A 115,343-nucleotide genomic window follows, 5' to 3' on the forward strand; every position below is an offset into this window, starting at 1 on the left:
GGAAAAACAATTGCCCCTCAAAATAACCCATGACTTCACTATCTGCGGGTAATGCCAATGGCACCAGATCGTCTGCGTTTAGCCAAAAGAGCTTTTGCGAATAAAAGGTCATACCCTCTGCAATTAACGTCACTCGGCTGTGGCTATCACGTAACGTCATGGCGCTGACGGAGACCGAGTCGGTAGCGCCTTGGTATAAGGTTGTCGCTTCCGATAAAGGTGTGCCCCGTTGCCATTGTTTGATGGTGCGTGGGTAGCCCGAATCCGTTAAGCTATCGGGCCCAAAATCAGTGGCTACGAGCAAATGATCGCGATCCAGCCAGGTGGTCCCGCTTTTGGCCTCGGGTAGTGTAAAGCCATCATGGACAAATGCCTTGTCGAGCATATCGAATTCACGTTTCACCGTCGCATCGGCGCCGCCGAGTGAGAGGGCGACCATACAGCGCTGGTAGTCAGGCGCGTAGCAATCGACCCCTTTTAACACCCAATCTTTTTGCTCTTGCTGTGCCAGGGCATCGATATCAATGACGGTTTCCCACTCAGGCGCTTTTTGTGCATAACTTTGCGCCGATATGCGTCGATAAATGCCCTTAACATGGGTATTATCTTGCCAAAAATTATAGTAGAAGGAGCCCCGTCGTGTCGGGTAGGCAAGCCGATCTTGTGCGTTAAGCACGGCCAAACTGTCTTCATAAAAGGCATCATACTGCGATTTTTTTTCTAAATATGCGTCGGTTTGGTTATTGTGTTTTTTGACCCATTCGAGCGCATCTTTGCCCTCGACGTCCTCAAGCCACAGGAAAGGATCCGCTTGCTCAGCGCCGTGTGCGGTTGCAACCGTCATGGCCAGTGCAGCCGCTGACAGGCATTTGGTTTTGTTTGTCATCGTGATTCTCCCGACATCATTGTCAGTGGGTGTGTCAATACATAGAAAAAAACCGAGCACAAAATGCTCGGCGTCGAAAAAGGTTCAACGTAAGCCGAAACGGCAGTGGTGGGATTTAACTGTTACTCAAAAAAGCGATCCATGGCGACGCCATCGGTTTGAGTGACTCAGACTGCGCCGCCTGCTTCATCGCTTTCAGCGCCGCTTGGTTATTCTCAAGCTCAAAATACGCCATGCCTTTTAAGTACTCGAGCTCTGCGCGTACATCTCCAGCGATATCTTGATTGTCGTCCGCAAAGGGAATGACTGCTTGGTACTGTTGGTCTTGTACCATCAGTCGGGCAATCTTTAGTTTGGTTTTTGGATCATTATCTATACGATAAGCCGCACGATACGCCTCGATCGCTTCCGGTAACTCTTTGGCTTGATGCCAATACTGCGCGAGTTTCTTTAAGTGATCATTGGTACGCTCGACAATGCCAGCGTCTAACGCTTGTGCCAGGGTTGTCGCTGCGCGATAAGGAATCGACTGGTAGGCTAAAAAGTCTGTCAGTCTCAACACTTCCTTTTCTTTATCGAGTAACCCCAAGCTATAGGCTGACTCCAAAGCGGCTAGAGCTGCTGCTTCATTGTTCCTTTCCATTTCAATACCGGACAGTTGTTTCCAATATTGCTTTTTCGTCGGGTTGATGGTGGTCAGCGTCGTTAACACTTGTGCCGTGTTCGCCAAATCGTTGGTTTGATAATAGGCCGACATCAGCATCATATACCAAGATTCACTCGGCGTATCACTGAGCGCAATGGCCTGTTTTATCTCGGGAATCGCTTGCTTAAACTGCTCTTGCTGTATGTACGCGCTTGCCAAGGTCATATAACTCATGGCGTCGGGTTTTTCCTCACCCTCAGCGAGTTGTATCTCGAACCACTGACGCATGAGTGAGACCGTTTTACCAAAGTCTTCTTGCACCATATACAACTGCGCCAAGCTATACCGCACTTGCTGCGCGACCGCAACGGGCAAGGCGCCAACTTCTAACGCTTTGGCGAAATAGGTAACCGCTTTGGCATAGTTATCTTCCATAGAATGGATATAGCCGAGTTGTTGTAAAAGTACTGCCTGATCATAATTTTTGTTACCGCGACGCTCGAGTGCCGATGCCAGCTCTTGCTTCGCCTCTTGATACGTCTCGTTAGCAATGTATTTTTGTACTTTGTTCACGGTACGGTAGGTGCGATCGGACAGCTCAGGCGTATCCGCACCATAGCTAGCGCTTGATAAACTGGCGGCAAATAAGGCCAGTGCCAACATCCGTGTCAGTTTTTTTTCCATGATGGCCATCCTAGTTAATTGAAAACTCTATTTCTTGAGAAAGTCGAGCTTTAACGGGGGCGCCGTCCACTACTTTAGGTTTAAAGCGCCATTGCTTAACGGTTTTTTGCGCCGCGCGGCGAAGTCCCATGCGGCGCGGATCTTCTTTGAGCACCGCCACGTTTTCGACGCCGCCTTGCTCATTCACCGTAAACTCAAGCAATACTGTGCCTTTTTCTAGCCCAGCGCGTGCCGCTTTACGTGGCATTTGCGGTAAGAAGGTGGCAAGCGGTGTCGGCCCTTGGTTGCCGCTCACTCCGCCGCCGCCTTGGCTGTAATGCCCCAGCACCGATCCGCCACTGACATTCACGGGTAAATCCAGGTCAGGCATATCTAAATCCACCTGGTCCATTTGCGGCTTCACCGTTGATGTCACTTTCATTTCCGGTGGTGGTGGTGGCTTTTTCGGCGGTTTCGGCTTAGGAAGCTCACGCTTTTTCTCTTTAACCGTTTCTTCGGGTTTGATCCGCACAAATTCGATGATTCGCTGATCGTCATCAGAAGCTAGCTCATGGCGTTCTTTGTTGACAATTTTATCCATGCCCCAAAAAAGCCCCAGCGAGACGAACAGCGCGATCACTATTGACGCCAAATAACGCATACGCTATTCCTTGCTTTTCGCTGCAATCGAGATGCTATCGACGCCGGCCATCTTAATTTGATCCATCACATCGACAACCACACCCGCACTGGCCTCTTGATCGGCTTGGATAACAACCGCGCCCTCTGGGCTCTCCGCTCGTAAACGCTCAATATTGGCGCGTACGGCATCAACATCGACGCGGCGTTTGTCCACCCATACATCGCCAGCAGGACCAACCGCAACCATGATGTTGCCTTTACTGACTGTTTGTGCAGTATTGGCACTGGGTCGATTGACGTCTATCCCCGCCTCTTTCACAAATGAGGTGGTGACGATAAAAAAGATCAGCATGATAAAAACGATATCCAACATGGGAGTCATGTCGATTGCCGCTTCTTCATTGCCTTCATTGCTATAACGTCGTTTCATATCGCTACCTTAAATCCTTTTACGAGGTAACATGCTTAAGCTTATCTTCAAGCTTGCGCGTGGATAATTTGGCGAGGTGATCCAGCCGGGTACTAAAAAACAGCCCTGATAAAGAGGCAACCATGCCCGCAAGTGTCGGGATAGTGGCTTTGGAAATCCCTGAAGCCATTGCTCGTGGGCTGCCTGTGCCTACCACGGCTAACGTATCAAAGACGTGAATCATCCCTACCACGGTGCCAAGTAAGCCCAATAAAGGACACATGGCGATCAGTACTTTGACAATAGGCAGTCCGCGCTTGTTTTCAATATCACGTTGTGAAACTAGCTCCTCACGGATCCGCTTAGACGCCCAGCTTTTATGGTCCTTGCGTTGTTGCCACTGTGTGACGACCGACTTGGCCGCGCGTGGTGCCACAAAAATAAAGTAAAACCAACGCTCCAATAATGCACACCATAGAAAGACACTCAGGATAAATATGGCGACGAGGACATCGCCGCCCATACCGAGAAAGTGTCGAATCGACTCTAGTTCAGAGAGTATCCATTGCATGACATCTCCTTAGCTTTCAGCGGTGTGAAGCTTTTCCTGGTAACGCGCAATAAAGCCAGCGCTTTGCTCTTCAAGCGTTTGAACCAGTCGACGACCTTTGCTGTGGACAAAGGTGTAGAGGAACAACAAAGGAATCGCAACGACAAGGCCAAGCATGGTAGTCACCAAGGCTTCGGAAATGCCGCCAGCCATCAGTTTAGGATCGCCCGTACCAAATAGGGTGATCGCCTGGAAGGTCCCAATCATCCCCATTACTGTACCGAGTAGGCCGAGTAGCGGTGCCACCGATGCAAATAACTTAATCGATCCGATAAAGCGCTCAATTTTCGGTGCATTGCGCATGATGATCTCGTCTAGTTTGGCTTCTAGATCTTCGAGGCTGGCACCTTGGTGCTCTTTATAAGCCGTGATCACTTCACCCAGCGGGTTACTACCAATCGCCTCTTCACTTTTCTTCTGCTTGCGTATTTTGTTACCGATAACCGATAGACGCAGATAGCAGAATAGGGCAATGAGCAGGCCAACGGCACCCATGGCGAGAATGATATAACCGACAATCCCGCCTTGGTCGATACGCTCTTGAACGTTTGGACTTTGCACCAGTAATGACAGAATCACCCCGCGTGATGGGTCGATATGTAAGGGCGCATAGTCACTAGAGGCTGACTCAAAGGCGGCAACATTAGAGAGAATCGAATCGACGGGTTGACGCGCTAATTCTTCAAACTTGCCGGTTTCTGGCTCATAAGTCAGGTATTTACCATTGGCAATGGCATTAAACTCACCAATCAGAGTGACATCATCTTGGGCTTCGCTGCCTTCGCCGTACACCACAGTGGCCGGTACGGTCGAGGTGTCACCTGAGACGATCATTTGCTCCATAATGATCTGCCAAAACTGCTCGAGCTCGGTAATCGACGGCAGCTCTTTACTTTCAGCGAGTTTGGTTAGCAGTGCTTCCCGCTCAGGAAATTGCACCGCATTTTGAGAGGCGCTGAACAAGCCGTTAAATTCGCCGGAGAACTGGCGAACGACGCCAAACATCTCACCTAGCGATCCTGAGCGTTGGCGCAGGGTCTCACTAAGCTCAGTGAGGGTTTTATCATTACTATCAAAGGTCGCTTTGAGATCTTCACCTCGCTGCGATTCGAAGGCGAGCTCCTCTTTAGCTTTGGCCAATAGCGCCGCTTGGTTTTCTTTATCGGCTAAAAACGCGGCTTCACGTTCGCGGTTTTGTTGCGATTCGGTAACGCGCTCGCTTTTAATTTGGTTGAGTAGCTCATCCAAGGTATTGGCTTGCACGTGGCTTAGCGATAATGTGACCGCGGCAATCCCTGCAAATAGATACTTGATTCCTTTCATGGTTACTTCTCCCCTGTAAAGACAGGCAACTCGATCAATGCGGGTGGCGCTTGTTTTTTCGCAATCCGCAGCCCTTGCGTAATTGCATCACTGTAGCCTTCGGGTAAGGCTTCCCATTGATTGGTTTGCTTATTCCACATGCCGGTTTCGGCGCCATCGGGCGATTGGAAGAAAAGTGCCGTTCGACCTATGCGAAGAAAATCATAGGTTTTAGTGTCACCATTACGTGCCATACTGGCTTTGTAGGCCTCAATGTTACGTGAGAAGCCTTCTTCAATTTGGTAAGCCTCGAGCACGCGACGGAACTTCTCTGATGTGGTGACATCCGCGCGATCCATCATCTCGCGGAGGCTGGCAATCCGTTTTTCCCGTTCGTCTAATTGGAAAGGTAAATCGAGCTGCACAAACTGATCGAGTGAATCAATCATCTTGAGTGTCAGCGGCACGATTTCCATCGCGGTTTGATCAATTTGTTCAATTTGCTTTTCCAGTGATGCGAGCTCTTTATTTTGCGAGTTCACCATTCGTTCAAGCTGGTTGTTATACACACGCATGCTATCGAGCTGACGCAGTACGGCTTTGTACTCGGCCAGCATGCTGTCGGTTTGTTCGCTGTATTGATCAATTTTTTGTTGCGATGCTTGCCCTGCGTTATTTTTACTTTCTACCGCTGACACCACGTCATCGGTAGAGGTAGCCATCGCAAACGAGCTCGTCAGCAACAGAGAACTGACAATGGCGTTACTTAATCCCTTACGTACCATATCCGTTACCTGTTAATTGTGGAGAAATAAGGCGCGGCTAGGCCGCGCCAGGTTTGAGTTAGAAGTTATATTCGGCTTCAACGTAGAGCTGACGTCCCAGAGGGCTGTCATAGTCATTGGCATAGAATGGTGATGTATCACTCAGCGGATCTGCTGGTGGTTGTTTATCAAACATATTGATAGCTCCCAAAGTGACTTTACCTTGCTCATTGAAGGCGTAAGTTGCCGTCAAGTTCCAAGTTGTCATGCTCGATACTTTGGTTTGCTGTCCAGCATCTTTAGCGTCTTGGCAGGTATCGAAATAGTATCGATTGGCATAGCTCGTACACATACTATCGCGGTATTTACCAAAGACATTGACGCTGTAATCGCCCATGACCCAGCCAAGGTTTAGTGTGGCTGTATACTCAGGTAAGAAGTCGGTTTCATCGATGAGCGGTTCACCATCGTTCTCGCGGTATTCAGCGTCAATGATCTTAGTCACTGACAGTTTAGGGCTGAAGGTACCGTAATTTTGAGTATCGTGAGAATAAGAGACTGATAGGTCGATACCTGAGCGCAATTCGGACGCTTGGTTGACCGGACCATAAATCACATTATCGATCTCGCCATCACTGTTGCGCTTCACTTCCGCACCGGCATATTTACTTGGCTCATTGATTACATCTTGATAGCTTGGTGCTGTGACCACGTTTTCCATCTTGATGCGATACCAGTCTAGTGTCAGACCGAGATCTTCAACAGGCTCCCACACCAGGCCCAAGTTAATATTGGTGCTTTCTTCTTCTTCAAGCTCTTTGTTTGGCCCAGAAGTGACATCGAAGTTTTGGGTATCACACTCAGGGATTGAGTCGCTATCCTGTGGGCCGTTGCCCCCAGCATTCTCACATAACACAGGGTCAAAGCCGCTACCAAATGCCTTGGTCTCATCGCCGAACAGGCGTTTCAGATCGGGGGCACGGAACCCAAGTCCGTAACTACCACGCAATAGCAAGGTATCGGTAGGACGATAAGCTAGAGAGGCTTTTGGCGTAAAGGCCCCACCGGTTGCCGAATCGTCAAAATAGTGGTCATAGCGACCCGCGAGTGTCATTTCAAGGTTTTCAATTATAGGAACTAAGGCTTCAACGCCCAAGCCGATCTGATCTCGGTCGCCACCACCTGATGAACCGCCTAAACCTTCAAAACGGCCGTTTTTGGTATTTTCATCGATGGTTTCGAGATAATCAGTTCGGTTCCACTCGCCGTATACCGAGAAGCTCGATATGCCCGCGGGAAGTTCAATTAAATCGCCACCCAATGAGGAGTTCACTGAATAAAGCTTAGTGCGTGCGTTTTTGGTCGATTTTCCCTTGTATTTTTCTACGGTCTCAGGAGAAAGACGAGCAAGGAGATCGATTTCGTCGTTTTTCACCGCATCGCCGATACTGGCAAAAATGGCTGGATTATCCGTTTCAACTTTCTGCTCTGAGTAGCTTGCATAAGCATCCCAGCTATAGTCGCTCATGTAGCCATCGAGCCCGACGGTGACACCATAAGAGCGCGATTCTGTGTTGCTCTCACGATTGCCAAATTCGACCATGCGTCGAGTATAGGTACCTTCTCCACGGCTGTGACTCGCATCGGTTTCGACTTTTAATGCGCCAGGCTCAAACGTGGAGTTGGTTTCTTTGTGGTTAAAGCGTGCTTCCGCAGTGGCCATCAAATCAGGGGAAATATCAAACTCACCGCGAAGCATTAGATCAGCTTGCTTGTTTTCAGGCTTTAAGGTCCGACGTGACGATCGGTTAAAACCACATTTTCCATCCGCACGCGCGACGCCGTCCCCCTCGAGAAAATCTTTACAGTTTTCACTCGGTAAGATGATATTGTCGCTCGCATCCACGAAGCTTGCCCCGTAGCTCGAGTAACCACTCAAGGCTGAGCGTGCTGAGTTATCGTCACCAGCCCAGCTTTTGTCTTTTTGCTTGAGAATATCGTTGCCAGCAAATTGGCCAACGAAGAACACACGTTTTGAATCGAAGTCTTTACCGGCGACCACATCGAGACGATCTGCTGAATACCCCCCGCTGGTTGTTTGACCATGGCGACCTTTAACAGAAACACCGTCAAAGCCTTTTTTCATGATGAAGTTGACTACCCCACCAATGGCGTCTGAACCATAAACGGCTGACCCTGAATCTGTGAGTACCTCAACACGCTCAATGGCAGCAACGGGGATCTGGCCAATATCTTGGAAGTTTGTTGAGCCATTTTGTGCTAGTGGGTATTGAGGTAGGCGACGACCGTCAATCAAAATAAGTGTGCGCGATGCCCCAAGGCCACGTAGGTTCACTGACTGTGCGGCTGGGGTGAAACTAAAAGAGTTCGTTTGCGACAGGTTACCGCCGGTATTTTGAGTTAAGCTGTTGAGAATGTCTTGCGCACTGTTAAAGCCTTTGGCTCGAATATCCTCACTGCTGACTACAGTAATGGGACTTGGCCCTTCCACTTCAGCACGTGATATACGTGAACCGGTCACTTTCAGCTTCTGCAACTCTTGGGCTTGTTCTTGAGACTCTTCCGCGATAGCGGTTGAGGCGAATGTGACTGATCCCACTGCGAGACCAATGGCAACAGACAGTGCCGTTGTTCTTGTCTTCATCCTTGATTGCTCCCTGTCATTTGACTATTTCTCCAGCGCGTATTTTCAGTACTGCTCTTATCCCTGAGCGCGCATGACAACCAGATATACCGAATGTTTCGTCTAAGCGTCAAACAAGTGACAGCGACACCCTCTATCCGCGCTGTCATGGTTTATTTCGCTTATTTTGGTGGTTTGTTTTGATGTGCAGCGCATAAGCATGTCTATATAACTGGTCTTTTACTTATTGTTAGAGAATTGTTTCATGTGAGGCAGGGTTAGCGTGCTTGGTTGTGCGGTAAGTGGATATGCTGGTAATAGATGAATGTAAAGAATATACAACTATTTAACATGGTTTCGTTTCTCGTCGCATAATTTACCTAATGTGTGCATCGGTAATAGTGGCGTTCAAGCGTTCAACGGAAAAGCAGTTAGTCCAGTTTTAAACTGACATGCGTTAACAAAAAATGACATTTATTTGACAATTGTGTTTGTAGCGTCTATGGAAATTTATGCACTTTTTTTGCTTAAGCGTCTAGAGCAAATGCTCAATTGATAGGTTTGTCATATTCTGTAATTTTACTGTCATGTGAATGAATGTTGTTTTTTTTATTTTGTAAGTGGCTGGTATCGAAAGAGAAAAAAAATCAGGTCTCATGGACATGGACCGTTGATCGTGGTGATAAATCAAGATAAATATAGGAGCCTTAAGTATCGTGTGTCATGAGGGGAAAGCCCCACGGTGCCTAGGATGGCACTGACAACTCGATACCATAGACTAATAAAGCGGCTCGTTTAGATGTCGTTGAGTCTAGACAGTCAACAGGGAGTAGTGGACTATGCTGTCGTACTTTTTACGCCGGTTACTGTTGGTGATACCGACATTTCTCGGCATTACCATTTTGATTTTCGGTATTACTCGCCTAGTACCGGGTGGGCCAGTTGAGCGAATGATGACCCAAATGCAAGCACAAGGTGATGCTGGGTCGAGCTTGCAACGTGCTGGTGACAGCTCGGCGTTATCGGACGATCAGATTGCTGAACTCAAGGCATTTTACGGCCTCGATAAACCCGTTCTAGAAGCCTATGTCGATTGGCTGGGCAAACTGGCCAACTTCGATTTGGGTGAGTCGACTCGCTATTACGAGCCGGTCGCAGATATGATTGCCGAGCGCCTGCCGGTGTCGCTGTTTTACGGCGGCATGACCTTCTTTATCAGTTATTTTATCTCCCTCCCGCTTGGCTATTACAAGGCCCTCAAGCACGGCTCGGTGTTTGATTCCTCCTCCTCGGTGCTGATCTTTATCGGGTTTGCCTTACCCGGCTATGTGGTCGGGGTATTGCTGATCACCTTGTTTAGCTATCACCTCGAATGGTTCCCGATGGGGGGCTTTGTGGGCGATGCTTACTACGACGCGACCAGTTTTTGGGAACGCGCCAAAGATGTGATGTGGCATGCGGTACTGCCGCTGATTTGTTATCTGATTGGTGATTTTGCCACCCTGACCATGACGATGAAAAACAACCTGATGGAAAACCTCTCAGCGGATTATATCCGCACGGCGATTGCCAAAGGGTTACCGTTCCGCTCGGCGGTGCGCAAACATGCACTGCGCAACAGCTTGATCCCGATTGCTAGCCATTTTGGCAACTCGTTGCTGTTCTTTATGACCGGTGCATTTTTGATTGAGGTGATTTTTAACATCAACGGCATTGGTTTGCTCGGCTATGAATCAATTATGGAGCGCGACTATCCGGTAGTGATGGGGATTGTTGCCATCAATGCGCTATTACTGTTGGCGGGCAACATTATCTCCGATATCTGTGTTGCCTTGATTGACCCTCGCGTGAAGTTTGGATCTTGATATGTTGACGATTAGCCCTTTAACTCAAAAGAAAATCCGCAGTTTTAAGCAAATTAAACGCGGTTATTGGTCGTTTATCATCTTGACCACCATGTTGGTGTTATCGCTGTTTGCCGAGCTGTTAATCAATAGTAAAGCGTTAATGGTCAAATACGACGGCAACTATTACTTTCCTGTTATTAGCGATGTGTACTTGGCGCGCGACTTTGGTCAAGTGGGCACCAGCGAAGCCAACTATCGTCAACTTGCCAAAGCCTTCGAGGCACAAGGTGGTGATAACTATGTGGTCATGCCACTGGTGCCGTGGAACCCGCTCGAGCAGGACTTTAGTGGCGACTTTCCGCCCACAGCGCCAAGTGCCGCAGACAAGCATTACCTCGGTACCGATGATATTGGCCGCGATATTCTCGCCCGCCTGGTATACGGCTTTCGTATTGCTATGGGCTTTGCGTTACTGACCATGGCGGCGTCTTATGCGATTGGCACCGCCGTGGGCTGTGCGATGGGATTTTGGGGCGGCAAGTTTGATCTGTTTTTCCAACGCTTTATCGAAGTTTGGTCGATGGTGCCGTTTTTGTACGTCATCATGATTCTAGTCTCGATTCTCCAACCCACTTTTACCTTGTTCGTCGCGATTAATGTGCTATTTGGCTGGATGGCGATTACCTGGTATATGCGCACTATGACGTACAAAGAATCAGCGCGTGATTATGTGATGGCGGCGCGTGCATTGGGTGCCTCTACTAGCCGGATCTTATTCCGGCATATTTTGCCCAACACCATGGTGATGATTGTGACTTTGGCGCCCTTTACCATCGCCCTCAATATTACCGCGTTAACGGCGCTGGATTATCTTGGCCTAGGGCTGATGCCACCGACGCCAAGTTGGGGCGAGCTGTTACAGCAAGGTAAATCAAATTTGGACGCGCCATGGATTGTTGCCTCTGTAGTATCGTCCCTGGTGGTGGTGTTGGTGATGGTGACCTTCATTGGAGAAGCGGTACGCGCCGCGTTTGATCCGAAAAAATTCACCCGTTATGACTGATTTTAAATACAACAAGCAATGTGTGCATCAAGATAAGGACATCAAGATGAAAAAACTGATCCTTGCTACTTCCGTCTCCCTGTTTAGCCTCAGCGGCTGGGCGGCGGAGTTGCCTGAGAACCTCAATTGGCAAACCAACTGGGATGCGCCTAAAATCGGCTCTCCCGACGCCAAGCGCGGCGGTACCTTGCGTACCCACTTGCAGAGTTTTCCGCAGACATTACGCACCGTGGGGCCGGATTCTAACTCGGGCCTGCGCAGTTACTTTCTTGATGAAATGCCCTCACTGGTAAAGCGCCACCCAGATACACTGGCATGGATCCCGGATTTGGCCAACGAGTGGGCCTATGGCGACGATAATAAAACCATTTATTTTAAGCTCAACCCTGAGGCAACCTGGTCGGATGGCGAGCCAATGACCGCCGATGATTTTGTCTTTATGTTGCAGTTTTATCGCTCCAAAGACATTGTTGCCCCTTGGTACAACGACTATTACACCAACACCATCGCTAGCGTAGAGAAAATCGACGACCATACTGTAGCCATATCGACTGCAACAGAAAAAAACCAAGAAGAATTGATGTATACCTTGGGAAGTTTGGTCCCGCGTCCCGCGCATTTTTACGCCAATCCGCGCAAAGATGAAAACCAAGACGGCATTGCTGACGACTATGTGCGCCGCTATAACTTTAAGGTCGAGCCCACCGTGGGGCCCTATGAGCTGGGCCGTGTACAAAAAGGACGCCGACTCACCTTTAATCATGTCGATGATTGGTGGGGCTATACCAACCCCTATTACCAAAATCGCTACAATGTTGAGCGTATTCGAATGCGCGTGATCCGCGATAACGACATTGCCATGAAGCATTTTGAAAAGGGGAATTTGGATGTGTTCGATTTGGTTCTTCCTGATATCTGGCATGAAAAAACCCAATCTGAACCCTATAAAAAAGGCTATATCACCAAGTTCTGGGGGTATAACGAAGTGCCGGTTGGCGCGGGCGGTTTGTGGATGAACTCGGCCATGCCAATGCTGGATGATATCAATGTGCGCAAAGGGATTCTCTATGCTACCGATTTTGACGGCATGATTGAAAAAATCACCCGTGGCGATTACTCGCGTAAACCGCATGCAATGGGCTTTGGTCATGGTGAATACGACAATGACGGTGCGACGCCGCCACCGTTTGATCCTAAAAAAGCGATCCGCTATTTCGAACAAGCCGGCTTTGACCAGGTTGGCGCCGATGGTATTCGCGTCAATGACAAAGGCGAGCGTTTAAGCTTCGCGATTACTTATGGGTATCAGCAGCACACACCACGCATTGCTTACTTAAAAGAGCAGGCTAAGCAAGCAGGACTGGAATTTACTATTAACTTGGTCGATGGCTCATCGGCGTTTAAATACGTACTCGAGAAAAAGCATCAGTTGGCGTTTCTTAATATGGGTACCTCGGAAATTCCGGCCTATTGGGAGTACTTCCACTCGGATAACGCTAATAAAACGCAAACAAACAACCACTCTAACTACAGCTCACCGGCATTGGATAAGCTGATCATGGCCTATAAAAGCGAGTTTGATACGGCGAAAAAGTATCAGCTGTCGCATCAAATCCGCGCCAAAATTTCAGAGGCCAGTGTGATTGTACCTGGTTACATGGTGCCGTATGTGCGTCAAGGTTTTTGGCGTTATGTGCAAATCCCAGATAACGCGATGACCAAGCGCACCGAAAACATGGTCACCAGCGGCCGCGTGATGGGCTTTGGCACCTTCTGGATCGATGAAGAGATGAAAGACGCCACCGAAGAGGCGATGGAGGACGATAAAGCCTTTGAGCCGGTGACCATCATTGATGACAGATACAAGCTGTAGAGGCGCTTATGACCCAGGATGTCATTCTTTCGGTTAAGGATTTGACCGTTAATTTTACCACTGACGATGGCCCCCGTGAGGTACTTCACGGGGTGAGCTTTGAAGTAAAAGCCGGGCGCACGCTCGGCTTGGTGGGCGAGTCGGGCAGTGGCAAAAGTGTCACGGCAATGTCGATCATGGGCTTGCTCCCTAAGCCTTACGGACAGGTGACCGGCGGCGAGATTCTGTATCGCGGGACAGACTTGGTGACCTTGCCCGCCAAAGAGCGCTATGCAATGCGCGGTAATCGGATCTCGATTATCTTTCAAGACCCAATGACGGCGCTGAACCCTGTGCATACCATTGGTCGGCAAATCAATGAAGTCTTGATGTTGCACCGCCCGGAGCTGGATAAAAAAGCCCGGTATGCCTTCGCATTGGATATGATGAACAAGGTAAAAATCCCACTGCCTGAAAAGCGTCTCAATGAGTATCCGCACAACCTGTCTGGTGGGATGCGCCAACGGGTAATGATCGCCATGGCACTGGCCTGCAAGCCTGATATCTTGATTTGTGATGAGCCAACCACCGCCTTGGATGTGACGGTACAGGCCTCGATTTTGGACTTGATTAACGAGCTGCAAGAAGAAACCGGCATGGCGGTAATTTTTATCACCCACGATCTGGGGGTGGTCGCCGAGGTGTGTGACGATGTGGCGGTGATGTATGACGGGCAAATTCGTGAACGGGCAGATATTTTTACCTTATTTGACAACCCTGCCCATCCATATACCAAGCGTTTGCTGGGGTTAATGCCGGGGCGTACCCACCAACCCAAGCAGATGATTGATATTCGCCCGTTGGAAGAGTTTGATGCCGCGCCATCATCCCCGTAGTTGCAGGAGAACGCGAGATGAGCAAGGAAGTCCTCAGAGTAGAAAATCTGAAGCAGTATTTTGTCTCGGGCAAAGGCCTGCTTCGTCAAGGTTATACCATTAAAGCGGTCGATGGCGTATCGCTGTCGGTATCCCAAGGTGAAACCCTCGGGCTGGTGGGCGAGTCGGGGTGTGGCAAAAGCACCCTGGGCCGTACCATGCTTAAACTGTTTGAGCCTACCGAAGGGAAGATCTTTTTTGAAGGTAAAGACATCACCCAGTTGTCGCCACGTCAGATGCGGCCACTGCGTAAAGATATGCAGATTGTCTTTCAAGACCCGCTCGAATCGCTAAACCAGCGTCATAACATCGGCGGGATCTTAGAAGAGCCCTTTATCATTCACAATATTGGCACCGCGAAAGAGCGCCGCCAATGGGTACTTGAGCTATTAGACAAAGTCGGCTTGCCCCATGATGCGGTTAACCGCTACCCGCATGAGTTTTCGGGCGGTCAGCGCCAGCGGATTGGTATTGCCCGGGCGATCGCCCTTAAACCGAAACTGCTGATTTGTGACGAGTCGGTCTCCGCCTTGGATGTGTCGGTGCAGGCACAAATTCTTAATCTGTTGCTGAAACTCCAGCAAGAGATGAACTTGGCGATGATTTTTATCTCGCACGACTTATCGGTGGTTCGTCATATCTCCGATAAGGTGGCGGTGATGTATTTTGGTCATGTGGTGGAAGAAGGGCCGACCGAAACCGTCTACCATCAGCCGCAGCACGAGTACACGCAAAAGTTACTCTCTGCCATTCCGATCACCCACCCAAAATACCGCAAACACAAGCGCCGCGCCGAGCAACCGGTGGCCGAAAAAAAGCCTGAGACTATCGGCTAAGTGTCGCCCTACCCAATTTCAGGGTGGGGCTCCTTTCATGTCTAATGATTTGATGAGAGCCAAGTAAACGGTGAGCCCATCATGTGGCTTGCCTCACATTTCCCTTCTTCCCATTATCGCTTATGACAAGCTCGTCAATAACTGTGAGTGCGATCTCTGTTCATGTATTAGTGTTACCGGTAACTTTACGGCGTAGAAGGTTGGTAACATAACAATTACATCCAGCGTTTCGACCACTCGCATTCCAGCTTGATGGAATAAATGGAAATAAAACAAGGACATCCTACTATGAAAGCAATAACGAAAACCCTGCTCGCTGCCTCTCTCTCTGGCTTGTTCTCTATGTCAGCGATGGCGGCAGATTTTAATCTGAAAATCCAATCGTCTGATCCCTCGGGCGATCTCAACTTTAAGGTTCAGCAGCGCTGGGCTGACCGTGTTGAGACCATGTCTGATGGCCAAATTAATATCGATTTACTGCCTGTTGGCTCTGTGGTGAAACACACCGAGACGCTCGGGGCGATAAAAATGGGGATCCTGGACGGCCATGTCACTGCCACGGGCTACTTTTCCGGCAAAGATCCGGCCTTTGGCTTGATTGGTAACATGGTCGGTGCCTGGTCCGATACCACCCAGCTGCTGCAATACATGAATTACGGTGGTGGGAATGAGCTGATGACTGAGCTTTACGCCCCGTATGGTGTGCAGTTTGTAGGCGCGTCGACCACAGGCGTTGAGTCGTTTATTTCCAAAAAACCGATTGATGGCGTGGCTGATCTGAAAGGACTCAAGCTGCGTGCCCCAGAAGGCTTGGTGCAGCAAGTGTTTGCCGCCGCCGGTGCTACACCGGTTAACTTGCCGGGCTCGGAAGTGTTTACCGGTCTGAGCAAAGGGGTAATTGATGCGGCCGATTACACCGTGTTTTCCACCAACCAAAAAGCGGGGATGAATGACATTGCACCGCACCCAGTGCAGCCAGGCTTCCACTCTTTGCCACTGATTGACATCTCTATCGCGCAGAAAAAATGGGACAAGATGCCGGAAGACTTGCAGACCATTTTGAAAACCTCTGTTCGTGACTTTTCTTACGACATGACCACCCAGCTGAAAATGGCGGATATGGCGGCGGTGAAAGAGGCCAAAGCCAACCCAGAGATCACTATCCACGATTGGTCTGACGAAGAGCGTAAGAAGTTTCGTGAAATCGCCAAAACCCAATGGAAGGTGTTTGCCGAGCGCTCACCCAATGCACAAAAAGTGTATGACTCAGTCACTGATTTCTTAGAAACCAATGGCTTGTTGTAAGCCTTAACCCTTGTCTTGCCAGTGATAGGAGGGCGTTGCCCTCCTGATTGTGGACCCATTTTATGACTGAACAAACGCCTCATACCCCGCCCGAGCCCGACGAGCACCCAAGAAACGTACTCGATAGGGCGATCATTAAGGTGAGCCATTTATTAAGTTGGCTATTTATCGCCACCGTTTTTATCTCGTTTTACGAAGTGGTGATGCGCTACCTGTTTGATTCACCCACCACCTGGGTACATGAAACCGCCTCATTTATCGGCGGCTCCTTGTTCATTATCGGTGGCATTTATGCCTTCGCGGCCAATCGCCATGTGCGTGTCGTCCTGATTTACGACGCGGTGTCGTCACAAACGCGCAAATACCTCAACCTGGTTCATCACCTCGTCGGACTCGCGTTTGCCAGCATGCTGGCCTATTCATCCTACTCGCTTGCCAAGGAAGCCTGGTTTGCGCCTTGGGGCGAATTACGGCTTGAGACCTCGGGGTCTGTGCTCAATGCGCCCTATCCGGCGCTGCTTAAAGGGCTGATTTTTATCGCGCTGTGTATTCTCGTGATCCAGTTTGTATTGCATCTCATCCAAGAGCTGATGGGGCTGAGGAACAAAGACGATGTTTGATTTATCTTCGATTGGACTGGCATGGGGAAGCCTGCTCATGCTGGTGATGCTGATTGGATTGCTACTCACTGGGATGCAATTGGCGTTTGTGTCTGGGTTTGTGGCGATCTTTTTTACCCTCTTTTGGTTTGGCCCCGAGGCGATGCCATTAATTGCCAGCCGCACCTATAGCTTTGCCTCCGGTTACGTCTTCTTAGCCGTGCCGATGTTCGTATTAATGGCGGCACTGCTTGACCGGTCAGGCATTGCCAAAGATCTTTTCGATGCCATGAAATCTCTAGGGCGCAAAGTGAGAGGTGGGGTCGCGGTTCAAACCATTTTAGTCGCGGTGCTGCTAGCTTCTATGTCTGGCGTGATTGGCGGTGAAACCGTGCTATTGGGGATCTTGGCGTTACCGCAAATGCTCCGCCTTGGTTATGATCGCAAGCTGGCGATCGGTACCACCTGTGCCGGGGGCGCGCTGGGGACCATGCTGCCGCCCAGTATCGTACTGATTATTTACGGCATGACCGCCAGTGTATCGATTGGCGATTTGTTCAAGGCATCCTTTCTCCCCGCCTTTATTCTTGCCGCCTGTTACATCGCTTATGTGTTGATTCGCTGTAAGTTAAACCCATCTCTGGCACCGATCCCAAGCGACAGCGGCGAAGAAGAGGAGCCGCAAGTGAGCTACTTTAAAGCGCTATTTTTCCCGCTTTTCTCGGTAGCCGTGGTACTTGGCAGTATTTACACTGGGGTGGCCTCGGTCACTGAAGCATCGGCGCTTGGCGTGGTGGGGATCATGCTGTCTGCGATTGTCCGTGGTGAGATGAACCTTTCGATGCTCAAAGAGAGCGCGATTGCCACCATGCGCACTTGCGGGATGATCATGTGGATTGGCATTGGTGCCAGCGCCCTGGTGGGAATCTACAACCTGATGGGCGGGATTGATTTTGTTGAACAAGTGATCCTGAGCCTAAGTGGCGGCAGTGCGATAGGTACCTTGCTTATCATGATGGTGATCTTACTCGTTTTAGGAATGTTTTTAGACTGGGTCGGGGTGGCGCTGTTAACCATGCCGATCTTTGTGCCCATTATCACCGGGCTTGGTTTTGACCCCATTTGGTTCGGGGTGGTGTTCTGCCTCAACATGCAGGTGTCGTTCCTTTCGCCACCATTTGGACCCGCTGCCTTCTACCTTAAATCGGTGGCCCCGAAAGACATCAGTCTTGGTGAAATCTTTACCTCACTCCTGCCTTTTATCGCCCTGCAAGTGTTCGTGCTGTCATTGGTGATTATCTTCCCTGAGTTGGCAATGTGGTGGCAATGATCATGGTATTAAAACAGCAATATCGAGTTCTCAAGGTGTTATCGCTGGTGTGTGGCCTAGCTAAGGGTTGTGGTGTGCAATGAAAGTAAAAAAACTATTAATCATGGGGGTTTCAGGGTGCGGCAAAAGCCTGATTGGCAGTGAAATTGCCCGTGCACTCGACCTGCCTTTTTATGACGGTGATGATTATCATCCCGCTGACAATGTAGAAAAAATGCGGCAAGGGATCCCTCTGACTGATGCTGACCGTAGTGGCTGGTTGCGCACTTTGAACCGCCTGTACACCGACAACGAAGCGGCGGTGATTGCCTGCTCAGCATTAAAACCGGAGTACCGCGACGTTCTGCGACAAAACAACCCAGAGTTAGTGATTGTCTACCTGCAAGGGGATTACGCCACGATTTGGTCACGGCTACAAAAACGGGCTAACCACTATTTTCATGGTGAAGCCATGCTGCGTAGCCAATTTGACGCCTTGGTCGAGCCCAGTGCTGAAGAGGCCTTGTTTGTCGATATCTCTTGCTCCGTCGACACCGTGGTCGCGCACGCGTTGCAACAAATAAAGGAGATGGAGTCATGATGCCATCACAGATAAGTCTGGTTGGATTAGGTGTGATGGGGAAAAGCCTGGCTTTTAACCTTGTCGATCATGGCTTTAATGTCGCAGGCTTTGATATTGATCCGCATCACCGGCAAGCGGCGCATGAGGCCGCGCTACCCCTGAATATGGCGTCGGGAAAAGGCCAGCTAACGGTGGTCGATTCGCTATCTCAGCTGCTGGCCTGTTTGCAAACGCCGCGCGTTATCGCCTTGTCGGTGCCCGCCGGCGAGGTGATCGACACGGTGATCCGTGAGTTGCTAGCAGCGGGACTTGCACCTGACGATATTGTTATCGACACCGGCAACAGCCTGTGGACGGATAGTGAGCGACGCGCTCGCGACTACCAAGGGCAGTTGCGCTTTTTTAACACTGCCATCTCCGGTGGGGAAGTGGGCGCGCGTACCGGCCCCTCGCTGATGGCCAGTGGTGATGCGTCAGCGTGGGCGCAGGTTAAACCCATGTGGTTGGCGATTGCGGCAAAAGTGGATCACGCCGGTCAGCCTGTGGGCCAGTTTGAGCAGGGGGAGCCGTGTGCCGCTTATTTAGGCGGGGCGGGGGTGGGTCATTATGTCAAGATGGTACATAACGGCATTGAATATGCGGACATGCAGTTAATTGCGGAAGCGTATCATTTTATGTCGCAAGCACTAGGACTGTCGGCGGTAGAAATTGGCCACTGTTTTGCTCGTTGGAACCAAGGGCCGCTCAATAGTTACTTGATGGCAATCAGCGCCGAGATCTTGCAAACCCCAGACCCTATCACAGGTAAGCCGTTCGTCGAGGTGGTGCTGGATAAAGCCGGCCAAAAGGGGACAGGCATGTGGACAGCAGTGAATGCGCTGCAAACTGGTGTCGCGGCCCCGACCATTGCCCAGGCGGTGTTTGCACGCGCCCAAAGTGGCTTAAAAGCGGTGCGAGTGGCGGCAGCGAAAACCCGCACCAACCCAGCGTCTGTTGCGTATGATGATATTGATACACAGCTTGAAAACCTACACGACGCCCTGTATTGCGCCAAATTATCGGTGTATGCCCAAGGGTTTGATCTGATCAACACCACCGCGCAGCAACAAGGCTGGACACTGGATTTTGCGCAAATTGCCAAGATTTGGCGCGCAGGGTGCATTATCCGCGCACAATGTTTAAGCGAGATTGCCAGCGCGTATCAACAGACGCCAGATGTCGCTAACTTGCTTCTTGTCGCGCCCTTTGCCGAGGCGGTGAACCGCCAAGCTCCCGGCTGGCGCGCGACCGTTGCCAGTGCCGCACAAGCAGCGGTGCCTATTCCCGCGATGACGGCGTCATTGAGTTATTTTGATGCCCTATACAGCGAGGTGTTACCCGCTAACTTGCTTCAGGCTCAGCGCGACTATTTTGGCGCTCATGGCTATGCACGCGTGGATGACGATGAGTCACGCCAGTACCATTTAACCTGGAGTGAGCAGCCAAAGCGCCAGCAAATACGATAATAGAAGGCGCGCTGTGATGGGCGCGCCTTTTTGTTACACGTAACAACAAAAAGGGTCAAAGAGTGGGTATGATGGAGCCAAAACAAGACTGCATCAACGACAGACCCAGATGGCGAATAAGAAAAAGCGACCGACATTACAAGACATTGCCGACCGAGTCGGCGTCACCAAAATGACAGTAAGCCGCTGTTTACGCGATCCGGCGATGGTCTCGGACGCCGCCCGTGAAAAAATCCAATTGGCGGTAGAGGAGCTGGGTTATATTCCCAACCGCGCCCCCGATATTCTCTCCAATGCGAAATCCCATGCGATTGGCGTGCTGGTGCCTTCCCTGACCAACCAAGTCTTTGCCGAAGTGATCCGCGGGATTGAATCCGTCACCTCACCAGAGGGCTATCAAACCATGATTGCCCACTACAGCTACAGCGCCGCGCTCGAGGAGCAGAGCATTGAGTCTTTGCTCTCGTATAACGTCGATGCGATCATTTTGTCCGAAAATGTGCATACCGATAGAGCGCGCAAAATGCTGCAAACCGCCTCGATTCCGGTGATTGAAATCATGGATAGCGTATCGCCACGCATCGAGCAAGCGGTCGGTTTTGACAACACCAAAGCCTCGCGCGATATGACTAAGGCCCTGATTGAAAAAGGCCGCCAATGCATCGCGTATTTTGCCGCCCGTATGGATGAACGCACGCGCCTAAAGCTGGAGGGCTATCATCAAGCGATTGCTCAAACCCAGCAAACGCCGATCAGCCTGCAGACTGAAGACGCCTCATCATTTACCTTAGGGGCCAAGTTACTCGGTCAGCTGCTTGAATTACATTCCGAGGTGGATGGCATTGTTTGCACCAACGATGACCTGGCGATTGGTGCTTTATATGAATGCCAACGACGCGGGATCAAGGTGCCGGAACACATTGCGATTGCCGGTTTTCACGGTCACGACATCAGCCAAGCCATGCTCCCCAAACTGGCGACAGTGATCACCCCCCGAGAAGAAATCGGCCGTGTCGCCGCCACCGAGCTTATCGCCCGACTCCGCGGCGCCGACACCTGGCCGAGCCACATCGATCTTGGCTACCGCATCGAACACGGGGAGAGTATTTGAGGTAGGAGCCATGGCACAGCGGTGAGGCGTTGTCTGTGAAAGCGTTAACCGCTATTTATCGCCAGCGTGAGCCTGGTTGCCAGCAAGCGCACGAGCAAGCAAATCGCACTTGCCCTAGTGGCTACGATGCGGCATCACGCTATTTGCATCAGCTCTTTGAGGCCTATCAGCTTCACGATAATTCTGCGTCCTTTGAACGGTGGTTTAAGCGCTTTGTAGCAGCTAATAGCCGTCGTAAGGTGTTATTAGCAAAATTATCGTTCAGTTTTGATTGGCTGAAAGCCTTTTTGTCCGCCTATAGGTCTACACATTGTTACCTATAAAGTAACTTTGTGTAGACCATTTTCTTGCGCTGGTTTAATAATAGGTCTACGCTAAGTGAGTTATTTGGTAATTTAGTGTAGACCTATGGCAAAGTCTGATGAGCTACTAAACGTATTCGCAAAAGCGGTTCGCGCTGGCGGAGGCGTTCACAGTGCAGCTGAGCTTGCTTTTATGTTGGGTGTGCCCTGTGATCCTGCTTTTAGAAAACTCCTCGCAGATAGCGTAAAAAAGGGCTTGCTAAGACGGGTGGTAAAAGGGTTCTATGAAAGCATGATTACCCCTCCTGAGCCTGAGACGGCTATTTATAAAATCATCAAAAAGTTACGTAGTGGGGTATTGAATTACATCAGCTTGGAAAGCCAGCTCAGTCATACCGGTGATATTTCGCAAATTGTGATGGGCAGGACCACGGTAGTGACTAAAGGTCGAAGTGGTTGTTTTAATACGCCTTATGGCGTGATCGAATTTACCCATACTAAAAGGCCAGTCGAAAAAATCGCCCCTAATTTATACTATGACCCCGACATCCAAATGTATCGCGCATTCAAAGAACAAGCGATTGCAGATCTAAAGCACTGCCGCCGCAATCTACATATGCTGGAGAGCTAAGTATGGGGGAGCGTGTAGGAGATAGCGTATGCTGAAGCAACAAATTCGCCAAATCGTACAGTCAAACCCTGACTATGCATCAGTCACGCCCGTGATCGAAAAAGAGATCTTGCATCATGACATTATGGATGTGCTGATCAAGCAAGGCGTTCTGCAGCGGTTAACCTTTATTGGCGGCACCTCACTACGCATGTGCTACAACAGCAGTCGATTGTCAGAAGATCTTGATTTCAACGGTGGCCATGACTTCAAACCGTCCGAGTTTGAGGGGCTGGAGTCTGAGATACAGACTTATATCCAAAATAAGTATGAAACTGAAGTGTGGGTCAACAAGCCCTCTGGCGAGCAGCAAGGGGATACCGTTTCGTGGAAGGTTAGTATCGTGAAAGCGCCTAATCGTCCTGATTTACCAAGACAAAAAATGCATATTGACGTCTGTGCCATACCTTCATTCGATATCGAAAAGCGTCCTTTAATCAATCATTACGATATGGTTGTACCGACAGAAGGTATCTTAGTTCCTGTTCAATCACTACAAGAAACATTGGCCGATAAGCTTATTGCATTAGCGTATCGAGCAAGGCGTATCAAGCCTCGTGATATTTGGGATATTGTTTGGATTAAGCAGCGCGGGATTGATTTATCCAAGATATTGGTTGAGAAGAAACTCAACGCCCGACACAAGCAAACAGATGACTTTCGACAGGCGCTGTCTGCTGCGTTAACCAAGCTAATGTCGGAAGAGGAAGTACACAATGACTTCAATATGGAAATGAGCCGTTTTATCCCTCAGAAAATTAAAGAAAGAACCATCGATAACTCAGAGTATTGGGCATACGTTCAGGGTGAGGTAACAGCCATCGCATCTGAGTTACTTGATGACGGCACACCCAAAAATCCATTTGATATGGGCTAGCTTTACATCGTCGAGCGGCATTAACTAGGCCGATAGGCAAACCGCTTTCGCTGCAAACACCAGTGACCAACGCGCCACATTTCCCAGTAAATAAATATATTAAAATCATATATCTAGATCGAATGGAGAATGTAAGGATATTTACTGAGATCGAAAAGTCTACGAAGAAGCAGTGGTGTGCATAAGCGTGTTCTATCAATTATGCAGAAGGTAAATTAGACGAAAATGCAGTTGTTCGGTTTTACCGAACAACTGCGTCAGGCGGTAAGTCTGATAACATTCAACACCTTGGCCTGTCCTTGGTGATAGCCGTTAGTTATCGAGTTCGCTCGAGTCGTGGTGCTGAGTTTCGTCAATGGGAACGCAAACTCTCCAAGCATACCTCATTAAAGGGTTTGTAATGGATGACGAGCACCTAAAAATCCATCCATTGGTCACTTTCAGTGTCCACGCCTATGCACGCGCTAAAAGATGATGCGCCGCTCCGTATCACCTTACCTTGAGTTAACAGCCTAAGCGCCAGTATGTACGACAACGAAAAGCGCGTGTCGTGACGGATGAGGCTTTTCGTTATCTGTAACAACAAAACGGTGTAAAGAGTGGGTATGATGGATTCAAACAAGACTACATCAACGAAAGACCTCAGATTGTGATTAAGATAACAGCGCCAAATTCTAAGATATTGCCGATCGCGTCGCCGCCACCGAGCTTATCGCCCGACTCCGCGGCGCCGACACCTGGCCGAGCTACATCGATCTTGGCTACCGCATCGAACACGGGGAGAGTATTTGAGATGAAGCGTGGCAGAAAAGGGACTACAAAGCGGTTGTTTATATCGATTGGCCTAGTATTATTCTCGGGCATTTTTACTTGTAGTAGTGTTACATCATGAGAGCCGATGAAATTCTTGTAATTGACCTGTTTGCTGGCCCTGGAGGGCTTGGTGAGGGGATCTCGTCTGTTACAGACGAAAATGGATATCGTCCTTTTAAAATAGGCCTCTCGGTGGAAAAAGAGTCGTCGGCTCATTTGACGCTGACAACGCGCGCACTATATCGGAAACTTAAAGAAAATAAACAGGGTTTACAGAGTTATCACGATTACCTATGTGGTCAAATAACGCGCGAGAAGCTGTTTGATCAGCATCCTGAAGAAGCAGAAGCCGCTCGAACTGAGACACTATACAAACCAAGAGCTCTGGGTGACGATAACGAGTTTATTCACGAAAGAATTAAACAGTTAGTCAATGCTCATGGTAATAGGCCCAAAATCGTTATTGGGGGGCCGCCTTGTCAAGCATACTCGTTGGTCGGTCGCTCAAGAAATGCGGGAATAAAAGACTATAAGGCTGAGACTGATAAGAGAAACTTTTTGTACAAAGAGTACTTGAAAGTGCTATCAATAGCCCAGCCGGATGTGTTCGTCATGGAAAATGTCAGGGGGATCCTTTCTGCCAAGGTTAAAGATAAGCCAATATTCCCCCAGATGCTTAAAGACTTACGTAACCCTGAACAAGTGACGGCCATACATGGAGCGAAATATAACGTTTACTCTCTAGTTAAGCCTGCTAATGATCCTGCCAACCCAGATTATGATAAGACGAGCGATTTTCTTATTAAGGCGGAGGACTATGGTGTGCCTCAGGCGAGACATCGAGTAATTTTACTGGGCGTGCGAGAAGACATTGATAAATATCCTGATACTTTGTTGCCAAGTAGTGAACACGTTACTGTTGAGCAGGCAATTTCTGACTTGCCAAAATTAAGAAGTGGACTATCTAAGCAAAAAGATGACAACAAGGCTTGGGAGAAGATCGTTGAAAGGCATGCCAAAACAGTAAAACGGCTCCTTAGTAAATCCTTCTCGAATACAGAAGAGCTAGATTTAAAGCCGAGAAAAGGTTTATCTCGAAGTAGTAAGGATATTGCTGGTGTGGACCCAAAGGTCCCTAGGCACCTTTGGGATTGGTATATAGATAATAAACCCAAATGTGTTCTAAATCATGAGACCCGCGCCCATATGGAGAGTGACTTGTTGCGCTATGCATATAGCTCTGCATATACCTACCTCAGTGGTGGCTCTTCACCAAAATCTAAGAGCTTTCCAGATCAGTTAGCTCCTGCTCATGGTAACTGGAAAACTGGCGCGCACGACGATAGGTTCCGTACTCAAGCAGCTAATAAGTGCTCTACAACGGTAACGAGCCACATGTCAAAAGATGGTCACTACTTTATTCACTATGATCCTAAACAATGCCGTAGCTTAACCGTGCGTGAAGCCGCGCGATTACAGACGTTCCCAGATAACTACAAGTTTGAAGGGAATAGAACGCAGCAGTATGTACAGGTAGGAAATGCTGTGCCACCATATTTGGCACAGCAGATAGGCAAGGTTGTACTGGAGTTACTCCGTTAAAAATTAATTTAGATGAGAGTAACCTGGAGTACCGATACGGCGGAATCCGCGTATGCCCAAAACACGAATGGAGTATTGGAGACAAAAGCTTGAACGAACTGTTCAGCGAGACAAAGAAAAGAACAGGGAATTAGCTGTTGATGGTTGGCACGTTTTTACTGCTTGGGAATGTGAGTCAAAGGAAGCTCCGGGAAAGATCGTAGAACAGATTCATAAGTTTTTAAGGGAGTGAAAAGTTAATGGCCAGAGAGTATACATTGCCACCAAGTGCTTCGTCATTGTCTGAGTCTATGAGAGACCTTGGATATTCCTTGGCGACAGCTGTTTCTGACATAATAGATAACAGTATCACGGCTGGATCGACTGAAGTCGATGTCTACTGTGATTTGACTTGTGAAGAGCCGACACTGGTTATCATAGATAACGGAAGTGGAATGACACAGGACGAACTTCTACTTGCAATGAAACATGGCTCAGCTAACCCCAAGCAGACTAGAGAGCCTAATGATCTGGGTCGCTTTGGTTTGGGTTTGAAAACAGCTTCATTTTCACAATGTAGAAATTTGACGGTCGTCAGCTCGATAAATTCAATAGTTTGTGGAGCTGAATGGGATCTAGATCATGTAAGTAAGAGAGACGAATGGTGCCTGTCAATTCTGGATGACGGTGATATCAAAAAAATACCGTACTTAGGGCACTTAGGTGAGACTGGTACAGCGGTTGTCTGGACTAAGTTAGATCGGTTGTTTGAAGACCAGTATGGTAGCAAGCGAGATGAAGTTGTTTTTGAAAAACTAGATCTCGTTGAACGCCATTTGTCTCTGGTTTTTCATAGGTTTCTAGCTGGTGAAGTTAAACATCATCCCAAACTTAGCATTCGTATAAATGGTAACCCCACAGATGCATTCGATCCATTCTGTCGAAAAATAAAAGCGACGCAGATACTGCCAAAGGAAATAGTCCGCGTTGATGGTATGGAAGTAGTTATTCAGCCATACATCCTACCGCATCATAGCAAGCTCACGGCGAAGGAATATGATTTCTACGAAGATCGTAGCAGCTTCATCTCAAATCAGGGAGCATATATCTACCGAAATGGCAGGCTTATGGCTTGGGGAGACTGGTTCAGGTTAGTTCCCAAAGGTGAAGCGACCAAGCTTGCTAGAGTTCAGATTGATTTTCCAAATGCTCTAGATGAAAGCTGGACAATTGATATTAAAAAATCGCGAGCAAGACCGCCGCATGAAGTTAGAGAAAGACTTAGACAGATATTATCTAAGGTTACTGGCACAAGCACCAGAATTCATCGAGGTAGAGGGCAGAAGCTTTTCCAAGATTCTCCTGAGTCAATTTGGGAGCGTTATGGTGATAGAAATCGAGTTCGTTTTGAGTTGAATTTATCTCATCCTCTTTTGCAAATATTAAAAGAGGGGTTGTCAGACCAACAGTCTTCAACTTTACGTTCATATCTGGAAGCTGTTTCAGCAGCAATTCCGGTAGAGATGATCTACTCGGATTACTCTTCAGCGCCTAAAAGCGTTGATCAATTCTCAATAGAGAAAAACAATGTTTTACAAAAGCTCGAAGAGCTTAGAAAGTCCTTATTTGGTTCTGGTGAGATGAATGTTGATATGTTTCGGAATGTTATTGATTCTGTACGTATGTTTGATGCTCACAAGGAGCTGGTGGAACAATATTTTGAAGGAATAAAAAATGGAAAATGAGAAAGAGAATTTGGAGGCAAAAAAAAATTTTACTGTTTCATTGATCACTGCAGCAAAAACGCGTTGGTCAGAGTATGTTCCAAAACGCGAAGAAGTTGATGCTTTAGCAGTAGATCTGGCAAAGGTGTTAGGTCTTGACGAAGGTGATGCAATCAGTTGTGCAAAGGAAGCCTACTATGAAATAGATTCTCGAATGGGGTTGGGTGTTTCACTTGTCGATCCCGAAGCAACTCATGATAAAGAGTGGGTATATAAGCGTAAAGATATTGAATGGTATTATTCTGATGCATATGAAAAGCATCTTAAGAAAGAGAAATGGTCTCCTACAGTAGTTCAGTCTTTGAGTGATGTAGGTACGAAAATACTTGGCCATCTTCAAGATCCAACGTCGCCTGGTGTGTGGGATAGACGTGGATTGGTTATTGGTCACGTGCAATCGGGTAAAACTGCGAATTACTTGGGGTTGGTGGCAAAAGCGGCAGATGCTGGATACAAATTCATTATTGTAATCGCAGGTGTTCATAATAACCTCCGTAAACAGACGCAGGAACGAGTTGATGAAGGCTTTGTTGGTAGGACACGCGTTGAAGACAAGTGGAAAATTGTTGGTGTTGGTCATGACGATTATCCGCATCCAGCAACTTTGACTAACATATATGCAGATTTTAATAAGAGGACAGCAGATCACAGTGGTTGGAGTATCAACGACTTTAGTCAGCCGGTGATACTCGTTATTAAAAAAAATGTTTCAACATTAAAATCACTACACCGTTGGTTAGATGAATTGAATTCTAAAGGGCATGGAAAAATTAAGGACGTTCCTATGCTGATGATCGATGATGAAGCTGATAACGCGTCGATCAATACTAAAAAGGAAGATACTGACCCTACACAAACAAACCGAAGAATTAGAGAAATTTTAAGTTTATTTGATAAGTCTTGTTACGTAGGGTACACAGCAACTCCGTTCGCTAATATTTTCATTAACCCCGATGCATATGGTGATGAACAGTTGCGAGAAGAGCTCTTTCCTCGGGACTTTATTTATTGTCTTGATGCTCCGACAACATATTTTGGTCCTGACAGGGTTTTTTTGGATGAGGATAGTTCTGATCGAATTTTGGAAACAATTGATGATGCAGAGAACTACATTCCTTTCGTCCATAAAAAAGATTTCGATGTTCAAGATCTTCCTCCATCGCTTTATAGGGCTATACGGCAATTTGTTGTAGTAAAAGCGATCAGAAAGATAAGAAGGCAAGATGAAAAGCATTGCTCAATGCTTGTCAATGTGTCGAGGTTTGTGGATGTTCAAAAGTTAGTTCGCACACACATCAGCGTATATCTAAAAAAACTGAAGGAAGCTATCAAGGCAAACTATTTGATGCCGGATTCAGTCTCTCAAAAAAATGAAAACATGGAAAAGTTGAAGCAGGTTTTTGAAGCTGGTTTTAACGATGCAGATGTTTCTTGGGAAGAACTAAAACGTGCTTTGTATGATGCTGTTGAATCCATAAGAACTTTTGTTGTTAACAGTAAGTCCGATGAGCCACTTGATTACAAGAAATATGAAAGAGATGGTCATGGTTTAACAGCTATTGCTGTAGGTGGTTTAAGTCTTTCACGTGGTCTTACAATTGAGGGCCTATGTATTAGTTACATGTACAGAAATACTCGAATGTACGACACGCTTATGCAGATGGGGCGTTGGTTCGGTTATCGTTCAGGTTATGATGATTTGTGCAGGGTTCACTTACCCCAAGACTCCATAGATTGGTATTCACACATTGCAATATCTTCAGAAGATTTGCGTGATCAGGTTATTCAAATGAGGCTTGACGGTCTAAGTCCTAAAGATTTCGGTTTATACGTGATGTCCCATCCTGATACTTTGTTAGTTACTGCTGCTAATAAGATGAGGTCTGCTGAAAGCATAACTGTTAGGCAAAACTACAGTGAAAAAGCTGTTGAAAGTGACATTCTTCCAAACGAGAGGTCAATAAACGACTTTAATCAGAGGCTGATCGCTGAGTATTGGAAAGAGAACTTTGGTGTGGAAGATAGAAAAATATTACCAACTGTAGGTGGGAAGGGTTGGTATTTAGGTGATGTTGATACGAATAAAATAGTCGAATTTTTAAACCAATTTAAGTGCTCACCTAAGACATCGGAAAAGCGGAATTTTGCTTTAAAGTATTTGAATTCAATCATAAATAAATACGCATGTTCTGATGTGGCTTTAGTATCAGAAAAGCCTGGTACATTAGAGCATGACTATACCTTGTCTCCAAGAACTCGCAGGGCGACCTTTGTTAAAGGTGAAAGCAACTGGAGGGTGAATCAAGCGCGCGTTGGAGGAAGACATGAGCATTATGGGTTGTCCCAAGAGCAAAGAGATGCCGCGATGGAGAAAGCGGTCGCTGATGCTAAGGAAAAAGGAAGGGATATAAAGAAACCAGCAGACAGGTACTATAGAGTTGAAAGAAATAAGCCCCTCCTTATCATTTATAACTTGAATCTGGTTGATGGCGATAACGAAAACGTTTCTGTTCCTGCATTCGTTCTTAGCTTCCCCAAAGTAGATTACTTTCATACTGTTTCAGTAGTGGCGAATAGAGTTTACTTGGAAAAATCTATTGGAATAGATCTAGACACTTTGATCCAAGATGAGGTCGAAGACGATGATGAATAGATTTAGACCTTGGGATGATATTAAAACTCCTTCAGAAGACTTGAGTGTAAGGCTAATAAGAGAAAGTAAACATCTTCCGTTGTACTGGGGAAAGGACTCTAGTGGTCACTGTATTTTTATTTATGAAATGAGTGAAGATGGAACAGAGTTCTTCCAGAAAAACTTGGTATCGATCCATGGCATAAATATTGACTACAGAATGCTAAGCACAACGGGAAATCAAGGCCTGATTTTGGTTCTTGAGAAGCATGTCGACCAAGACCTCTTTTACAGCTTATGCGAAACGTTGGTGCAGGAACTTTCTGAGATCTCAGACCCATTGGTTGGGTTGTCTGTTGCCCTGTCCCAAATAAAACGCTGGAAAGCATTTATGGCAGGGAAGAAAGGCTGGGTGCTTAGTGCAGAAGAAGTAAGGGGGCTTTTCAGTGAACTTAAGTTCCTGGTACAAATGCTAAGTGAAATGAATAATGAGCTAGACGCGTTAGAAGCATGGCAGGGACCTGAAACCTCTCATCAGGATTTTATATTTTCCGATACTGCTGTTGAAGTTAAATCTCTTTCCGGTCGTGAGAGAAATACAGTTAAAATTTCATCAGAAGATCAACTTGAAAGTTTGAGCAGTAGCTTGTTTCTCAAAGTATTTAGATTGATTGACATGCCCGAATCAAACGCTTCAACTTCCTTGAACGAGTTAGTAAAGGCGGTTGAGAAAAGCCTCACTGACGCTGAAGCTATAGAGATGTTTGGTACAAAGCTGGCTAAAGCTGGCTATGTGAAAATGCTTGCTTACGATAAGCCTAAATTTATTGTCACTGAAGAGCAAACATACCATGTCGACCGTGAGTTTCCAAAGATCGTAAGAACTGAATTACATACAGGCCTTACGAGAGTTGGTTATGAAATTAAGTTAGAAAGCGTTCGAGACTTTTTATGCGCAGATAAGGATGTATGGGGAAGGTAAAATGGAACAAACCATCCAAGATTTTTTTCATGATTTCAAGCAGGACTTGTTAGCTGGGGCGGAGGCCAGTAGTAGCTTTCAATTGTCGCAGTTTGTAGAAACCGTTGCTCATGAGTTGATGGATACCGGGTTTTTGGGAGGGTTTGAGCTTTGTCACTATCGCGCACAAAGAGGAATGAGAGTTGATGGTTACTGGTTTAATGATGAGGGTACTTTAGATCTTATCATTGCAGATTTCGATTGTAGAGAGGAGTTGGCTTCTCTTACGGGGACCGAAGTAGATAGCACTTTTAAGCGAGTTACGAAGTTTTTTGAAGCAAGTAAACTCAAGGAGTTATTCAAAGATCTCGAAGAGACAGCCCCGGAATATGGGCTATCAAGGCAAGTTTATGATCGAGGACGCGCAATTCAAAAGGTAAATTTTTATCTGTTCTCTGAGCGAGTTTTGAGTGGTCGAGTAAGCGTCATTAAAGATGATGAGGTTTCAGGAGTTCCAGCATCGTATCATATTTGGGATGTTTCCAGGTTGCAGCGGCAACAAAGTTCCCGAGGCCAAAAGGAAATTCTTGATATAAATTTCCCTGAAACTTATGGAACAGGGATTTCGTGCTTGCCTGCACATTTAGGCTCAGATACTTACAAGTCTTACTTGATGGTAATTCCAGCAGCTATTTTATCATCAATGTATGAAAAATATGGAGCTCGATTATTAGAGCAAAACGTACGATGTTTTTTGCAGGCTCGAGGGAATGTTAATAAGGGGATAAGAAGTACCATTATCAATGAGCCGCAAATGTTCTTTGCCTATAATAATGGTATTACTGCCACAGCTCAGGAAGTAGAAGTTAGGCTAGGAAGTTCCGGACTTGAAGTGGTGCGGATGAAAGATCTTCAAATAGTAAATGGCGGTCAAACCACTGCTTCACTATTTCATACAAGTCGTAAAGATAAGATTTCCTTGGAAGGTGTTTTTGTTCAGATGAAGCTATCAATAATTGATAGCGAACAAAGTGAAGTCGTCGTGCCGAAGATTTCTGAATACGCAAACACTCAGAATAAAGTAAATGCTGCTGATTTCTTTTCAAATCATCCGTTTCATATTCGTATGGAAGAGTTCTCGAGGCGTATATGGGCCCCCGCTCAACAAGGGGCGCTAAGAGAGACAAAATGGTTTTATGAGCGTGCCCGTGGTCAATATACTGATGCGCAAAGCAAGCTAACTCAAGGCGAAAAGAAAAAGTTTCAGGCAGAAAACCCCAAACCACAGATGTTCACTAAAACTGATCTTGCTAAGTTTGAGAACGTTTGGGACGAAAATCCAAGATTCGTTAACCTTGGAGCTCAGAAAAACTTTGCTCAGTATGCCAAGCGTATTGGCTCTGAATGGGAAAAATCATCTAAATACTTTAACGAGTTTTATTACAAAAGAGCTATTGCTCGCGCCATCATTTTTAGAAAAACAGAAAAGTTGGTTTCAGCTCAGCCTTGGTATAATGGTGGTTATAGAGCAAACGTTGTTGCTTATACATTAGCACTATTGGGCTATTACTCTTCAACGCTCGACAAGTCTATAGATTTTATGCATATATGGAATAAGCAGCTTATATCAAATGATTTAGAAAGGGCCCTAGAAATAACTTCAGAGTTTGTCCATGATGAGATTACTCGACCGCCACAAGGAATATCTAACGTTACCGAGTGGTGTAAAAAGGAAGGGTGCTGGCAAAGGCTAAAAGAGAATTCAGAAAGCTTGGTTAAGCTATTGCCACAGGGTTTTAAAGACAGCCTTGTCTCACAAGAAGTTATACAGAATGAAAAAAAGCAGGCCCAAAAAATACAGAAAATGGACGATGGAATTGAGGCTCAAAAAGCGGTCTTAAAAATTGAGCCAAAACAATGGACTAGCCTGCTGCTTCAGTGTGGTTCTTTAGACGTTTTTACCGAGAAAGAGCTTGAAATTATGAGAGTCGCTACACAAATTCCTAAAAAAATACCAACGGAGAAACAAAGTAAGTTACTCATTGAAACCTTGAAGAAAGCTGAAAGTGAAGGGGTTGTAATAAAGTAAATCAACTGTATAGCAGCTTCACATCTTTGTCTCCTTTACAATAACTAAGACCGCGTATCTATCTAGATACGACTATCCTTTGAGGCTGTAGATGCTAAAAAACCTAAAAATCTAAAAACACCCATTTGGATTACTCTCCTCGTCGGCAACGCCCGATTGTATCATTAGCCATACGGCCACCCCTTGTACTCACTAATAGTTCGAGATTAGCAGTGAAAAATACTCACCAATTGAATGAAAACCCACCATAAAGTGAGTTTTTTAATTGGAGGTGTGTTTTTTGAGTGTTAGTGAGTTTTATTCAATATTCTGGATCTGCTCAAATAATAAAGATTTTAAGCCTTAAAAAACAAAGTCTTATATTATTTTTTAGTTATTCATCACCCACAACTACCCATTCTACTACCCAAAAATAGAAAGTTTATCTCTGATTGGCCCAATCGGTTACTACCCATGATTATAAACTGGGATAAGTGGGAAACTGGGAATTCCTGATCCTTTTCCGGCTGCCTACCACCTCGTCTCAACCGAAGAAAACCTGCCAGCAAGTCTAGCAAGAGCGGCGCTCCTAGCGCATCTCTTCTAATTCAACGAAGTTTGTACTTAAAGTACAAAGTATTGATTTAATTGATTATTTTTTATTTTGTCTCTTGCATATTTGAAACTTTGTGCGAGTATTTTAGTAAACGCAGGAGTTCAAAATGACCCAGTTGAAGACCCTTTTTTTTGCTGTAACTACAGCCGCGCTCGCGGGTTGCGCTGCTACGCCTCGGAAGTATGACGACGAATCATCCCGCGCACTGAACCTGGCACGTGCCGGTGGCGTTTACGATCAGGATCTGCGGGACTCACCAGACGGCACTCGCTCTTACCGCAAAGGCTTGTTTACAACATTGTTAGATGTCGCCAGCTTGGCGACTTCATTTGATGCCCCACTTCGACATTTGTCTGGAACCCAGACTTTTATGTTTAACGCGACTGACATTATGGCGACCCCGGACAACCCTTCGGCGCGACCCAGTCTTATTGGCTGGATGCCGGGGTCACTGGCGGCGAATCAGGATGACGCCTATGAGCACTATGTTACGGTCGTAGATGAGGCTATCACCCATGCCGCCGAGTCGATGTCAATTACGGCAACGAAACTCACAGACGTAAAGACGCCGGAGATTGACGAGCACCCACTCATGTTGTGGTCGGTAACATCGGAGCGATATGACTGTGGTAAGAGTAACTGCATCATCGCCTACAACATCCAGCAGCCGACTTACTGGAAGACTCCAAGCTATGTCACTGGGAGAGAAGCTGCCAGTTATAATATCGCTGCCAACCATCCCGAGGAATATTCTCGGCTGATATTTCGGCAGTCCGGTGACGAACGCACCTTTCCAGTAGGTGAGTTCTATAGTGCTGTCAGCGCCGACATGCCTCCCTGGATAGTGATGTACTTTCCACCAAACACCGTATTTCAGGACGGAGAGCCGCTCACCTATCCGGTGTTGTATGAACAGGGCCAACAGCTGATGTTCAAGGAGCCCAACCATGAGTGACTGGCATGATGAACTTGAGTTCGCGCTGTTGCCGCTTGAAGACGCCAAAATCGCTAGCGACTGCCTGACCTTTGTGATCAGCAACGCCCTGAGTGAGCAAGGCATCTTCCATCAATGTCGTATCGGATACGCAGAGGACCGACTGAGCCGAATGGCCACTGCTCCCCATTGCTGGATCGAGCTCGAACAGGGTTGGTGTATCGATCTGCGGCTCAGACAGTGGCTGGGCGATGAGGACGACCTCCCTCATGGAGTATTCCAGCCATCCAACTATCCGCGAGTTCGATATCAAGGTAGTGCGCTGCTGGTTCCAAACCTAGGCTTAGAGGATCTGATGGTGATGACAAATGATTTCTACGACAAAGTGAAAATGCCATGGTTGTTCGAGCAGGTCAGAGCGGTTCAGAGCGGCCTAATGCTTGGCAAAACTTGCATTTTCTCAGGTTCTGGTAGCCTCGAAGTAAAGAGCTATCGGGGGCTGAAACCATGATGAGGGTGACAAGAATAGTAGCAGTGGGGCTCGCCGGGATCGGAGTTGTGGAGCTCGCCTTAAGGGGTACCGATGCAGCGCTTTACGCATGGTATCTATTGTTCGTGCTCTGGGTGGTCCTACTGCTCATTCGCTTCGCAATGGCCGCAGTCGATGCTTACAAGACGGTTTTCACCAAGGGGCCCGATGGGCAAATGACGTTTCCTGAATTCGAGAAAAAGATGGCGTCGTTTAGTCGAGATGGTGGTAGGGAAGAAAATGGTCCAAGCAGCACGACAACCTCCGGCACCGGGAGTCAAAAAGACGCAGGCGATCCGTTCGATGACTTCAGAGTCAATCCGATCCTCCGAGAAGATGATCCGTTCGGGGAGTTTTTCGACTCTTGAGGTGGTTCCTGATGGGTACACATCAGGAGAACCAACAATGCAAGCCGTTCAACATGATAAGGAACCATTTAAAACAGACCGGCCAGGCGGAACCACCTATAACAGACCAAGGAGGCCTTAATGTTTATACGCGCCTATTTGAGAGCATCGACCCAGGAACAAAATGCCGCGAGGGCCAAAGCATCGCTAATCCAGTTTGCCGAGCAACACGATCAGCGCATTGCTGCCTTTTATACCGAGAACGTCTCCGGTGCCACGCTGCATCGCCCCGAACTGATGCGACTGATCGCCGAATCTGGTGAAGGTGACATTGTGCTGGTAGAACAGATAGACCGGCTTGCCCGTCTGAAAAAGCAGGACTGGGATACGCTCAAACAGAAGTTGGCAGCCAAGCGATTGGCGATTGTCTCGCCCGAGTTACCAACGAGTTGGCTGGCATTGGACAAAAAAGACGACACCGGCTTTACCGACTCTATCTTGCAGGCTGTCAACAGCATGATGCTCGACATGCTGGCAGCGGTAGCCCGCAAAGATTACGAGGATAGGCGTCGACGCCAGAACCAAGGGATCAACAAGGCTCGCAGCGAGGGTAAGTATCAGGGGCGTCAACCTGATCTGAAAAGGCGGCAACACATAGCCAGTTTACTGCGCTCCGGTCATAGCTATAGTGAAATCCAGGACATCCTGGGTTGTTCGCGCCATCTGATTGCCTCTGTCGCAAAGGAACAAAGGGAGTCAGATGCAGCATAGGCTGAAATTTGCACTCAAAGAACGGAAACAGGAGAACTCACATGATCGATATGTCCGTCACACTCATTGCGTTCCTCGGCTTTGTTGCCGTTATCCTGGCGATTTGCGGCATCTCATATCTGAATGCTGACAAGCTGGAAGCATTTCTCAACCGGAAGCTTAAAGCACGCCGCCAAGTCGATAAAAATTCCAGATAATTTGGGGTAAACGGCTACTTTTGCCCAAATTGGCAAATTAGGGACCCGTGGGTTTGTCTCTACTACCAGTAGCATTTTTCTTGAACATCAACCAACAGGAGAATGCTAATGAACAAACCCAATACTATCGAGGAGATTACCGAGCAGTGGCACGAGATGGCGCGTGCCAAGGAATTTGATCATTACCAGGGGCGGCGAATGGCGCTTGATCACTGTCGACAGTACCTACAATCGCTATTCAAAAGCCTGGACATGGAGCGAGCGCGTCTACGCTATCTCGCTCAGCGACTGTCGGACCATTTTTGGGCGCATAATGAGGCTCATCGAACCAAGGAAACGAGAGGCTACCCTGGCCATCATGGCTGCCGGGTGAGAATGCTGCGTGGTAGTTTAGAAATGCACTGGTACTACAACAGCTTTGTACGGGTGAAAAACGGTAAGGGGCATGCGGTTTTCAGTGAACATATCCGTCGAGCCCTGAAACACCGGTACTCAAAACCCGCATTTAACCGCGCTCACGACTGGGAAAGGCCCATCATTGAAGAGACCGAAGCCGGTTTTGAGATGGTGCGTATTATGAATGCAAACCTCACTCACATGCGCCGTCTCGTCAGAGCAAACCTGAAGCAGCTGGATCGCTTGGAGGCGCATTTAGATAGCCTACAGCCTCCAGAGCACTGATTTAATTAATAGTTTTCCGCTAGCCCGTCCCAAGCTGACGGGCTTTTTACTAAAAGGACCAATCATGAAGCTTTTAAAACTGCAACAAGTTATGGAAAAGACCTCACTGTGCAGCAGTAGCATCTACAACTTGATGAAAGAAGGCGACTTCCCCAAAAACATCTCCGTGATGGGTAAGCGTAAGGCCTGGTTGGAGAGTGAAGTCGAAGAGTGGGTGATGGCAAGAATCGCGGAGAGGGATAGTGAGGTGCGATAAAGGTAATAGTTTTTGTATTGCCGTTTATAGCGCCCGCGCCTCAGCTTGTTACGTGTCGACCTATCCAGAAACTCGGAATTGCCTGTTTGATACCTCTGTCGTATCATTCGACATCTAAATTGGAGCTAAGTATTTATTCTGTCTTCATAACTTGCTCGTATCCGAAAGCTCAAAAAAACGATTGGCACCAGGAGTCTGTACATGGCGATTAGTCAGGCACGCATTATCGAATCCATGGAGCAGGCCTGCTCCAACCTCAATCCGAATGAGTTCATTTTCTCCTTCCTTGATGCCTACGGATTTCCGAAGAGCACCATAACTCGCCTTCGTAAAGGTGACGATAGCCGGAACGTTGCAAGCGGTAATGATATTGGGCTGAAGAAGAAGCTCTATTTCCGAACCGTTCCAGAGGGGATAGATTTGAATGCCGAAGCCGACTCGCTCAAGGCAAGCGAAGTTGTGTCAAGGAACGATATCCGCTTTGTCATCGTCACTGACTTCAATAGCCTGGTGGCTTTCGATCTCAAGGCAGAAGAGCGCCTTGAGACTACGATGGGTGAACTGGACAAACAGTATGCCTTCTTTCTCCCGCTGGCTGGATACGAGAAGGCAGTCATGTACTCAGAGCATCCAGCTGACGTTAAAGCCTCTGAGAAGATGGGGCGGCTGTTTGATCTAATCCGAGAACGCAATGACCTCTCGAAGGCTGAGGACATTCATGCTCTAAACGTTTTCCTGACTCGCCTGTTGTTCTGCTTCTACGCCGAAGACACCGGCATCTTCGCTCATGGCCAGATGACATCTGCCATTCAGTCAACGACTCAAGAAGATGGCTCCGACGTCGATCAGTTTTTCTCAGATCTCTTCACTGTCCTGAATCTGGATGATAAGGCACCTGAGCGAGCATCTATGGCTGCTCACTTCCAGGAGTTCCCCTACGTTAATGGTGGACTCTTTGAGGTGGATGAGCCTATTCCAGAGTTTGGCAGAAAGGCCAGAAGACTTCTGATTGATTGCGGGAGCATGGATTGGTCTGAGATAAATCCAGACATCTTTGGCTCGATGTTCCAGGCGGTCATTGATGATGACCAGCGGGGAAGCCTTGGGCAGCACTACACCTCTGTCTCCAACATCATGAAGGTGATTCAGCCACTTTTTCTCGACAAGTTGTATGCCGAGCTTGAGAAAAGCCGGAAAAACGGGCGAAAACTTAAAAAATTGCTTATACGTCTCCAGAATCTACGCATCTTTGATCCGGCATGTGGCTCTGGCAACTTCCTCATCATTGCGTACAAAGAGCTTCGGAAGCTCGAAATGGAGGTTATTGATGCACTGAATATAGTCTCGGACCAAACTGAAATGTATTACTCAGGGATTAGGCTATCTCAGTTCCATGGGATCGAGATCGATGATTTCGCACATGAAGTGGCCATGCTTTCGCTTTGGCTGGCTGAACATCAGATGAACGTGGCTTTCAAGAACAAGTTCGGGTATGTGGATGCTGCACTACCTTTAAGAGATTCCGGAAATATAGTGTGTGGAAATAGTTTGCGTATGGAATGGCGGGATGTTTGCCCGACTTCGGACAATCAAAACACTCCCCGAGAGGTTTACATTTGTGGCAATCCTCCATTCGTTGCAAGTAGAAATCGATCTCCTGAGCAAAACTCTGACATGGACTTCGTATTTAGCTCCTTCAGAAAATATAAAATGCTCGACTTTGTAAGTTGCTGGATTTGGAAAGGGGCATCTTACATTAGGGGAAGTAAGTCAGAGTGTGCGTTCGTATCGACCAATTCTATTTGTCAGGGGGAGCAAGTTGCAACTATCTGGCCTTCTGTTCTGTCAGGTGGATTAGAAATATCCTATGCTTATCAATCGTTCGCCTGGAGAAATAGCGCAAAGGGTAATGCAGGCGTTCATGTTGTCATAATAGGGCTTCGTGATAAAAGCAATGTTAATAACGGATCTCCCAAAAAACTTTTTACAATGTCAGATAAAAAATGGAGATTTCGAGAAGTAAGCAACATTAACCCCTATCTGATAGAGGGTAGCGATATAACTATATCTAGTAGGACAAAACCTCTTTTTGAGGTTAGCCCAATGATATATGGGAATTACTATAGCAAAAGCGCACCATTAACGCTCTCGGCCTCAGAAAAAATTAATTTGGTAAAAAATGAGCCATTAGCGGAAAAATGGCTTAAGAGGCTCATTGGTGCGGATGAGTTTATTAATGGCATTGAACGATGGTGCTTATGGCTAAAAGATGCGAATGAAGAGGATATTGAAAAAATGCCTCTCGTGAAAGACCGCATAGAAGCCACACGCCGTGACCGGCTCGCTAGCAGTGATAAGTTAATGAAAGAGCTTGCGTCAGAACCTCATTTGTTTAGGGATACTCGAAATCCGGAAAGGTATTTAGTGGTTCCGATCGTCTCTTCTGAGAGACGGCCTTATGTCCCCATAGGGTATTATGACAAGTCATATATTGCGACGAATAAAGTGTTCACGATCCCAGATGCAGACATTTTTACCTTCGGAATTGTTTCCTCCGCATGCCATCTGGACTGGATGCGATTAACTTGTGGTCGTTTAGAAAGTCGTTATAGCTATTCGAACAAGTTGGTCTATCACACCTTTCCCTGGCCAGAAGTAAGTGGCGAACAGCGGAAAAATATTGCTGATATTGCCGAAGATATTTTATTGATTAGGGAAGATTATCCCGAAAAGTCATTAAGTGAACTGTATGATCCATCAAAAATGCCTGATGCCCTTCTGGCCGCGCACAAAACACTGGATAGTGCAGTAGACTGTTTATTCAAAGGAAGACCATTCCACAATACCACTGAGCGTTTGGAGCACCTCTTCGCCCGCTACGAAACATTGATTGCGGAAGAGAAAGCACAGAAGCCTGCTAAGAAAACAGCCAAAGGGAGTAAGTGAACATGGCTGATCTAATGACCGTCCAGTACAAGCAGACTGGCAAAAGCTCGAGCCTGAATGAGATGGGCATGCGTGAAATGCAGGCTCGGGCGTATGAGGCCCGTGATGCGCAATATCTGCTTCTCAAGGCTCCTCCGGCATCGGGTAAATCCCGGGCGCTCATGTTCCTAGGCTTGGACAAGCTGCACCACCAGGGATTGAAGAAAGTCATTGTGGCTGTTCCCGAAATGTCCATCGGTGGCTCTTTCAAGGATACTGATCTCATGAGCGCTGGCTTCTTTGCTGACTGGGAGGTGCAGCCGAACTACAATCTTTGCGTACCTGGTGGAGAGGACCGCAAGGTCAAAGCGTTTATACGCTTCACGGCTGATCCGAACGCAGACATTTTGATCTGTACCCATGCAACTCTGCGAAACGCATACAAGGAATTGGTTCCATCGGACTTCAACGACACCCTGCTGGCAATTGATGAGTTCCACCATACATCTGCGGACGGCGAAAACAGGCTTGGAGAACTAATTGATGGTGTTATGGCAGGCTCTAACGCCCACATCGTAGCAATGACGGGGTCGTACTTCCGGGGCGACGCCGTTCCGATTCTGTTGCCCGAGGATGAGGAGAAGTTTACCCAGGTTACCTATTCTTACTATGAACAACTCAATGGCTACAGGTATCTGAAGTCACTAGGGATTGGCTACCACTTTTACACCGGTCGGTATCTAGATGCAGTGCATGAGGTTCTGGACACATCGAAGAAGACGATTGTTCATATTCCAAATGTTAACGCGGTCGAGTCTACGAAGGACAAGTATTCTGAGGTCGATTGCATCATCGATGCTATCGGTGATGTCGTCGAGAAGGATATGAAAACCGGAATTATTACAGTGAAGGATCAGTCTGGACGGCTTTTGAAGGTTGCCGATCTGGTCGACGATAATCCTCTTCGTGTAGAAGTGCAGAACTATCTCAGGAATGTTTCCAAGGCAGACGACATGGATATCATCATTGCCTTGGGAATGGCGAAGGAAGGATTTGACTGGCCTTGGTGCGAGCATGTTCTGACCATTGGCTATCGTTCCTCGCTCACCGAAATCATCCAGATTATCGGACGTACGACTCGCGATTCAGAAGGCAAATCACACGCCCAGTTCACCAACCTGATTGCCCAGCCAGATGCAGAGGATGACGACGTCAAAACATCGGTCAACAACATGCTCAAGGCGATTACCGTATCGCTACTGATGGAGCAGGTCTTGGCTCCCACTGTTAACTTCAAACCGAGGTCTAGGGTTCGGCCTGGCGAAGAAGTCGATCCTGGCACTATAGTCATCGAAGACACCACATCGCCTGTCTCCGACAAGGTCATGAAGGCACTGGAGAATATGGATAACATCAAGGCCGCTATTCTCCAAAAGCCTGAAGTCATGGCACCGGCAGTGACAGGTGATGATGACCCGGAGGTTATGGAGCAAGTGGAAATTCCGAAGGTCGTGGAAACGCTTTATCCAGATATGAATGACAACGAGATAAGCACTCTCTCAGAGGCAGTACACGCTTCTATGGCTATCCAGTCTACAGGAGGGCTGTTCGATGAGTCTGACCTGCCTGAAGGTGCTCAGATCATTACGCCTGAAGGGGTGCAAGAAGATGAACTGGATTATCAGGGAGATACAGATAAACCGTCGATTCCCGACGCTGGTGCTGGCAACAGTGAGCCTAATCGCAAGTTTGTTCGTGTTGGGAAAAAGTTTGTCAATATCGAGAGCCTAAACATTGATCTGATTCGTCAAGTGAACCCCTTCCAGGGAGCTTACGAGGTTCTTTCAAAATCCGTGACGCCCTCAGTGCTCAAGACCATTCAAGACACCGTAGTTGGTATGCGATCACAGATGTCTGAAGAAGAGGCAATAATCCTCTGGCCCCGAATTAATCAATTTCTCAACGAGAAAAAGCGAGAGCCCTCGGTGACGGCTGGTGATCCGTATGAGCGTCGCCTAGCGTTCGCGCTAGCCTATCTTAGAAAAAAGGATCAGGAGCGCAAAGCGCAGGCTCAGATATTGTAAGAGGGATATGATATGCCACCGATCTATCACAACAGCAGGAAGACCGCTGGTCGGCCTTCACTAGATGACGTATTGTCCGGCCCAGATGAATTCGGTCTTTTTGACGCCGAGGCAAAGAAATCTAGTTCAGGCACAACACCTCTTGAGGTTTCTCGATTTGAAGAAATCAGTGCGTTCGTCGATGAGAAAGGAAAAGCTCCGCAGGCTGATGGCCATGACCTAAAGGAAAAGCTTCTCGCTCGAAGGTTAAAAAGCTACGCTGAGAAGGAAGAACTCCTGTCAGCTTTGAAAACATACGACCGTCATAATCTTCTTCCCGAGTCCGCACTGTCGTTCAATCAGGAAGAAACTGGCGCACATGATGAGCAGACGGCTTCCCACGTCTTGAACAAGTCGGATGGGTCAATACCGAAAACAGACGTGAGTCAGGCGGAAAACGTCACCTCACTTGATGATATTTTTGCGAGTGAGGTATTCTCAGCGCTTGAACAAGGTGACCAGTCCCTCTTTGATCCGGTTCATGTTTCATTTGCGAGCAGTCGAGAAGAACCTGATGAGATCGCTCAACGAAAAGTTTGTCATGATTTTTACGCATTTGAGCCGATCTTTAAGGAGCTGCACTTAAAGCTTAGGAAAAGCGATGCAAAGACCACTCGATTTCAATATGCCACGCAGGTACAGCCTGGTGATGCTTTCATTCTTGAAGGAGTTATATGCCTAATAGACGAGGTTGGAGAGCACCGAGAAGATCGTGACGGTCGCTATAACCCTAGGCTCAGAGTAATTTTTGAAAATGGGACGGAGTCTAATCATCTCCTGCGGTCTCTGGCAAAACGACTTTACCAAGATCCCAACGGACGGAGTATCATCCGTGATGCTGAGTCGATCGTCGATGCTTTCAACAATGTAAATCACAAGGATAAGAGGGTTGGTCAAATTTATTTCGTCACGACGTTGAGCGATAAGCCAGCACTTAGGGAAATTCCGAATCTACTGAAAATTGGTTATACCGAACTGACGGTAGATGAGCGGACAAAAAATGCGGAGCGAGATACAGCGTTCCTTGAAGCACCAGTCAAAAAACTTGCGTCGATAGAGTGCTACAACTTGAATCCGAACAAGTTTGAGACCCTCATTCATGGGTTCTTGCACGCTCAGCGAATTAAGATGACGCTCACCGGAAAAGACGGAAAAGAATATCACCCGAAAGAATGGTTCTCTGTTCCGCTCGAAACCGCTCGGGAAGTCGTAAAACGAATCATTGATGGAAGTATTGTTGATTACCGTATGGACAATACTACTGGGCGATTGATGAAGAAAAAGGTATGAGTGAGGCGCTACTCTCAACGCCAGTTCAAAACGGACCCACTAACACACTTACCCTCTCCTGAGTGACAGGGTAAGTGTGTGGGTATGTATAGCTGTAAGCGACCATTTCTCCCCACATTCAGATAACCGCGATGACCTGATATTGATATAGCTCCTTCACTATGCCACTACGCCGATGAGGAGCTTTAATCGAGAAAGCTAAGTCGCCTCAGAGCGAAATCTGGTGCCGCTCTAACTTTTTATCGAGGAGAAATGTAAATGGAGCCATGGGAAGAGCTCTTTTCTGCGCTGGAAGCGTTTGACGAGGAACAAGCAGAACAAAAACGAGAGGGACGGAATGACTTCAACCTGCTCAGCTCGGTTCTGTCAGTCAATGATGAAGTCCGGCTTCATACCCGGTTTATCTATGCGCTGCTAAATCCAAGGGGGAAGCATTATCAGGGAACGCGGTTTCTGGAACTCTTCCTGGAGGCTATCGGACGACAGGATTGGCTGGATCCGACATCTGTAACCGTACTGAAAGAACATTGTCCGGATGGCCAAGGAGATCAGATTGATCTGTGGATAACTGATGGTAAACGTCAGATCGTTGTCGAAAACAAACTCAATGCGCAGGACCAGCCCCGGCAGGTTGCGCGTTACCTTGAGGTGATTAATGCTACGGATCCGGCACAGGCAGATGAGACGCTGTTTATTTACCTGACTAAAAATCGACAGACCCCCTCTGCCTTTGGTTTGGGTGGGTTAACGGTTTGTCACCGGACGTCCCGTTTACTCAACACCTGCAGCCAACCGGTCGCTCACTATCAAAATCTCAGTTACCGAAAAAATACTCAACAAGCCAGCATTCATACTTGGCTTGAGTCATGCGTCAATGCTGTTGGCCGACAGTCTCATATCGCTTGGGCGTTGCAGGATTATCAGGCAGTGGTTGAACGGGCAACGAAGGAGTATGTGAGCAAGGTGAAAACGCTAAAAGACATTCTCGAAGAGGGCATTGCCGAGGGAAAGCGACACCACGAGCAGGCAATCCAGTTGACCAGAGAATTACCTGCCATACACGCAAGTTGGCTTGAACAAGCATTAACAAGCAATCTCGAAGAGCTATTCGAGCCGTTTGTCAGTAAAGGTGACATGACCAGGATTGGGCCGGAAAACGTAGAGTTGCTGAGCCCCTTCGTCCATACCGCTTTTCAAAAAGATGCTTCCGGCCTCCTTTACGCGCCTAGATTTAATTTTTTCCGAGCGCGTAATGGGACGCGTAACCGTGGCGCTTTCTATCGACTGGAGACCGGTCCATGGGCCAAAGAGGCGGTTCTTATGCTGTTTTACGGCTCCAAGATGCTCCATGTGGGCTGCCTGCTGACAGAGGATGCTGATCGCTCTATAGAGGGCCTGATGCCGACTCTGAAGCTTTCAGAGCCTGCTGCACTGAAAAGCAAGATATTTCCTCGGGTTATGACATACGCCGAAGCCCTTGAGTACCAAGGCATCATCCACCTTGCCGATTTTTCTAATAGCCCACAACGGGGCGTTCTGGACGAACTTTTAACAGGCTTGAGTTGTGCTGACAGCACGACTTTATCAGGAGGAAACGAGATATGAGCTACGACGCTAACTTCGATCAAACCCGACTAGACCAACTGGCGGAACAGTACCTGGCAGATAACCAAGTAGAAGGGGAAGTGTTTTTTCTGAGTGATTCCGATGATAACCGTCTCGATCATGCCCGTTGGCAGTTCGAGGAGACTGAACACGATTCATTGAAGGGTTCCGGCTTCAAAATGCATTTGATGGAGCTTCTAGACACCTTGCTGGTTTATCGTGCCGAGCACGGTAAACCGAACGCTAGCCAGGGCGTTGTAAAAGTTTGCGGCCGTGATCTGGCGATTGAATGGCTGCCTCGGGGTAAGTTTGAAGAGTTACGGAATGCGTAAGCCTGTACTGACGTGTCATTAGTGCCGGCATCTACGCAAGGATATTTCTCCAGGACGAGAGGATTACCGCCCTGGAGGACTTTCCAATTGCTACACATACCTATCTGATTTGGATAACACTGAGCTCATTCCATGCGCTCAAATAGGCCGCCTCTTGGAGATATGACCTGCACATACGCTATCAATCTGGATAAATTGTCGCCGGAATCCCAGTGCGTGAGTTTTCCAAATCAGATGGAACCGATGGGCGTTCAGTCCAGTGACCTCCCTGCCAGCGCTTCTGCGACTGGTGCACCCTAAAGCGCCTCGAAAAAGACCCGCTGGGCACTTGTTGAAGTTAGCCAGACTCGACGTTTACTAATATGACGTGAATGGGTCTCTGAAACGGCCTTCATGAGACTAATTTGAATAGCGATCGCCTGATGCTGTTCATTCTTGCTTGAAACGACTTCGCAAAGGCCTTTCTTAAAGGAGGCAATTTGGGGTCGAACTCGTACTGTCACCCGTGAATCAAAATATGATTCTAAGACCGGAAAATGACTTTCACATGTGAAAGTCATGCAGCTAACTTGGTCATTAAATGTACAAAACCCACTCATGTAAGCCCTAATTTTGCGATTATAACGTTCTTTTTCTGGTTTTTTGTGATTTTTATTTTTTAATAATCAATGTCTTACTGGGCAATCTCTCCTTTGCGCCCTTTTTGGGCAATTCTGCGGTTCTGGTGTTTCTCTATGATTACTCATAATCACTCCTGTCCGTTAAACAACGAATCAGGAGTCATGATGAAACACATGTTTTCGACCGATAACAACGAGCGTTTACTCACCTACGAAGAAGTCTGCACCGTCACTCAGCTTTCCCAAGCCACACTGCGTCGCTACGTCCGGTCAGGTCGCTTTCCTGCTCCTATCAAGCCGAATCCGACTGGACGCGCTGTGCGATTTCGAATCCAAGATGTTCGTGACTGGCTTGATCAGCTGTGATGGGGGGGGAAATGAAATTTCAATTGAGAGACTCAGGGCTATACTTCTTCAGCTCTGATGCATGGCAAAAAGTGGGCGGGTACATTGAGGTTATTGCCAGAACCCGACTTTCCAACAAGAAGCACGGCCATGGTGCACTCCTGCAGTGGAAAAATCTGGATAACGTCCTTCTCCGCGAGGTGGTTTACGCGCGACACCTGAACGGCGATAACGCGCGTCAGATACGAGAGTTATTGGTGGACACCGGCTATTCGCTCGAACCAGGCACTACCAGTTGGGCACGCCTGCAGCGCTATTTGCTTGAGGAGATGGCCAAGGCGCCGCCGGCCACAACCGTCGACCGTACCGGTTGGCATGGCCCGGTGTTCGCGACGAACGGCTGGACAGTAGGGCAGGCGGATGAGCAGCACCATTTTGTCGGGCAGCTATCTACCTCGCCGCTACTGCAGGAAAGCGGGTCGCTGCAGGAGTGGAAAGATCAAGTAGGGAGTCTGTGTGATGGCAACCCGCTGGCGATCCTCAGCGTCGGGGTAGCCCTAGCTGCACCCCTGCTGAAGCATGCTGAGCTTGAAAACGGAGCTTTTCATCTTGTCGGCAACAGTTCAACTGGGAAAACGACACTATTACAGGTAGCCGCGAGTGTTTGTGGAGCTCCAGAATTTTTACGAAGCTGGGTATCCACTGCCAACGGACTGGCCGCTGTAGCGGCTGAGCATAATGATATGTTGTTGGCTCTCGATGAAATCGGTCTGGCTCGGCCCGAGGATGTGGACGTCGCGGTTTATCATATCATGAACGGATCTAGTAAGCTTCGGGCGAATATTTCCGGAGACCTGGCAACGCAAACACATTGGCGGACGTTGGCCCTGAGCACTGGTGAGATCTGGCTTTCTGAGGTTTTTCAGCAGATGGGAAAATCGGTGAGGGCCGGGCAGGAGACTCGTCTAGTTGAGATCCCCGTTTTTGGGCGATTTGGCGCATTTGATGAATTGCATGGGTTTGCCAGCTCCCAGGAGCTGGTCGATGCGCTGAAAAGTGGCTCCAAACATCAGCATGGCACGTTATTCCGGCAATGGGTCGAACTGCTGACAGAAAATACGGAAGAGTTAACCGGTTACATTCAGCATGAGGTTGTCCGTTATACCGATCAGTGGACAACGTCGCATATGGCGTCGCAGGTCGTCCGCGTGATCAAGCGATTTGCATTGATTACCTCAGCTCTATGTCTGGCGTGTCGAAATTACCTGTTGCCCTGGACGGAGGCAGAATCTGAGCGAGCAATGCATCAAGTAGCTGACGCCTGGATAAAAAACAGAGGGCACATATTCAATAAGGAAGATCATCGGATCCTGGTGAAACTCAACGAGTATATGAATTCCCGGAAATTCAGCTTCGCCCCTATCGAGACGGGCATCGCCGAATCGCCCTACGAAGGATTCAAGCGAACGGTGAACGGTGAAAAGCAGCTACTAGTAAAGAAAGCCAATTTCATAAGGTTTTTTGGGCTGCCCACTCGGTATATGCGTGAAATCGAATTCTTGATTCAGAAAGACCTGTTGGAAACCAACGAAAGGAGTCGTGGAACCCTGAGAGTAAAGATCAATGGGAAATTTGAACGATTTTTCGCTCTATGGCCTGAGCGAATCAGAAAATATCTGAATTCGCTGTCAGATCTTGATGGGTTATCCCAGTTTCCCACTTATCCCAGTGTTGATTCGGAGGTAACGGAGAATGAGTAACAAAACCTTCAATCCGCCTTCGGAGGAGATGCGCACCAAGCTGCTGGCTCGTTCGGGACAGTGTGAGCGATTGGTCCGGGAGCGGGATCGTCGTGCGATTACCGGCATCAGCCGCACTCAATGGTGGTCGCTGGAGCGAAAGAAAATTGCTCCAGCGCGACTAAAGCTCGGCTGTCATTCGGTAGCCTGGCGATTATCCGATCTGCTGGCCTAGATTGAACAGCAAGGGGCCTGAACTGGCCCCTTTTATTCTCCAGAACTGACCTCACCACTGACGATGGGAGCGAGCCAATCACAGAGGGCTTCGTGAGCCTCTCTTCGTTCTTCAAAGTACGCATGCCTGTTATAGACCCGGTCCGTCCGGTTGCCGGGTAGTTGATTTAGGCAGCGTTGAGCCAGATTGTCATCAAAGCCGAGTTTTCCCAGCTTGGTTCTGGCAGTACCCCGTAGATCGTGGACGCGGCGCTTGTCGAATGAGAAGAGCTCTTTTTCAAAGAGCTTCTTAAGCGCGTGGTTCAGCGTATTTTCACATACGTGCGGAGTTCGTGCTTTTTTACTGATCCTGCGGGCTGGGAAGACCCACTCACTGCCGCATGAGCGCATCTTCAGTTCATTTAGCCATTCCACTGCCGGTTCTGCCAAAGGAATATCGATGGCTCTTCTTTTTTTTGTCCTCTCTTCGGGCAGGTACCAAATACGGTTTTCCAGATCGAATTCTGACCAAGGCGCGGCCAGCAATTCCATCTTTCTCGTACAGGTCGCAATCAACAAAGCACAGGCCAGATAGTTTTCACGGCTGAACTGCGTCGGAATAACTCGGAGTTTGGTGAAGAATTCGGTGACCTCATCTTCATTCATTGGGTAGTTGGCTGCCTTCTCCTCCCCACCGGCATCCCTGGGACGGAATGGTGAGGCTGGATTGAACCGGGTGACGTCGAGCTTGATACCGTGATCAAACAGATTCCTCAGTAGGCGCATCAAGTCATTTGAGAGGGTCGGGCGGGGCTTATTAGCATCATAGCCATTGGCTACGTCGCGTAGGATTTCACTGATATCGACAGGACGGATCTTTTCCAGCTCCACCTTGCCAATACGCCAGGCAACCTCGCGCTCGTATAGGCTTTTCTCTTTCTGGTGAGACGCGATCTCTCGTTTGCGAAGCGCGTAGTAGTCGGCGTAAAGATCATTAAGTGTTTTGAAAGGGTTTTGGTTAACCTTGTGCCGCTCCTGAACCGGGTCAGCCCCCTCACGCTTGATCGCCAACCTCAATTTCGCCGCCTCATCACGAGCATCTGCCAGTGACCAGTCCTCCACCTTGCCGATGGTGTATTCACGCCGCAGCTTGGTAGCTGGCGTGGTGTAACGCAGCATCCAGTAGGCATCGCCGCGCTTTGGTGTCATTAGGTAGAGGCCGTTACCGTCAGCATGCCGAACAGATGGCTTTTCTCGGATAAGTTTTTTGACGGTTTTGTCGTATAGTTTGCCCATTTTCGTGCCTCAAAAAAATTGGGGAGTACAATCTCGCCGATACAATATAGCGAGAAAATACTCCCCAATCTACTACCCATCACTACCCAAACTAAGCAGAACTTACATGAACGCGGTGACCGTTAAAATTTAATAAGCCTTTGATTTTTAAAGGACTAAATAACAGTGATGAACATCTAAGAACATCACTCAATATTCTGGATCTGCTCGCGCATTTGTTCGATAAGCACTTTGAGCTCGACGCCGGAGGCGGTGATCTCGGTGCTGATTGATTTGGAGGCGAGGGTGTTAGCTTCGCGGTTGAACTCTTGCATCATAAAATCCAAGCGTCGGCCGCAGGCGCCGCCTTTTTGGAGGATTTTGCGCGCCTCTGAAACGTGTGAGTCCAAGCGGTCAAGCTCTTCTGCAACATCCACTTTTTGCGCCAGCATCACCATTTCTTGCTCAACTCGGGCCGGGTCGAGTTCCACTTGTGCTTCTTCTAAGCGCGTGGTCAAACGTTCACGCTGCCATTCAATCACGGTGGGCATCTTTTCACGCACTTTGATCACTTCGGCGCTAATGGCATCGAGTCGCTGCTCAATCAGGGCTTTCATGTTCTCGCCTTCGCTCGAACGCGCGGCGATAAAGGCATCGAGCGCTTCATCAAGGCCTGCTAATAAGGCGCGATGCAGCTCATCGGTGTCTTGCTCCGGCGCTTCCATCACCCCTGGCCAGTTCAGGACTTGAAACGGATTGATGTTGCCCTCGCCCGCGGTCTCTTTCACCCATTTCGCCGCGTGAATCACTTGCTTGGCCAAGGCTTCATTGATGGTGAGCTTATCTTGGCTGGCTTGTGAGGTATCAAAGCGCAGGTTGCATTCCACTTTGCCGCGGGCTAGGCGCTTGCGAAAACGCTCGCGTACCACAGGTTCAAGACTACGCAGCTGCTCGGGCATGCGAATGTAGGTTTCGAGATAGCGCTGGTTAACGGAGCGGATTTCCCAAACCGCGTTGCCCCAATCGCCCTTGAGTTCTTGTCGGGCGTAGGCGGTCATACTGTGGATCATGTGTACCTGCTCTTGTGTGCTGAAGGTGAATGGCAAAGATTATACGCATCCATGCCCTTGCCGTCAGCTGTCTTGGTCTGTGGGGCGGACAGGGATCGCAAGCGGGCGGAGAAACACGTATAATCGCGCCTACATTCTTACAGTCAATAAGGTAACTTGCATGCGCCCAAGTGGAAGAGCACTCGACCAAATTCGTCCCGTTAGCTTTACCCGCGGTTTTACGGCCCACGCAGAAGGCTCTGTGTTGGTGTGCTTTGGTGATACCAAGGTGATCTGTAATGCCACGATTGAAGAGGGCGTACCGCGCTTTTTAAAAGGCAAGGGCCAGGGTTGGGTGACTGCCGAGTATGGCATGTTGCCACGAGCGACCCACACCCGTAACCGTCGTGAAGCGTCAAGCGGTAAACAAGGTGGCCGTACCGTCGAAATTCAACGTTTGATTGGGCGCAGTTTGCGCGCCGCGGTCGATTTAAAAGCACTGGGTGAGCGCACCATTACCGTTGACTGTGACGTGATTCAAGCAGATGGCGGCACGCGCACGGCGTCCATTTCGGGGGCGAGCGTGGCCCTGGCGGAGGCGCTTAACGCGCTGGTACGCGATGGCAAGCTCGCGGCCAACCCGATGCGTGGCCATGTGGCCGCTGTATCAGTGGGTATTTATCAACAAACGCCGATTTGCGATCTCGAGTATGTGGAAGACTCGGCGGCAGATACCGACATGAATGTGGTGATGCTCGAAGATGGCCGCATGATTGAGGTGCAAGGCACTGCCGAGGCCGAGCCGTTTACCCCCGATGAGCTAAACGCGATGCTCGCACTGGCCAGTAAGGGCATTGATGACATTGTCGTCGCGCAAAAATCGGCGCTGGCCGAATAATCCTATTGCAATGGCTCCCATCTCGGGGGCTATTTTTTTATCTATTAACCTGAGATGGGCGCGCGTCGCGAACGCCCGATAATAATCACAGACAGCAAGAGAGGACTGCATGAAAGCCTACCAGCGCCAGTTTATTGAGTTTGCCTTAGAGCGTGAGGTATTAAAGTTTGGCGAGTTTACCCTTAAATCAGGGCGGAAGAGTCCGTACTTTTTTAATGCCGGCTTGTTTAACACCGGGCGCGATTTGGCAAAGCTGGGTGAATTTTATGCGGCCGCGTTGATGGATGCAGGGATTGATTACGATGTGTTGTTTGGTCCCGCGTACAAAGGGATCCCCATTGCGACCACCACAGCGGTAGCGCTTGCTACGCATCATGATGTGGATACGCCTTATTGTTTTAACCGCAAAGAGGCCAAAGACCATGGTGAGGGCGGCAATTTGGTCGGCAGCGCGCTGAGTGGCCGTGTGATGTTGGTGGATGATGTGATCACCGCCGGTACTGCCATTCGCGAATCAATGACACTGATTCAAGCGCAAGGGGCGCAGCTGGCCGGTGTCTTGGTGGCGATTGACCGCCAAGAGCGTGGCCAAGGCGAGTTGTCGGCGATCCAAGAAGTAGAGCGTGATTTTGGTTGCCAGGTGGTGTCTATCATTAGCTTAGCGGATTTGGTCACTTACTTAGAGCAAAGCCAAGCCGATCCGGATCAGCTAGCGGCGGTGAAAGCGTACCAGGCGAGCTACGGGATTTAAGTTGCGTGCGTGCAGCTGGCAGAGCCATTTAGCTGAGCCTGTTGCACGACGCCAGTTGCACTGCGCTCGTTGCACTACGCCATTTACTGCAGTTGATTGGTGAGCAGTTGCCAGTATTGCTCGAAATTGGCAGTCGGCAGCTGCTTAAATGATGAGCGCACGTAGCGACAAAAGCCGCCTTCCACTTGGCTAATCAATTGGCTGGCGAGCACTGCTTCATCCAATGGGAATCCTTTTCCTTCGCGTAAACGACGCTCGCGCAGTACTTGCTTTAGCTGCGCCTCGACGCGTTCAAACAGCTGGTTGATCCGCGCTTGTAATCTATCTTGCTCAAACATCAAGGCATGACCTGTCATGATGCGCGTGAGCCCCGGGTTGCGCTCGCCAAAGGCCAGCAGCAATTGCAAAATCAGTTTGAGGCGCACCAAGGTATCCTTTTCTTCCTCAATGATCAGGTTGATGCGGGACAACAGTGAATCTTCAATAAATTCGATGAGCCCCTCAAACATCCGCGCTTTACTGGGGAAGTGGCGGTAGAGTGCCGCCTCAGACACCCCGACTTGCTCGGCGAGTTTGGCCGTGGTGATGCGTTGGCTGCCTTGGTTGGATTCCAGCATTTGCGCGAGCGCTTGAAGGATCTCTTCGCGGCGATTACTTTTTTTTGGGGCTGCCATGGATGCGATTCCTTTGTCTTTTTATCTGTCACACTGGCGACCGGTAAAGGAGGCATCATGGAGAGGTGCCGCCATGTGTGGATTTTTCCCCTATCTTAGCGACGAGGTCTCTGTATTAAAAGCAAAAAGCGTGGCCATGGCGCACGCTTTTGAACTTGTATTTTGGCGATAAGTAGGTTGCCCTCTCACCCGCGTCAGTGCTCATCCTGGATGGTTTGCTGTAAATAGCGGGCATGTATGTGCGTCATCACCTCGTCGGCCAATGTGCGCTTTTCCGTGACCGGTAGGGCTTTGTTTCCCCCAGGCCAAAACAGATGTAAGGCATTGCGATCGCTGTTAAAGCCTTGATCGGATTGGGACACATCGTTAGCACAAATCATATCAAGCGTTTTGCGCGTCAGCTTGTCACGCGCGTAGGCCGCTACATCTTGGGTTTCGGCGGCAAAGCCGACCGTAAATGGACGATGTGTTGTTAAGCCCGCTACCGAAGCAATAATATCGGGATTTTTCACCATGGTGACCGTCATTGTGTCTTGATTGGCCTGCTTTTTCATTTTCTGCTCGGCCATGGTCTGTGGACGGTAGTCCGCGACCGCGGCACAGCCGATAAAAATATCTTGGTCGGTGATGCTCGCATGCACCGCATCATGCATTTGTTGGGCGCTGGTCACATCAATACGCGTGACACCTGTCGGCACTGGCAATGCGACTGGGCCAGAGACTAAGGTGATATCGGCCCCTAAACGGGCTGCCGCCTCGGCGAGGGCATAGCCCATTTTCCCTGAACTGTGGTTAGACAGATATCGGACTGGGTCTAGCGCTTCGCGGGTAGGGCCGGCGGTAATCATCACACGCTTGCCTGAAAGCGGTTTGGGGCCGGCCCAGTGTTCGCATTCAGCCACTAAGGCCAAAGGCTCGAGCATGCGCCCGGGGCCGACATCGCCGCAGGCTTGCGCGCCACTGTCTGGGCCCCATATCAGGCAGCCGCGTGCGTGCAGTCCATTTAAGTTCGCCTGGGTGGCTTGGGCGCGGTACATTTGCTGGTTCATTGCTGGGGCAATCGCCAGAGGCGCATCGGTGGCCAAGCACACGGTAGTGAGCAAATCATTGCCCATGCCCGCGTGGATCCGAGCAATTAAATCGGCAGTTGCTGGGGCAATCAGCACGAGATCCGCCCATTTAGCCAATTCTATGTGCCCCATAGAGGCCTCAGCCGCGGGGTCGAGTAAGCTATCCGATACCGGATGGCCAGAAACGGCTTGCAGGGTCAATGGCGTAATAAACTCTTTTGCAGCATGAGTCATCACCACCTTGACGGTGGCCCCACGCTCGATGAGGCGGCGGGTAAGGTCGGCACACTTATACGCGGCAATCCCGCCGCCCATGCCAAGCAGAATACGTTTACCGGCCAGCGTCTGGGCTGGCTGCTGTGAACTATTGGCCATAATGCTCTGTGTGTTTGAACGACAATGACGAAACCATACCATAATCCTTAGCGCAAAAAGCTTGTTTGAGCGCATGAATCCGCATGGGGTGTGATGTGCGTTGGATGTGATATGGCTAGCGCGTGGCTGAAAGCACTGATGGTGGCACATGATAAAACCACGAACGCGCCGCAGTTACATGGAAAAGCTATTGCGGCGTGGAGGAGGCTTACTTTAACTGGCGGCAATGTTGAAGAGGAATCACCATGAGCCTAAAAACCTTGCCGCAAGATTGTCGCCCCAGAGAACGCTTGTTAGCACGGGGAGCGGAAAGTCTCTCAGATGCCGAGCTGTTGGCGATTTTTTTACGCACGGGCGTCACAGGGATGAGTGCGGTGGCGCTGGCCGACCATCTGTTGCAGGATTTTGGCTCGCTCCGGGCGCTGATGGGCGCGGACCAAGGGGCGTTTTGTCAGCGAAAAGGACTGGGTAGCGCCAAATACGCCCAGTTGCAGGCGGTACTGGAGTTGAGTCGACGTTATTTAAAAGAAACCTTGAGCAAAACCGACGCATTGACCAGCCCGGACCATACTCGCCGTTATCTCTCGACCTTACTGCGTGACCGGCCTCGCGAGGCCTTTTACGTTTTATTTCTTGATAATCAGCATCGCGTGATAGCCGATGAGCAACTTTTTGAAGGCACGCACAATGCGGCGAGCGTTTATCCACGAGAAATTGTCCGTCGCGCGCTTGAGTTGCATGCCGCAGCACTGATTTTGGCCCATAACCACCCATCGGGCGTGGCAGAGCCGAGCCAGGCAGACCGACATATTACCGATAGAATTGCCAACGCCTTGTCATTCGTGGATGTTCGCGTGCTTGATCACCTAGTGATTGGGGACGGAGATGTGGTATCGTTCGCCGAGCGAGGTTGGTTGTTATCCCCTTAAGGATCGCCATTGGCGAAAAAAACGATCAAAAAGCGCATAAAAGGATCTGCTCGGGACTTGAGCAATGTGAATTCAGTTAGTATAATGCGCCACCTTTGATAGCCTTGACCTTCGACCTGACCTTAACGATGCAGGACTGGCGGACAAGGTTGATATCGAGCCGAAACGATTTTGGAGAGACTTTCATGTCACGAGTATGCCAAGTAACTGGCAAGCGTCCTGTAGTTGGTAACAACCGCTCTCACGCTAAGAACGCCACCAAGCGTCGTTTTCTGCCGAACCTGCAAACTCATCGTTTCTGGGTAGAAGGCGAAAAACGCTTCGTTAAACTGCGCCTATCCACTAAAGGTATGCGCATCATCGACAAAAAAGGCATTAGTTCTGTACTGACAGAAATGCGTGCCCGCGGTGAGAACGTATAAGAGGAATTAGAGAATGGCTAAAAACGGCGTTCGTGAGAAGATTCGTCTAGTATCCTCTGCAGGTACTGGTCACTTCTACACCACAGACAAGAACAAACGTAACATGCCTAGCAAATTCGAGATCAAAAAATTTGATCCTGTAGTTCGCAAGCACGTTATGTATAAAGAAGCCAAAATCAAGTAATTTGATTGACGCTTTGAGAAAGACCCAGCTTCGGCTGGGTTTTTTTATAACTAAAATCTGGTCACATTTGCGGTTATACTGCGAAAGACACGCGTAACGTCCTCAGGTGAACCGACATGAAGCTAAAGCGGCAGACATGGAATAACATCCTGATTCTCTCAGTGGTGGTTTTTTTTGGCTTAATGCTGCTGCCAGACTATTTGCGCCATCAACGCCAAGCACAGGCGACGCCTGAGGGAGTGATAGCGCTGGTTGAATCGCGCAGTGATGTGCTGGCGTTGCGGTTTTCTCATTTAACCCTGACGCGTACGTTAGAGGGTTGGCAATCGGATAAACCCTTAGTGATTAGCCCGACAGAGCTTGCTCAGCGCTGGCTGGGGCTGACTGGGACACAAATCGATGACACCACCTTGCAGTCGTTGCGACCCCAATTAACGTCTCCCCGTACGTTGGAGCTTACCCGCAGCCCCGACCAAGAGCCCATTCGCATTACCTATTATCAACAACCCCAGTTTTGGTTGATGCAAAACGAACACGGCCAATGGTTAGCCGTGTCAGTGGATAGTCGGTATCTTTTCCCGCTATCAAAGTCGTAAATATTAAGAGCTGTGTTATGCCCGAGTTACCTGAAGTAGAAGTAAGTCGTTTAGGTATCATGCCGTATGTCGAAGGGCAAACGGTCACCGAGATTACCATTCGTCAGCCCAAGCTACGTTGGCCCATTCCCGAAACGTTACAACAGTTAAAAGGTCAGGTGATCCGCCGGGTGACCCGTCGGGCCAAGTATCTTTTATTGGAGACGGATGTCGGTACGGCGATTGTGCATTTGGGGATGTCAGGCAGTTTGCGGGTACTTCCCACGTCACTGGCACCGGAAAAACATGATCATGTTGATGTGACACTCAGCAATGGTCGCTTAATTCGTTACCACGATCCGCGCCGCTTTGGCGCCTGGTTGTGGCAGGAGGGAGATTTGCCGCATCCCGTGTTGGGAAAACTCGGCCCTGAACCACTCACCGATGCGTTCAATGCAGATTATTTGCTGGCCAAGGCGGCAGGCAAAAAAATGGCGATGAAAAGCTTTATTATGGACAACGCCGTTGTGGTAGGTGTGGGGAATATTTATGCCAACGAATCGCTGTTTTGTGCTGGTATCCATCCTAAACGCCCTGCCGGTAGCCTGACGCAAACAGAAGCGACGGCGCTGGTGGATGAGATAAAAACTGTGTTAGCGGCGGCAATCACACAAGGCGGTACCACGCTGAAAGACTTTACCCAAGTAGACGGGAAGGCCGGTTATTTCGCTCAAGCGCTACGTGTTTACGGTAAGTCGGGTGAGCCGTGCCCAACCTGTGACACGACCCTTGAGCGCATAGTCATCGGCCAGCGAGCAACCGTGTTTTGCCCGCAATGCCAGCCTTTATGAACGCTTGTCTTGCAGCTTTTCTTGCAAGGCGGTCAGTACGCTAGGCGCGACAAACTCACTGGTATCACCGTCGTGTAACGCCACTTCTTTGACCAACGTCGAGGAAATAAACGAATGCTCCTCTGATGGAGTCAGAAAGACGCTTTCCAGTGCCGGCATCAGCCGGCGGTTCATATTGGCGAGTTGAAATTCATACTCAAAGTCGGAGACCGCCCGCAAACCGCGCACTAGAATGTTGGCCTGGTACTGCTTGGCAAAATTGACCAACAACCCTGAAAAGCCAACCACAGAGACATTGGGAAGGTGCGCGGTGACCGCTTGCGTGAGCGCCACGCGCTCATCCAGATCGAACAATGGTTTTTTGCTCGGGCTAGCCGCAATCCCCACAATCACATCATCAAACATTCTCGCCGCCCGCTCAATCAGATCCAAGTGACCGTTGGTGATGGGGTCAAATGTGCCTGGGTAAATCACGCGTGTATGTTGTTTGTGTGTCACTGGCTTATCCTTAAAAACGTTGATCTGGAAAGAGGTTATCAAATCCTTGTCCATCACGCATTGTTCTCGCAGCGCCGTGACCTCTCGCCTGTGAATCCATTGACGAGCAAGGTACACTAATACGCGCTAGCGTGAGTGCGCAAACAGGAAAAACCGTGAGTATAGAAGTAGAGCAACGCGACAACGAGTGTATTTGGTACGATCCGGCTTTAGTGGAGGGCGACCCTCGCCAGTATTTTGATATTCATTTTTGGCACCAGCAAGCCGCCGTCACCGGTTCAGCCAAAGGGCGCGGTACCACGTTCTTTATCCGAGGGCCGAAAATGGAGATGGCGTTGCGTCATTACTATCGCGGTGGTTTGTTTGGTAAATTCGTGAAGGATCAGTATTGGTTTCAAGGATGGGAGGCGACCCGTTGTGGCGCTGAGATCAACTTACTGGCCTATCTTCGCGAGAAAAAAATGCCTGTGCCTCGTCCTGTTGCTGCACGCGCGGTAAAAAACGGCCGTACTTATCGTGCTGATATCTTGGTGGAGAAAATTCCAGGCGCGCGCGATCTGGTTGCTATCTTGAGTGAAAATAGCTTACTTGCCCATGATTATCGTGCCATTGGTCGTTTGGTTCGCCGCCTACACGACGCTGGCGTGTGTCATACCGATCTGAATATCCACAATATCCTCCGTGATAGAAAAGGAAAGCTGTGGCTGATTGACTTCGATAAGTGCCAACAGCGCGATGGCGAACAGTGGAAAGAGGATAACCTTGCCCGCCTTCATCGCTCGTTTAAAAAAGAAAAAGAGAAGCGTCAGATCCGTTGGCAACCCGAAGACTGGGCTGCCGTATTAAAAGGCTACAATCATATCCGCAAGTAAGACACGAGTGCGGGCGCTAGCGCGGGCGATTAAGCCAGGGCGCGAGTGCCTGCAAGGTGCGTTCGACCGCGCCACGATTTTGCTCTACCACAGAGAGGCCAGCGTTACCCGCTTGCGCGGCAAGAGCGGGGGCATTAAAAAAGGCACCGATTTTGGCGGCGAGGTCTTGGCTATCGTTACATACCTGTAGGGCGCCAGCGTCAATCAGCGCGTCGCCAATCACTTGGAAATTATAATAGCTTGGGCCGGTTAAAAGCGGCTTGCCTAACGCCGCGGGTTCAAGCAGGTTATGCCCACCCACTTTGCTACCCAGAAAACTGCCCGCCATCACTACCACATCTGCGCCAGCAAGGTAGGTCATCATCTCTCCCATGGTGTCCCCAAGGTAAACTTGATTACTGAGTGCCAGCGGCTCACCCTCGGTGCGTCGTTGCACACTGAGGCCTTGGCTAGCCACTTGCTGGGCAACATCATCAAAACGTTCAGGATGGCGAGGGACCAATATCAGCAAGGCGTCTGGGTAGTCGCGCAGTAAAATACCGTGAGCGGCGAGCAAGGTGGCGTCTTCTCCCGCGTGAGTACTGGCACCTATCCAGCAAGGGCGCTCGCCAAGTGCTTGGCGAAATGTGGCACCCAACGCCGGATCCACGGCTTTAATATCAAATTTCACCGAGCCAGCCACTGCGAGCTTGTTGTCATCAACCCCGAGACTAGCAAAGCGCGCTTGGTCGTTTTGATGCTGGCAAACGATTAAGTCGATATGTTTACTCATGGTTTGAAAGAGCGGCGCAATTTTCTGGTAGCGCTGGCAAGCTTTTTGAGAAAGCCGGGCGTTGATGACCGTAATGGGGATGCCCGCTCGACCCACATGATGCAAGGTATTTGGCCAAAGCTCGGTTTCCATGATCACGCACACCCGTGGTGACACCGCGCGGAGAAAACCTTTTACCGCAAATGGAAAATCAACCGGCATATAGCGGTGTATGATCCCATCAAGACGCTCGGCCTGCTCTGCGCCGGTGGCGGTGGTGGTGGTGACCAGGATCGGCACGTCTGGATAGGCTTGTTGCAGCGCGCTGATCACCGGCTTTGCCGCGAGAACTTCCCCCACCGACACCGCATGGAGCCAAATAGGCTGACCGTCTATGTTGGGCGTACCGCCAAAGTGTTCTCGCCACCGCTCGCCAACAGCAGGCTTGCCAGGCCGTTTACGGTACAGCCCAACAAGCAAAAAAGGGGCGGCAAGCGTGAGTAACAATGTATATATCCAGCGCACAAGTTGGCTCTCGAACTGACCACAAATAAGAATGTTATGATACAGTTGTCACAGCATTTATTGAACAGCGCTCTTTATGAAAAGTAAATCCGCCACCTTGATTGTTTCCTTTTACAATAACAGAAACGCTTTAGAGTTGATTTTTCAATCACTGGCTGAACAGTGGAATCATGACTTTAATGTTGTGATCGCTGATGATGGGTCGAAAGAGGAGGTAAAAAATTGGTTATCTGTAAGAGTAGAACAACTCCCATTTTCTGTTACACATGTTTGGCATGAGGATAAGGGGTTTAGGAAAAACAGAATTCTTAATAAGGCGATACTCGCCTCAAAAAGTGACTATTTGATTTTTATTGATGGTGATTGTGTTCCTCAGCATGGGTTTGTCAGAGATCATCTGCAAGCAGCTGAACGGGGGACCGTGGTGTGTGGACGTAGAGTAGAGCTGTCTAAGAAGTACACGGGTTTACTGGTGAAAACTAATAAAAAGTCGACATTTAGTCATAAGTATATGTTATCCATGCTAGTTGACTATCTAGTTAATCGAAGGGAGAAAAATACGACAGAGTACACGGGCAAACACCTCAAAAATGGTCTGTGTCTGCCTTGGTTACAACGTTTAACGAGCCTTTCCTCGAAGCCAAGATCGATTATAGGATGTAATTTTTCTATATATAAGAAAGACTTAGAAAGAATAAACGGTTTTGATATGAACTATGAGGCGCCAGCAGTGGGTGAAGATACAGACATAGAGTTCAGACTGAAAGGCGTGGGTGTACGAACCAAGGCTATCAAGTTTGGTGCGGCGTTGTTACACATGTACCATCACGAATTACCTAGGCTCTCAACTAACAAAGATATCTTTCATAGAACCGTTCAAGAAAAAGCGTTTTGGGCTTCTAATGGCCTCAACAAGCTGAAAAGTTAACCCTTTATTTCTTTATATAGGGCTTCATATTTTTTAGCGCACTCAGATATGTCAAATTGATTTATCCTCGCTTCGGAGTTTTCCTTTATGAAGGAAAGTGTGACATCATCTTTCCTGATATTGTGAATCCTCGCGGCGAGGGATGCACTATCCCCTGGTGTGATTAAATAGCCACTAATGCTGTCTTCAATGATATCAGGGATCCCACCCGCTCGGGCGCCTATCACGGGCAGCCCTGCCGCCATTGCTTCTAAAATAACTGAGCCCAATCCCTCTGTATAAGAAGGGTGGATAAGCAAATCGGCCGCCGCGAACCAATCTCCCATATTGGTTTGTTTACCCATAAACTGCACATTCGTGAGCCCCTGAGCTTGCGCCTCGAGTGACGCTCGTTCTTTGCCGTCACCGAGTAAGCAAAACTGAATGTCAGGTGATGTGTCAGCCAGTAACCGTGCAGCTTCAATCGTGACATCAAAGCCTTTATGCGCATACATATTGGCGGCATGAATCACCAAGAACTTCCCACGAAAGTGCGCTTTGATTTGCTCAACCTTATCTTGTGAGACAGGGTAGGTGACAGGAGAGCTAGGGATTTTGACTAACTTGGCATCAGGGTGGCGTTTTTCTAGTTGATGGATAATCTCCGAACTCAAACCGACCAGCGCGCTGGCTTTGCGGTACGCCAGTTGAGATAACCACTTTTTCTTTAAAGGGTTATCAATGCGGCGTGTCACTATGTAGGGTACGCGGTGCAATAGGTGTTGAAACAGTGCCCAATAAATGGCGCGGCCTTCGTGAACATGGATCAGATCGCATGTTGCAGTGATTGAGCGCCCATGTTGCCGAGTATAGTGCGGACAAAGCACGATTTGGCATTGAGGTATCGCGCGAAGCTCGTCGACCAGCGGGCTTTTAGGGTTCACCACCGCCGTGAGCTGGTAGCCCATTTGGGCTTGTTGCTGGATTAAGGTGAGGGTTTGGCGTTCCCCACCACTAAAGCCTGACGCGAGATTGACGTGACAAATATGCATACTGTCACCACACCTTATTGAAGTCTTCGTTTTCTAGCACTTTTGGATCGCGTTGGAACTCGAGTAATTTGGCATATTTCAGATAACTATTTACCGCAGAGCTGAGTGCGACTGTCATACCATCGACTCCACCCAAAAAGCCGCGCTGAAAAATATACTTACGAATAAAGGCGTTGAGGCCATGCACAAAAGGAGAAAACGCGTTGGCACGTTTTCCTTTTTGGTACATAATTTTAGCTGCTCTCCCGCTAAAGTTGCGTCCCGGCTTGGCGAAAAGCTGTCCGAGGTTCTCAAACGAATAGTGGATAAGATCACAGTCAAGCTGTTTCGGGTTTTTGGCCTCAACTGCCGCGTGTTGCTTAACTTCGGCAAACCGCGTTTTTGACTTGTTATACAAGCGAATGCAGTAGTCTGGATACCAGCCGCACTGTTTGATCCAGCGGCTACCGATGTGGTTACGGCGACGAAAGGCAAAGGCATCATGCGCTGTATTGGCCAAATCTAGCGCTTGGATTTGCTGCACTGCTTCTTCGGTAAGACGTTCGTCAGCATCAATACTGAGGATCCATTGATTGTCAGTGTGCGCCAAGCCAACGTTTTTTTGCAGACCATCACCGAGGTAAGCTTGAGTGACTACGGTGGCACCGAGTTGCTCTGCAATGGCAAGCGTGCGATCTGTGCTTTGCGAGTCAACCACCACAATGTTAGAGCACACCTGCTGAAGTGACTCGATACACGCTTTGATGTTTTTTTCTTCGTTGAGCGTAATGACGACGCCTGTGATCATGATGACCTCTAATAATTAATACCGGGAACGAGCTACGCGTGACGCGCACCAATGTGACAGTTTTAGAGCTTTCAGTTTGAGCTTGAACGTGTGAGAGTCTTCTACGCCATATTTTCTTTTTATATACTGCTCATAAGCTTCAAATGGTGCATTTTTTCTTTTGAGTTGCTTAAGAAACTTTAAACAAGTTTTATAAAAAGGGTAAGCAAGATCAGGCTTTTTTTGGGATAATGGATAGATATAGTCGATAATACTAATATAATTGTATTGGTATCTATCACTGTAAGACGACTTTTTAGTAATGGATCCGACTCTTTCCCTATAAAAAATCACGTCTTCATCAATAGTTTTTACTTTAGGTGATCTGGAGAAAACTTGCCAATAAAACTCTTCGTCTTCATGTATTAGGCCTTCTTTAAAACGAATCCCATTGAAAATTTCTTTTCTATATAGTTTGTTCCAAACTACAATTTCAAGCTGAAAAAAATCTTTATTAAAATTTATTTTTGAGCTTCTTCGTTTTTTGTAACGACGAAAGTCCCCGTTGGATTCATTATAGGCTAAAACCCCACCCGAAATGACATCATAACCTTTAGATGCGTTGACCAAAGAACTAATAGCACTTAAAGATAGCCAATCATCGGAATCAAGAAAAAATAGGAACTCACCTTTCGCATCTTTTATTCCCGAGTTTCGTGCACCAGAAAGGCCTTTATTCTTTTGATCAATGACCCTAACTCTGTTATCTCTTTGAGCAAAGCTGTCACATATACCTTTACTGCTATCAGTAGAACCATCATTGATGCAAATAATCTCAAGGTTTTCATATGTCTGATTAATCACTGACTCTAAACACTGAGCAATAAAATCTTCAACATTATAAACAGGAATAACAACACTTACTTTAGGGTTATACATAAGAAACCTTTTTATACTCAGATACGATTTTCTCACCACTAAACTCAGTCAATTTTTCCTCAATGTAGGATTTTTCTTTATCGGACCATGACGAACTGAGTGATTTATACATTTTATCAGCGAGTGGTTCAGGCTCTTGTGCGCTGAGGTATTTTTCCAATTCTCCATCCATGATTTGACGAACACCACCGTCTGAGTCAGTGCATACTATACGACTATCACAGGCAAGCGCCTCGAGCAATACCATACCGAGCCCTTCAAATCGTGAACTCAGCACAAACAGGTCGGCATGCTTAAACCATGGGAACGGATTTTTGCGCGCGCCTTTAAAAAATACCCGATGCTCTAAATTGTGCTCTTTTACAGTATTTTCGATATTTTCTCTATCTTTTCCTTCGCCAACAATAACCAGATCTTGATGGATACCGCACCTATCAACGAGGTGCGCGTAAGCCTTAACCAGTAACGTAAAATTTTTTACCTGTGTCAATCGTCCCAAGCCAAGGATAAAAGGTCGAGGATGCATATCTGGCTCCGTTCTATCTGCTTGTTCACGAATATAGGGTGTATTGTTAGGATTGCTTATAACTTTCGAGATCAAGGGTGATATATTGTGAATGTTGGCGAGAGATTGAAAGCTCTTATGGGCTCCCTCGGAAACGCAGACAATATTTTTATAATCAAAAATCGCACGGTAAACGATACTGGAAAAAGCGCCGTAATGGTGAGGCTTGATAATGTTTTCACAGACATAAACAAAGCGGTCATCATGTAGCGGCCAAAGTTGTTCAAAGGTGCCTTGGCCACGAAAAATGACCAGATCAAATTTTCCTTTTTCCGCCTCAAGCTGTCTAAGTTTTCGCTTGAAGAAAAAAGAATTTGGATAGGCAAAGAGTAGCGGGAAGGTTTTGCTGACCAGCGCATTAACCAGCTTACAAATAAAGTAATAAAGCGCACCTATGCCGGTTTTTAATACTGACTTTTTAAGATCAAACAGGCGGACGTCCACATCCGACGTCGGCTTTATATCTTGTGGTCGATTTTTGAGGTAGATTAGCGTGGCATCGTCACCATGGGCGGTGAATGCATCGGATAAATTTACCGCAACTCTCTCCATCCCACCGAGTTTGAGACAATTGACGACAATTGCGACACGCATATCAGTCTTCACCCTGTGTGTTGTTTTTGGCGCTAGTTAGTGAGTAAAAGCAGCCCGATATTATGACAAAGGCAAACACACCAAGGCTTCGGCTGTTAAAGGTTTCGAAGGCATTAATGGTTAGCCAGTAGATAAAAAAGGCGATAGAGAAGAATGCGACTATCTTACCGTTTTCCGACGTATCGCGAGCGACAAAGCAACGCTTAGCGAGCTGGAAGTAGGTAAATAAAATCAGTGCAAAGCCTGCCAAGCCATAGGCGACCAGTGTTTCTATGTGGTTACTATGTAAATGCGATAGGTTGCTATACTTAGGCACCGTTTTTTTCAGCTCTGAAAGTTTCTCAGAAGAAGAGATAACATACCCAATACCGTTTTCACCCAGACCTACCAAGGGACTCTTTTGAAATACATCCCAAGCCGCTAACCAAGAGTTCAGCCTGACACCGACACTGGTCATCGGGATGTTATCTAGGTTGCCTTGGACCACGCTCGAAATAACCGAGCTCTCCTTTAACGCGCGGCTTTGAATATAGTCAGATTGACTGACTGCAAACAGGGTGACGACGACAAATGCGTAGCCAAGAAGTAGCTTTTTCTTCCCTTTAATGAGCCCAACAATAAACATCAGCGCTGGCGTTAATGCGATGACGATCGCCAGAGCAAGCCACACTTGTCGCGACTGGCTGACCAGTGTTAATGCGAGACCCAGGACGGCTGAAAGTGCAAAAAACGCACGAATCGTCCAGCGACTTTTGTCGGCGAGATAAAAGCTAAACGCCGAAATAATCGCGATCACACCGCCCAGCATCGAGGTGTACTGCGCATTCTTTAAGCCAAAGTCGACGCGGTGTGTGTGGAGCAGTCGCTGAATCTGGCTTGAAAAGTCGCTTTGTGTGTAACAGGCGATAAACACGCCCAAAACAAAGCAAGCAGCGAGCGTGATAACAGCATCCTTGCGCCCTTGTAAGGCGAGGCCGATGGGGACGAGCAAAAACAGTTTTGCCAATCGATCGACATGTGGGTAGGCATTGGCAACATCAGGAATATGCGTCAAGCTATTTGCCCAACTTAGACACTGGACAATAATGACACCAAAAAAAGCCCACATTATGGGGTCTTTTTTAAGCTGTGGCCAATGGGTATAAAGCAAGGGTAGGCTTAATAACAAAAAGCCTGCGCGGAAGACTTCACCCACGTCAGGAAATGCGATGGCACACAAGGCATAACCGAATAGGAAAAAACGGGTGATTTGGTAATACAGCTGATGACTAAAGTATCGAGATACGGATGGTGTCGTGTTATTGGTGCTCACGGTAGAATCCTTTTTACAACTTGGCTCGGGGCGAGGTCGTTTAAACATTTTAAGTGCCCTAAGGGACATTCGCGCTGGAAGCAAGGGCGGCACTCGATATCCGTGTGCACAATATCGACCTTACTGGTCAGCGGCGGGGTGTAATCGGGTGATGTTGAGCCGTAGATGGCGATCACTTGGCAGTTGACCGCTGCGGCGATATGCATCAACCCCGAGTCATTGCTGACCACAGTTTGACACGCGCCCAAGAGGTCGACGGCTTCGATTAAGTTAGTTTTGCCTGCCAATACATGAATGTTAGGCGCGTTTTCTGCGAGAGTGGCAATGTTTTCACAGGTTTCAACATCTTTTGCCGAGCCAAATAGCCAGATTTGGTAGCCTTGTTGATGTGCTTGGCGTGCCACTTCAGCATAGTGCTGCTCAGGCCATTTTTTGGCGGGCCCGAATTCGGCACCCGGGCATAAGCCAATCACAGGTTTATCTTGGTTTAGTCCCAGCTTGGTGATAACGGCCGCTTGTGCGTCAGGGTCAATGGTTAACTCAGGTTTTGGCAGGCCTTCAAGACCGCCCAGCGAGGCAGAGTTTTGCATCTCGGCGCGCGGGTGAGCGAGGGCAACATAACGCTCAACCATGTATTGAAATGCTTTCTTGTTGGGGCGCAGGTCGTTGAGCAAGCCATAACGCATTTCACCTTTCCAACCAGTGCGGGTCGGGATCCCTGCAAACCAAGGGGTCAGTGCCGATTTGGCCGAATTAGGCAATACGTAGGCACGGTCATAGCCACGCTTTGCCAAGCGCTTGCCCAGTTGATAGCGCTTACCCAGTGCAAACTCTCCATGGCCGAGTGGCATTTCAATGCTGCGATTAACCTCGGGCATACGCGCGAGAATCGGCGCGCACCAAGCGGGCGCCATCACATCAATCTTGGCATCCGGGTGCTGTTGCTTGAGGGCTTTGTACAAAGACTGCGACATCACCATGTCGCCGACCCATGATGGACCAATGACTAAAATGCGTGTCATGATGCCCGTTTCCTCTTTGCCTCTTGGTAGATATTACGACCATCCTCGCGGGTGCGAAGCAGCTGTAAGATCCACATATATTGATCTAACTGCCCGTCGAGCATGGTTTCTATTTGTTGGTTCATCATGCGTGCGTCGGTGCTACTGTTTCCTGTTGGGAAGTCATTAAACGCAGGGTGCACCTCGATCATGAACCGACCGCTTTTCGCATCAAAGCCGGAAAGCACAGGGATAATATGCGAGCGGGTGACTTTGCTTAACTTGCCTAGACTCGGCAAGGTCGCTTTGGTGGTAGCAAAAAACGGCACAAACTCGCTGCTCTCATCGCGCATATCTTCGTCGGGCAAGTAGTAGCCCAAAAAGCCGCGTTTAACTGCGCGGATAAAGGGTTTAATCCCTGCTTCGCGCTCATAACAATTGCCGCCATATTGCACGCGTTGACGGTGCATGAGCCAGTCCAGCAGCTGATTTTTTTGCCGTTTTGAGAATGCCGCCACGGGGAGCCCTTGCGAGGCAAATAAAATCGCGGCGGCATCAATGGCCCAAGTATGGGGCACAAAGAGGATCACCGCTTCGTCGTTATCAGTGTGCCGAGTAATATGTTCCATGCCAATCACATCACAGTGGTCCTGAAACCACTGGCGACTGCGCAAGGTGATCAGCGGAAAGCTCAGCAAAAAAGCCCCGGCGGTGGTCAAGGTGTCGATTAATACGGCCTCACGCGCTTGCGCGGATTTCTCGGGAAAGCAGGCTTCCAGATTAAGCCAGGCGTTAAGGATCGTGCCTTTTTTCTTTTTAACCAGCTTGCGTGCTACCCAGTGCGCGAAGCGATGCTTAGCGCGCGCCGGCACCAGGAGGCTGAATGGCATAGCGATGAGTAGCATCAGCCATGTGCCCCAGTATTTGGGCGCTAAGTAAGCACGCGAGAACTCGGGGTTATACGCGTGCGCGTCGTAATCGTGTCGCTGTTTTGTCATTGCTCTTTACTCGCACCCCAGAACGTCTGAGGCGAACTGCTGTGATTAGCGATTGATTTCGGCTAGGTAAGCGGCGACACCTTCTGCCACTGTCTTAAAGGATGCCGTGTATCCCGCTTCACGTACCTTGGTCAGATCGGCTTGTGTGTAGGCTTGGTAGCGACCTTTTAGGTGGTCGGGAAAGGGGATTTCCTCGATCTCTCCTTGACCGTGGAAGTCAATCACCGCGTTGGCAACGGCGCTAAAGGGCTCTGCACGACCGGTACCGCAGTTGTAAATACCGCTGATCTGTTGTTGCCAGAACCAAATGTTCATTGCGCAGACATCACCGACATAGACAAAGTCACGCTTGAACGTATCACTGCCCTCAAAAAGTTTAGGGTTTTCGCCTTTTAGAATTTGTTGATTGAGGTGATAAGCCACTGACGCCATGCTGCCTTTGTGCTGTTCTCGCGGACCATATACATTGAAGTAGCGTAAGCCAGTAATCGGTGGCAGTGTCTCGCCATGGGCCTTAGCATCTTCTTGCACGCGACGGACATAGTTGTCGAATTGCTGTTTGGAATACCCGTACACATTCAGCGCGCCTTCATACTCTGGCGCTTCAATAAAGTCACTGTCGCGGCCACCATAGGTGGCTGCTGACGAGGCATAAAGAAAGGGGATATCGCGATCAATACAATAATGCAACAGCTCTTTGGAGTACTCGTAGTTGTTGAGCATCATGTATTTGCCATCCCACTCTGTGGTGGCCGAGCAGGCACCTTGGTGGAAAATGGCTTCGATCGGGCCGAAGTTCTCACCGGCCATGATTTGGGTAAGGAAGTCTTCCTTATCCATATAATCTGCAATGTCGAGGTCAACCAGGTTAACGAATTTGGTGCCGTCTTTGAGGTTATCGACGACCACGATGTCACGGTAGCCTTGCTCGTTCAGTGCTTTTACTAAGTTGCTGCCAATCATGCCAGCACCACCAGTCACAAAAATCATATCGTTACCTAATTCATCTTTATCTGACGACAGACCCCGTCGCCATTACTGTTGACTGTGATAGTATGGTTGAGCATCAACCGGGCAGAGGACTGAACCATACATGAAAACCCGAGACCGAATTATCCATGCTGCACTGGCTTTATTCAATCAACATGGTGAGCCGAATATCACCACCAACCATATCGCGGCAGATCTCGGGATAAGCCCGGGCAACCTTTACTATCACTTCCGTAATAAAGAAGCGATTATACACAGTATATTCGACCAATACGCGCAAGATCTTGCCCTTGCCTTTGATCCTAGTCAGCCTCGTGACGATACCCAAGCTTTATTGCAGCACTATCTCGACGCGACCTTTAGCTTGATGTGGCGCTATCGATTTTTTTACGCCAATTTGCCGGATATTTTGCGCCGAGACGATGCACTGCAGCAAAAATACCTGGGGGCGCAGCAACAGCTGCAAACCAACTTGATGACCATCTTGCACCACTATCGGCAAGCCGGTTGGCTGAGCCTCAATGACAGCGCCTTGTCTGCGGTGGGAGAAACGCTTAAGCAAGTGGCGTCGAGCTGGATTTTTTATCAAAGTGCACAAGCTCCCCAAACGCAAATTCATGCAGGGGTGATCTACAAAGGTATTTTGCAGATGCTGGCATTGTTACATCCGCTGACATCGGCACAGGGACAAATGGCCATTACTGCGTTAATAGACCACTACGAGCAGCAGTTAGTTCGCCAAGACTCACGCTCACTGGACACATTGAACTGAGCTATCTCTCTAGGCGGTGATCGCATTGCGCGATATTCGCCCAGCTTGTCAGTGATTACACGATATGAATCACTGTCTCGCGCCCCTTATTGGCACAAAACGCGCGAACGTGCCATGATAGCAAGCATTCATTCGTCGTACACAATGTGTGCGGCGGCCTTCCCAAAGTAATCATCACAGCACGGAGATTGCGATGACGGCTGCCTTCTACCAGCAAATCCGTCATCAGCTTGAGCAAGTTAAAGCTGATGGCTTGTACAAAAGTGAACGCCTTATTACCTCACCACAAGCGGCCAGTGTCGCCGTCAATCATGAACAGCAGGTACTGAACTTTTGCGCCAATAACTATTTGGGGCTCGCCAATCATCCTGAGTTAGTGGACGCTGCCAAAGCAGGGATGGATGAGCACGGCTTTGGTATGGCGTCGGTGCGGTTTATTTGTGGCACGCAAGATGCTCACAAAACTCTGGAAGCCAAGTTATCTGACTTTCTCGGGATGGAAGATACCATCCTGTATTCCTCATGCTTTGATGCCAATGCGGGATTGTTCGAGACCATTCTCGGCCCAGACGATGCCATTATTTCTGATGCGCTTAACCATGCGTCAATTATTGATGGCGTGCGCTTGTGTAAAGCCAAGCGTTTCCGTTATGCCAATAATGATATGGATGAGTTGGAAGCCCAGTTAAAAGCGGCGAAAGCGGCGGGTGTGGCCAATATCTTGATTGTCACGGATGGTGTCTTCTCGATGGACGGCGTAGTGGCGAACTTGCCGGCTGTGTGCGATCTGGCGGAGCAATATGGCGCGTTGGTGATGGTGGATGACTCCCATGCGGTCGGCTTTATGGGCCAGAACGGTCGAGGCACCCACGAATACCATCAAGTGATGAACCGCGTTGACATCATCACTGGCACCTTGGGCAAAGCCATGGGCGGTGCTTCAGGAGGCTACACCTCAGGCAAAAAAGAGGTGATTGATTGGTTGCGTCAACGTTCGCGCCCTTACCTTTTCTCCAACTCGCTGGCCCCCGCGATTGTATCTGCCTCTATTCGCGTACTGGATATGCTGGCCGAAAGTGATCACTTGCGTGAGCAGCTTTGGGATAACAGCCAACACTTCCGTGCACGCATGACGGAAGCTGGCTTTACCTTGGCGGGCGCTGATCATGCCATTATTCCTGTGATGCTCGGTGATGCCAAAGTGGCCAGTGAGTTTGCCGAGCGGATGATGGAAGAGGGCGTCTATGTGGTGGGCTTCTCCTACCCAGTGGTGCCCAAAGGGCAAGCACGTATTCGCACCCAGATGTCAGCCGCGCATACGCGTGAGCAACTGGACCGTGCCATTGATGCCTTCATCAAAGTGGGCAAAGAGATGAAATTGATTGGGTAATGTCATGACACAAACAACCATGAAAGCCTTGGCCAAACTCAAGGCGGAGCCCGGCATTTGGATGACGGAGGCCGAGCTTCCTGAGCTGGGGCATAACGATCTGCTGATCAAAATTCGTAAAACGGCCATCTGTGGCACCGATGTGCATATTTATAAGTGGGACGAGTGGTCACAAAACACCATCCCTGTTCCTATGGTGGTCGGCCATGAATATGTCGGTGAAGTGGTCGGCATTGGCCAGGAGGTACGCGGTTTCTCATTGGGGGATCGCGTATCGGGTGAGGGCCATATCACCTGTGGGCATTGCCGTAACTGTCGTGGCGGTCGTACTCACCTGTGCCGTAACACGGTTGGTGTGGGCGTCAACCGTGAAGGCGCGTTTGCCGAGTACTTGGTGATCCCTGCGTATAATGCGTTCAAAATCCCCGATGAGATTTCGGATGACTTAGCCTCGATTTTTGACCCATTTGGCAACGCCGTCCATACCGCGCTCTCGTTTGATTTGGTCGGTGAAGACGTATTAATCACTGGCGCAGGCCCGATTGGCATTATGGCCGCTGCGGTGGCGCGCCATGTTGGGGCGCGTCATGTGGTGATCACCGATGTGAATGAATATCGCCTCGAGCTTGCCCGCAAAATGGGCGTGACCCGCGCGGTCAACGTCGCCAATACCTCGCTGGAATCGGTGATGGAAGAGCTGGGGATGAGTGAAGGCTTTGATGTTGGCCTCGAAATGTCCGGCGTGCCGGCGGCGTTTAATAGCATGCTGACGGCCATGAATCACGGTGGCAATATTGCGCTTCTTGGGATCCCACCCAGTGATATGGGGATTGATTGGAACCAGGTGATTTTTAAAGGCTTGGTGATCAAAGGCATCTATGGCCGTGAGATGTTCGAAACCTGGTACAAGATGGCGTCGCTCATCCAATCAGGATTGGATTTAACCCCAATCATCACCCATCACTACAGTGTGGATGACTTTCAACAAGGCTTTGATGTGATGTGCTCAGGCCAATCAGGCAAGGTGATCCTCGATTGGCAGAACTAAATGCCACGATTGCCGCGCCAATGTTGAACCGTGGCGATGGGCTCTGCTAAATAACAAACACGCCCGCCTATCTGGTGGGCGTTTTTAATCCAGCCAAGGGATGGGGTTGGTGGTGTTGCCTTTGCGGCGTATTTCGAAATATAAAGAAGGGGTGGATTGGCCACCGCTGTCGCCCACCAAGGCGATAGCTTCCCCGGCGGTCACCGTATCGCCCACATCTTTGAGCAAGGCTTGGTTGTAGCCATACAAGGTCATGTCCCCTTTACCGTGATCGACGGCAATCAACAGGCCATAGCCACGCAACCAACTCGACAGCACCACTTTACCGGCATGGGCGGCTTTGACCTCGGTACCGCGCTTGGCACCAATCACGATACCATTCCATGATACCTCACCGGATTGGCGCTCGCCAAAGCGGTGGAGCAGCTTCCCTTGAGTGGGCCAGTGAAGTTTGCCTTTGGCCTTGCCGATGCCCGCCATTTTTACTTGCGCACGCCGCGCGGCCGCGGCGATCTGCTCTTGCAACCGTTGCTTATTGGCCTTGAGTTCAGCTAAATAAGCATTGTCGCTGGCAATTTTGGCCCGGATTTTTTTCGCGGTCTGGCTTTGCGAGGCTTGCTCCCGTTCCAACGCTTGTTTTTTCTCGGTTAACTCTGCGACCAAGCTTGCCTGCTTATCACGTTGCTGTTTGAGCTGATGGGCCGTGAGTTGGTAATCGGTGCGAGTCGCAGCTAATAATTCGATCGCCTCCCGCATGGTGCTTGCAAGCACCTCAGCGTACTTGGTGAGGCGGTCAAGTTTCGCGGGTGGCTCTTGGCTAAGCAGACGTTTAAGCTGATCATGCTCGCCTTGGCGATATTGAGCATCGATCAATTCGGCCAACTGTGCCTGCTGGGCAATCATCTCTTGTTTGAGTCGCGCTTGTTTTTTGCTTAGGCGCGTGATTTGGACATCGGTCTGCTGCAGGGTTTGCTGGGCTTGGCGCGTTTTTTTAGACAGGGTATCAATGCGTTTCGACTGTGTTTTTAGATCGCTTTGTAACGCATTGAGCTTTTTATTGTGCGCCGCCAATTGCGATTGCTGGCGGGCAATTTCATCGCTCACTCCCTCTAGCTCAGAATTAGCATTGGCTGAGCCAACGAATAGGCAGAGAAAAACGCCAGTGCATAATGCACTGGCGCGGAGGGTTTGACTTAAGCGTGTTCGTTTTTCCCGCATAGGGGGATTATTTCAGATCGAACAGTGGCTTGCCAGTCATCTCTTCAGGAATCTCCATCTCGGTCAATGCCAGCATGGTCGGTGCCAGATCAGACAGCTTACCGCCCTCTTTCAAGCTTACCGGCTGACTCCCCACATACATCAGTGGGACAGGCAGGTTGGTGTGTGCGGTATACGCACCACCGGTCTCTTCGTTGACCATCATTTCAGCGTTACCGTGGTCGGCGGTGATTAGCATCTGACCATCGACTTCTTTGATGGCTTCCAAGACACGGCCGATGCAGTGATCGACAGCTTCGCAGGCCTGTACTGCAGCGTCATACACCCCAGTGTGGCCAACCATGTCGCCGTTTGGATAGTTACAGATGATCATATCGAACTTACCAGACTTAATCGCATCAACGAGCTTGTCGGTCAGCTCTTCTGAACTCATTTCTGGTTGCAGATCATAGGTAGCTACTTTCGGTGAGGCGACCAAGGCACGCTCTTCGCCTTCAAACACGGTCTCGATACCGCCGTTGAAGAAGAAAGTCACGTGTGCGTACTTCTCGGTTTCAGAGATACGCAGCTGAGTTTTACCATTTTTTGATAGCCACTCGCCAAGCGTGTTGGAGAGGCTTTCAGGTGGGAAGGCCACCGTGGTATCGATGTCGGCTGCATATTCTGTCAGCATCACAAAGTCAGACAGCTCGGCGTATTTTTTACGCGTAAAGCCATCGAAATCCGGCATAAAGGCGCGCGTCATTTGACGAGCTCGGTCGGCACGGAAATTCATGAAAACGACCGCATCGCCATCGTTGATGGTCGCTTTGTTGTCACCGTCACGGTAAATTTCCGTTGGGGCGACGAACTCATCATTTTCTTCACGTGCGTAAGCCGCTTCCAAGCCTTCTACGGCGCTGGTCGCAGTGAATTCACCTTGTGCTTGGGTGAGCAAGTCATAGGCGCGTTCGACACGGTCCCAGTTGTTGTCACGGTCCATGGCGTAGTAGCGACCAACCAGTGATGCGGTACGGCCTTTACCCAGCTTTTCAAACAGGGCATCGAAGCGTTCTAGCGATGCTTTTGCACTGCGTGGCGGCGTATCACGGCCATCCAAGAAGCAGTGTAGATAAATCTGATCGGCGCCACGCTCTGCGGCCAGTTCAACCATGGCGGCAATATGATCTTCATGGCTGTGCACACCGCCTGGCGACATCAGGCCCATGATGTGCACGGCTTTGCCCTTATCGACGGCTTTATCAACGGCGGCCGTCAGCGCTGGCGTTTGATTAAACTCACCGTCCGCAATGGATTTGCCAATACGGGTCAAATCTTGGTAAACCACGCGGCCAGCGCCGATGTTGACATGGCCAACTTCTGAGTTACCCATTTGTCCATCAGGCAGACCCACATCGAAACCGGAGGCTGAAATCAGTGTGCTGTTATCGTCCATTAGGCTATCGATCACAGGCGTGTTGGCGTTGGTAATCGCGTTATCACTTTGAGGGTCGCGATAGCCCCAGCCATCGAGAATCACCAGTGCAAGTGGTTTTTTCGCAGACATGTTACGTCCTCTTAATTCAAGCAAAAGACTGACATTGGATGCCAATGACATTGGATGTCATGGAGCAACCACTGAGGCATGGAGCCAGATTCATGGCTAGCTTCAGGACTCAGTGTGTGCGTAATTTTACAACATTTTACGGGCTGATATGTAGGCTAAGATCAATTATCCCAGCTGACAAGTTAACCAGCAAGCCTTGGTTCACTTGCCTTCGACCCTTGACTCCCCTCATTATGGCGAAGATCGCCGCTGTGCGCGAATGGCTTGGCTCAATTTCTGCGATTGATGAAACCTTCTTTCTTTTCAAGTTATTGAGCGGAAGGTGAAAACGCGTGGACGTACGTATGAGTGAGCAAACGCGCGATTTCGTCTCGGCAGGCTGTAAAACCATGGCGAGCAGGTTATACTCGACACCATTTTCACCCTTGATGGACTCTCGCCTTTGGCGAGACAAGCAAGCAGTATAGAGCAAAGGTTATGCAGGAATATATTGATTTTGTCTCCAACAACATGATTCTCACCCTTGTCTGGGTGGGTTTGGCGGCCGCTTTACTGATGTCGCTGATTAAACAAAAAACGGCTGCCTACAAAGTGGTCGGTCCTAATGACGCGGCGATCCTTAACAACCGAGAGAATGGGGTGTTTGTCGACATTCGTAGCCACGATGAATTTCGCGCTGGTCACATCACGGGTGCGCTTAATGTGTTACCGAGCGAAATCAAATCACAGTCGTTTGGTGAACTTGAAAAACACAAAAATGACCCCATCATTGTGGTATGTAAAACCGGTCAAACGGCGACTGACAGTGCCAATCAACTGGCGAAAGCGGGCTTCGAATCCGTGTATATTCTCAAAGACGGGTTGACCTCTTGGAACGATGCCAAAATGCCACTTGTTCGCGCCAAAAGCGGCAAGGGCAAAAGCAAAAAGAAAAAGTGATCCTTCACTCAATTCTCGAGCGACCGCATGACGCGGTGGCTCGCATTTTTTAATGTGCCAGTCGCATTTGCAATTTTTTAAATAAGGACGAACCATCATGGCTGAAGCCGAAAACAACCAACAAGCCGAGCAAAATTTTGCCATTCAACGCGTTTTTCTCAAGGACGTGTCTTTTGAAGCGCCAAACTCTCCAGAAGTGTTCCAGCAAGATTGGGCGCCAGACGTTAACCTTGATTTGGACACGCAAAGCCGCGAGTTGGGTGAAGGCATCTATGAAGTGATCTTGCGTTTGACCGTGACCGTGAAAAACCAAGAAAGTAATGCCTTCCTTTGTGAAGTGCAGCAGGGTGGTATTTTCTCTGTGTCAGGGATGGAGTCACCACAATTGGCGCATTGCCTGGGCGCGTTCTGTCCAAACATCCTTTTCCCATATGCGCGTGAAACCATTTCTAGCCTCGTTGTGAAAGGGACCTTCCCGCAGCTAAACCTGGCACCGGTTAACTTTGATGCCTTGTTCATGAACTACCTGCAGCAGCAGGCAGGCGAAGCATCTGGCGAAGAAGATGCACAAGCATAAGGTGTGATGATGACAGATCTTGCTCCCACTCAAGACGCAGCGATTACGGTTCTGGGCGCTGGCTCTTACGGGACAGCGCTAGCGATCTCGTTGGCCAGAAATGGTGCCAACGTGGTGTTATGGGGGCACGATCCGAGTCATATCGCACAGCTGGAAATTGATCGCGCCAACCAAGCGTTTCTTCCCGATGTCGCGTTTCCAGATTCATTAGTGCTCTGTGCGGATCTTTCTGTTGCGGTCAATGCTAGTCGCGATTTGCTTGTGGTCGTCCCCAGCCATGTGTTTGCTGATGTACTGAGCCAGGTGCGCCCTCACTTACGGGCCGACTCTCGCATATGTTGGGCGACCAAAGGCTTAGAGCCGGAAACCGGGCGCTTATTGCAAGAGGTGGCGCGGGAACAATTGGGTGACGATATTCCGCTCGCGGTGTTATCGGGCCCTACGTTTGCCAAAGAACTTGCCGCGGGCATGCCGACCGCGATTTCGGTAGCCTCGCCCGATGCAGCGTTCGTGAGTGATTTACAAGAAACCATTCATTGCCAACATAGCTTCCGTGTGTATGGCAATCATGATTTTATCGGCATGCAACTTGGCGGCGCGGTGAAAAATGTGATTGCCATTGGCGCAGGGATTTCCGATGGCATTGGCTTTGGCGCCAACGCACGGACGGCATTGATTACCCGCGGGCTTGCCGAAATGACCCGGCTGGGTGAAGCACTGGGCGCCTCTCGAGATACCTTTATGGGGATGGCGGGGTTAGGGGATTTGGTGCTGACCTGCACCGATAACCAGTCGCGTAACCGTCGCTTTGGCTTGGCCTTGGGGCAAGGTGAAGATGTGCAAGGTGCCCAAGACAACATCGGCCAAGTGGTCGAAGGCTATCGCAACACCAAAGAAGTATGGGCGCTGGCCCAGCGTGCGGGGGTTGAGATGCCGATTGTTGAGCAGATTTATCAAGTGCTGTATCAAGGCAAACTGGCCCACCATGCTGCGCGCGATTTGCTGGCACGAGACAAAAAGTCCGAATAACAGCAAAGACAAAGAGAATAACGCGCGGGGTGAGAACCGCGCGTTTTTTTTATACACTGGCGTGGGGCGGTGTTGTCGCCTGAGTGGTAGATCATTTGGGATAAGGATGAAGGCAGTGAATCAGGCCAAAAAACAATGCCAACAAGATCGTGTCTGGCAAGCAGTGAAAAAAGAAGCGCGTGAGCATTCAGAGCGTGAGCCGATGTTGGCGAGTTTTTACCACGCCACCATTATTAAGCACGACAATTTAGCCAGCGCTCTGAGCTATATTCTCGCCAACAAGCTTTCCACGCCCTCGATGCCTTCAATGGCGGTGCGAGAGGTGATAGAAGAAGTCTATGCCAACGATGCTTGTGTCGCGGAATCCGCGGCGTGTGATATTTGTGCCACCGTGGAGCGCGATCCGGCTGTCGAATTGTATTCAACGCCACTTTTATACTTGAAAGGCTTTCATGCGTTGCAAGGCTTTCGGGTTGCCAACTGGTTATGGCGTCAAGGGCGCAAAGAGTTAGCCACTTACTTACAAAACCAGATTTCGGTGACCAGCCAAGTGGACGTTCATCCAGCGGCCTGTATTGGTCGTGGTATTATGTTTGACCACGCCACGGGTATTGTTATCGGTGAAACCGCGGTCATTGAAGACAATGTGTCTATTCTCCAAGATGTCACCTTGGGCGGCACCGGCAAAGAGGGCGGTGACCGCCATCCGAAGATCCGTACGGGCGTGATGATCGGTGCCGGGGCGAAAATTCTGGGTAATATTGATATCGGTGAAGGCGCGAAAATTGGCTCCTGCTCTGTGGTGCTTAACCCCGTACCGCCTCATACCACGGTGGCTGGCGTACCGGCAAAGATCGTAGGTCGACCCAGCTCGCACATGCCATCGCTGGATATGGATCAAGAATTTAATGGCTCGCACAAGACATTTATCTCGGGAGACGGGATATGATGCGGCTTGCATAAGTGCGGATTGCATAATCGCGGCTTGCATAAGTGCGGATTGCATAAGTTCGGCTTGCATAAGTGCGGCTTGCATAAGCGCGAGTATTGTTTTCTAGCGTGACGGGATAATGCGCCGACTCAAGTGTGGGGCCAGAACGAAAAACGGAGCCGAGGGCTCCGTTTTGGCAATAGATGAAAGCTTCGCCGCGAGTTAGAACAGCTTTTCAGCGACTTCATACAGGTCGTCGCGGAATGGGCGCTTCATGTTTTCAATCGCATCAACGATGTCATGGTGCACCATTTTGTCATTCTGAATACCGACACAGCGTCCCCCTTCACCTTGTTGCAGAAGGTCAACGGCGTAAGCGCCCATGCGTGAGGCAAGAATGCGGTCAAAGGCACCCGGTTGGCCGCCACGCTGAATATGACCAAGAATGGTCGCGCGTGTTTCGCGGCCAGTTTCTGTCTCGATGAACTTCGCGAGTTCATTAGCGTCGGTCATCAGCTCAGTGATCGCGATAATCGCGTGTTTCTTACCTTTGTAGATGCCTTCTTTCACTTTGGCGAGAAGCTTGTCTTTATCCAAGCCAATCTCTGGGGTGATGATGTATTCACAGCCACCGGCAATCGATGCCATCAAGGTTAAGTCACCACAATGGCGTCCCATCACCTCAACAATAGAGATACGCTGGTGAGAAGACGAGGTGTCGCGCAGGCGGTCAATGGCGTCAATCACCGTGTTCATCGCCGTCATATAGCCGATGGTGTAGTCCGTCCCCGCAACATCATTATCAATGGTGCCCGGCAGGCCAATACAGGGGTAACCCATTTCGGTCAGTTTCTTTGCCCCCATGAATGAGCCATCACCACCAATGACGACCAAGGCGTCGATGCCGTGCATCTTCAGGTTCTGAATTGCTTGCTCACGGACTTTTTCGTCGGCAAACTCAGGAAAACGTGCCGAACCTAAAAATGTCCCGCCGCGGTTAATCACGTCGGAAACACTGGTGCGGTTGAGGCGTTCAATACGGTTTTGATGCAGGCCGAGAAAGCCATCATAAATACCACATACTTCTAAGCCTTCGCTGAGCGCGCTGCGAACCACACCGCGAATCGCTGCGTTCATACCTGGCGCATCACCGCCACTGGTCAAAACACCAATTTTTCTAACCATGGTTACCCTCTAACTGTTCGTCACTTAATTCGTGCCGATTGCGGTAATGGCAACCTGCTTGCCCCAGTGAACCCGCAATGACGATCGCTTAAACTGTAATTTTCCTACTTCTGTAATAGTATTACAATTGCTATAGAAAAAAAGTTGATACATGTCAGCCCGATGAGCTTTTGTTCACGTTACCTCTCACGCCTTTGCCTCTTTTGGCACCACGGATTTGGGATCTTGATGGATGATCACATCTGCCCCGGGAAAGGCGACGAGCAACCTATCTTCCACTTCATCGGCAATTGTATGTGCATCCACTAAGGGTAGCTCGTCATCCAGCTCTATGTGTAACTGGATAAACTTTGTTATCCCCGCCTGACGTGTGCGCAATTGATGAATGCCGTGCACCCCAACCACTGAGCTGGAGAGCACGGCAATTTTTTCTTGCTCTTCAAGCGGTAATTGCCTATCGAGTAGTGATTGGATGGCCTCATAAGCCATTTTAAGCGCTTGCGATAAGATAAACAGGCTGATGGCAATCGCAAACCAGGCATCGGCGTGTGTCCAGCCGTACCAACTCAGTCCAAGGGCAATAATAATCGCGACGTTCATTAATAAATCAGATTGATAATGAAGGGCATCGGCGGCGATGGCGGGGCTGGCGGTTTTGCGGATCACCCACTTTTGAAACAGCACCAAGCCGAGGGTGATCACGGTGGCACCGACACTGACCATAATCCCTAGTTCAGGGGCGGCAATCGGTACAGGCTTGAACAAACGTTCGAGTCCACTGAGGAGCAAGAAGGAGGCGGAGCCAATAATGAAGGTGGATTGCGCCAAGGCGGCCAGTGATTCGGCTTTACCGTGGCCAAAACTGTGTTCGCTATCTGCCGGTTGTACTGCATAGCGCACCACGAGCAAGTTGGTGAGCGAGGCGAGCAAATCGAGCAATGAGTCAACAAACGAGGCCAGCACACTGACCGAGCCGGTGAGCCACCACGCGATGAGTTTGGCTAACAGGAGAAGGGTCGCCACACAGGTGGCTGCCCACGCCGCGGCTTCAACCCAAAACGCATACTTTTTTGTCATACAGAGGGCAGTCGGTTAATTAACACTGCCCTCAGTATATATGCCATTGACGGCAAACGTATGACACGGCGCAGGTTTAGCGCCAACAGTCACCTTTTTGACCCGGTTGACGATGCTCCCCTTTACCACGGTGACCGTGGCCGCGTTGTGCCCGCTTTTCCGTCATCGCATCAAAAAAGGCGCTCTGTTGCTCAGCGGTCAGCACTTGTAACATCGCATGCTGATGGCGGGCATGGCTAACGCGACGCTCAAGATTAGGTTGTGACTGAGACGACAATAGGTCGCGCACCGCTGCTTCATCGAACGTCTCTTGGGTAAGCAGTGTATGCATATTGGTATGGAAGTCGCTTCGTGCTTGTTGACGCTGGGCGCGATAGTCATCTCGCAATGCTTCAAGCTGCGTCTTTTGCTCAGCGGTCAAATCCAGATCACGCCACAGACTGCGGTCCATGCCACCACTAAAGTGCGGGGCAGCCAAGGTGGGAAGGGTCACTGCCGCAAGTGCTAAGCCAATCGTAAAGCGTTTCATCATCTTTCTCCTGAATGGAATGTTTACCCTGTTAGCCTAGGTACTGGGATGTAAAGTGACGTTATTGGGTGTAAAGATGGGTAAAGTCACGCATGTGTGTGAGCCGCTATGATAAAAATACACCCTGTTGGGTGTCACAAACACGCCACCTTGGGAGTGAGTGTAAAAGCATGTATCAGGTTTTAATCATCGATGATGACACAGCGTTAACGGACCTTCTGAGCGAACTACTGTCTTTGGAGGGATTTGCGGTGCGCTGCGCGGATAACGGCCAAGTGGGGTTGGAGATGGCAAATGCGTCACCGCCCGATATCATTTTGCTAGATGTGATGATGCCAGTGCTCAACGGGATGGAAACCTTGCGCCAGCTACGCGCGACCTCCAACGTGGCGATTTTGATGCTCACTGCGCGAGGTGAGGAAGTGGATCGTGTGATGGGACTAGAATTAGGCGCGGACGACTATTTGGCTAAACCCTTTAGTGATCGTGAACTGCTTGCCCGAATGCGTGCCATTTTACGCCGGACGCAGGGAGATGGCGTTGAACCGACGCAATCGGATGAGGAACCTGTCCTCGCCCACCATGACGTGCGGGTCTACCCACGCCGGTTGGAAACCCTATGTCAAGACAGGGCCGTGGAGCTAACGGGGATGGAAACCGAAATGCTCGCCTGTTTACTCCATCACCCTGGCGAAGTGGTAAGTAAAGCCCTGCTTAGCGAACAAGTACTGGGCAAGCGCTTAATGCCGTTTGATCGGGCGGTCGATGTGCATATCTCCAACTTACGCAAGAAGCTGCCCGAGCGCCTTGATGGTAAGCCAAGGATCAAAACATTGCGCGGGAAAGGTTACTTATGGGTCGATTAATAGCGCTGCGGCAGCGTCTCGGTGAACGTTGGGCGCGATTACCATTTCTTGGCAGCCTTTATGGTCGGGTTTTTATTATTTTTTGGCTCACTTTGCTGGTGGTGCTCGCGGCAGTGATGTGGGCACAACGTGGTGACCCGCGTAGCTTACATGCGCTCCCATCCGTCGAAAAAGCGCGCATACAAGCTCAGATTGAGAAATTGATGGCCATCGCGCAGCGCCGAGAGGTACCGCTCTCTGTGCTGGTGGCACGGCAAAATCAATATCACGGACACCGCCGCACACCGAACAAGCTCTACTGGGTGCCTGACAGCGCACCGCTCGACGCGCTTCCTCGCGAGTTACGCCACTTTATGTCACGAACGTCAGACACTGCCGAGCCTTTGCAACGCCTCTATCATCGCCACATGTTCGCGGGGCCGTTTCCGGTCCAGACCTCCGATGCGTCGGGGCGTTTTTATCACGCCAGACGCTGGCAGCCCAGACTGCCCTTTGTCCTGAAAATATTGGAAAAGCCGGAGCACTTATTAGGTGTCACCATGTTGGTGAGCACACCTTTATTATTGTGGTTAGCGTATACCTTAACGCGCCCGGCCAGGCGCTTTCAGGCGGCCAGTCAACGGGTGGCCCACGGGGAGTTAGTGACAGACTCTGATCTTGAGCAAGGCCCGAGGGAGTTTCGCGACGCGGGGCAGGGCTTTAACCAAATGGTGACCGCGCTTAATCAGATGGTGACCGGACAACAACAGCTGGTCTCAGATATTTCTCATGAACTACGCTCACCGCTCACGCGTTTGCAAATGGCGCGGGCCCTCGCTGCGCGTGAGCTGGGCGATAGCGAGGCGTTAGCGAGAATTGAACGCGAAGCGAGCCAACTTGAGGCGTTGATCAGCGAGTTACTCACTTTGTCACGCTTACAATCCCAAGGCCACCTGGCGCGAGAAAGAATCAGTGCTGATGCCTTGTGGCAAACAGTGATAGAGGATGCCCAGTTTGAAGCCGGTCAACAGGGTAAGCAGGTCACCAGCAATGGGATCCCAGATGCCATGCTGACCGTCAATGTGCGCCTGGCGCGTAGTGCCTTAGATAACGTATTACGCAATGCCATTCACTATGCCGGCCAACACGTTCACATCAAGGTGGAACGAGACGCGGGACAGCTCTGCCTCTCGGTTGTTGATGATGGGCCTGGGGTGCCAGAGAGCATGTTAAAAGACATTTTCCGCCCGTTTTACCGGGTATCGGCCGCGCGCGATCGCCACAGTGGCGGCTCAGGATTGGGACTGGCGATTACCGCACAAGCGATTCAACAGCACGGCGGGCAGGTTAACGCATCCAACCGTCCAAAAGGTGGGCTAGCGGTGTGTTTATATTGGCCATGTGGTTAATATTGCGCAATCCACAAGCGGTTGCGACAATACCGCCTTTGCTGGATTTTGCAGGTTACTGCCATGTTTGATATTGCGCTCTATGAGCCTGAAATTGCACCGAATACGGGCAACATTATTCGCCTGTGTGCCAATTGCGGCGCGCACTTACATCTGATTGAGCCGTTGGGTTTTGATCTTGACGAGAAGAAAGTCCGTCGCGCGGGATTGGATTATCATGATTTGGCGCGTGTGACACGTCATCAGGACTACACGGCGTTTGCAAAAGCGATGGCCGGCCGGCGGATCTTTGCGTGTACCACCAAAGCCACCCAGTTTCACACTGAGGCGACGTTTGCGGACGGTGATGTGTTGTTGTTTGGGCCAGAAACGCGCGGCTTACCCGATGCGTTGATCCAAGCATTACCAGACGCGCAGCGATTACGCATTCCAATGCAGCCAGAGGCACGTAGCCTTAACCTGTCTAATGCCGTAGCGATTATTGGGTATGAAGCGTGGCGGCAGTTTGGTTTTAATGGCGCGCAATAAAAAACGCCCCCAGCGATGGCTGAGGGCGTGGATCTTTCATGTCTTCGGCGCGTAATTTACGCTTTTTTCGCTTCTGCCGCGGCTTTAGCAATCGCCGCAAAGCCAGCAGCGTCAAGCGCGGCACCGCCAACGAGCGCGCCGTCGATGTCTGGCATTGCAAACAGCTCAGCGGCGTTGCCGGCTTTCACAGAACCACCATATTGAATCACGACTTTGCTTGCCACGTCTTCACTATAAGACGCAATATGCTTGCGGATCGCTGCGTGGATATCTTGTGCTTGCTGCGCGGTCGCCGCTTTACCGGTGCCAATTGCCCAGATTGGCTCATAGGCGATCACGGCATCGTTCAAGGCTTCAACCCCTTGTGATTGGATTACAGCGTCAAGCTGACGTGCGCATACCGCGAGAGTTTCACCCGCTTCGTTCTGCGCGTCAGACTCACCGATACACAACACAGGTGTGAGGCCGTTTTCTTTCAAGAAAGCAAATTTCTGCGCGACAAATTCGTCAGACTCTTGATGATACTCGCGACGCTCTGAGTGGCCGATAATGATATGGGTCGCACCAAAGTCTTTCAGCATCTCTGCAGAGATATCACCGGTGAATGCGCCGCTGTTGTGTGTATCGACGTTTTGCGTACCGAGTTTAATCGCGCTATCAGCCAGCAGTTGCTCAGCTTGTGCCAAATACATCACTGGTGGCGCAACGGCCACATCGACGCCTTCAACGCCTTTCAGTTCAGCGTTAAGGCCGTTAAGCAGTTCAGTGACCATGGCTTTGCTGCCATTGAGTTTCCAGTTACCCATTACCAATGGACGGCGCATAGGAATTCCTCCGCGGTTTAGTTGATTTGAAGTCAAAAGATGTAAAGAAGGTAGTCTATTGTAGCGCGGCCTTCTCTGTTTAAAATCATAGAATGGCGAGAATGCTTTCGTTTTTACCCGTTTTAGGCCAAAAAGGGAACCTTAGGTAGTAAATTTTCATCATAAGGGCAGGCGGGTATCGACAAAAGTGTGACAGTCGCGCTCGTGGTAAGGCAAGACTTTCGGCACTATACGCGTGGGCGTGTTTAATGGAGGGAGGTTTTATGCCCCATCTGGTAATGGAATACACAGACGCACTGGCCGAGCGCGTCAATATTGATCAACTGGTGGATGACTTACACCGTGCTGCGATTGCTACCGGCAGCTTCGACCCCGAGGCCTTAAAATCACGCGCGGTACCGTGCGGTGTGTGGCGTGTGGGGGCACAGGCAGATCGCAGTGAGTTTGTTCATGTTGAATTTCGGTTACTCGCGGGGCGCAGCACCCAGCAAAAAGAAGCGATCAGTGATGCGTTGACCGTGCCGCTGCGTGAGCATGCCGGGCACGTCAGTAGTCTTACGGTAGACGTCCGTGATATGGATACCAGTAGCTACCGTAAGTGGGTGGGTACCACGCGCGCGATGTAGCGCATTTATGCGGGTGTAGGACACTCACACAAGGGTGGCTAAGTGGGACGGTCCGTTCCTTTTGTCACGTCTTTTTTCGCGGCTTGCCCAACGCGAAAGTCCATAATGTCCGCCTGATGACGGCATAGTTCATCGGGGGCGGTAAACGCGGTGGCAAAGCGCGAATACTGGCGCGTCAGTGCTTGGAACAACATCATATTGACGTGTAATGGGTTCTTACCATGATCTATCATTCGATTGATATGGCTTAACATCGCATGTAGCTGAGGTTGGGTGGCGTAAGATGCATTGGCGATGACATCTTCACTCATACTAAGCCTCAATGCTTCTAATGCGTGTGGGTCTGACTCAGCCAGTGCCGCCAACTCATCGAAAGAGGGTAGGGTCTTCATCGCTTACTCCTTACACGCCGCCGATCATCTGATCGTGTTACCAAAGCGTTAATTTAACTATGAGCCGGAGGCTGGAGGGGATCAAATAAGCGATGTCTGGCTATATTGGCGGCCTGAATGAGGATGCAGACGGAGGCGGGGGCAATCGACTGAATCCGAATGGGTTTTTGTGATTAATTCTCGTCGATAAAAATGCCCTGCTTTACCGTATGCGTGTCAGCAAAGCAGGGGATCGGCTTACCAGTAGTGCTCGGTGGTCACGTTGCCTGGTTTACGGCGCAGGTTTTTGCTCAGTCCTTTACCTTCTAAGAGTGTTTTCACTTCTTTGACCATGGCCGGGTTGCCACACAGCATCACTTGGCTGTGTTCAGGCGTGAGGGGCAGACCCACGACCCGCTCGAGTAGCCCATCTTCCAGTGCGTGGGTCACGCGTCCAGAGAGCGCGCCCGCGGTTGGCTCGCGGCTGACGAAAGGTTGAACCACCAACTGATCGGGATACTTTTCTTGCAGCGCGTTAATGCGTGCTTGATAGGTTAAATCGGCGGCGAAGCGTACGGCATGCACCAATATCACTTTACGAAAACGTGACCACAGCTCGCCTTGTTCCATGAGTGAGATGTACGGGCCGATTGCCGTCCCAGTGGCAAACATCCAAAGGTGTTGGCCTTGCGGCACTTCATCGAGGGTAAAGTAGCCAGCCGGATCTTGCGTAATCATCACGTTGTCACCCGGCTCAAGCGCGTGGAGGCGGGGTGACATTAACCCGTCGGCGACACGGGTGGCATAAACTTCTAAATATTTACTTTGTGGAGGATTCACGAACGAGTAGGCACGCTGGATCAACTTGCCATCGATCTCCATGCCGAGTTTTGTGAATTGGCCTGCCTTAAACGGCTCGACAGGGGCGGATAACACCAGGCTGAAGAGATCCTTTGTCCAATGTTGGTTCTCCACGACCTCAGCCTTGATCCAAGTGGCCATATTACCTCCTCACGTCTTTTCTCCAATACGATATGTGCAGCGGCGCTGTCCAGAGACAATGTGCTCTTCGCGTTCGACCCGATAGGCCTCACCGAGCAGGTGGCGGAATAACTGGATTTCTGAGCGGCATAACGCCGGACAGGACTTCGCTGCATGACAGATAGGGCAGTGATGTTCAATCAGTATATAGTCGGTGCCGTCTTGATGAAGCTCGGCCATATATCCCTCGCTCTCTCTAAGATACGTCAAGGTTTGCAATTTAGCCTCTAAATTATCGCAATCTTTGAGCGCGTCTTGATATTGGGCAAAGGTGGCGGCTTCACGTTGGGCAATGACATCGGCAACACCTTGCTCGCCAAACACGTTTTGCACGGAATCGATAAGGGTAATCGATAAATCATGGTGGCTGTCGGCAAACCGCCGATGACCCTGGGCGGTTAGGGACCAATGACGAGAAGGTCTGCCCACTTTAGCGCGGATATCCTCAAAGTCGACCAAGCCATCGCGCTCTAAGCTTTGCAAATGCTGACGTACGCCCATGGTGGTCATGCCGAGCTGATCGGCCAAGACTTTCGCACTTACGCTGCCTTCGCGTTTGATGGTGTGTAGAATGCGGTCAGTGGACTTCATGATTCGATTTCGATTACCCCAATCGTGTCGTCGCAAATAAGTAAAGTAAACTCTTTATAAAAGGATAATCGAAATCGACGGGCTTGACCAGTCTAGGGCCGTATTCACGGCCACTGGGGTTACAGGATGTGCGGTTTGATCGCCGTATCTTTGCGACTTAAATAATGGGTCGAACGGATCCGACGAATGGTGCGGCATTGCCCGCGTACCACCAAGGTTTCTGTGGTGGCTAAATCCCCGTGTCGGGTAATGCCATCGAGCAGATCGCCTTTGGTGATCCCAGTCGCCGCAAATACCACATTATCACTGCTGGCCATGTCCGATAGCGTCAACACCTGATGAGCGGTAATCCCCATTTGCGCGCATCGTGTCATTTCTTGTTCACCGAGCAAGCGGTTGTCTGGGGTATCCCCTTTCACGTCGTGACGTGGTAGCAATCGTCCTTGCATATCGCCGCCCAGGGCCCGGATCACGGCCGCGGATACCACACCTTCTGGTGCACCGCCAATGCCAACCATCACATCGACTTCACTTTCTGGCATACAGGTGAGAATAGAGGCCGCCACATCCCCATCGGGGAAGGCAAAGACACGGATCCCTTGCGCCTGCATGCTGGCAATGATTTCATCATGACGCGGTTTGGCCAAGGTGGCGACCACCAAGCTGTCGAGTGGTTTACCCAACGCTATCGCGACGTTTTCGAGGTTGTCGAGCAAAGGCTTATTGAGGTCAATCGCCCCTTTGGCACCGGGGCCGACCACCAGTTTTTCCATGTACATATCAGGGGCTTTTAAAAAGCTGCCTTTCTCGCCAGCGGCGAGGACTGCCAATGCGTTGGCTTGCCCCATGGCTGTCATTCGCGTGCCCTCAATCGGGTCAACGGCGATATCGACCGCATCGCCGCCTAAACCGACCTGTTCGCCAATGTAGAGCATGGGGGCATCATCAATTTCACCTTCCCCTATCACGATTTCACCGTCGATATCGGTGAGGTTAAGCAGGGTGCGCATTACTTCAACCGCCGCACCATCTGCCGCGTTCTTGTCTCCACGCCCCAGCCATTTGTACCCAGCCAATGCTGCGCCTTCGGTTACGCGCGAGAATGCCAATGCGAGATCACGTTTCATCAGTACTCCGGAAATGTCAGCCACACTAAGACGGGCCTTAGCCCAATTTGCGCGCAAGTCTACCAGAAAGAGAAAACGTTTGCGTGGAGTCGGGGCGGGCGTTTTTGTCTCATCCGGAAGGGCGATGACAAAAGGCGCTGCTTTTTTGCGCACTTGTATGCGAGCAGGTAGCGAGAACAGTGGCAGTCTGGTATCACCTGAGTACAATAAAGCCGGGGTGCACGTTCCGTTGCACGGGTTGCTGCGCATGAGGCAGTAACGGGATCAATCGTCAGAAATAAGGTGGCCTTGATGTCATTGGAAGTATTAGAACAACTCGAAGCTAAAGTACAAATGGCGGTGGATACCATTTCGCTGCTACAAATGGAAATCGAAGAACTCAAAGAAAAGAACGGCTCACTAGAGCAAGATGCCGTCGCGGAAAAAGAGCGCCGTGAGCAGCTTGAGCAGGAGAACGCTAAACTGCGCGATGAGCAGCAAGCATGGCAAGATCGCATTCGGAGCTTGCTAGGTAAAATTGAGAACGTTGAATAAACAAAAACAGAGCCAATTGGCTCTGTTTTGCTATTCGGTATCAGACGACGAGTCAGTCGTCGTCTTCCGCATCGTCGAGGTCTTCGTCTGCCATGGTCAGCGCATCCGGTGAAAGGATCACGCCAGTGGTGTCGGCATAAACATGATCATCGGGCAAGAAAGTGACGCCGCCAAAGTTGACGGGTACATCCGTTTCACCGATACCTTGCTCATCAGTCCCCACTGGAATCGAAGCCAGTGCTTGAATGCCGATATCGATTTCATCGATGGTATCGACATCACGAACACAACCGTAAACAATCATGCCAGCCCAGTCGTTGTCAGCGGCAAGCTGCGCAATCTCGCCGTCAATAAGGGCGCGACGTAACGAACCGCCGCCATCAATCAGCATAATTCGCTGCTCGCCGTCTTGCTCGGCCATTTCACGAATTAACCCATTGTCCTCAAAGCATTTTACTGTGGTAATTTGGCCACCAAACGAGCTGCGGCCCCCATAAGAGCTAAACATTGGCTCCACGACATCCACGTGTTCGGGGTACATGTCGCATAGTTCCGAGGTATTATATTCCATAGTCTAACTTCTTGTTGAGGCAGAAAAAGGCTGGCAAGCTAGCGTTGCCAACATGGCAAGTCCAAGTATAACGAGCCCATAAGGGTTTGCAATGTTAAAGCGGCCAATCTGTGGCCTAATTAGACCAACAGCATACCCGTCATAAATAGGCCATTAGTGATCAGTGCACAACGCACCATGGTTCCCATCATGGGGCGCAGGGCGCTGGCATTAGTGGCTTGATAGACGTCACGCCCGTGGCGCGCCAGAAATGGGACACCAGCGAGGAACAACCAACCCAACCAAGCTTGCAAGGTAAGGGCAGCAAACAAGGAATAACAAACGATAGCGCCGGCCAGCAAGATCACGTGATACTGACGCCCGCGCTCCGGCCCTAAACGCACCACCAAGGTATGCTTACCACAAGCGCGATCGTTATCAATATCTCGTAAATTGTTGATGTTTAATACGCCCACCGCCAGCAAGCCGCAAGCGGTGGCAGGAAGTATGATTAAAGAATCAATATGGCCGACCTGCAAATAATAGGTGCCGGCCACCCCGAGCCAGCCAAAAAACATCAGTACCGATAAATCCCCCAGCCCGCGATAGCCATACGGTTTGTTGCCCACGGTGTAGGTAATGGCTGCCACAATCGCCATCACGCCAAGCAGCAAGAAACTGATAATGTCGGTCGGTTGTTGGCAGGCTATCGCAATCAGTGAGCCACCACTGAGTAGGGTCAAACCAATATTGAGCATGAGCGCGCGGCGCATGGTGGTCAGGCTGACATGGCCGGATTGGATAGCGCGCATGGGGCCGATACGCGTCGCGTTATCCGTGCCTTTTAGTGCATCACCATAGTCGTTCGCGAGGTTAGACAGGATCTGCAGCAATAAGGCAGTCACCAGCGCCATCAAGCTGATTGACCATGACAGGCTCCCTTGTGAGGCGGCGACAGCACTGCCGGACAAAATCGAGGTAACGGCCAGCGGTAGGGTTTTAGGTCGCGCCGCATCCAGCCATATCGCAAGAGTAGAAGGCCGCATAGCGATCCTCAAGACGAAAAAACGATGCCACTATTATCGCGCAAGCGGGGAGAGGAGTAACCCATTGTTGGCTGAAATCCGACTTGCTATTGCGCTAGCTCAACTTTTGATGCAAAAAAGGGCAGCGTTTGCTGCCCTAGTGTTGTGGTCTCTCGCACGCTTAGAGGATGAAACGACTCAAATCTTCGTCGTCAACTAACTCTTCGAGGTGGCGGCGGACATAATCGGCATCGACGGTGACGCTTTGACCGGCACGCTCGCTGGCGTCGTATGAGACCTCTTCCATCAAGCGCTCCATCAAGGTATGTAGACGACGGGCACCGATGTTTTCGGTTTTCTCGTTCACACGCCATGCGGCAGAGGCAAGCTCATCAATACCACTTTCCTCAAACGTCAGATCAATGTCTTCGGTTTTCAGCAGTGCGGTATATTGCTGGGTGAGCGAGGCATTTGGCTCGGTGAGGATCCGCTTGAAGTCATCGGTAGATAGTGCTTCAAGCTCAACACGGATGGGCAAGCGGCCTTGCAATTCCGGGATCAGATCAGACGGCCGTGATACTTGGAAAGCGCCTGAGGCGATAAACAAGATATGGTCGGTTTTGATCATCCCGTGCTTGGTGGACACTGTGCTGCCCTCGACCAATGGCAAGAGATCGCGTTGCACCCCTTCGCGAGATACATCGCCACCGCTGGTGTTGCCTGATTTACAGATCTTATCGATTTCATCCACGAACACGATACCGTTGTTCTCCACCATGTGGATGGCTTGCTCTTTGATTTCTTCTTGGTTAACCAGCTTGGCGGCTTCTTCCTCGGTCAGTGCTTTCATGGCGTCTTTGATTTTCATCTTACGCTTTTTGGTGCTGTTGCCACCGAGGTTTTGGAACATGCTTTGCAGCTGGTTGGTCATCTCTTCCATGCCTGGTGGCGACATGATTTCTACGCCCATTTGTGGGGCGGCGACATCGACTTCCACTTCTTTATCATCAAGCTGGCCTTCGCGTAACTTTTTACGGAAGCTTTGCCGCGTTGAAGAGTCCTCTTGGCTGTCCTCGTTTTGGCCCCATGCGTCGCGTGCGGGTGGCAGCAAGATATCGAGGATACGATCTTCTGCTTGTTCTTCTGCGCGGAATTTGACCTTTTCCATCGCTTGCTGCTGGGTCATGTTCATCGCCACATCCGCGAGATCGCGAATAATGGTTTCTACTTCTTTCCCTACATAACCCACTTCGGTGAATTTGGTGGCTTCCACCTTGATGAAAGGCGCGTTCGCGAGTCGTGCCAACCGGCGAGCGATCTCTGTTTTGCCCACACCGGTTGGACCAATCATCAAGATGTTTTTTGGGGTGACTTCCGCACGCAGCTCTTCGGCAAGCTGCATTCGGCGCCAGCGGTTTCGCAGTGCGATCGCCACCGCACGTTTGGCATTGTCTTGACCGATAATGTGACGGTCAAGCTCATGCACGATTTCGCGTGGAGTCATTTCAGACATCACTAATCCTGTTTCTTACTCTCGAGTTCTTCAACCGTGTGTTGCTGGTTAGTAAACACACATATATCACCGGCGATGGTTAGCGCTTTCTCTGCGATCTCGCGGGCATCTAACGCCGTGTTTTCAAGCATAGCAACGGCGGCGGCTTGGGCATAGTTGCCGCCAGAGCCAATGGCGATCAAGTCGCGCTCTGGTTCAACCACATCGCCGTTACCGGTAATGATCAATGAGGCGGTTTCATCGGCGACCGCCAGTAGGGCCTCTAATCGACGTAGCGCGCGATCAGTACGCCATTCCTTAGCAAGTTCAACGGCCGCTTTGGTTAGGTGCCCTTGGTGTAATTCAAGCTTGCGCTCGAAGCGCTCAAATAAGGTGAAGGCATCAGCAGTGCCGCCAGCAAATCCGGCGAGTACTTGGCCGTTATACAAGCGGCGAACTTTTCGGGCATTGCCTTTCATGACAGTATTGCCGAGTGACACTTGGCCATCGCCAGCAATAACCACTTTACCTTCGCGACGAACGGAGACGATTGTAGTCACGGGAACCTCTTTCTTTGTGTCTGGTACACCAGATGGGTGATTACTGTATGAGGTTGGGCTTTACCGATCACTTTTCAAGGGGTGAGGAGAGGATTTCAATCAAGGCTGGGCAAGGAATAGACTTGGCCCAGCCGATACAATGCAGCAGTGTTATTCCCAGTACCAAATGGCACAAGGTTCAACTCCGGCGCGTCGGAGCATATTACGGTCACGCTCTGCTTGACGCTTACGCGGGTAAGGACCCAATACCACGCGGTACCAGGTGCCTTTTTCCCCTTGGCTTATCTTGATTTGGCTTTCTAGCCCTTGAAAGGCAATGATCGCTTTACGCTCATTCGCCTGATCTTGACTGCGGTACGCGCCGCATTGCATCAGATAAGGACGCGTGGATTGTGGCAGTGCTTTGGCCTTCACTTCCACCTCTTTACTCTCCAGCTCCTCGATGTAACTCCATTTTTCTTCAGGCTTTTTAGGCAGATGTGCCTTATCGCTCTGCGCGGAAGGCTGAGGCTGTGCGTTTGTTGCCGGTTTAGGCGCGGGCGCGTCAGTGTTGCTCAATAGGTACAGGCCATAGCCAAACGCGCCAACCAAGCAGACAGCCAGTAACGCCCACTTTAATGGGAAACGAGCACGCGCTTTGGGTGGTTGCCGACGGGTATTTTTTTTACGCGGTGCTTTACCACGTTTTACGTAATCACGAGTTGCCACAGCAAATATTCAAATTCAAAAAGCCAGTAAAGCGTTCATGTTACTGGCTTCGACCCGTGCTGACCAGTCTTACTACCGAGACGGTGGGGCAACGCTCTCACGGATCACTAACTTGGCATCTAAAAGCCGTGATCCTGCGTTCACTTCACGCCCTTGCAAGGTGTTGAGCAGCATTAACATGGCCTGACGACCAATGTCATAGCGAGGTTGGGAGACGGTGGTCAGGGGAGGATCGCAATATTCCGCGAACTGGATGTCATCAAATCCGACAATCGAAATATCTTGCGGTACGCGCATGCCTAAGCGTTTGGCTTGTTGCATTGCGCCCACGGCCATCACGTCGCAATGACAGAAGACGGCGGTGGGTGGCTCGGGCAGGGAGAGTAGGTTGGTCATTGCCCGTGCCCCCGAGGCAAAGCTGAAATCCCCCACCACGCTGTAGGCTGGGTTGACGGTAATCCCCGCGCGCTGTAGTGCTTGCTGATAACCTTGCGAGCGGAATTGTGTCAGTGCGGTTTCTGGTACCCCAGTAATATTGGCGATACGGGTGTGGCCGACTTGGGTGAGGTAATTGACCGCCTCAAACGCGGCAGTTAGGTTGTCGATATGCACCGTCGGCAGTTCAAGATCCGGGGCATACTCACAGGCCATCACCAGCGGCGGCAGGTTTTTCTGCTCGGGCTTACTCACATCAAAGGGCACATCGGCGCCCAGCAGTAGCATGCCGTCTGCCTGCTTGGTGAACACCAAGTTGACGAATGAGTTTTCGCGGTGGTGTTGTTGGGCACTATCGCCGAGCAAAACCAGGTAACCGTGCTCCATCGCCGCTTCCTCGATCCCGCGGATGATCTCACTAAAGTAAGGATCGCAGATATCCGGGACGATAGCGACGATGGTTTTGGACTCGTTGCGGCGTAAATTACGCGCAAGTGAGTTAGGGGAATAGCCAGCTTCTACGACCGCTTGCTCAACCTTTTTACGGGTTGTGGCCGAGACCTTTTCAGGGTTCATCAGCGCGCGTGATACGGTTGCTGTAGATACACCGGCAATGTGGGCAACGTCCTTCATTGTCGCCATAATGACAGTCCTCTTGTTATCTGTATTGTGAGATCAGACAGTTATTAGCTCATCTGACCTGTTCTCTTAGCCAATTGCGGCCTTATTCTACCTAGCCTTGTCCGATTTAAACACGGACAAGCTAACACTTATTGCAATGAAAGTGTGATTGCTGTCGCTTTAATGCAAGGGAATATTAAGAAAGGTCTTGCGGCTCGACGTCTAATGACCATCTGACTTTACGTGACAAGGGGAGCTGTTGGATGGCCGGAAGTGCCACCTGGAGCCATTGCTGCATCACTTTTCGGCTGGGTGCTTGAATGAGGAGCTGCCACCGATAGCGACCCGCGCGTTTCGCCATGGCGGCGGGCATCGGCCCCATAATATGACATTCATCCTGTTGAACCGGTGAGGCAGCCAGTGTTTGACGGACTTGTTGTAAAAACTGCTGGACACTGTTTTCTTCATGCCCATCGGCGCGAAAGAGGCTAAGAAACGTGTAAGGCGGCAGCCATGCCTGACGCCGTTCATTTAACGCCGATTCGGCAAAGGCTTGATAGCCTTTGTGCACTAAAGATTGGATCAGGGTGTGTTCTGGATGATGGGTCTGTAATAACACGGTACCTGGTTTGCTGGCGCGGCCGGCGCGCCCGGCCACCTGAACCATCAATTGGGCTAAACGCTCAGGCGCGCGAAAATCATTGCTGAACAGCGCCCCGTCCACATCGACTAAGGCGACCAGGGTGACGTTAGGAAAGTGATGGCCTTTGGCGAGCATTTGTGTGCCCAGTAGAATTTGATACTCACCTTTTTCAATATCGGCCAAGTAACCTTCAAGGCTCCCTTTTCGCCGGGTATTATCGCGATCAATGCGAACGGTATTGTATTCGGGAAACAACTCGCCAAGCTGGGATTCGAGTTGCTCGGTGCCTACGCCAACACTAATCAACTGGGTAGAACCACAGTCGCCACATTGCGGGGGCACTCGTTTTTGGTGGCCGCAGTGATGGCAGCGTAACTCTTGGTGTCGCTGATGAAGGGTGTAGTAGGCATCACAGCGTTGGCAGTTCGCCAGCCAGCCACACTCATGGCACATCATCGCCGGCGCATAACCGCGGCGATTTAAAAACAGCATCACCTGGTTACCTTGTTGCAAGTGCTGGCGCATTTCAGCAATCAGCGGCGCAGACAAGCCGGCTTCCAAATGATGGCCTTTGATATCGAGTATCCCTTGCCGGGCGGTGACCGCATTACCAGGACGTTGAGTCAGTTTGAGGTACTGGTATTTGCCGGTCTTTGCGTTATGCAAGCTTTCTAGCGACGGCGTGGCTGAGCCCAAGATCACCGGTACGTTTTCTTCATGCCCCCGCATAACGGCTAGATCGCGGGCGTGATAGCGAAAGCTATCTTGCTGTTTATAAGAGGGGTCGTGTTCCTCATCGATAATGATGATGCCAAGCTTTTCCATGGGGGTAAAAAGTGCAGAGCGGGTACCAATCACAATGGCTGCTTGGTTTTCGCGTGCGGCCAGCCAAGCGTTGAGACGGTCGGTATCGCTGAGCCCTGAATGCATCACGGTCACAGGGACAGCAAAGCGACGCTCAAAACGGCGAATGGTTTGTGGTGTCAGGCCAATTTCTGGCACCAAGATTAGCGCTTGCTGGCCGCGTGCGAGCACCGGTTCTAGCACATTGAGGTAAACCTCGGTTTTGCCTGAGCCTGTGATCCCCTCTAATAACGCGCAGGCAAAACCATCGCTGGCATTGAGGGTGGCAACCGCCATCGCTTGCTCGTGATTAAGCGTCGGCTTTTCTTCAGTGACCGCAAAGCTTTTTACCCAAGCATTGGCCTGAGAAGGGGGCGAGTAGGGCGCGATCCAGCCTTTTTCTGCCACTGTTTTGAGTACCGGCGCGCCGATGTCTTGTTCGATTAAGTCGGCTTGGGTGGCCGGGCCGTGAGTGAGCAGCTGCAACACTCGGGCTTGTTTGGGGGCGCGGCTCAGGCCTGATAGAGGTTGGTTTTGTCCTGATTCGGTAATTTGCCACCATTTTTGTTGCTGTAATGTCGCCGGGCGTCCTTTACGCAGCGAAGTCGGCATCACCGCCCCCATCGCATCGCCAAGCGGGTGATGGTAAAAGCGACTGGCCCATTGCAAAAGGTTATAAACGGCGGGGGTCCAGACCGGTTGCGCGTCGAGTACGGTATCAATTGCTTTGAGTTGGCTGGTTTCCACACTGGCCGTGGACGACAAGCCGGTAACGATGCCGACTTTATGCTGGCGTCCAAACGGCACCTTGACGCGCCCGCCGACGACCGGATGCTGATCGTCTGCGATACGGTAATCAAAGGTTTTCGGCAAAGGGACAGGCAACGCTACCTGAGCAAATTGTTCCATCACAACATCTTATTGGCCAGAAGGAATCTCAGTGTAACGGTTAGCCACACGTTGGCAAAGCCTTGATGCCTTTCAGCTGGCGCTATGATTGCACAAAAAAGTTGCGAAAAAGAGGGCGCTTGATTAGAATTGCGCGCCTTAGAAAATGTTTGTTAACGACGTGTGGTGCCCGGCTTAGGATCGGGAGAGCGACACGGCCTTCAAGATGAGGTTATCCCTATGAAAGCTGGTATCCATCCAGAGTACAAAGCCGTCACAGCAAAATGCTCTTGCGGTAACGAATTCGCGTTCAGCACAACCCTAGGCAAAGACATCTACCTAGACGTGTGTGACAAGTGTCACCCATTCTACACTGGTAAGCAGCGTATCCTTGATACCGGTGGCCGTGTTGACCGCTTTAAGAAGCGTTTCGGTGCCCTTAGCAGCAAAAAATAAGCCGCTATTGACCGAATACAGAGAAGGGACGCATCAGCGTCCCTTTTTTTGATCGTATCGTCCTTGTATTGGGGTAACAGGTCCGAGCATCATCGTGAATGCGTGTTAGCACTGGTGGACGTTTGCTCCCTGCGTTACCATCTTTATGCGAATGCAAACCTTCCCTGTGTGGTTTGTCGAGTGTCTGGCTAATATCGTTCACGCTTCCCTGGCGATATTGGTTATCTATCCCTTCACGATAATAATTAGGAACACTAGATGTCGGACGATAAACGCCAGCAAGCGCTGGATTATCATGCATACCCTACTCCCGGAAAAATTTCTGTTGAATTGAGCAAACCGGCCGACTCGGCCGCGGATCTCGCCCTAGCGTATAGTCCTGGTGTGGCTGAGCCAGTGCGAGAGATAGCGCAAGACGCGGATGCGGTTTACCGCTATACGGGTAAAGGCAACATGGTGGCGGTGATCTCAAACGGCACCGCGATTTTGGGATTGGGGAACTTAGGCCCGATGGCTTCTAAGCCCGTCATGGAAGGTAAAGCGTTATTATTCAAGCGTTTTGCCGGTTTGGACTCGATTGATATTGAAGTGAAACACCGCACTATCGATGAGTTCGTTGATACCGTGGCCAATATTGCTGACACCTTTGGCGGTATCAACCTCGAAGATATTAAAGCCCCTGATTGTTTTGAAATTGAAAAACAACTGATTGCACGGTGCGAAGTGCCTGTATTCCATGATGACCAACACGGTACTGCCATCGTGACTGCTGCCGGCATGCTTAACGCGCTCGAGCTACAAGGCAAAGATATCCGTGAGGCGACGGTGGTGTGCATGGGTGCTGGCGCGGCCGCGGTTGCCTGTATGGAACTATTAATAAAATGTGGTGCGCAGCGAGAAAAAATCTATATGTTGGATCGTAAAGGCGTGATCCATACGCGCCGTGATGATATCAACAAATACAAGCAGCTGTTTGCCAATAACACCGATAAACGTACCCTCGAAGATGTGATTGAAGGCGCGGACATGTTCGTTGGCGTATCTGGCCCAGACTTACTCTCACCAGAGGCCTTGAAGCTGATGGCAGACAAGCCCGTGATATTTGCCTGCTCGAATCCGGATCCTGAAATCCACCCGGATGTGGCACATCAAGTCCGTGATGATCTGATCATGGGAACCGGGCGTTCGGATTACCCCAACCAGGTCAATAACGTACTCTGTTTCCCGTTTATTTTCCGTGGTGCATTGGATGTGCGTGCCAGTGAAATTAACGATGCGATGAAACTGGCCGCGGTCGAGGCCATTCGCAGTTTGGCCAAAGAGCCGGTGCCACAAACAGTATTAGACGCCGCCGGCTTGTCTTCGCTGAGCTTTGGTCCTGATTACATCATTCCCAAGCCCATGGACGCGCGTTTGTTGCCGAAAGTAGCACGTGCAGTGGCGCTGGCGGCCGTCGAAACCGGCGTAGCTCGTATCGAGATGCCAGAAAACTATATGATGTAGCGAGGCATGTTGTCATGCGTAAGTGGCAGACAGCACGATGCTGCAGGTAATGAAAAACCCGCCGGTTGGCGGGTTTTTTTAGTATTCGCTATCGTCGAATTCGATACCCAGCTCTTTCATGATCCGACGCGCTTCGGCGGGGATGCTGTCGGGTTTATCCTTACGGATATCGTCATCGGTTGGCAGAGGTTGACCGGTGTAGGCATGAAGAAATGCCTCACACAACAACTCGCTGTTGGTCGCGTGACGCAGGTTTTGCACCTGACGACGAGTGCGCTCATCAGTAAGAATTTTTAGTACTTTTAATGGGATAGAGACGGTGATCTTCTTTACCTGCTCTTTCTTTTTACCATGTTCGGCATACGGATTAATGTAGTCGCCGTTCCACTGCGCCATGTCTCACCTATCTTGATTAAGGAATACCCAGGATGATGCTGCGGAGATTTTAGCTATATTAACCGCCACATGCAAAGGAGTGTAGACGTCTAGAAGTGTTGACGTCCCAAAAAGCGACGGGTAAGGTGGCAGTATGACGCCTGGATCACGCCCACCATGCGCAAACCAGACTAGCAAGGACAGATCATGACAGAGAAAAAAACCGACACCATCGCCGTTCGCACTGGGATTGGCACCGACACCCAGCACCATGCGGTAGTGCCTCCCTTGTATTTATCGACCAATTACCGTTTCCCGGCTCTGGGGGATGTGCCTACCTACGACTACGCGCGAGGCGGCAACCCAACCCGTGCGCAGTTGGAACAAGCGCTGACTGACTTAGAGGGGGGCGCGGGTGCGGTAGTGACTAACTGTGGTATGTCGGCGATAAACTTGGTGTTATCTCTATTGGAGGCAGGTGATCATATCGTCGCCCCGCACGATTGTTATGGCGGCACCTATCGCTTGCTCGAATCACGCGCCAAACAAGGCATTTGGCAGGTGAGTTTTGTCGATCAATCCGACCATGAGGCGTTGGCGCAGGCATTGGCTAAGCAGCCCAAGTTGGTGCTGGTGGAAACTCCATCCAATCCACTCTTACGCGTGGTCGATATCGCAGAAATAAGCCAAAAGGCTCATCAAGTTGGGGCCTGGGTGGTGGTGGATAACACCTTTTTATCGCCCGCCTTGCAAAAGCCGTTTGCGCTGGGCGCGGATATGGTGGTCCATTCCACCACCAAGTTTATTAATGGTCACTCCGATATTGTCGGTGGTGTGGTGGTCGCGCGTACGGATGAATTGGCAGATGCACTGGCTTGGTGGGGAAATTGCTTAGGGGCGACGGGCAATGCCTTTGACAGTTATATGACATTGCGAGGGTTGCGTACACTGGGCGCGCGCGTTAAACAACACCAGCATAACACTGAAGCGGTACTGAGCTACCTACAAACGGTGCCGGCGGTGCGGAAAATATACTATCCCGGGTTGGCCTCTCACCCTGGCCACCAAATTGCGGCGCGCCAGCAAGCGGGGTTTGGTAGCATGCTGAGCCTAGAGTTAGAGACCGACCAAGCCGGTGTGGCGCGGTTTATCGACGGCCTTTCGTTATTTGCTCTGGCCGAATCGCTAGGGGGCGTGGAAAGCTTGATCACTCACCCTGGCTCGATGACGCACCGAGCTATGAGTGACGCAGCGCAAGCAGAAGCCGGCATTTCGCCGACCTTATTACGCTTGTCGATTGGATTAGAAGATGCGCAAGATTTGGTCGCCGATTTGGCGAATGCTTTTGCCCGTTTAGGGGGCAACCCCCGATAGAGGCTGCGCAGCCGTGCGCGCCGTTTTACCGAGATTGATAGACATTAAGAGAGACCTTGCCATGCATGCGCAACCGATGGAAACGTCCCCAGAGTCACCACGCCAATTACACAAGTTTGGTGGCAGTAGCCTTGCGAGCCCTGATTGCTATCGCCGCGTGGTCGATGTATTGACCGCGCATGCGAGCCAGCAAGACTTGATCGTGGTATCTGCGGCAGGAAAAACCACTAACCAGCTGATCATGTGGTTGGCGCAATTAGACAAGGATGGACGAGTGGCGCATGAGACCTTGCAAACGGTGCGCGCCTTCCAGCAAGATTTGATTGAAAACTTGGTGGATGGAGAGACAAAACAACAGCTGGTGGATGCACTTTATGCGGATATTGCCACCATCGCGTCGCTGGGCGATAAGGGCGTGAGTGAAAATGACAAAGCTTACGTGCAAGGTTTTGGTGAGGTCTGGTCGGCGCGCCTGTTGGCCCAGTTATTGAAGCAGCATCAGCGTGCGGCGGTGATGTTAGACTCACGCCAGTGTTTGCGCGCCGAGCGCGCCGCTCAACCAGAAGTGGATCGGGGTGCGTCCTGGCCTTTACTGCAAAATCAGCTTTCGCAGCATAGCGATACACATGTGGTGATCACCGGGTTTATGGCACAAAACCAAGCGGGAGAGACGGTGCTGTTGGGGCGCAATGGCTCCGATTACTCGGCTACTGTCTTGGGGGCGCTGGCGGGCGTCAGCCGTGTGACTATTTGGAGTGATGTCGCCGGGGTGTATAGCGCCGATCCTCGCCATGTTGATAATGCCTGTTTGCTACCTTTGATTCGTCTTGACGAGGCGGGCGAGCTGGCGCGTCTGGCTGCCCCTGTGCTGCATAGCCGCACCTTACAGCCGGTAGCGCAAAGTGCCACCGACCTAACCTTGCGTTGCACCCAAGCGCCGGATAGCGGCTCAACACGTATTGAACGCGTATTAGCCACCGGGCGCGGGGCAAAAATCATTACGGCGTTGGATGAGGTAAGCTTACTCCAGTTTGATGTTGCGCGAGGACAAGACTTTCAGGCGATAAAGCAGGAGCTTAGTCGGATTTTGTCACAGCTGAAGGTGCAGCCACTGGCAACCGATTATCAAGACGATCAATACCGAATATTGTTGGCATTTACCACAGAAGTGGTGGCGCTAGTAATGGCGCAAATTCAAGATGCTGGCCTTTCGGCTGAACTCAAACTGCGTGAAGGTTTTACCATGGTGGCGGCCGTAGGAGCGGGCGTGGTGAACAATCCCGTCCATTGCCATGGCTTTTATCAACAACTGAAATCCCAACCGGTGGAGTTTATCAGTGAGTCTGCGTCCGGGCTGAGCATGGTGGCGATCCTTCGCCAAGTACATACTCAAGCCCTCGTCGCTAGCTTGCATGATGCCTTGTTTCAAGCCCAGCGCCGTATTGGTTTGGTGCTAGTAGGGAAAGGTAATATTGGTACCCGCTGGTTAAGCCTTTTTGCCGATCAAAAAGCACACCTGGAAAAACGCCATGGCAAGGAAGTGTCATTGATCTCAGTGGTGGACAGTCGCAACCAGTGGCTTGATTTCGCCGGCATTGATGCCACGCAGGTATTAGAGGGGTTTGATGAGCGTTGCGAGCCTTATTTTGATGACGAATGGCTCACCCGCCTACTTAATCACCCGTATGACGATGTGATTGTATTGGATGTCACCGCCAGTGCGTCATTAGCGTACTTGTACCCGCGACTGGCAGAGCATGGCTTTCACTTAATCTCCGCGAACAAAGAAGCGGGGGCCGCGCCAGCCGAGCAGTATCACGCGATTCAGCAGGCGTTTAGCAAAACCGGGCGCCATTGGCTCTACAATGCGACCGTGGGCGCAGGGTTACCCATTAACTACGCGGTGCAAGATCTGCGTGAAAGTGGCGACACGATTGTTGCGCTGTCTGGGATCTTTTCTGGCACCTTGTCGTGGCTGTTCTTGCAATTTAGTGGTGAAGTGCCATTCAGCGTATTACTGGAACAAGCATGGCAGCAAGGGCTCACCGAGCCTGATCCGCGGGATGATCTGTCGGGTGCCGACGTGGTGCGTAAATTGGTGATTTTGGCACGCGAAGCGGGCATGTCGCTTGAGCCAGAGCAGGTCAAGGTCGAGTCCCTGGTGCCTAAATCACTGGCTGATCTGTCTTTGGATGCGTTTCTTGATCATGCCCACCAAATGGATGAACAACTACAAGAGCGATTAGACAAGGCGCATAAAAACCGGTCAGTGCTCCGCTATGTCGCGCGCTTAAATGCTGATGGTAAAGCGCAAGTGAGCCTAGAAACCTTACCCAGCGAGCACCCATTGGCCCACCTGTTGCCGTGTGACAATGTGTTTGCGATTGAAAGCCAATGGTATCGCGAAAATCCATTAGTCATTCGTGGCCCTGGGGCGGGACGCGATGTTACGGCGGGCGCCATTCAATCCGACTTAAATCGCTTGATAAGTCGCCTTCACTAGTCTGCTCTTGGATAACCGTGATCAAGCTGTCTACGCGTTGCGTAGACAGCTTTTTTTGTGTGAAACATGGGCAATCTAGGCGCATTTTGGTGGCCGCGTCGTCTATCTTCATCACACCATGAGTATTTTTCATGGCCCGTATCGTTGACATTTTCATCGAATCACGACAATCTTTAGACATATGGACGTCTAAACGTATAAGTATAAAACACAGCAGATACAGTCATACTGAACAGCGCCGTTCGGTGTCAGGGAGAGGATATGAGCTACACGCACGCAGGCCACATTGATGCACTCAATCAGAATATTGCTGACTTAGATGGCGATATTAATGTCTCATTCGAGTTTTTTCCGCCCAGCACCCCAACCATGGAGGAGACGCTGTGGAACTCCGTGCATCGCTTAAAAGCGCTCAAACCTAAGTTCATGTCGGTGACCTATGGCGCCAACTCGGGTGAGCGTGATCGCACCCATGACATCGTGAAAAGCATTCATGATCAAACCGGTATCGCCGCTGCGCCCCATCTAACCTGCATTGATGCCACTGAAGATGAGCTTCGCCACATTGCCCGCGACTATTGGCAGAATGGCATCCGTGACATTGTGGCGTTACGCGGGGATTTACCCTCGCCAGAGAAAAAGCCGGATATGTATGCGGTGGACTTGGTGCGTTTGCTCAAAGAGGAGCATGACTTTGATATCTCGGTTGCCGCTTACCCTGAGGTACATCCAGAAGCGAAAAGCGCACAGGCGGATTTAATTAACCTTAAACGCAAAGTGGATGCGGGGGCCAGCCGTGCCATTACCCAGTTTTTCTTCGATGTTGAAAGCTATCTGCGCTTTCGTGACCGCTGTGTGGCCGCGGGGATTGATGTGGAGATTGTGCCGGGGATTTTGCCCGTCTCTAACTTCAAGCAGGCGTCACGCTTTGCCAAGATGACCAATGTGCGTGTGCCGCAGTGGATGCACAAACAGTATCAAGGATTGGAAGATGATCCCGTCACGCGCCAGATGGTGGGCGCCTCGATTGCGCTTGATATGGTGCGGGTGCTAAGCCGCGAAGGGGTGAAAGATTTTCACTTTTATACCCTTAACCGTGCGGAATTAACCTATGCCCTGTGTCATACCTTGGGGGTTCGCCCACTTGCGGTCACACCTTAAAAATGCGCCCCGGTTATGTCGGGGCGTATTAGGTTGCGTGTTGTGTTTGTTGTATTGATTAAGCACTGGCCGCGAGCATAGTGAGTTCGTCGCGCACTTCCTGCGCCCAGGCCAACCAGGCGCGGCGTTGATGAATACTGCGTCGCAGTGCGAGGCGCATTAAACGTTGTTGTGAGGTCAGTAGTGTGACTTGGCCATATTCACGTTGTTCCAGTAGCGTATAGTGATTAAGTAGCTGCTGAGACTCGGCAATCAAGTTATTCACATGATCCAGCATGGGAGCGGGGTCGAGCACCTCACAACTGAGTAATCTTGCCACGTACTCGTCACGCGGTGGCGCTAACTTGGGCGTTTGAATAAACCACGCTTCTAGCATGTCGGTGCCAACAGGCGTGATGGCGTACACCTTTCTATCCGGTTTCCCGACTTGCGGTTCAAGCCGGTAGGTGACCGCACCTCGATCGGCGAGCTTATTGAGTTCACGATATACCTGTTGATGGCTGGCTTTCCACACATTACTGATGGTGGTGGAAAACGCCTTGGTAATATCATAACCCGTCGCCTCACAGTTGCTTAGCACTGTCAGTATTACATGGGGAAGTGACATCTCTTATATCCACAGTTTTGTTGGTACAACGATTGTTTAGCCCGGGAGCGGCTAGCCTTCTTTGGGCTATTTCGCCGTCGCCAAGGCTTGTTCTAAGTCGGCAATGATGTCATCGATATGCTCAATGCCGACACAAAGACGGATCATCTCGGGTGTCACCCCGGCTTTCGCTTGCTCTTGCTCGTTCAACTGGCGGTGCGTGGTCGAGGCGGGATGGCACGCCAGTGACTTGGCGTCACCAATATTCACCAAGCGCTTGAAAAGATTCAGCGCATCATAAAATTTCACTCCCTCGTCAAAGCCGCCTTTTAAGCCGAATGACAGCAATGAGGCCGGCAGTCCACCGCGGATAAGCGACTTAGCACGTTGGTAATGAGGGTGATTGAGTTGACCGGCATAGTTGACCCACGCCACGGCCGGGTGATTGGCAAGGTAATCGGCCACGGCTTTGGCGTTCTCGCAATGGCGCTCCATACGTAGGCTTAAGGTTTCTAACCCCTGCATCAACATAAAAGCATTCATCGGCGAGAGGGCCGCGCCACTGTTACGTAGCGGCACTGTACGTGCGCGGGCAATAAACGCGGCTGGGCCAAAGGTCTCACTATAAACCACGCCGTGATAGGCCGGCTCCGGTTGTGAGAATTGCGGGAAGCGGGCTTGATGTGCCACCCAGTCAAAGGTGCCGCCATCGACAATTATACCGCCAAGGGTAGTGCCATGACCGCCAATGTACTTGGTGAGTGAGTGCACCACGATATCGGCACCATGCTCAATCGGTTTGCACAGAACAGGCGTGGCGACGGTATTATCGACGACCAAGGGGACCCCATGCGCGTGAGCGACCTTGGCAAAACCGGGGATATCCGCGATATTGCCGGCAGGGTTACCAATCGACTCGCAATAGACCGCTTTGGTGTTGTCATCAATCAGCGCCTCAATCGCACTGGCGTCGTCACTGGGGGCAAAACGTACTTCAATGCCTTGCTCGGGGAGCATATGGGCAAACAAGGTATAGGTGCCCCCGTAAAGCTGTGGTGTGGCGACGATGTTATCACCGGCCTTGGCGAGAGTTTGCATGGTATAGGTGATGGCGGCCGCACCAGCACTGACACAAAGCCCCGCGATACCGCCCTCTAATGCCGCCACCCGTTGCTCCAACACGTCGTTGGTCGGGTTCATTATCCGAGAGTAGATATTGCCTGGAACATCAAGGTTGAACAGGTCAGCACCGTGTTGGGCATTATCGAACTCGTAAGCGACGGTTTGATAGATAGGGGTGGCCACCGATTTGGTGGTAGGGTCGGTCTGGTAGCCGTGATGAATCGAGAGGGTTTCGTCTTTCATGGCAATTCCTTTGCGTTGTTGGGTCGCGTCAGTGCGACCTTCAATAGTAATAATATTATCAATGTAACAGCAAGCATTCGCTGACGCTTTAGCGAAAAAAAACGAGCAGCGGTCTCTGTGACACGACAAATCGATACAAAAACAAAAAAGCCGCACCCGAGGGTACGGCTTGACTAACAAGGATTAGCCGGTATTACGCAGGCCGGCGGCAATCCCCGCGATGGAGATCATCAAGGCATCGTCGAGCGATTGGTCCGGATCCGCTTGCTGACGCGTGCGGTATAACAGCTCGGCTTGCAGCATATTGAGCGGCTCGACGTAAATATTACGTAAGCGAATCGCTTCCGCCCCCCACGGGTTTTGCTCCATCAGGTTATCGCTGTTTTCCACCGCCAGTACCACTTGGATATCTTGGCGCAACTGATCCCGCAAGGATTCACCCAACGGCCAGAGGCTTTCATCGACCAAGCGCTGATCATAGTACTTGGCAATATCGAGGTTGGTTTTGGTAAACACCATCTCCAGCATCCCAAGACGGGTGGAGAAAAACGGCCATTCGCGGCACATTTCTTCCAGCTGGGCTTTGTGGCCTTTTGCAATGGCGTGATCGATCGCTTGTCCAGCCCCCAGCCAAGCCGGCAGCAATAAACGATTTTGACTCCAGGCGAAAATCCAAGGAATCGCCCGCAAGCTCTCGACACCGCCATCGGGATTGCGTTTGGAAGGGCGCGACCCCAATGGCAGTTTGCCTAACTCAAGCTCCGGCGTGGTAGAGCGGAAGTAAGGCACAAATTGCTCATGACCACGCACCACATCACGGTAGGCTTGGCAGGAGATGTCACTCAAGGTGTCCATCAGCTGACGCCATTCCTGCTTAGGCTCCGGTGGTGGCAGCAAGTTCGCTTCCAAAATCGCGCTAGTGTACAGGTTTAAGCTGTTAACGGCGACGTCGGGCAGCCCCAGCTTGAAGCGGATCATCTCCCCTTGCTCGGTCACCCGTAGGCCACCTTTTAGGCTGCGAGGAGGCTGTGAGAGCAAAGCCGCATGTGCAGGCGCGCCGCCGCGGCCAACCGTCCCGCCGCGGCCATGGAAAAGGGTGAGATTAACCCCCTGCTCATCGCATAAATTGACCAAGGCTTCCATGGCGCGATATTGCGCCCACCCGGCAGACATTACCCCAGCGTCTTTGGCGGAATCCGAGTAACCGATCATCACCATTTGAACGTTCTGGGTAAAGCCACGGTACCAATCAATGGCTAGCAGCTCCCCAATCACTGCCTCGGCATTATTCAGATCATCCAAGGTTTCGAACAACGGACACACGTCCATACGGAACGAGCAGCCGGCTTCTTTCAGCAATAGATGCACGGCCAGCACGTCGGAGGCGGTGCGTGCCATGGAAATCACATAGGCACCCAAGGCTTCGCGTGGCTGTTCGGCGATCACGCGGCAGGTGTCGATCACCTCTTGTACCTCAGGTGACGGTGACCAATCACGCGGCAGCAACGGACGTTTAGACGCCAGTTCGCGGGTTAAGAAGGCTTGCTTGTCTTGCTCGCTCCATTGGGCGTAATCGCCCATCCCCAAATAACGGGTCACTTCTGAGAGCACATCGGCATGGCGGGTACTTTCTTGGCGAATATCGAGCTTGATCAGGTGTACACCAAAACATTGCACGCAGCGAAGCACATCAAGCAACTTGCCGTCGGCAATAATGCCCATGCCACAGTGGTGGAGAGACTGGTAACACGCCAGTAATGGTTGCCACAACTGCTGGGTGTCGGTCAGGATCCCTTGTGAGGAGGCGCGCTCGCCTTTCAGTTTGGCGTCCAAATAGCTCAGGGTGTGCGTTAGCTGACTGCGCAAGGTTTTGAGGATGGCGCGATACGGTTCGTGTGCCTCGCCGGCCATCTCACGCACAGTGTCATCACACTGGGTCATTGACAGTTCACTGATCAAATCCTGGACATCGCGCAAATACAAATCCGCCGCTTTCCAGCGTGATAACAGCATCACTTCACGGGTGACCTCGCTGGTGACATACGGGTTACCGTCGCGGTCGCCACCCATCCACGAGGAAATTTGTACTGGCTTGGCATCAATGGGCAAGTTGATATCGAGATGGCTTGCAAGCTGCTGATCAAATTGGCGTAAAAACGCGGGCACCGCTTGCCACAGTGAATTTTCAATCACCGCGAAGCCCCACTTGGCTTCATCAAGCGGGGTAGGTCGGTCTTGGCGGATCACATCGGTGTGCCAGGCTTGCGCAATCAACTGCTCGAGACGTTTCTCGGTTTTGGCGCGCTCTGCCGCCCCCAAATGTTCACTGAGCTCTAATTTCGATAAACATTTATTAATCTGCACCAAGTTATGAATGGTGGTACGGCGTGCGATTTCGGTCGGGTGAGCGGTCAGGACTAACTCAATTTTTAAATCGGCGATCGCTTGTTGCGCGTCATTGGCATTAATTTCACCTTGGCTGACACGGCGGAGTAAATCGTCGATAGCATCCGGGCTGCACTCCAGCGCGTCGCATTGACGCGATACGGTGTGATATTGCTCGGCGATATTAGTCAGATTCAAAAATTGGCTAAAGGCGCGGGCGACCGGAAGCAGTTGGTCAGCCGGCAAGTTTTGCAGCACGGTTTTCAGCTTAGCATGATCGTCCTGATTGCCAGCGGCAGCCGATTTTGAGAGCTGACGAATTTCCTCAACTTTTTCTAAGAGTGCGGGGCCATGGGCATCTTGGATGGTGTTACCCAGCAGGCGGCCAAGCATACTGACATTGCTTTTTAAGGCAGAGTACTTTTCGTTCATAGCGTATCCATTCTGTAACAAAGTTACATCCTACTGTGACTGTAAAGAACCAATCTAGCGAATATTGCGCGATCGGGTCAACTTAACCGCAAATTAGCGCGAAAACTGGCCGCCGGATTTGATGCTTATCATAGAGCCACCCCAAAAGCTGAAAAAAAGTTTCAGCTTTCAGGTTTGCCAGTCTTCCGAGGGCTTCTCCGCGCCCGCCATATCGCGACTTTCTCGTGAATAGCGTCAGTGTCATTTGCATGGTTAGATGGAATTATTGCTCTAATATGAATGAATAGACATTAAAAGTGATTTTTTACTCTTTTTGGGGTTGACGGCCAAACGGGAATGCGATAAAAATAACCATTCACTATTTATGAATAAAAATATTTTATTGAGAGTTGACCATGATGCCACTCGCTGCCAAACACAACGCCCTTTCTGCTCGACGACGCTAGCCTGCTTTGCGTGGCTATCGGCTACGCCCTCGATCCTCTGCTGCCCCGCAGCACGCCTTAAACACCCATAAAGAGAGACACCCATGACACTTAACACCATTATTGTCGGTGCCAGTGGCTACACAGGAGCCGAGCTTATTGCCCTTGTCCATCGCCATCCGCAATTGCACTTGGCCGGTTTGTATGTCTCGGCAGGCAGTGAAGACGCTAATCGCCCTGTGAGCGCGTTGCACGGCCAACTGCGTGGTGTGGTGGATAGGCCACTGATGCCGTTGTCCTCGCCACAGGATGTCGCCAAGCAAGCCGATGTGGTGTTTTTAGCCACCGCGCACGCGGTCAGTCATGACTTGGCGCCGATTTTTCTGGCTCAAGGTTGCGTGGTGCTTGATTTGTCGGGGGCGTATCGGGTCAATCAAGCCGATTTTTATCCTGCCCATTACGGCTTTGCGCACCAATCACCGAAATGGCTTGAGCAAGCCGTGTATGGCTTGGCGGAGTGGCAACAGGAAGCATTATCGGCAGCACAGCTGGTCGCCGTGCCGGGATGCTATCCCACCGCCAGTCAATTAGCGCTCAAACCTGTGCTGGATGCAGGCTTGTTGGATAAACAAATGTGGCCGGTGATCAATGCCACTAGCGGCGTGACGGGCGCGGGGCGCAAAGCGAGCCTGACCAACAGTTTTTGCGAAGTGAGCCTGCATGCCTACGGGGTGTTTTCTCATCGTCATCAGCCAGAAATTGCCGCACACCTCGATACGCCGGTGATTTTCACCCCGCACCTGGGCAGCTACAAGCGCGGCATTCTTGCCACCATTACCGCCAAATTAGCCCCAGGTGTCAGTGAGGCCGAGGTGGGGCAGGCACTCTCTCACGCCTATCAAGAGGCGCCGCTGGTACGGGTGCTCCCAGCCGGTGAGGTGGCCAAGCTGCAAGCGGTGCAGCATACCGGCTTTTGCGATATTGGTTATCAGGCCGCGCATGGGCACCTGATCCTCACCAGTGCGATTGATAATTTACTGAAAGGCGCGGCCAGCCAAGCCGTGCAGTGTTTAAACCTCAAGTTTGGCTTTGCCGAAACCACAGCGATTGTCTAGGAGAAACGGATGAAAACGCCATTAGTGATTAAGTTAGGCGGCGCGGCACTGAGCTGCAGCGAGACTCTCGCCAAGGTTTTCGGCGCGATCAACACCTACCGCAGTGAGGCTGAGCGTCCGTTAGTGCTGGTGCACGGTGGCGGCTACTTGGTCGATGAGCTACTCAAAAAGCTCGCCCTCACCAGTGTGAAAAAACAAGGCTTGCGGGTCACGCCGGCCGACCAGATTGATTATGTCACCGGTGCCCTCGCCGGGACGGCGAATAAGCTGCTGTTAGCCGAAGCGCGTAAGGCGAAGATTAAAAGCTGTGGCTTGAGCTTGGCCGATGGCGGCTTGTGTCAGGTCAGTCAGCTGGACCCTGAACTAGGTGCAGTGGGGGAAGCTAGCGCCGGGGATCCTAGCCTGCTACAGGCGGTATTGGCCGCCGATTGTGTCCCCATTATTAGCTCGATTGGCATCAGTGACCAAGGTGAGCTGATGAATGTCAACGCCGACCAAGCGGCGGTGGCGGTGGCAACCACGCTAGGCGCTGAGCTGGTGCTGCTGTCAGATGTCAGCGGCGTGTTAGACGGCAAAGGCCACTTACTGCCTTGCCTCACCGAGTTAGATGCACAGCACTTGATGGAAAAAGGCGTGATCACCGATGGCATGGTGGTCAAGGTCAACGCCGCGTTTGCCGCCGCCCGCGAATTAGGTAAACCGGTAGAGATTGCCACCTGGCGTTATCCAGAAAAACTCACGCAATTATTCGATGGCCAGCAAATCGGTACCCGGTTTAGCGCCAGTTAATAAGACGTATAACGACGCGACGACACCGTCGATTTAGGATTTAAGGAGAGCAAAATGAGCAAGGTAAATAAAGTGGTACTGGCCTATTCGGGTGGATTGGATACCTCGGCCATCATTCCATGGCTAAAAGAAAACTACGACTGTGAGGTGGTGGCTTTTGTTGCCGACGTCGGTCAAGGCGAACAAGAGCTCGAAGGCATTGAGCAAAAAGCGCTCGCCTCTGGGGCATCACAGTGTTTTATCGCCGATCTGAAACACGAAATGGTGGCAGATTATATTTACCCTAGCCTAAAAACCGGTGCGGTATATGAAGGTAAATATCTACTAGGCACCTCGATGGCGCGTCCGATCATTGCCAAAGCACAGGTCGAGTGCGCCCTTGAGGTCGGGGCAGATGCACTTTGCCACGGCTGTACCGGCAAGGGGAACGATCAGGTTCGTTTTGAGAGCACCTTCTCCGCGCTGGCGCCGCAACTCAAAGTGATTGCGCCGTGGCGGGAGTGGGATCTCACCAGTCGTGAAGCCTTGCTCGATTACTTGGCCGCCCGCGACATTCCCTGTACGGCGAGCCTTGAGAAAATTTATTCACGTGATGCCAATGCTTGGCACGTCTCAACCGAAGGCGGTGTGCTGGAAGATACCTGGACAGCGGCCAACCAAGATTGCTGGGTATGGACTGTCGCGCCGGAAGAGGCACCCAACACGCCTGAGTTTGTCACCTTGGGTGTACAAAGCGGGGAAGTGGTCTCGGTCGATGGTGAGTCCATGTCGCCTTATGACGTGCTAACGCTATTGAATGACAAAGGGGCAGCCCACGGGGTGGGACGGATTGATATCGTTGAGAACCGTTTGGTGGGGATGAAATCCCGCGGCTGCTATGAAACCCCAGGCGGCACCATCATCATGGAAGCGCTGCGCGGCGTTGAACAACTGGTGCTGGATAAAGAGAGTTATCAGTTCCGTGAGGAGCTCGGTTTAAAAGCCTCTCACCTGATTTATGATGGGCGTTGGTTTACCCCGCTTTGCCAGTCGATTGTTGCCGCGGCCAATTCCCTTGCCGCGCCGGTAACGGGCGAGGTGGTGATCAAACTCTATAAAGGGCAAGCGACTGTGGTACAAAAGCGCTCGACCAATAGCTTGTACTCGGAAGACTTTGCCACCTTTGGGGATGATGATGTCTACGATCACAGCCATGCCGAAGGCTTTATCCGTTTGTATTCGCTGTCGAGCCGGATTCGTACGCTGAACAAACAAAAACAATCCTAATTAAAAAAGCATCGTGAGCAGTAAGGAGAGACAGCATGGCATTATGGGGCGGACGCTTTAGTCAGGCAGCCGACAAACGGTTTCAAGCGTTTAACGATTCACTGCGCTTTGACTATCGCCTAGCAGAGCAAGACATTGTGGGCTCCATTGCTTGGTCGAAAGCCTTGCGTTCAGTGGGCGTGCTGAGTGATGACGAGCAACAGCAATTGGAGCTGGCGCTCAATGAGCTCAAGCTGTCGGTGATGGAAAATCCTGAGCAGATCTTAAACTCAGACGCCGAAGATATTCACAGCTGGGTCGAGCAGCAACTGATCGATAAAGTCGGGGATTTGGGCAAAAAGCTGCATACCGGACGCTCGCGCAACGATCAGGTGGCCACGGATCTTAAACTCTGGTGTCGGCAACAAGGCCAGCAAATCTTGCTGTCTCTCGACAAGCTTCAGCAGCAGCTGGTGGATGTGGCCAGCCAGCACCATGATACCGTGCTGCCCGGCTACACCCACTTGCAGCGTGCACAGCCGGTGACCTTTGCCCATTGGTGTTTGGCCTATCTGGAGATGTTTGAGCGCGACACTACCCGCTTAAAAGATGCACTTAATCGTCTTGATACCTGCCCGTTAGGATCTGGGGCGCTGGCAGGCACCGCGTACCCGATTGACCGCGATGCCTTGGCACAAAATCTGGGATTTAAACGCGCCACCCGTAATAGTTTGGATTCGGTCTCAGACCGAGATCATGTGATGGAGATGATGTCCGCCGCATCTATGTCGATGCTGCATCTCTCACGGATGGCCGAAGATATGATCTTCTACAATTCGGGCGAGTCCGGGTTTATCGAGCTGGCGGATACGGTGACGTCAGGCTCGTCGCTGATGCCACAAAAGAAAAACCCCGATGCGCTAGAGTTGATACGTGGCCGAACGGGGCGGGTGTACGGTGCTTTGTCGGCGATGATGATGACGGTCAAAGCCTTGCCGCTTGCTTACAACAAGGACATGCAAGAAGACAAGGAAGGACTCTTCGATGCCATGGACACTTGGCATGATTGTTTGGACATGGCGGCCTTGTGTTTTGAAGGTATTACCATTCACAAAGACAAAACCTTGCAAGCGGCGCAGCAAGGTCATGCCAATGCGACCGAGTTGGCTGATTATTTGGTGAGCAAAGGGATCCCGTTCCGTGAAGCGCACCATATTGTGGGTGTGGCGGTGGTGTCCGCTATTGAGCAAGGCTGTGGACTGGAAGATCTACCGCTCGCCACCTTGCAGCAATTCTCGCCGGTGATTGAAGACGATGTGTATGCCATGCTCACGATTGAATCCTGCTTGGCCCAACGTCGTGCACTCGGTGGGGTCGCGCCCGAGCAGGTTAGCTTTGCCATTCAAGAAGCGCAAAAGCGTTTGGATAAGCGCTTTACCCCCAAAGTCACGGTGCGCTCAGCGCGGCTCACCGATCTCGATACCATCGAAGGCATGGTGGTGTATTGGGCGAAGTTGGGGGAGAACTTACCTCGTGATCGCCATGAATTGGTGCGTAATATCGGTCTGTTTGCGGTATCCGAGCATCAAGGGGATTTGACCGGCTGCGGCTCGCTGTATATTTACGACTCAGGGCTGGCAGAAATTCGCTCTTTGGGAATCGAAGCTGGCTGGCAGCGCCAAGGTCACGGTACGGCGTTGATGATGCACTTGATTAAAAAAGCCAAGCAAATGGCGATTGAGCAAGTCTTTGTCCTCACCCGAGTGCCAGAGTTTTTCACTCAATTGGGCTTTACCCCAGTGTCGAAATCGCAACTGCCTGAGAAAGTAATGAAAGATTGTGAAATCTGTCCGCGCTTCCACGCCTGTGACGAAGTGGCGCTAACTTATAACATTGCTGGGCCAGCCACGATCTCGACCTTCTCTACGTTGGAGTAGGCTGACATCGTCTATTGCCTGACGATATCAGCGTCGTCGTTATCCCTCCCTAAGGCTGCGTGCTGACTAAGTCGCAGCTTTTTTTGTGTCCTCGTCATAAAAAATTCATCAAAATTAGCCGCTTACAAATTGTTACATTGTACGGTTTGTCACAGAAGCGTCACGCGTAATGATCATCATGCCCGCGTTTTCTCGTTAATAATGGAGATTTTGTGGTGAAGACAATTCTTACGGCCGCGGTGGCC

107 protein-coding genes and 1 pseudogene (2 of these 108 running past the window's edge) are annotated in these 115,343 nt (G+C 50.3%); 65 read left to right on the top strand and 43 right to left on the bottom strand.

The genetic code is table 11. The annotated features are described in order from the left end of the window. The 8 genes from FCN78_RS00665 to FCN78_RS00700 form a co-directional block, all read right to left on the bottom strand. Window positions 1–886, bottom strand: partial view of a prolyl oligopeptidase family serine peptidase gene (locus FCN78_RS00665; protein WP_077659120.1) — the start only. The gene continues 1,208 nt to the left of window position 1, outside the view; 886 of the gene's 2,094 nt are visible here — the first part of the coding sequence; it begins with the start codon at window positions 884–886; its stop codon lies off the left edge, out of view. A gap of 115 nt (window positions 887–1,001) precedes the next feature. Further along, window positions 1,002–2,216: a tetratricopeptide repeat protein gene (locus tag FCN78_RS00670; RefSeq protein WP_069361994.1), complete on the bottom strand. Its 1,215-nt coding sequence runs from the start codon at window positions 2,214–2,216 to the stop codon at window positions 1,002–1,004. Window positions 2,217–2,226: 10 nt separating this feature from the next. Further along, window positions 2,227–2,856, bottom strand: a complete 630-nt coding sequence (locus FCN78_RS00675) for an energy transducer TonB (protein ID WP_069361945.1) — start codon at window positions 2,854–2,856, stop codon at window positions 2,227–2,229. A gap of 3 nt (window positions 2,857–2,859) precedes the next feature. Then, window positions 2,860–3,267 carry an ExbD/TolR family protein gene (locus tag FCN78_RS00680; RefSeq protein WP_077659121.1) on the bottom strand — a complete coding sequence of 136 codons (408 nt, stop codon included), beginning with the start codon at window positions 3,265–3,267 and terminating at the stop codon, window positions 2,860–2,862. A 19-nt stretch (window positions 3,268–3,286) separates the two neighbouring features. Then, entirely contained in the window at window positions 3,287–3,817 is a 531-nt protein-coding gene (locus FCN78_RS00685) for a MotA/TolQ/ExbB proton channel family protein (RefSeq protein ID WP_069361943.1), read from the bottom strand. Window positions 3,818–3,826: 9 nt separating this feature from the next. Further along, entirely contained in the window at window positions 3,827–5,179 is a 1,353-nt protein-coding gene (locus FCN78_RS00690) for a MotA/TolQ/ExbB proton channel family protein (RefSeq protein WP_069361942.1), read from the bottom strand. Between the two features lie 2 nt (window positions 5,180–5,181). After that, window positions 5,182–5,943: a DUF3450 domain-containing protein gene (locus FCN78_RS00695; RefSeq protein ID WP_077659122.1), complete on the bottom strand. Its 762-nt coding sequence runs from the start codon at window positions 5,941–5,943 to the stop codon at window positions 5,182–5,184. A 58-nt stretch (window positions 5,944–6,001) separates the two neighbouring features. Beyond that, complete coding sequence (locus FCN78_RS00700) at window positions 6,002–8,587, bottom strand: TonB-dependent receptor plug domain-containing protein (RefSeq protein ID WP_077659123.1); 2,586 nt, start codon at window positions 8,585–8,587, stop codon at window positions 6,002–6,004. 818 nt (window positions 8,588–9,405) lie between these two features. On the opposite strand from FCN78_RS00700, the gene FCN78_RS00705 reads away from it, so the two are divergent. The 34 genes from FCN78_RS00705 (at window position 9,406) to FCN78_RS00865 (ending at window position 48,744) form a co-directional block, all read left to right on the top strand. After that, window positions 9,406–10,431 (top strand): ABC transporter permease subunit, encoded by a 1,026-nt coding sequence (locus FCN78_RS00705; protein WP_069361939.1) that lies wholly within the window; start codon window positions 9,406–9,408, stop codon window positions 10,429–10,431. Between the two features lies 1 nt (window position 10,432). Next, window positions 10,433–11,476, top strand: coding sequence for an ABC transporter permease (locus tag FCN78_RS00710; RefSeq protein ID WP_077456761.1), 1,044 nt, complete (start codon window positions 10,433–10,435; stop codon window positions 11,474–11,476). Window positions 11,477–11,522: 46 nt separating this feature from the next. Beyond that, complete coding sequence (locus FCN78_RS00715) at window positions 11,523–13,349, top strand: extracellular solute-binding protein (protein WP_077659124.1); 1,827 nt, start codon at window positions 11,523–11,525, stop codon at window positions 13,347–13,349. A gap of 8 nt (window positions 13,350–13,357) precedes the next feature. After that, a complete protein-coding gene (locus FCN78_RS00720; RefSeq protein ID WP_077659125.1) occupies window positions 13,358–14,224 on the top strand; it encodes an ABC transporter ATP-binding protein in 867 nt (288 codons plus the stop codon). A gap of 17 nt (window positions 14,225–14,241) precedes the next feature. Further along, window positions 14,242–15,099 carry an ABC transporter ATP-binding protein gene (locus FCN78_RS00725; RefSeq protein WP_077659126.1) on the top strand — a complete coding sequence of 286 codons (858 nt, stop codon included), beginning with the start codon at window positions 14,242–14,244 and terminating at the stop codon, window positions 15,097–15,099. A 288-nt stretch (window positions 15,100–15,387) separates the two neighbouring features. Then, window positions 15,388–16,404 carry a TRAP transporter substrate-binding protein gene (locus FCN78_RS00730; RefSeq protein WP_077659127.1) on the top strand — a complete coding sequence of 339 codons (1,017 nt, stop codon included), beginning with the start codon at window positions 15,388–15,390 and terminating at the stop codon, window positions 16,402–16,404. A 62-nt stretch (window positions 16,405–16,466) separates the two neighbouring features. Further along, window positions 16,467–17,024, top strand: a complete 558-nt coding sequence (locus FCN78_RS00735; protein WP_069361934.1) for a TRAP transporter small permease subunit — start codon at window positions 16,467–16,469, stop codon at window positions 17,022–17,024. Next, the gene (locus FCN78_RS00740; protein ID WP_077578197.1) at window positions 17,017–18,333 is read left to right on the top strand and encodes a TRAP transporter large permease; all 1,317 of its coding nucleotides are present in this window, start codon (window positions 17,017–17,019) and stop codon (window positions 18,331–18,333) included. The genes FCN78_RS00735 and FCN78_RS00740 overlap by 8 nt, the downstream gene beginning before the upstream one ends. Before the next feature lie 79 nt (window positions 18,334–18,412). Beyond that, on the top strand, window positions 18,413–18,913 hold the full coding sequence (locus tag FCN78_RS00745; RefSeq protein WP_077659128.1) for a gluconokinase: 501 nt from the start codon (window positions 18,413–18,415) through the stop codon (window positions 18,911–18,913). Further along, a complete protein-coding gene (gndA, locus tag FCN78_RS00750) occupies window positions 18,910–20,400 on the top strand; it encodes an NADP-dependent phosphogluconate dehydrogenase (protein WP_077659129.1) in 1,491 nt (496 codons plus the stop codon). The genes FCN78_RS00745 and gndA overlap by 4 nt, the downstream gene beginning before the upstream one ends. Before the next feature lie 109 nt (window positions 20,401–20,509). After that, the gene (gene gntR, locus FCN78_RS00755; RefSeq protein WP_077659130.1) at window positions 20,510–21,511 is read left to right on the top strand and encodes a gluconate operon transcriptional repressor GntR; all 1,002 of its coding nucleotides are present in this window, start codon (window positions 20,510–20,512) and stop codon (window positions 21,509–21,511) included. 408 nt (window positions 21,512–21,919) lie between these two features. Next, window positions 21,920–22,444, top strand: a complete 525-nt coding sequence (gene abiEi / locus FCN78_RS00760; protein WP_077659132.1) for a type IV toxin-antitoxin system AbiEi family antitoxin — start codon at window positions 21,920–21,922, stop codon at window positions 22,442–22,444. 28 nt (window positions 22,445–22,472) lie between these two features. Then, a complete protein-coding gene (locus tag FCN78_RS00765; protein ID WP_077659133.1) occupies window positions 22,473–23,360 on the top strand; it encodes a nucleotidyl transferase AbiEii/AbiGii toxin family protein in 888 nt (295 codons plus the stop codon). Between the two features lie 194 nt (window positions 23,361–23,554). Continuing rightward, window positions 23,555–23,761, top strand: a complete 207-nt coding sequence (gene rhuM / locus FCN78_RS16175) for a RhuM family protein (protein WP_201258656.1) — start codon at window positions 23,555–23,557, stop codon at window positions 23,759–23,761. A gap of 487 nt (window positions 23,762–24,248) precedes the next feature. Beyond that, window positions 24,249–25,775, top strand: a complete 1,527-nt coding sequence (locus tag FCN78_RS00775; protein WP_077659135.1) for a DNA cytosine methyltransferase — start codon at window positions 24,249–24,251, stop codon at window positions 25,773–25,775. A 239-nt stretch (window positions 25,776–26,014) separates the two neighbouring features. Beyond that, complete coding sequence (locus tag FCN78_RS00780; RefSeq protein WP_077659137.1) at window positions 26,015–27,499, top strand: ATP-binding protein; 1,485 nt, start codon at window positions 26,015–26,017, stop codon at window positions 27,497–27,499. After that, window positions 27,489–30,191, top strand: a complete 2,703-nt coding sequence (locus FCN78_RS00785) for a Z1 domain-containing protein (protein ID WP_077659138.1) — start codon at window positions 27,489–27,491, stop codon at window positions 30,189–30,191. The genes FCN78_RS00780 and FCN78_RS00785 overlap by 11 nt, the downstream gene beginning before the upstream one ends. Next, window positions 30,181–31,152, top strand: coding sequence for a PD-(D/E)XK motif protein (locus tag FCN78_RS00790; RefSeq protein ID WP_201258654.1), 972 nt, complete (start codon window positions 30,181–30,183; stop codon window positions 31,150–31,152). The genes FCN78_RS00785 and FCN78_RS00790 overlap by 11 nt, the downstream gene beginning before the upstream one ends. A 1-nt stretch (window position 31,153) precedes the next feature. After that, the gene (locus FCN78_RS00795; RefSeq protein ID WP_077659140.1) at window positions 31,154–33,220 is read left to right on the top strand and encodes an AIPR family protein; all 2,067 of its coding nucleotides are present in this window, start codon (window positions 31,154–31,156) and stop codon (window positions 33,218–33,220) included. A gap of 701 nt (window positions 33,221–33,921) precedes the next feature. Then, a complete protein-coding gene (locus FCN78_RS00800) occupies window positions 33,922–34,770 on the top strand; it encodes a hypothetical protein (RefSeq protein ID WP_077659141.1) in 849 nt (282 codons plus the stop codon). Next, window positions 34,763–35,260 carry a hypothetical protein gene (locus FCN78_RS00805; protein ID WP_198534911.1) on the top strand — a complete coding sequence of 166 codons (498 nt, stop codon included), beginning with the start codon at window positions 34,763–34,765 and terminating at the stop codon, window positions 35,258–35,260. The genes FCN78_RS00800 and FCN78_RS00805 overlap by 8 nt, the downstream gene beginning before the upstream one ends. 47 nt (window positions 35,261–35,307) lie before the next feature. Next, window positions 35,308–35,646 (top strand): hypothetical protein, encoded by a 339-nt coding sequence (locus FCN78_RS00810; RefSeq protein WP_198534912.1) that lies wholly within the window; start codon window positions 35,308–35,310, stop codon window positions 35,644–35,646. A gap of 120 nt (window positions 35,647–35,766) precedes the next feature. Continuing rightward, the gene (locus tag FCN78_RS00815; protein ID WP_077659142.1) at window positions 35,767–36,396 is read left to right on the top strand and encodes a recombinase family protein; all 630 of its coding nucleotides are present in this window, start codon (window positions 35,767–35,769) and stop codon (window positions 36,394–36,396) included. Window positions 36,397–36,437: 41 nt separating this feature from the next. Then, window positions 36,438–36,593: a hypothetical protein gene (locus tag FCN78_RS15820; RefSeq protein WP_167483325.1), complete on the top strand. Its 156-nt coding sequence runs from the start codon at window positions 36,438–36,440 to the stop codon at window positions 36,591–36,593. Between the two features lie 108 nt (window positions 36,594–36,701). Beyond that, entirely contained in the window at window positions 36,702–37,274 is a 573-nt protein-coding gene (mobI, locus tag FCN78_RS00820) for a conjugative transfer protein MobI(A/C) (RefSeq protein ID WP_077659143.1), read from the top strand. A gap of 64 nt (window positions 37,275–37,338) precedes the next feature. Then, window positions 37,339–37,530, top strand: coding sequence for an AlpA family phage regulatory protein (locus tag FCN78_RS00825; protein ID WP_077659144.1), 192 nt, complete (start codon window positions 37,339–37,341; stop codon window positions 37,528–37,530). 201 nt (window positions 37,531–37,731) lie between these two features. After that, window positions 37,732–40,476, top strand: a complete 2,745-nt coding sequence (locus FCN78_RS00830; protein ID WP_077659145.1) for a DNA methyltransferase — start codon at window positions 37,732–37,734, stop codon at window positions 40,474–40,476. Between the two features lie 2 nt (window positions 40,477–40,478). Then, entirely contained in the window at window positions 40,479–42,539 is a 2,061-nt protein-coding gene (locus FCN78_RS00835) for a DEAD/DEAH box helicase (protein WP_077659146.1), read from the top strand. A 12-nt stretch (window positions 42,540–42,551) separates the two neighbouring features. After that, on the top strand, window positions 42,552–43,868 hold the full coding sequence (locus FCN78_RS00840; RefSeq protein ID WP_077659147.1) for a GIY-YIG nuclease family protein: 1,317 nt from the start codon (window positions 42,552–42,554) through the stop codon (window positions 43,866–43,868). A 258-nt stretch (window positions 43,869–44,126) separates the two neighbouring features. Then, entirely contained in the window at window positions 44,127–45,473 is a 1,347-nt protein-coding gene (locus FCN78_RS00845; RefSeq protein WP_077659148.1) for a PDDEXK-like family protein, read from the top strand. Further along, window positions 45,470–45,805 (top strand): hypothetical protein, encoded by a 336-nt coding sequence (locus FCN78_RS00850; protein WP_077659149.1) that lies wholly within the window; start codon window positions 45,470–45,472, stop codon window positions 45,803–45,805. The genes FCN78_RS00845 and FCN78_RS00850 overlap by 4 nt, the downstream gene beginning before the upstream one ends. A 782-nt stretch (window positions 45,806–46,587) precedes the next feature. After that, window positions 46,588–46,791 carry a helix-turn-helix transcriptional regulator gene (locus tag FCN78_RS00855; protein ID WP_459550365.1) on the top strand — a complete coding sequence of 68 codons (204 nt, stop codon included), beginning with the start codon at window positions 46,588–46,590 and terminating at the stop codon, window positions 46,789–46,791. 11 nt (window positions 46,792–46,802) lie between these two features. Then, window positions 46,803–48,530, top strand: a complete 1,728-nt coding sequence (locus tag FCN78_RS00860) for a DUF927 domain-containing protein (protein ID WP_077659182.1) — start codon at window positions 46,803–46,805, stop codon at window positions 48,528–48,530. Next, window positions 48,523–48,744, top strand: coding sequence for a helix-turn-helix transcriptional regulator (locus FCN78_RS00865; protein ID WP_077659151.1), 222 nt, complete (start codon window positions 48,523–48,525; stop codon window positions 48,742–48,744). The genes FCN78_RS00860 and FCN78_RS00865 overlap by 8 nt, the downstream gene beginning before the upstream one ends. Window positions 48,745–48,776: 32 nt before the next feature. Here FCN78_RS00865 and FCN78_RS00870 read toward each other — a convergent pair whose 3' ends face one another. Continuing rightward, a complete protein-coding gene (locus tag FCN78_RS00870) occupies window positions 48,777–50,018 on the bottom strand; it encodes a tyrosine-type recombinase/integrase (RefSeq protein WP_077659152.1) in 1,242 nt (413 codons plus the stop codon). A 185-nt stretch (window positions 50,019–50,203) separates the two neighbouring features. Next, window positions 50,204–51,067 carry a YicC/YloC family endoribonuclease gene (locus FCN78_RS00875; protein ID WP_077659153.1) on the bottom strand — a complete coding sequence of 288 codons (864 nt, stop codon included), beginning with the start codon at window positions 51,065–51,067 and terminating at the stop codon, window positions 50,204–50,206. Between the two features lie 160 nt (window positions 51,068–51,227). Between FCN78_RS00875 and rph the strand changes: the two genes are divergently transcribed. Beyond that, entirely contained in the window at window positions 51,228–51,944 is a 717-nt protein-coding gene (rph, locus tag FCN78_RS00880; protein WP_077659154.1) for a ribonuclease PH, read from the top strand. Window positions 51,945–52,053: 109 nt separating this feature from the next. Beyond that, window positions 52,054–52,695: an orotate phosphoribosyltransferase gene (pyrE, locus tag FCN78_RS00885; protein WP_077521980.1), complete on the top strand. Its 642-nt coding sequence runs from the start codon at window positions 52,054–52,056 to the stop codon at window positions 52,693–52,695. An 83-nt stretch (window positions 52,696–52,778) separates the two neighbouring features. Here pyrE and slmA read toward each other — a convergent pair whose 3' ends face one another. Together slmA and coaBC are read right to left on the bottom strand one after the other, a co-directional pair. Continuing rightward, on the bottom strand, window positions 52,779–53,369 hold the full coding sequence (gene slmA, locus FCN78_RS00890) for a nucleoid occlusion factor SlmA (protein WP_069361925.1): 591 nt from the start codon (window positions 53,367–53,369) through the stop codon (window positions 52,779–52,781). Window positions 53,370–53,563: 194 nt separating this feature from the next. After that, complete coding sequence (coaBC, locus tag FCN78_RS00895; protein ID WP_077652938.1) at window positions 53,564–54,814, bottom strand: bifunctional phosphopantothenoylcysteine decarboxylase/phosphopantothenate--cysteine ligase CoaBC; 1,251 nt, start codon at window positions 54,812–54,814, stop codon at window positions 53,564–53,566. Between the two features lie 245 nt (window positions 54,815–55,059). Between coaBC and radC the strand changes: the two genes are divergently transcribed. The 5 genes from radC (at window position 55,060) to mutM (ending at window position 57,775) form a co-directional block, all read left to right on the top strand. After that, window positions 55,060–55,743, top strand: a complete 684-nt coding sequence (radC, locus tag FCN78_RS00900) for a RadC family protein (RefSeq protein WP_069361923.1) — start codon at window positions 55,060–55,062, stop codon at window positions 55,741–55,743. A 185-nt stretch (window positions 55,744–55,928) separates the two neighbouring features. Continuing rightward, the gene (rpmB, locus tag FCN78_RS00905; protein WP_069361922.1) at window positions 55,929–56,165 is read left to right on the top strand and encodes a 50S ribosomal protein L28; all 237 of its coding nucleotides are present in this window, start codon (window positions 55,929–55,931) and stop codon (window positions 56,163–56,165) included. Window positions 56,166–56,178: 13 nt separating this feature from the next. Beyond that, window positions 56,179–56,349 carry a 50S ribosomal protein L33 gene (rpmG, locus tag FCN78_RS00910; RefSeq protein WP_046074696.1) on the top strand — a complete coding sequence of 57 codons (171 nt, stop codon included), beginning with the start codon at window positions 56,179–56,181 and terminating at the stop codon, window positions 56,347–56,349. Between the two features lie 116 nt (window positions 56,350–56,465). After that, a complete protein-coding gene (locus FCN78_RS00915; protein WP_077599527.1) occupies window positions 56,466–56,945 on the top strand; it encodes a hypothetical protein in 480 nt (159 codons plus the stop codon). 17 nt (window positions 56,946–56,962) lie between these two features. Further along, window positions 56,963–57,775 carry a bifunctional DNA-formamidopyrimidine glycosylase/DNA-(apurinic or apyrimidinic site) lyase gene (mutM, locus tag FCN78_RS00920; protein WP_077599526.1) on the top strand — a complete coding sequence of 271 codons (813 nt, stop codon included), beginning with the start codon at window positions 56,963–56,965 and terminating at the stop codon, window positions 57,773–57,775. Here mutM and coaD read toward each other — a convergent pair. Beyond that, window positions 57,770–58,315: a pantetheine-phosphate adenylyltransferase gene (gene coaD / locus FCN78_RS00925; protein WP_369801956.1), complete on the bottom strand. Its 546-nt coding sequence runs from the start codon at window positions 58,313–58,315 to the stop codon at window positions 57,770–57,772. The two genes, mutM and coaD, sit on opposite strands and share 6 nt — an antisense overlap. Before the next feature lie 119 nt (window positions 58,316–58,434). Here coaD and FCN78_RS00930 point away from each other — a divergent pair, with 119 nt between their 5' ends. Continuing rightward, a complete protein-coding gene (locus tag FCN78_RS00930; RefSeq protein WP_077522067.1) occupies window positions 58,435–59,145 on the top strand; it encodes a 3-deoxy-D-manno-octulosonic acid kinase in 711 nt (236 codons plus the stop codon). 16 nt (window positions 59,146–59,161) lie between these two features. Here FCN78_RS00930 and waaA read toward each other — a convergent pair whose 3' ends face one another. Next, window positions 59,162–60,421: a lipid IV(A) 3-deoxy-D-manno-octulosonic acid transferase gene (gene waaA, locus FCN78_RS00935; protein WP_077659155.1), complete on the bottom strand. Its 1,260-nt coding sequence runs from the start codon at window positions 60,419–60,421 to the stop codon at window positions 59,162–59,164. A 76-nt stretch (window positions 60,422–60,497) separates the two neighbouring features. Here waaA and FCN78_RS00940 point away from each other — a divergent pair, with 76 nt between their 5' ends. After that, the gene (locus FCN78_RS00940; protein WP_077659156.1) at window positions 60,498–61,349 is read left to right on the top strand and encodes a glycosyltransferase; all 852 of its coding nucleotides are present in this window, start codon (window positions 60,498–60,500) and stop codon (window positions 61,347–61,349) included. Here the strand turns inward: FCN78_RS00940 and FCN78_RS00945 are convergent. Genes FCN78_RS00945 through rfaD form a run of 8 tightly spaced genes read right to left on the bottom strand, consistent with a single transcriptional unit; the run spans window position 61,346 to window position 69,545 of the window. Next, the gene (locus FCN78_RS00945) at window positions 61,346–62,380 is read right to left on the bottom strand and encodes a glycosyltransferase family 4 protein (RefSeq protein ID WP_077659157.1); all 1,035 of its coding nucleotides are present in this window, start codon (window positions 62,378–62,380) and stop codon (window positions 61,346–61,348) included. The genes FCN78_RS00940 and FCN78_RS00945 overlap by 4 nt on opposite strands. A gap of 4 nt (window positions 62,381–62,384) precedes the next feature. Beyond that, complete coding sequence (locus FCN78_RS00950; RefSeq protein ID WP_069361915.1) at window positions 62,385–63,167, bottom strand: glycosyltransferase family 2 protein; 783 nt, start codon at window positions 63,165–63,167, stop codon at window positions 62,385–62,387. Window positions 63,168–63,182: 15 nt separating this feature from the next. Then, window positions 63,183–64,085: a glycosyltransferase family 2 protein gene (locus FCN78_RS00955; protein WP_069361914.1), complete on the bottom strand. Its 903-nt coding sequence runs from the start codon at window positions 64,083–64,085 to the stop codon at window positions 63,183–63,185. Continuing rightward, window positions 64,078–65,244: a glycosyltransferase gene (locus FCN78_RS00960; RefSeq protein ID WP_069361913.1), complete on the bottom strand. Its 1,167-nt coding sequence runs from the start codon at window positions 65,242–65,244 to the stop codon at window positions 64,078–64,080. Before FCN78_RS00960 ends, FCN78_RS00955 begins: the two co-directional genes overlap by 8 nt. A 1-nt stretch (window position 65,245) precedes the next feature. Further along, the gene (locus FCN78_RS00965) at window positions 65,246–66,556 is read right to left on the bottom strand and encodes an O-antigen ligase family protein (RefSeq protein ID WP_069361912.1); all 1,311 of its coding nucleotides are present in this window, start codon (window positions 66,554–66,556) and stop codon (window positions 65,246–65,248) included. Continuing rightward, window positions 66,553–67,578, bottom strand: a complete 1,026-nt coding sequence (gene waaF / locus FCN78_RS00970; protein WP_069361911.1) for a lipopolysaccharide heptosyltransferase II — start codon at window positions 67,576–67,578, stop codon at window positions 66,553–66,555. The genes FCN78_RS00965 and waaF overlap by 4 nt, the downstream gene beginning before the upstream one ends. Continuing rightward, on the bottom strand, window positions 67,575–68,555 hold the full coding sequence (gene lpxM, locus FCN78_RS00975; RefSeq protein WP_077659159.1) for a lauroyl-Kdo(2)-lipid IV(A) myristoyltransferase: 981 nt from the start codon (window positions 68,553–68,555) through the stop codon (window positions 67,575–67,577). Before lpxM ends, waaF begins: the two co-directional genes overlap by 4 nt. Window positions 68,556–68,600: 45 nt before the next feature. Then, entirely contained in the window at window positions 68,601–69,545 is a 945-nt protein-coding gene (rfaD, locus tag FCN78_RS00980; RefSeq protein ID WP_077659160.1) for an ADP-glyceromanno-heptose 6-epimerase, read from the bottom strand. Window positions 69,546–69,648: 103 nt separating this feature from the next. On the opposite strand from rfaD, the gene FCN78_RS00985 reads away from it, so the two are divergent. From FCN78_RS00985 to tdh, 3 genes are all read left to right on the top strand, one after another. Next, complete coding sequence (locus tag FCN78_RS00985) at window positions 69,649–70,317, top strand: TetR/AcrR family transcriptional regulator (protein WP_069361908.1); 669 nt, start codon at window positions 69,649–69,651, stop codon at window positions 70,315–70,317. 193 nt (window positions 70,318–70,510) lie between these two features. Next, complete coding sequence (locus tag FCN78_RS00990; RefSeq protein WP_069361907.1) at window positions 70,511–71,707, top strand: glycine C-acetyltransferase; 1,197 nt, start codon at window positions 70,511–70,513, stop codon at window positions 71,705–71,707. Between the two features lie 19 nt (window positions 71,708–71,726). Next, window positions 71,727–72,755 (top strand): L-threonine 3-dehydrogenase, encoded by a 1,029-nt coding sequence (gene tdh / locus FCN78_RS00995; RefSeq protein ID WP_100297960.1) that lies wholly within the window; start codon window positions 71,727–71,729, stop codon window positions 72,753–72,755. Window positions 72,756–72,839: 84 nt separating this feature from the next. Here the strand turns inward: tdh and FCN78_RS01000 are convergent, their stop codons facing one another. Both FCN78_RS01000 and gpmM read right to left on the bottom strand, forming a co-directional pair. Beyond that, entirely contained in the window at window positions 72,840–73,973 is a 1,134-nt protein-coding gene (locus FCN78_RS01000) for a peptidoglycan DD-metalloendopeptidase family protein (RefSeq protein ID WP_077659161.1), read from the bottom strand. A gap of 7 nt (window positions 73,974–73,980) precedes the next feature. Continuing rightward, window positions 73,981–75,519 carry a 2,3-bisphosphoglycerate-independent phosphoglycerate mutase gene (gene gpmM, locus FCN78_RS01005; protein WP_077659162.1) on the bottom strand — a complete coding sequence of 513 codons (1,539 nt, stop codon included), beginning with the start codon at window positions 75,517–75,519 and terminating at the stop codon, window positions 73,981–73,983. 477 nt (window positions 75,520–75,996) lie between these two features. Between gpmM and FCN78_RS01010 the strand changes: the two genes are divergently transcribed. The 4 genes from FCN78_RS01010 (at window position 75,997) to cysE (ending at window position 79,013) form a co-directional block, all read left to right on the top strand. After that, on the top strand, window positions 75,997–76,458 hold the full coding sequence (locus FCN78_RS01010) for a rhodanese-like domain-containing protein (RefSeq protein ID WP_069361902.1): 462 nt from the start codon (window positions 75,997–75,999) through the stop codon (window positions 76,456–76,458). A 97-nt stretch (window positions 76,459–76,555) separates the two neighbouring features. After that, window positions 76,556–77,035, top strand: coding sequence for a protein-export chaperone SecB (gene secB, locus FCN78_RS01015; protein ID WP_077659163.1), 480 nt, complete (start codon window positions 76,556–76,558; stop codon window positions 77,033–77,035). A 9-nt stretch (window positions 77,036–77,044) separates the two neighbouring features. Then, window positions 77,045–78,064 (top strand): NAD(P)H-dependent glycerol-3-phosphate dehydrogenase, encoded by a 1,020-nt coding sequence (gene gpsA / locus FCN78_RS01020; protein ID WP_077649584.1) that lies wholly within the window; start codon window positions 77,045–77,047, stop codon window positions 78,062–78,064. Between the two features lie 115 nt (window positions 78,065–78,179). Beyond that, entirely contained in the window at window positions 78,180–79,013 is an 834-nt protein-coding gene (cysE, locus tag FCN78_RS01025; RefSeq protein ID WP_231637427.1) for a serine O-acetyltransferase, read from the top strand. Window positions 79,014–79,217: 204 nt separating this feature from the next. Here the strand turns inward: cysE and pfkA are convergent, their stop codons facing one another. The 3 genes from pfkA to FCN78_RS01040 all read right to left on the bottom strand — a co-directional run bounded on the left by pfkA (window position 79,218) and on the right by FCN78_RS01040 (window position 81,789). After that, window positions 79,218–80,180 (bottom strand): 6-phosphofructokinase, encoded by a 963-nt coding sequence (gene pfkA / locus FCN78_RS01030; RefSeq protein WP_069361899.1) that lies wholly within the window; start codon window positions 80,178–80,180, stop codon window positions 79,218–79,220. 186 nt (window positions 80,181–80,366) lie between these two features. Then, entirely contained in the window at window positions 80,367–81,257 is an 891-nt protein-coding gene (gene fieF, locus FCN78_RS01035) for a CDF family cation-efflux transporter FieF (protein ID WP_077659164.1), read from the bottom strand. 76 nt (window positions 81,258–81,333) lie between these two features. Then, window positions 81,334–81,789 carry a Spy/CpxP family protein refolding chaperone gene (locus FCN78_RS01040; RefSeq protein WP_077659165.1) on the bottom strand — a complete coding sequence of 152 codons (456 nt, stop codon included), beginning with the start codon at window positions 81,787–81,789 and terminating at the stop codon, window positions 81,334–81,336. 167 nt (window positions 81,790–81,956) lie between these two features. On the opposite strand from FCN78_RS01040, the gene FCN78_RS01045 reads away from it, so the two are divergent. From FCN78_RS01045 to FCN78_RS01055, 3 genes are all read left to right on the top strand, one after another. Next, a complete protein-coding gene (locus tag FCN78_RS01045; RefSeq protein ID WP_077599516.1) occupies window positions 81,957–82,652 on the top strand; it encodes a response regulator in 696 nt (231 codons plus the stop codon). Continuing rightward, the gene (gene cpxA / locus FCN78_RS01050) at window positions 82,640–84,040 is read left to right on the top strand and encodes an envelope stress sensor histidine kinase CpxA (protein ID WP_077659166.1); all 1,401 of its coding nucleotides are present in this window, start codon (window positions 82,640–82,642) and stop codon (window positions 84,038–84,040) included. Before FCN78_RS01045 ends, cpxA begins: the two co-directional genes overlap by 13 nt. Window positions 84,041–84,103: 63 nt before the next feature. Next, window positions 84,104–84,568, top strand: coding sequence for a tRNA (cytidine(34)-2'-O)-methyltransferase (locus FCN78_RS01055; RefSeq protein ID WP_077459035.1), 465 nt, complete (start codon window positions 84,104–84,106; stop codon window positions 84,566–84,568). A gap of 56 nt (window positions 84,569–84,624) precedes the next feature. Here the strand turns inward: FCN78_RS01055 and tpiA are convergent, their stop codons facing one another. Further along, on the bottom strand, window positions 84,625–85,392 hold the full coding sequence (gene tpiA, locus FCN78_RS01060) for a triose-phosphate isomerase (RefSeq protein WP_069361893.1): 768 nt from the start codon (window positions 85,390–85,392) through the stop codon (window positions 84,625–84,627). Window positions 85,393–85,655: 263 nt separating this feature from the next. Here tpiA and FCN78_RS01065 point away from each other — a divergent pair, with 263 nt between their 5' ends. Further along, a complete protein-coding gene (locus tag FCN78_RS01065) occupies window positions 85,656–86,018 on the top strand; it encodes a 5-carboxymethyl-2-hydroxymuconate Delta-isomerase (RefSeq protein ID WP_069361892.1) in 363 nt (120 codons plus the stop codon). Window positions 86,019–86,056: 38 nt separating this feature from the next. Here the strand turns inward: FCN78_RS01065 and FCN78_RS01070 are convergent, their stop codons facing one another. The 4 genes from FCN78_RS01070 to glpX form a co-directional block, all read right to left on the bottom strand. Then, entirely contained in the window at window positions 86,057–86,410 is a 354-nt protein-coding gene (locus FCN78_RS01070; protein WP_077650730.1) for a DUF3135 domain-containing protein, read from the bottom strand. 237 nt (window positions 86,411–86,647) lie between these two features. Further along, window positions 86,648–87,391: a ferredoxin--NADP reductase gene (locus FCN78_RS01075; RefSeq protein WP_069361890.1), complete on the bottom strand. Its 744-nt coding sequence runs from the start codon at window positions 87,389–87,391 to the stop codon at window positions 86,648–86,650. 9 nt (window positions 87,392–87,400) lie between these two features. Next, a complete protein-coding gene (locus FCN78_RS01080) occupies window positions 87,401–88,021 on the bottom strand; it encodes a helix-turn-helix transcriptional regulator (RefSeq protein WP_077459032.1) in 621 nt (206 codons plus the stop codon). Between the two features lie 119 nt (window positions 88,022–88,140). Beyond that, window positions 88,141–89,148 carry a class II fructose-bisphosphatase gene (gene glpX / locus FCN78_RS01085; protein WP_069361888.1) on the bottom strand — a complete coding sequence of 336 codons (1,008 nt, stop codon included), beginning with the start codon at window positions 89,146–89,148 and terminating at the stop codon, window positions 88,141–88,143. A 291-nt stretch (window positions 89,149–89,439) separates the two neighbouring features. On the opposite strand from glpX, the gene zapB reads away from it, so the two are divergent. Further along, window positions 89,440–89,682: a cell division protein ZapB gene (gene zapB, locus FCN78_RS01090; RefSeq protein WP_046074728.1), complete on the top strand. Its 243-nt coding sequence runs from the start codon at window positions 89,440–89,442 to the stop codon at window positions 89,680–89,682. A gap of 52 nt (window positions 89,683–89,734) precedes the next feature. Here the strand turns inward: zapB and rraA are convergent, their stop codons facing one another. The 7 genes and pseudogenes from rraA to priA form a co-directional block, all read right to left on the bottom strand. Beyond that, window positions 89,735–90,253, bottom strand: coding sequence for a ribonuclease E activity regulator RraA (gene rraA, locus FCN78_RS01095; RefSeq protein ID WP_069361886.1), 519 nt, complete (start codon window positions 90,251–90,253; stop codon window positions 89,735–89,737). Between the two features lie 119 nt (window positions 90,254–90,372). Next, window positions 90,373–91,278 (bottom strand): 1,4-dihydroxy-2-naphthoate polyprenyltransferase, encoded by a 906-nt coding sequence (locus FCN78_RS01100; protein WP_069361885.1) that lies wholly within the window; start codon window positions 91,276–91,278, stop codon window positions 90,373–90,375. 160 nt (window positions 91,279–91,438) lie between these two features. Further along, window positions 91,439–92,770 (bottom strand): HslU--HslV peptidase ATPase subunit, encoded by a 1,332-nt coding sequence (hslU, locus tag FCN78_RS01105; RefSeq protein ID WP_069361884.1) that lies wholly within the window; start codon window positions 92,768–92,770, stop codon window positions 91,439–91,441. Between the two features lie 2 nt (window positions 92,771–92,772). Then, window positions 92,773–93,309 (bottom strand): ATP-dependent protease subunit HslV, encoded by a 537-nt coding sequence (gene hslV / locus FCN78_RS01110; protein WP_069361883.1) that lies wholly within the window; start codon window positions 93,307–93,309, stop codon window positions 92,773–92,775. A 150-nt stretch (window positions 93,310–93,459) separates the two neighbouring features. Next, window positions 93,460–94,017 (bottom strand): SPOR domain-containing protein, encoded by a 558-nt coding sequence (locus FCN78_RS01115; RefSeq protein WP_069361882.1) that lies wholly within the window; start codon window positions 94,015–94,017, stop codon window positions 93,460–93,462. A gap of 72 nt (window positions 94,018–94,089) precedes the next feature. Then, window positions 94,090–95,100: pseudogene (gene cytR, locus FCN78_RS01120) on the bottom strand (DNA-binding transcriptional regulator CytR); the annotation flags it as partial. Window positions 95,101–95,269: 169 nt separating this feature from the next. Next, window positions 95,270–97,471 (bottom strand): primosomal protein N', encoded by a 2,202-nt coding sequence (gene priA, locus FCN78_RS01125; protein ID WP_077659167.1) that lies wholly within the window; start codon window positions 97,469–97,471, stop codon window positions 95,270–95,272. A 216-nt stretch (window positions 97,472–97,687) separates the two neighbouring features. Here priA and rpmE point away from each other — a divergent pair, with 216 nt between their 5' ends. Together rpmE and FCN78_RS01135 are read left to right on the top strand one after the other, a co-directional pair. Beyond that, on the top strand, window positions 97,688–97,903 hold the full coding sequence (gene rpmE / locus FCN78_RS01130) for a 50S ribosomal protein L31 (protein WP_046074736.1): 216 nt from the start codon (window positions 97,688–97,690) through the stop codon (window positions 97,901–97,903). A gap of 258 nt (window positions 97,904–98,161) precedes the next feature. Beyond that, on the top strand, window positions 98,162–99,406 hold the full coding sequence (locus tag FCN78_RS01135) for a malic enzyme-like NAD(P)-binding protein (protein WP_077459028.1): 1,245 nt from the start codon (window positions 98,162–98,164) through the stop codon (window positions 99,404–99,406). A 78-nt stretch (window positions 99,407–99,484) separates the two neighbouring features. Here the strand turns inward: FCN78_RS01135 and metJ are convergent, their stop codons facing one another. Next, window positions 99,485–99,802: a met regulon transcriptional regulator MetJ gene (metJ, locus tag FCN78_RS01140; RefSeq protein ID WP_069361878.1), complete on the bottom strand. Its 318-nt coding sequence runs from the start codon at window positions 99,800–99,802 to the stop codon at window positions 99,485–99,487. A gap of 186 nt (window positions 99,803–99,988) precedes the next feature. On the opposite strand from metJ, the gene metB reads away from it, so the two are divergent. The 3 genes from metB to metF all read left to right on the top strand — a co-directional run bounded on the left by metB (window position 99,989) and on the right by metF (window position 104,819). Next, window positions 99,989–101,155: a cystathionine gamma-synthase gene (gene metB, locus FCN78_RS01145; RefSeq protein ID WP_077522016.1), complete on the top strand. Its 1,167-nt coding sequence runs from the start codon at window positions 99,989–99,991 to the stop codon at window positions 101,153–101,155. A 61-nt stretch (window positions 101,156–101,216) separates the two neighbouring features. Continuing rightward, on the top strand, window positions 101,217–103,658 hold the full coding sequence (locus tag FCN78_RS01150; protein WP_077659168.1) for a bifunctional aspartate kinase/homoserine dehydrogenase II: 2,442 nt from the start codon (window positions 101,217–101,219) through the stop codon (window positions 103,656–103,658). A 261-nt stretch (window positions 103,659–103,919) separates the two neighbouring features. Beyond that, on the top strand, window positions 103,920–104,819 hold the full coding sequence (gene metF / locus FCN78_RS01155; RefSeq protein ID WP_069361875.1) for a methylenetetrahydrofolate reductase: 900 nt from the start codon (window positions 103,920–103,922) through the stop codon (window positions 104,817–104,819). Between the two features lie 58 nt (window positions 104,820–104,877). Here metF and FCN78_RS01160 read toward each other — a convergent pair whose 3' ends face one another. The 3 genes from FCN78_RS01160 to ppc all read right to left on the bottom strand — a co-directional run bounded on the left by FCN78_RS01160 (window position 104,878) and on the right by ppc (window position 109,587). Then, a complete protein-coding gene (locus FCN78_RS01160) occupies window positions 104,878–105,426 on the bottom strand; it encodes a PadR family transcriptional regulator (RefSeq protein WP_069361874.1) in 549 nt (182 codons plus the stop codon). 66 nt (window positions 105,427–105,492) lie between these two features. Then, window positions 105,493–106,770, bottom strand: coding sequence for an O-acetylhomoserine aminocarboxypropyltransferase/cysteine synthase family protein (locus FCN78_RS01165; protein WP_069361873.1), 1,278 nt, complete (start codon window positions 106,768–106,770; stop codon window positions 105,493–105,495). A gap of 183 nt (window positions 106,771–106,953) precedes the next feature. Further along, window positions 106,954–109,587 carry a phosphoenolpyruvate carboxylase gene (gene ppc, locus FCN78_RS01170; RefSeq protein WP_069361872.1) on the bottom strand — a complete coding sequence of 878 codons (2,634 nt, stop codon included), beginning with the start codon at window positions 109,585–109,587 and terminating at the stop codon, window positions 106,954–106,956. A 529-nt stretch (window positions 109,588–110,116) separates the two neighbouring features. On the opposite strand from ppc, the gene argC reads away from it, so the two are divergent. The 5 genes from argC to FCN78_RS01195 all read left to right on the top strand — a co-directional run. After that, a complete protein-coding gene (argC, locus tag FCN78_RS01175) occupies window positions 110,117–111,127 on the top strand; it encodes an N-acetyl-gamma-glutamyl-phosphate reductase (protein ID WP_077659169.1) in 1,011 nt (336 codons plus the stop codon). A gap of 9 nt (window positions 111,128–111,136) precedes the next feature. After that, complete coding sequence (gene argB / locus FCN78_RS01180) at window positions 111,137–111,916, top strand: acetylglutamate kinase (RefSeq protein ID WP_069361870.1); 780 nt, start codon at window positions 111,137–111,139, stop codon at window positions 111,914–111,916. A gap of 54 nt (window positions 111,917–111,970) precedes the next feature. Beyond that, window positions 111,971–113,182, top strand: a complete 1,212-nt coding sequence (locus FCN78_RS01185; protein WP_077659170.1) for an argininosuccinate synthase — start codon at window positions 111,971–111,973, stop codon at window positions 113,180–113,182. Between the two features lie 35 nt (window positions 113,183–113,217). Next, window positions 113,218–115,098, top strand: coding sequence for an argininosuccinate lyase (argH, locus tag FCN78_RS01190; protein ID WP_069361868.1), 1,881 nt, complete (start codon window positions 113,218–113,220; stop codon window positions 115,096–115,098). Window positions 115,099–115,313: 215 nt separating this feature from the next. Then, window positions 115,314–115,343 carry the 5' portion of an alkaline phosphatase family protein gene (locus FCN78_RS01195; RefSeq protein ID WP_106407182.1) on the top strand. The gene runs 1,437 nt beyond the window's last position, so the window shows 30 of its 1,467 coding nt (coding positions 1–30); the start codon lies at window positions 115,314–115,316; its stop codon lies off the right edge, out of view.

This window comes from Salinivibrio kushneri (assembly GCF_005280275.1).
Taxonomy (GTDB): domain Bacteria; phylum Pseudomonadota; class Gammaproteobacteria; order Enterobacterales; family Vibrionaceae; genus Salinivibrio; species Salinivibrio kushneri.

What these genes read in the sequence shown, in the direction of transcription:
- FCN78_RS00670 (WP_069361994.1), bottom strand. Translation starts at nt 2,216, where the DNA reads ATGGAAAAAAAACTGACACGGATGTTGGCACTGGCCTTATTTGCCGCC.
- FCN78_RS00675 (WP_069361945.1), bottom strand. Translation starts at nt 2,856, where the DNA reads ATGCGTTATTTGGCGTCAATAGTGATCGCGCTGTTCGTCTCGCTGGGG.
- FCN78_RS00680 (WP_077659121.1), bottom strand. Translation starts at nt 3,267, where the DNA reads ATGAAACGACGTTATAGCAATGAAGGCAATGAAGAAGCGGCAATCGAC.
- FCN78_RS00685 (WP_069361943.1), bottom strand. Translation starts at nt 3,817, where the DNA reads ATGCAATGGATACTCTCTGAACTAGAGTCGATTCGACACTTTCTCGGT.
- FCN78_RS00690 (WP_069361942.1), bottom strand. Translation starts at nt 5,179, where the DNA reads ATGAAAGGAATCAAGTATCTATTTGCAGGGATTGCCGCGGTCACATTA.
- FCN78_RS00695 (WP_077659122.1), bottom strand. Translation starts at nt 5,943, where the DNA reads ATGGTACGTAAGGGATTAAGTAACGCCATTGTCAGTTCTCTGTTGCTG.
- FCN78_RS00700 (WP_077659123.1), bottom strand. Translation starts at nt 8,587, where the DNA reads ATGAAGACAAGAACAACGGCACTGTCTGTTGCCATTGGTCTCGCAGTG.
- FCN78_RS00705 (WP_069361939.1), top strand. Translation starts at nt 9,406, where the DNA reads ATGCTGTCGTACTTTTTACGCCGGTTACTGTTGGTGATACCGACATTT.
- FCN78_RS00710 (WP_077456761.1), top strand. Translation starts at nt 10,433, where the DNA reads ATGTTGACGATTAGCCCTTTAACTCAAAAGAAAATCCGCAGTTTTAAG.
- FCN78_RS00715 (WP_077659124.1), top strand. Translation starts at nt 11,523, where the DNA reads ATGAAAAAACTGATCCTTGCTACTTCCGTCTCCCTGTTTAGCCTCAGC.
- FCN78_RS00720 (WP_077659125.1), top strand. Translation starts at nt 13,358, where the DNA reads ATGACCCAGGATGTCATTCTTTCGGTTAAGGATTTGACCGTTAATTTT.
- FCN78_RS00725 (WP_077659126.1), top strand. Translation starts at nt 14,242, where the DNA reads ATGAGCAAGGAAGTCCTCAGAGTAGAAAATCTGAAGCAGTATTTTGTC.
- FCN78_RS00730 (WP_077659127.1), top strand. Translation starts at nt 15,388, where the DNA reads ATGAAAGCAATAACGAAAACCCTGCTCGCTGCCTCTCTCTCTGGCTTG.
- FCN78_RS00735 (WP_069361934.1), top strand. Translation starts at nt 16,467, where the DNA reads ATGACTGAACAAACGCCTCATACCCCGCCCGAGCCCGACGAGCACCCA.
- FCN78_RS00740 (WP_077578197.1), top strand. Translation starts at nt 17,017, where the DNA reads ATGTTTGATTTATCTTCGATTGGACTGGCATGGGGAAGCCTGCTCATG.
- FCN78_RS00745 (WP_077659128.1), top strand. Translation starts at nt 18,413, where the DNA reads ATGAAAGTAAAAAAACTATTAATCATGGGGGTTTCAGGGTGCGGCAAA.
- gndA (WP_077659129.1), top strand. Translation starts at nt 18,910, where the DNA reads ATGATGCCATCACAGATAAGTCTGGTTGGATTAGGTGTGATGGGGAAA.
- gntR (WP_077659130.1), top strand. Translation starts at nt 20,510, where the DNA reads ATGGCGAATAAGAAAAAGCGACCGACATTACAAGACATTGCCGACCGA.
- abiEi (WP_077659132.1), top strand. Translation starts at nt 21,920, where the DNA reads ATGGCAAAGTCTGATGAGCTACTAAACGTATTCGCAAAAGCGGTTCGC.
- FCN78_RS00765 (WP_077659133.1), top strand. Translation starts at nt 22,473, where the DNA reads ATGCTGAAGCAACAAATTCGCCAAATCGTACAGTCAAACCCTGACTAT.
- FCN78_RS00775 (WP_077659135.1), top strand. Translation starts at nt 24,249, where the DNA reads ATGAGAGCCGATGAAATTCTTGTAATTGACCTGTTTGCTGGCCCTGGA.
- FCN78_RS00780 (WP_077659137.1), top strand. Translation starts at nt 26,015, where the DNA reads ATGGCCAGAGAGTATACATTGCCACCAAGTGCTTCGTCATTGTCTGAG.
- FCN78_RS00785 (WP_077659138.1), top strand. Translation starts at nt 27,489, where the DNA reads ATGGAAAATGAGAAAGAGAATTTGGAGGCAAAAAAAAATTTTACTGTT.
- FCN78_RS00790 (WP_201258654.1), top strand. Translation starts at nt 30,181, where the DNA reads ATGATGAATAGATTTAGACCTTGGGATGATATTAAAACTCCTTCAGAA.
- FCN78_RS00795 (WP_077659140.1), top strand. Translation starts at nt 31,154, where the DNA reads ATGGAACAAACCATCCAAGATTTTTTTCATGATTTCAAGCAGGACTTG.
- FCN78_RS00800 (WP_077659141.1), top strand. Translation starts at nt 33,922, where the DNA reads ATGACCCAGTTGAAGACCCTTTTTTTTGCTGTAACTACAGCCGCGCTC.
- FCN78_RS00805 (WP_198534911.1), top strand. Translation starts at nt 34,763, where the DNA reads ATGAGTGACTGGCATGATGAACTTGAGTTCGCGCTGTTGCCGCTTGAA.
- FCN78_RS00815 (WP_077659142.1), top strand. Translation starts at nt 35,767, where the DNA reads ATGTTTATACGCGCCTATTTGAGAGCATCGACCCAGGAACAAAATGCC.
- FCN78_RS15820 (WP_167483325.1), top strand. Translation starts at nt 36,438, where the DNA reads ATGATCGATATGTCCGTCACACTCATTGCGTTCCTCGGCTTTGTTGCC.
- mobI (WP_077659143.1), top strand. Translation starts at nt 36,702, where the DNA reads ATGAACAAACCCAATACTATCGAGGAGATTACCGAGCAGTGGCACGAG.
- FCN78_RS00825 (WP_077659144.1), top strand. Translation starts at nt 37,339, where the DNA reads ATGAAGCTTTTAAAACTGCAACAAGTTATGGAAAAGACCTCACTGTGC.
- FCN78_RS00830 (WP_077659145.1), top strand. Translation starts at nt 37,732, where the DNA reads ATGGCGATTAGTCAGGCACGCATTATCGAATCCATGGAGCAGGCCTGC.
- FCN78_RS00835 (WP_077659146.1), top strand. Translation starts at nt 40,479, where the DNA reads ATGGCTGATCTAATGACCGTCCAGTACAAGCAGACTGGCAAAAGCTCG.
- FCN78_RS00840 (WP_077659147.1), top strand. Translation starts at nt 42,552, where the DNA reads ATGCCACCGATCTATCACAACAGCAGGAAGACCGCTGGTCGGCCTTCA.
- FCN78_RS00845 (WP_077659148.1), top strand. Translation starts at nt 44,127, where the DNA reads ATGGAGCCATGGGAAGAGCTCTTTTCTGCGCTGGAAGCGTTTGACGAG.
- FCN78_RS00850 (WP_077659149.1), top strand. Translation starts at nt 45,470, where the DNA reads ATGAGCTACGACGCTAACTTCGATCAAACCCGACTAGACCAACTGGCG.
- FCN78_RS00855 (WP_459550365.1), top strand. Translation starts at nt 46,588, where the DNA reads ATGATGAAACACATGTTTTCGACCGATAACAACGAGCGTTTACTCACC.
- FCN78_RS00860 (WP_077659182.1), top strand. Translation starts at nt 46,803, where the DNA reads ATGAAATTTCAATTGAGAGACTCAGGGCTATACTTCTTCAGCTCTGAT.
- FCN78_RS00865 (WP_077659151.1), top strand. Translation starts at nt 48,523, where the DNA reads ATGAGTAACAAAACCTTCAATCCGCCTTCGGAGGAGATGCGCACCAAG.
- FCN78_RS00870 (WP_077659152.1), bottom strand. Translation starts at nt 50,018, where the DNA reads ATGGGCAAACTATACGACAAAACCGTCAAAAAACTTATCCGAGAAAAG.
- FCN78_RS00875 (WP_077659153.1), bottom strand. Translation starts at nt 51,067, where the DNA reads ATGATCCACAGTATGACCGCCTACGCCCGACAAGAACTCAAGGGCGAT.
- rph (WP_077659154.1), top strand. Translation starts at nt 51,228, where the DNA reads ATGCGCCCAAGTGGAAGAGCACTCGACCAAATTCGTCCCGTTAGCTTT.
- pyrE (WP_077521980.1), top strand. Translation starts at nt 52,054, where the DNA reads ATGAAAGCCTACCAGCGCCAGTTTATTGAGTTTGCCTTAGAGCGTGAG.
- slmA (WP_069361925.1), bottom strand. Translation starts at nt 53,369, where the DNA reads ATGGCAGCCCCAAAAAAAAGTAATCGCCGCGAAGAGATCCTTCAAGCG.
- coaBC (WP_077652938.1), bottom strand. Translation starts at nt 54,814, where the DNA reads ATGGCCAATAGTTCACAGCAGCCAGCCCAGACGCTGGCCGGTAAACGT.
- radC (WP_069361923.1), top strand. Translation starts at nt 55,060, where the DNA reads ATGAGCCTAAAAACCTTGCCGCAAGATTGTCGCCCCAGAGAACGCTTG.
- rpmB (WP_069361922.1), top strand. Translation starts at nt 55,929, where the DNA reads ATGTCACGAGTATGCCAAGTAACTGGCAAGCGTCCTGTAGTTGGTAAC.
- rpmG (WP_046074696.1), top strand. Translation starts at nt 56,179, where the DNA reads ATGGCTAAAAACGGCGTTCGTGAGAAGATTCGTCTAGTATCCTCTGCA.
- FCN78_RS00915 (WP_077599527.1), top strand. Translation starts at nt 56,466, where the DNA reads ATGAAGCTAAAGCGGCAGACATGGAATAACATCCTGATTCTCTCAGTG.
- mutM (WP_077599526.1), top strand. Translation starts at nt 56,963, where the DNA reads ATGCCCGAGTTACCTGAAGTAGAAGTAAGTCGTTTAGGTATCATGCCG.
- FCN78_RS00940 (WP_077659156.1), top strand. Translation starts at nt 60,498, where the DNA reads ATGAAAAGTAAATCCGCCACCTTGATTGTTTCCTTTTACAATAACAGA.
- FCN78_RS00945 (WP_077659157.1), bottom strand. Translation starts at nt 62,380, where the DNA reads ATGCATATTTGTCACGTCAATCTCGCGTCAGGCTTTAGTGGTGGGGAA.
- FCN78_RS00950 (WP_069361915.1), bottom strand. Translation starts at nt 63,167, where the DNA reads ATGATCACAGGCGTCGTCATTACGCTCAACGAAGAAAAAAACATCAAA.
- FCN78_RS00955 (WP_069361914.1), bottom strand. Translation starts at nt 64,085, where the DNA reads ATGTATAACCCTAAAGTAAGTGTTGTTATTCCTGTTTATAATGTTGAA.
- FCN78_RS00960 (WP_069361913.1), bottom strand. Translation starts at nt 65,244, where the DNA reads ATGCGTGTCGCAATTGTCGTCAATTGTCTCAAACTCGGTGGGATGGAG.
- waaF (WP_069361911.1), bottom strand. Translation starts at nt 67,578, where the DNA reads ATGACACGCATTTTAGTCATTGGTCCATCATGGGTCGGCGACATGGTG.
- lpxM (WP_077659159.1), bottom strand. Translation starts at nt 68,555, where the DNA reads ATGACAAAACAGCGACACGATTACGACGCGCACGCGTATAACCCCGAG.
- rfaD (WP_077659160.1), bottom strand. Translation starts at nt 69,545, where the DNA reads ATGATTTTTGTGACTGGTGGTGCTGGCATGATTGGCAGCAACTTAGTA.
- FCN78_RS00985 (WP_069361908.1), top strand. Translation starts at nt 69,649, where the DNA reads ATGAAAACCCGAGACCGAATTATCCATGCTGCACTGGCTTTATTCAAT.
- FCN78_RS00990 (WP_069361907.1), top strand. Translation starts at nt 70,511, where the DNA reads ATGACGGCTGCCTTCTACCAGCAAATCCGTCATCAGCTTGAGCAAGTT.
- tdh (WP_100297960.1), top strand. Translation starts at nt 71,727, where the DNA reads ATGAAAGCCTTGGCCAAACTCAAGGCGGAGCCCGGCATTTGGATGACG.
- FCN78_RS01000 (WP_077659161.1), bottom strand. Translation starts at nt 73,973, where the DNA reads ATGCGGGAAAAACGAACACGCTTAAGTCAAACCCTCCGCGCCAGTGCA.
- gpmM (WP_077659162.1), bottom strand. Translation starts at nt 75,519, where the DNA reads ATGTCTGCGAAAAAACCACTTGCACTGGTGATTCTCGATGGCTGGGGC.
- FCN78_RS01010 (WP_069361902.1), top strand. Translation starts at nt 75,997, where the DNA reads ATGCAGGAATATATTGATTTTGTCTCCAACAACATGATTCTCACCCTT.
- secB (WP_077659163.1), top strand. Translation starts at nt 76,556, where the DNA reads ATGGCTGAAGCCGAAAACAACCAACAAGCCGAGCAAAATTTTGCCATT.
- gpsA (WP_077649584.1), top strand. Translation starts at nt 77,045, where the DNA reads ATGACAGATCTTGCTCCCACTCAAGACGCAGCGATTACGGTTCTGGGC.
- pfkA (WP_069361899.1), bottom strand. Translation starts at nt 80,180, where the DNA reads ATGGTTAGAAAAATTGGTGTTTTGACCAGTGGCGGTGATGCGCCAGGT.
- fieF (WP_077659164.1), bottom strand. Translation starts at nt 81,257, where the DNA reads ATGACAAAAAAGTATGCGTTTTGGGTTGAAGCCGCGGCGTGGGCAGCC.
- FCN78_RS01040 (WP_077659165.1), bottom strand. Translation starts at nt 81,789, where the DNA reads ATGATGAAACGCTTTACGATTGGCTTAGCACTTGCGGCAGTGACCCTT.
- FCN78_RS01045 (WP_077599516.1), top strand. Translation starts at nt 81,957, where the DNA reads ATGTATCAGGTTTTAATCATCGATGATGACACAGCGTTAACGGACCTT.
- cpxA (WP_077659166.1), top strand. Translation starts at nt 82,640, where the DNA reads ATGGGTCGATTAATAGCGCTGCGGCAGCGTCTCGGTGAACGTTGGGCG.
- FCN78_RS01055 (WP_077459035.1), top strand. Translation starts at nt 84,104, where the DNA reads ATGTTTGATATTGCGCTCTATGAGCCTGAAATTGCACCGAATACGGGC.
- tpiA (WP_069361893.1), bottom strand. Translation starts at nt 85,392, where the DNA reads ATGCGCCGTCCATTGGTAATGGGTAACTGGAAACTCAATGGCAGCAAA.
- FCN78_RS01065 (WP_069361892.1), top strand. Translation starts at nt 85,656, where the DNA reads ATGCCCCATCTGGTAATGGAATACACAGACGCACTGGCCGAGCGCGTC.
- FCN78_RS01070 (WP_077650730.1), bottom strand. Translation starts at nt 86,410, where the DNA reads ATGAAGACCCTACCCTCTTTCGATGAGTTGGCGGCACTGGCTGAGTCA.
- FCN78_RS01075 (WP_069361890.1), bottom strand. Translation starts at nt 87,391, where the DNA reads ATGGCCACTTGGATCAAGGCTGAGGTCGTGGAGAACCAACATTGGACA.
- FCN78_RS01080 (WP_077459032.1), bottom strand. Translation starts at nt 88,021, where the DNA reads ATGAAGTCCACTGACCGCATTCTACACACCATCAAACGCGAAGGCAGC.
- glpX (WP_069361888.1), bottom strand. Translation starts at nt 89,148, where the DNA reads ATGAAACGTGATCTCGCATTGGCATTCTCGCGCGTAACCGAAGGCGCA.
- zapB (WP_046074728.1), top strand. Translation starts at nt 89,440, where the DNA reads ATGTCATTGGAAGTATTAGAACAACTCGAAGCTAAAGTACAAATGGCG.
- rraA (WP_069361886.1), bottom strand. Translation starts at nt 90,253, where the DNA reads ATGGAATATAATACCTCGGAACTATGCGACATGTACCCCGAACACGTG.
- FCN78_RS01100 (WP_069361885.1), bottom strand. Translation starts at nt 91,278, where the DNA reads ATGCGGCCTTCTACTCTTGCGATATGGCTGGATGCGGCGCGACCTAAA.
- hslU (WP_069361884.1), bottom strand. Translation starts at nt 92,770, where the DNA reads ATGTCTGAAATGACTCCACGCGAAATCGTGCATGAGCTTGACCGTCAC.
- rpmE (WP_046074736.1), top strand. Translation starts at nt 97,688, where the DNA reads ATGAAAGCTGGTATCCATCCAGAGTACAAAGCCGTCACAGCAAAATGC.
- FCN78_RS01135 (WP_077459028.1), top strand. Translation starts at nt 98,162, where the DNA reads ATGTCGGACGATAAACGCCAGCAAGCGCTGGATTATCATGCATACCCT.
- metJ (WP_069361878.1), bottom strand. Translation starts at nt 99,802, where the DNA reads ATGGCGCAGTGGAACGGCGACTACATTAATCCGTATGCCGAACATGGT.
- metB (WP_077522016.1), top strand. Translation starts at nt 99,989, where the DNA reads ATGACAGAGAAAAAAACCGACACCATCGCCGTTCGCACTGGGATTGGC.
- FCN78_RS01150 (WP_077659168.1), top strand. Translation starts at nt 101,217, where the DNA reads ATGCATGCGCAACCGATGGAAACGTCCCCAGAGTCACCACGCCAATTA.
- metF (WP_069361875.1), top strand. Translation starts at nt 103,920, where the DNA reads ATGAGCTACACGCACGCAGGCCACATTGATGCACTCAATCAGAATATT.
- FCN78_RS01160 (WP_069361874.1), bottom strand. Translation starts at nt 105,426, where the DNA reads ATGTCACTTCCCCATGTAATACTGACAGTGCTAAGCAACTGTGAGGCG.
- FCN78_RS01165 (WP_069361873.1), bottom strand. Translation starts at nt 106,770, where the DNA reads ATGAAAGACGAAACCCTCTCGATTCATCACGGCTACCAGACCGACCCT.
- ppc (WP_069361872.1), bottom strand. Translation starts at nt 109,587, where the DNA reads ATGAACGAAAAGTACTCTGCCTTAAAAAGCAATGTCAGTATGCTTGGC.
- argC (WP_077659169.1), top strand. Translation starts at nt 110,117, where the DNA reads ATGACACTTAACACCATTATTGTCGGTGCCAGTGGCTACACAGGAGCC.
- argB (WP_069361870.1), top strand. Translation starts at nt 111,137, where the DNA reads ATGAAAACGCCATTAGTGATTAAGTTAGGCGGCGCGGCACTGAGCTGC.
- FCN78_RS01185 (WP_077659170.1), top strand. Translation starts at nt 111,971, where the DNA reads ATGAGCAAGGTAAATAAAGTGGTACTGGCCTATTCGGGTGGATTGGAT.
- argH (WP_069361868.1), top strand. Translation starts at nt 113,218, where the DNA reads ATGGCATTATGGGGCGGACGCTTTAGTCAGGCAGCCGACAAACGGTTT.